The 114,984-nt window shown below is 68.5% G+C and carries 109 protein-coding genes and 2 pseudogenes (1 of these 111 running past the window's edge); 36 read left to right on the forward strand and 75 right to left on the reverse strand.

Annotated features, from left to right (window positions below):
• From DI276_RS51180 to DI276_RS23130, 11 genes are all read right to left on the reverse strand, one after another.
• The coding region (locus tag DI276_RS51180; protein WP_119724484.1) for a DUF222 domain-containing protein at positions 1–477 on the reverse strand (477 nt) is incomplete at its 3' end.
• Positions 478–623: 146 nt separating this feature from the next.
• Positions 624–1,274: a GntR family transcriptional regulator gene (locus DI276_RS23085; RefSeq protein ID WP_157984886.1), complete on the reverse strand. Its 651-nt coding sequence runs from the start codon at positions 1,272–1,274 to the stop codon at positions 624–626.
• Between the two features lie 21 nt (positions 1,275–1,295).
• A complete protein-coding gene (locus tag DI276_RS23090) occupies positions 1,296–2,612 on the reverse strand; it encodes an ABC transporter substrate-binding protein (RefSeq protein WP_232836899.1) in 1,317 nt (438 codons plus the stop codon).
• A 20-nt stretch (positions 2,613–2,632) separates the two neighbouring features.
• Positions 2,633–3,532: an acetylxylan esterase gene (locus tag DI276_RS23095; RefSeq protein WP_112266672.1), complete on the reverse strand. Its 900-nt coding sequence runs from the start codon at positions 3,530–3,532 to the stop codon at positions 2,633–2,635.
• Positions 3,526–5,685, reverse strand: coding sequence for a glycosyl hydrolase family 95 catalytic domain-containing protein (locus tag DI276_RS23100; protein WP_198680836.1), 2,160 nt, complete (start codon positions 5,683–5,685; stop codon positions 3,526–3,528). Before DI276_RS23100 ends, DI276_RS23095 begins: the two co-directional genes overlap by 7 nt.
• Complete coding sequence (locus DI276_RS23105; RefSeq protein WP_198680837.1) at positions 5,682–6,563, reverse strand: carbohydrate ABC transporter permease; 882 nt, start codon at positions 6,561–6,563, stop codon at positions 5,682–5,684. Before DI276_RS23105 ends, DI276_RS23100 begins: the two co-directional genes overlap by 4 nt.
• Before the next feature lie 10 nt (positions 6,564–6,573).
• Positions 6,574–7,536, reverse strand: coding sequence for a carbohydrate ABC transporter permease (locus DI276_RS23110; protein WP_198680838.1), 963 nt, complete (start codon positions 7,534–7,536; stop codon positions 6,574–6,576).
• Between the two features lie 22 nt (positions 7,537–7,558).
• A complete protein-coding gene (locus DI276_RS23115) occupies positions 7,559–9,496 on the reverse strand; it encodes a fibronectin type III domain-containing protein (protein ID WP_198680839.1) in 1,938 nt (645 codons plus the stop codon).
• Positions 9,497–9,511: 15 nt separating this feature from the next.
• A complete protein-coding gene (locus DI276_RS23120; protein ID WP_112266676.1) occupies positions 9,512–10,600 on the reverse strand; it encodes a mandelate racemase/muconate lactonizing enzyme family protein in 1,089 nt (362 codons plus the stop codon).
• 278 nt (positions 10,601–10,878) lie between these two features.
• Positions 10,879–11,334, reverse strand: a complete 456-nt coding sequence (locus DI276_RS23125; RefSeq protein WP_112266678.1) for an SRPBCC family protein — start codon at positions 11,332–11,334, stop codon at positions 10,879–10,881.
• A 33-nt stretch (positions 11,335–11,367) separates the two neighbouring features.
• Positions 11,368–12,297 (reverse strand): D-2-hydroxyacid dehydrogenase family protein, encoded by a 930-nt coding sequence (locus tag DI276_RS23130; protein WP_112266680.1) that lies wholly within the window; start codon positions 12,295–12,297, stop codon positions 11,368–11,370.
• Between the two features lie 25 nt (positions 12,298–12,322).
• Between DI276_RS23130 and DI276_RS23135 the strand changes: the two genes are divergently transcribed.
• Entirely contained in the window at positions 12,323–12,778 is a 456-nt protein-coding gene (locus DI276_RS23135) for a DUF3291 domain-containing protein (protein ID WP_112266682.1), read from the forward strand.
• On the opposite strand, the gene DI276_RS23140 is transcribed toward DI276_RS23135, so the two are convergent.
• A complete protein-coding gene (locus tag DI276_RS23140) occupies positions 12,738–13,301 on the reverse strand; it encodes a TetR/AcrR family transcriptional regulator (protein WP_112266684.1) in 564 nt (187 codons plus the stop codon). The two genes, DI276_RS23135 and DI276_RS23140, sit on opposite strands and share 41 nt — an antisense overlap.
• Positions 13,302–13,354: 53 nt before the next feature.
• On the opposite strand from DI276_RS23140, the gene DI276_RS23145 reads away from it, so the two are divergent.
• Positions 13,355–13,756 (forward strand): hypothetical protein, encoded by a 402-nt coding sequence (locus tag DI276_RS23145; protein ID WP_112266686.1) that lies wholly within the window; start codon positions 13,355–13,357, stop codon positions 13,754–13,756.
• On the opposite strand, the gene DI276_RS23150 is transcribed toward DI276_RS23145, so the two are convergent.
• The 3 genes from DI276_RS23150 to DI276_RS23160 all read right to left on the reverse strand — a co-directional run bounded on the left by DI276_RS23150 (position 13,737) and on the right by DI276_RS23160 (position 16,551).
• A complete protein-coding gene (locus DI276_RS23150) occupies positions 13,737–14,867 on the reverse strand; it encodes a lipase family protein (protein WP_112267626.1) in 1,131 nt (376 codons plus the stop codon). The genes DI276_RS23145 and DI276_RS23150 overlap by 20 nt on opposite strands.
• Before the next feature lie 105 nt (positions 14,868–14,972).
• Positions 14,973–16,070, reverse strand: a complete 1,098-nt coding sequence (locus tag DI276_RS23155) for a calcium:proton antiporter (protein ID WP_112267628.1) — start codon at positions 16,068–16,070, stop codon at positions 14,973–14,975.
• Between the two features lie 118 nt (positions 16,071–16,188).
• Complete coding sequence (locus DI276_RS23160; RefSeq protein WP_157984887.1) at positions 16,189–16,551, reverse strand: SSI family serine proteinase inhibitor; 363 nt, start codon at positions 16,549–16,551, stop codon at positions 16,189–16,191.
• 175 nt (positions 16,552–16,726) lie between these two features.
• Here DI276_RS23160 and DI276_RS23165 point away from each other — a divergent pair, with 175 nt between their 5' ends.
• From DI276_RS23165 to DI276_RS23185, 5 genes are all read left to right on the forward strand, one after another.
• Positions 16,727–17,413 (forward strand): D-alanyl-D-alanine carboxypeptidase family protein, encoded by a 687-nt coding sequence (locus DI276_RS23165; protein ID WP_232836853.1) that lies wholly within the window; start codon positions 16,727–16,729, stop codon positions 17,411–17,413.
• A gap of 91 nt (positions 17,414–17,504) precedes the next feature.
• Positions 17,505–18,122, forward strand: a complete 618-nt coding sequence (locus DI276_RS23170) for a TetR/AcrR family transcriptional regulator (protein ID WP_112266690.1) — start codon at positions 17,505–17,507, stop codon at positions 18,120–18,122.
• 9 nt (positions 18,123–18,131) lie between these two features.
• Positions 18,132–19,556, forward strand: a complete 1,425-nt coding sequence (locus tag DI276_RS23175; RefSeq protein WP_112266692.1) for a transferase — start codon at positions 18,132–18,134, stop codon at positions 19,554–19,556.
• A gap of 63 nt (positions 19,557–19,619) precedes the next feature.
• Positions 19,620–20,123: a COG4315 family predicted lipoprotein gene (locus DI276_RS23180; protein ID WP_112266694.1), complete on the forward strand. Its 504-nt coding sequence runs from the start codon at positions 19,620–19,622 to the stop codon at positions 20,121–20,123.
• 233 nt (positions 20,124–20,356) lie between these two features.
• Positions 20,357–22,591 carry an exo-beta-d-1,3/1,6-glucosidase gene (locus DI276_RS23185; RefSeq protein WP_112266696.1) on the forward strand — a complete coding sequence of 745 codons (2,235 nt, stop codon included), beginning with the start codon at positions 20,357–20,359 and terminating at the stop codon, positions 22,589–22,591.
• On the opposite strand, the gene DI276_RS23190 is transcribed toward DI276_RS23185, so the two are convergent.
• From DI276_RS23190 to DI276_RS23230, 9 genes are all read right to left on the reverse strand, one after another.
• Positions 22,569–23,342, reverse strand: a complete 774-nt coding sequence (locus tag DI276_RS23190; protein ID WP_112266698.1) for a hypothetical protein — start codon at positions 23,340–23,342, stop codon at positions 22,569–22,571. The genes DI276_RS23185 and DI276_RS23190 overlap by 23 nt on opposite strands.
• Positions 23,339–25,072: a methyltransferase domain-containing protein gene (locus DI276_RS23195; protein ID WP_112266700.1), complete on the reverse strand. Its 1,734-nt coding sequence runs from the start codon at positions 25,070–25,072 to the stop codon at positions 23,339–23,341. Before DI276_RS23195 ends, DI276_RS23190 begins: the two co-directional genes overlap by 4 nt.
• Positions 25,069–26,196, reverse strand: a complete 1,128-nt coding sequence (locus DI276_RS23200; protein WP_112266702.1) for a glycosyltransferase — start codon at positions 26,194–26,196, stop codon at positions 25,069–25,071. The genes DI276_RS23195 and DI276_RS23200 overlap by 4 nt, the downstream gene beginning before the upstream one ends.
• A complete protein-coding gene (locus tag DI276_RS23205) occupies positions 26,193–26,960 on the reverse strand; it encodes an alpha/beta fold hydrolase (protein WP_112266704.1) in 768 nt (255 codons plus the stop codon). The genes DI276_RS23200 and DI276_RS23205 overlap by 4 nt, the downstream gene beginning before the upstream one ends.
• Complete coding sequence (locus DI276_RS23210; protein WP_045315192.1) at positions 26,953–27,213, reverse strand: acyl carrier protein; 261 nt, start codon at positions 27,211–27,213, stop codon at positions 26,953–26,955. Before DI276_RS23210 ends, DI276_RS23205 begins: the two co-directional genes overlap by 8 nt.
• Entirely contained in the window at positions 27,213–30,878 is a 3,666-nt protein-coding gene (locus tag DI276_RS23215) for a beta-ketoacyl synthase N-terminal-like domain-containing protein (protein ID WP_112266706.1), read from the reverse strand. The genes DI276_RS23210 and DI276_RS23215 overlap by 1 nt, the downstream gene beginning before the upstream one ends.
• On the reverse strand, positions 30,866–37,348 hold the full coding sequence (locus DI276_RS23220; protein ID WP_112267641.1) for a type I polyketide synthase: 6,483 nt from the start codon (positions 37,346–37,348) through the stop codon (positions 30,866–30,868). Before DI276_RS23220 ends, DI276_RS23215 begins: the two co-directional genes overlap by 13 nt.
• A gap of 209 nt (positions 37,349–37,557) precedes the next feature.
• Positions 37,558–37,683: a hypothetical protein gene (locus DI276_RS53050; RefSeq protein WP_269814290.1), complete on the reverse strand. Its 126-nt coding sequence runs from the start codon at positions 37,681–37,683 to the stop codon at positions 37,558–37,560.
• 515 nt (positions 37,684–38,198) lie between these two features.
• Entirely contained in the window at positions 38,199–38,951 is a 753-nt protein-coding gene (locus tag DI276_RS23230; protein WP_112266708.1) for a nuclear transport factor 2 family protein, read from the reverse strand.
• Positions 38,952–39,006: 55 nt separating this feature from the next.
• On the opposite strand from DI276_RS23230, the gene DI276_RS23235 reads away from it, so the two are divergent.
• Positions 39,007–39,846, forward strand: coding sequence for a helix-turn-helix domain-containing protein (locus DI276_RS23235; protein WP_112266710.1), 840 nt, complete (start codon positions 39,007–39,009; stop codon positions 39,844–39,846).
• Positions 39,847–39,879: 33 nt separating this feature from the next.
• Positions 39,880–40,692, forward strand: a complete 813-nt coding sequence (locus tag DI276_RS23240) for a protein phosphatase 2C domain-containing protein (RefSeq protein WP_157984888.1) — start codon at positions 39,880–39,882, stop codon at positions 40,690–40,692.
• A gap of 40 nt (positions 40,693–40,732) precedes the next feature.
• On the opposite strand, the gene DI276_RS23245 is transcribed toward DI276_RS23240, so the two are convergent.
• Positions 40,733–41,605: an aminoglycoside phosphotransferase family protein gene (locus tag DI276_RS23245; protein ID WP_198680840.1), complete on the reverse strand. Its 873-nt coding sequence runs from the start codon at positions 41,603–41,605 to the stop codon at positions 40,733–40,735.
• A gap of 42 nt (positions 41,606–41,647) precedes the next feature.
• Positions 41,648–42,079: a winged helix-turn-helix domain-containing protein gene (locus DI276_RS23250; protein WP_112266717.1), complete on the reverse strand. Its 432-nt coding sequence runs from the start codon at positions 42,077–42,079 to the stop codon at positions 41,648–41,650.
• Positions 42,080–42,244: 165 nt separating this feature from the next.
• Here DI276_RS23250 and DI276_RS23255 point away from each other — a divergent pair, with 165 nt between their 5' ends.
• Genes DI276_RS23255 through DI276_RS23270 form a run of 4 tightly spaced genes read left to right on the forward strand, consistent with a single transcriptional unit; the run spans position 42,245 to position 45,210 of the window.
• On the forward strand, positions 42,245–42,631 hold the full coding sequence (locus DI276_RS23255; RefSeq protein ID WP_112266719.1) for a MerR family transcriptional regulator: 387 nt from the start codon (positions 42,245–42,247) through the stop codon (positions 42,629–42,631).
• Entirely contained in the window at positions 42,622–42,930 is a 309-nt protein-coding gene (gene trxA / locus DI276_RS23260; protein ID WP_232836856.1) for a thioredoxin, read from the forward strand. Before DI276_RS23255 ends, trxA begins: the two co-directional genes overlap by 10 nt.
• A gap of 18 nt (positions 42,931–42,948) precedes the next feature.
• The gene (locus DI276_RS23265; protein WP_112266724.1) at positions 42,949–44,532 is read left to right on the forward strand and encodes a Na+/H+ antiporter; all 1,584 of its coding nucleotides are present in this window, start codon (positions 42,949–42,951) and stop codon (positions 44,530–44,532) included.
• 15 nt (positions 44,533–44,547) lie between these two features.
• Positions 44,548–45,210, forward strand: coding sequence for a nucleoside/nucleotide kinase family protein (locus DI276_RS23270; protein ID WP_112266726.1), 663 nt, complete (start codon positions 44,548–44,550; stop codon positions 45,208–45,210).
• An 11-nt stretch (positions 45,211–45,221) separates the two neighbouring features.
• On the opposite strand, the gene DI276_RS23275 is transcribed toward DI276_RS23270, so the two are convergent.
• A complete protein-coding gene (locus tag DI276_RS23275) occupies positions 45,222–45,851 on the reverse strand; it encodes a PadR family transcriptional regulator (protein WP_112266728.1) in 630 nt (209 codons plus the stop codon).
• 61 nt (positions 45,852–45,912) lie between these two features.
• Between DI276_RS23275 and DI276_RS23280 the strand changes: the two genes are divergently transcribed.
• Positions 45,913–46,401: a hypothetical protein gene (locus DI276_RS23280; protein WP_157984889.1), complete on the forward strand. Its 489-nt coding sequence runs from the start codon at positions 45,913–45,915 to the stop codon at positions 46,399–46,401.
• A gap of 27 nt (positions 46,402–46,428) precedes the next feature.
• Here DI276_RS23280 and DI276_RS23285 read toward each other — a convergent pair whose 3' ends face one another.
• The 3 genes from DI276_RS23285 to DI276_RS23295 form a co-directional block, all read right to left on the reverse strand.
• Positions 46,429–46,806, reverse strand: a complete 378-nt coding sequence (locus DI276_RS23285; RefSeq protein ID WP_157984890.1) for a hypothetical protein — start codon at positions 46,804–46,806, stop codon at positions 46,429–46,431.
• Positions 46,807–47,113: 307 nt separating this feature from the next.
• Positions 47,114–47,902, reverse strand: a complete 789-nt coding sequence (locus DI276_RS23290; protein ID WP_112266734.1) for an FHA domain-containing protein — start codon at positions 47,900–47,902, stop codon at positions 47,114–47,116.
• Between the two features lie 72 nt (positions 47,903–47,974).
• The gene (locus tag DI276_RS23295) at positions 47,975–49,732 is read right to left on the reverse strand and encodes a serine/threonine-protein kinase (protein ID WP_157984891.1); all 1,758 of its coding nucleotides are present in this window, start codon (positions 49,730–49,732) and stop codon (positions 47,975–47,977) included.
• A 132-nt stretch (positions 49,733–49,864) separates the two neighbouring features.
• Here DI276_RS23295 and DI276_RS23300 point away from each other — a divergent pair, with 132 nt between their 5' ends.
• Positions 49,865–51,196, forward strand: a complete 1,332-nt coding sequence (locus DI276_RS23300) for a glycoside hydrolase family 16 protein (RefSeq protein WP_112267643.1) — start codon at positions 49,865–49,867, stop codon at positions 51,194–51,196.
• A 90-nt stretch (positions 51,197–51,286) separates the two neighbouring features.
• Here DI276_RS23300 and DI276_RS23305 read toward each other — a convergent pair whose 3' ends face one another.
• From DI276_RS23305 to DI276_RS23330, 6 genes are all read right to left on the reverse strand, one after another.
• Complete coding sequence (locus DI276_RS23305) at positions 51,287–51,922, reverse strand: ABC transporter permease (protein ID WP_112266738.1); 636 nt, start codon at positions 51,920–51,922, stop codon at positions 51,287–51,289.
• Positions 51,923–51,934: 12 nt separating this feature from the next.
• Positions 51,935–52,717, reverse strand: coding sequence for an ABC transporter permease (locus DI276_RS23310; RefSeq protein ID WP_112266740.1), 783 nt, complete (start codon positions 52,715–52,717; stop codon positions 51,935–51,937).
• Positions 52,714–53,418, reverse strand: coding sequence for an ABC transporter ATP-binding protein (locus DI276_RS23315; protein WP_112267645.1), 705 nt, complete (start codon positions 53,416–53,418; stop codon positions 52,714–52,716). Before DI276_RS23315 ends, DI276_RS23310 begins: the two co-directional genes overlap by 4 nt.
• Positions 53,419–53,471: 53 nt before the next feature.
• A complete protein-coding gene (locus tag DI276_RS23320; RefSeq protein ID WP_112266742.1) occupies positions 53,472–54,140 on the reverse strand; it encodes a response regulator transcription factor in 669 nt (222 codons plus the stop codon).
• Positions 54,137–55,216 (reverse strand): sensor histidine kinase, encoded by a 1,080-nt coding sequence (locus tag DI276_RS23325; RefSeq protein WP_112266744.1) that lies wholly within the window; start codon positions 55,214–55,216, stop codon positions 54,137–54,139. The genes DI276_RS23320 and DI276_RS23325 overlap by 4 nt, the downstream gene beginning before the upstream one ends.
• A 67-nt stretch (positions 55,217–55,283) precedes the next feature.
• Complete coding sequence (locus tag DI276_RS23330; RefSeq protein WP_112266746.1) at positions 55,284–56,249, reverse strand: helix-turn-helix transcriptional regulator; 966 nt, start codon at positions 56,247–56,249, stop codon at positions 55,284–55,286.
• A 112-nt stretch (positions 56,250–56,361) separates the two neighbouring features.
• Here DI276_RS23330 and DI276_RS23335 point away from each other — a divergent pair, with 112 nt between their 5' ends.
• Together DI276_RS23335 and DI276_RS23340 are read left to right on the forward strand one after the other, a co-directional pair.
• Entirely contained in the window at positions 56,362–57,030 is a 669-nt protein-coding gene (locus DI276_RS23335; RefSeq protein ID WP_112267647.1) for an alpha/beta fold hydrolase, read from the forward strand.
• Entirely contained in the window at positions 57,027–57,422 is a 396-nt protein-coding gene (locus DI276_RS23340) for a type II toxin-antitoxin system VapC family toxin (RefSeq protein ID WP_112266748.1), read from the forward strand. The genes DI276_RS23335 and DI276_RS23340 overlap by 4 nt, the downstream gene beginning before the upstream one ends.
• 3 nt (positions 57,423–57,425) lie before the next feature.
• Here DI276_RS23340 and DI276_RS23345 read toward each other — a convergent pair whose 3' ends face one another.
• The 4 genes from DI276_RS23345 to DI276_RS23360 all read right to left on the reverse strand — a co-directional run bounded on the left by DI276_RS23345 (position 57,426) and on the right by DI276_RS23360 (position 60,707).
• Positions 57,426–57,998, reverse strand: a complete 573-nt coding sequence (locus DI276_RS23345; RefSeq protein ID WP_112266750.1) for a dihydrofolate reductase family protein — start codon at positions 57,996–57,998, stop codon at positions 57,426–57,428.
• 109 nt (positions 57,999–58,107) lie between these two features.
• Positions 58,108–59,652, reverse strand: a complete 1,545-nt coding sequence (locus DI276_RS23350; protein WP_112266752.1) for a Rossmann-fold NAD(P)-binding domain-containing protein — start codon at positions 59,650–59,652, stop codon at positions 58,108–58,110.
• Between the two features lie 58 nt (positions 59,653–59,710).
• Complete coding sequence (locus DI276_RS23355; protein ID WP_408610570.1) at positions 59,711–59,944, reverse strand: DUF397 domain-containing protein; 234 nt, start codon at positions 59,942–59,944, stop codon at positions 59,711–59,713.
• Entirely contained in the window at positions 59,859–60,707 is an 849-nt protein-coding gene (locus DI276_RS23360; protein ID WP_112266765.1) for a helix-turn-helix domain-containing protein, read from the reverse strand. The genes DI276_RS23355 and DI276_RS23360 overlap by 86 nt, the downstream gene beginning before the upstream one ends.
• 133 nt (positions 60,708–60,840) lie before the next feature.
• Here DI276_RS23360 and DI276_RS23365 point away from each other — a divergent pair, with 133 nt between their 5' ends.
• Genes DI276_RS23365 through DI276_RS23390 form a run of 6 tightly spaced genes read left to right on the forward strand, consistent with a single transcriptional unit; the run spans position 60,841 to position 66,201 of the window.
• Positions 60,841–61,905, forward strand: a complete 1,065-nt coding sequence (locus DI276_RS23365) for an efflux RND transporter periplasmic adaptor subunit (RefSeq protein WP_112266767.1) — start codon at positions 60,841–60,843, stop codon at positions 61,903–61,905.
• Complete coding sequence (locus DI276_RS23370; RefSeq protein WP_112266770.1) at positions 61,902–62,597, forward strand: ABC transporter ATP-binding protein; 696 nt, start codon at positions 61,902–61,904, stop codon at positions 62,595–62,597. The genes DI276_RS23365 and DI276_RS23370 overlap by 4 nt, the downstream gene beginning before the upstream one ends.
• A complete protein-coding gene (locus DI276_RS23375; protein WP_112266772.1) occupies positions 62,594–63,784 on the forward strand; it encodes an ABC transporter permease in 1,191 nt (396 codons plus the stop codon). The genes DI276_RS23370 and DI276_RS23375 overlap by 4 nt, the downstream gene beginning before the upstream one ends.
• A gap of 10 nt (positions 63,785–63,794) precedes the next feature.
• Entirely contained in the window at positions 63,795–64,262 is a 468-nt protein-coding gene (locus DI276_RS23380) for a hypothetical protein (RefSeq protein WP_232836857.1), read from the forward strand.
• Positions 64,262–64,954: a response regulator transcription factor gene (locus tag DI276_RS23385; protein ID WP_112266776.1), complete on the forward strand. Its 693-nt coding sequence runs from the start codon at positions 64,262–64,264 to the stop codon at positions 64,952–64,954. The genes DI276_RS23380 and DI276_RS23385 overlap by 1 nt, the downstream gene beginning before the upstream one ends.
• Positions 64,951–66,201: a sensor histidine kinase gene (locus DI276_RS23390; RefSeq protein WP_112266778.1), complete on the forward strand. Its 1,251-nt coding sequence runs from the start codon at positions 64,951–64,953 to the stop codon at positions 66,199–66,201. The genes DI276_RS23385 and DI276_RS23390 overlap by 4 nt, the downstream gene beginning before the upstream one ends.
• A 9-nt stretch (positions 66,202–66,210) precedes the next feature.
• Here the strand turns inward: DI276_RS23390 and DI276_RS53055 are convergent.
• The 3 genes and pseudogenes from DI276_RS53055 to DI276_RS23405 all read right to left on the reverse strand — a co-directional run.
• Positions 66,211–66,408 (reverse strand): annotated as a pseudogene (locus tag DI276_RS53055) (YbiU family protein); the annotation flags it as partial.
• A gap of 67 nt (positions 66,409–66,475) precedes the next feature.
• Complete coding sequence (gene dgoD, locus DI276_RS23400; protein ID WP_112266782.1) at positions 66,476–67,618, reverse strand: galactonate dehydratase; 1,143 nt, start codon at positions 67,616–67,618, stop codon at positions 66,476–66,478.
• A complete protein-coding gene (locus tag DI276_RS23405) occupies positions 67,615–68,295 on the reverse strand; it encodes an SDR family NAD(P)-dependent oxidoreductase (RefSeq protein ID WP_112266784.1) in 681 nt (226 codons plus the stop codon). The genes dgoD and DI276_RS23405 overlap by 4 nt, the downstream gene beginning before the upstream one ends.
• A 70-nt stretch (positions 68,296–68,365) precedes the next feature.
• On the opposite strand from DI276_RS23405, the gene DI276_RS23410 reads away from it, so the two are divergent.
• A complete protein-coding gene (locus tag DI276_RS23410) occupies positions 68,366–68,956 on the forward strand; it encodes a bifunctional 4-hydroxy-2-oxoglutarate aldolase/2-dehydro-3-deoxy-phosphogluconate aldolase (RefSeq protein ID WP_112266786.1) in 591 nt (196 codons plus the stop codon).
• Here DI276_RS23410 and DI276_RS23415 read toward each other — a convergent pair.
• Genes DI276_RS23415 through DI276_RS23430 form a run of 4 tightly spaced genes read right to left on the reverse strand, consistent with a single transcriptional unit; the run spans position 68,934 to position 73,781 of the window.
• Positions 68,934–70,886: an alpha-galactosidase gene (locus tag DI276_RS23415; RefSeq protein ID WP_112266789.1), complete on the reverse strand. Its 1,953-nt coding sequence runs from the start codon at positions 70,884–70,886 to the stop codon at positions 68,934–68,936. The two genes, DI276_RS23410 and DI276_RS23415, sit on opposite strands and share 23 nt — an antisense overlap.
• Positions 70,883–71,692 (reverse strand): carbohydrate ABC transporter permease, encoded by an 810-nt coding sequence (locus DI276_RS23420; protein ID WP_112266791.1) that lies wholly within the window; start codon positions 71,690–71,692, stop codon positions 70,883–70,885. The genes DI276_RS23415 and DI276_RS23420 overlap by 4 nt, the downstream gene beginning before the upstream one ends.
• Positions 71,692–72,516, reverse strand: coding sequence for a carbohydrate ABC transporter permease (locus tag DI276_RS23425; RefSeq protein ID WP_112267649.1), 825 nt, complete (start codon positions 72,514–72,516; stop codon positions 71,692–71,694). Before DI276_RS23425 ends, DI276_RS23420 begins: the two co-directional genes overlap by 1 nt.
• Positions 72,517–72,518: 2 nt before the next feature.
• Complete coding sequence (locus tag DI276_RS23430; protein WP_112266793.1) at positions 72,519–73,781, reverse strand: ABC transporter substrate-binding protein; 1,263 nt, start codon at positions 73,779–73,781, stop codon at positions 72,519–72,521.
• 78 nt (positions 73,782–73,859) lie between these two features.
• Here DI276_RS23430 and DI276_RS23435 point away from each other — a divergent pair, with 78 nt between their 5' ends.
• Positions 73,860–74,546, forward strand: coding sequence for a FadR/GntR family transcriptional regulator (locus tag DI276_RS23435; RefSeq protein ID WP_112266795.1), 687 nt, complete (start codon positions 73,860–73,862; stop codon positions 74,544–74,546).
• 76 nt (positions 74,547–74,622) lie between these two features.
• A complete protein-coding gene (gene sph / locus DI276_RS23440) occupies positions 74,623–75,546 on the forward strand; it encodes a sphingomyelin phosphodiesterase (RefSeq protein ID WP_112266797.1) in 924 nt (307 codons plus the stop codon).
• On the opposite strand, the gene DI276_RS23445 is transcribed toward sph, so the two are convergent.
• The 4 genes and pseudogenes from DI276_RS23445 to DI276_RS23460 form a co-directional block, all read right to left on the reverse strand.
• A complete protein-coding gene (locus DI276_RS23445; RefSeq protein WP_112266799.1) occupies positions 75,539–75,850 on the reverse strand; it encodes a DUF6968 family protein in 312 nt (103 codons plus the stop codon). The genes sph and DI276_RS23445 overlap by 8 nt on opposite strands.
• A gap of 4 nt (positions 75,851–75,854) precedes the next feature.
• Entirely contained in the window at positions 75,855–78,188 is a 2,334-nt protein-coding gene (locus DI276_RS23450) for a DUF6493 family protein (protein WP_112266801.1), read from the reverse strand.
• Positions 78,185–79,465, reverse strand: a complete 1,281-nt coding sequence (locus DI276_RS23455; protein ID WP_112266803.1) for an SWIM zinc finger family protein — start codon at positions 79,463–79,465, stop codon at positions 78,185–78,187. Before DI276_RS23455 ends, DI276_RS23450 begins: the two co-directional genes overlap by 4 nt.
• Before the next feature lie 9 nt (positions 79,466–79,474).
• Positions 79,475–79,792: pseudogene (locus tag DI276_RS23460) on the reverse strand (diaminopimelate decarboxylase); the annotation flags it as partial.
• Between the two features lie 121 nt (positions 79,793–79,913).
• Between DI276_RS23460 and DI276_RS23465 the strand changes: the two are divergent.
• Complete coding sequence (locus DI276_RS23465) at positions 79,914–80,507, forward strand: nucleoside/nucleotide kinase family protein (RefSeq protein ID WP_198680841.1); 594 nt, start codon at positions 79,914–79,916, stop codon at positions 80,505–80,507.
• 39 nt (positions 80,508–80,546) lie between these two features.
• Here DI276_RS23465 and DI276_RS23470 read toward each other — a convergent pair whose 3' ends face one another.
• Positions 80,547–81,392, reverse strand: coding sequence for an alpha/beta hydrolase (locus DI276_RS23470; RefSeq protein WP_112267651.1), 846 nt, complete (start codon positions 81,390–81,392; stop codon positions 80,547–80,549).
• A gap of 101 nt (positions 81,393–81,493) precedes the next feature.
• On the opposite strand from DI276_RS23470, the gene DI276_RS23475 reads away from it, so the two are divergent.
• A complete protein-coding gene (locus DI276_RS23475; RefSeq protein WP_112266807.1) occupies positions 81,494–82,348 on the forward strand; it encodes a helix-turn-helix transcriptional regulator in 855 nt (284 codons plus the stop codon).
• 1 nt (position 82,349) lies between these two features.
• Here DI276_RS23475 and DI276_RS23480 read toward each other — a convergent pair whose 3' ends face one another.
• The 3 genes from DI276_RS23480 to DI276_RS23490 form a co-directional block, all read right to left on the reverse strand.
• Positions 82,350–83,309, reverse strand: a complete 960-nt coding sequence (locus DI276_RS23480; RefSeq protein WP_112266809.1) for a zinc metalloprotease — start codon at positions 83,307–83,309, stop codon at positions 82,350–82,352.
• Positions 83,310–83,377: 68 nt separating this feature from the next.
• Positions 83,378–84,481, reverse strand: coding sequence for a winged helix DNA-binding domain-containing protein (locus tag DI276_RS23485; RefSeq protein WP_112266811.1), 1,104 nt, complete (start codon positions 84,479–84,481; stop codon positions 83,378–83,380).
• 15 nt (positions 84,482–84,496) lie between these two features.
• Positions 84,497–86,473, reverse strand: coding sequence for an MMPL family transporter (locus DI276_RS23490; RefSeq protein WP_112266813.1), 1,977 nt, complete (start codon positions 86,471–86,473; stop codon positions 84,497–84,499).
• Positions 86,474–86,526: 53 nt separating this feature from the next.
• Between DI276_RS23490 and DI276_RS23495 the strand changes: the two genes are divergently transcribed.
• A complete protein-coding gene (locus tag DI276_RS23495; RefSeq protein WP_232836859.1) occupies positions 86,527–86,997 on the forward strand; it encodes a MarR family winged helix-turn-helix transcriptional regulator in 471 nt (156 codons plus the stop codon).
• On the opposite strand, the gene DI276_RS23500 is transcribed toward DI276_RS23495, so the two are convergent.
• The gene (locus tag DI276_RS23500; protein WP_112267655.1) at positions 86,968–87,543 is read right to left on the reverse strand and encodes a maleylpyruvate isomerase family mycothiol-dependent enzyme; all 576 of its coding nucleotides are present in this window, start codon (positions 87,541–87,543) and stop codon (positions 86,968–86,970) included. The two genes, DI276_RS23495 and DI276_RS23500, sit on opposite strands and share 30 nt — an antisense overlap.
• A gap of 57 nt (positions 87,544–87,600) precedes the next feature.
• Here DI276_RS23500 and DI276_RS23505 point away from each other — a divergent pair, with 57 nt between their 5' ends.
• Genes DI276_RS23505 through DI276_RS23520 form a run of 4 tightly spaced genes read left to right on the forward strand, consistent with a single transcriptional unit; the run spans position 87,601 to position 90,326 of the window.
• Positions 87,601–88,536: an RNA polymerase subunit sigma-70 gene (locus DI276_RS23505; protein ID WP_112266815.1), complete on the forward strand. Its 936-nt coding sequence runs from the start codon at positions 87,601–87,603 to the stop codon at positions 88,534–88,536.
• 11 nt (positions 88,537–88,547) lie between these two features.
• Entirely contained in the window at positions 88,548–88,901 is a 354-nt protein-coding gene (locus DI276_RS23510) for a VOC family protein (protein WP_112266817.1), read from the forward strand.
• Positions 88,902–88,911: 10 nt separating this feature from the next.
• Positions 88,912–89,478, forward strand: coding sequence for a GNAT family N-acetyltransferase (locus DI276_RS23515; RefSeq protein WP_112266819.1), 567 nt, complete (start codon positions 88,912–88,914; stop codon positions 89,476–89,478).
• Entirely contained in the window at positions 89,478–90,326 is an 849-nt protein-coding gene (locus DI276_RS23520) for an alpha/beta fold hydrolase (RefSeq protein ID WP_112266821.1), read from the forward strand. Before DI276_RS23515 ends, DI276_RS23520 begins: the two co-directional genes overlap by 1 nt.
• Here the strand turns inward: DI276_RS23520 and DI276_RS23525 are convergent.
• The 10 genes from DI276_RS23525 to DI276_RS23570 all read right to left on the reverse strand — a co-directional run bounded on the left by DI276_RS23525 (position 90,276) and on the right by DI276_RS23570 (position 100,827).
• On the reverse strand, positions 90,276–90,821 hold the full coding sequence (locus tag DI276_RS23525) for a hypothetical protein (RefSeq protein WP_112266823.1): 546 nt from the start codon (positions 90,819–90,821) through the stop codon (positions 90,276–90,278). The genes DI276_RS23520 and DI276_RS23525 overlap by 51 nt on opposite strands.
• Before the next feature lie 68 nt (positions 90,822–90,889).
• Positions 90,890–91,771, reverse strand: coding sequence for a bifunctional 5,10-methylenetetrahydrofolate dehydrogenase/5,10-methenyltetrahydrofolate cyclohydrolase (locus tag DI276_RS23530; protein WP_112266825.1), 882 nt, complete (start codon positions 91,769–91,771; stop codon positions 90,890–90,892).
• A complete protein-coding gene (locus DI276_RS23535) occupies positions 91,768–92,364 on the reverse strand; it encodes a cyclodeaminase/cyclohydrolase family protein (protein ID WP_112267657.1) in 597 nt (198 codons plus the stop codon). Before DI276_RS23535 ends, DI276_RS23530 begins: the two co-directional genes overlap by 4 nt.
• Before the next feature lie 32 nt (positions 92,365–92,396).
• The gene (purU, locus tag DI276_RS23540; RefSeq protein ID WP_112266827.1) at positions 92,397–93,242 is read right to left on the reverse strand and encodes a formyltetrahydrofolate deformylase; all 846 of its coding nucleotides are present in this window, start codon (positions 93,240–93,242) and stop codon (positions 92,397–92,399) included.
• A gap of 64 nt (positions 93,243–93,306) precedes the next feature.
• Positions 93,307–94,566: an aminodeoxychorismate synthase component I gene (locus DI276_RS23545; RefSeq protein WP_112266835.1), complete on the reverse strand. Its 1,260-nt coding sequence runs from the start codon at positions 94,564–94,566 to the stop codon at positions 93,307–93,309.
• Positions 94,550–95,899 (reverse strand): L-serine ammonia-lyase, encoded by a 1,350-nt coding sequence (locus DI276_RS23550; RefSeq protein ID WP_112266837.1) that lies wholly within the window; start codon positions 95,897–95,899, stop codon positions 94,550–94,552. The genes DI276_RS23545 and DI276_RS23550 overlap by 17 nt, the downstream gene beginning before the upstream one ends.
• Complete coding sequence (locus tag DI276_RS23555; RefSeq protein ID WP_112266839.1) at positions 95,896–96,474, reverse strand: sarcosine oxidase subunit gamma; 579 nt, start codon at positions 96,472–96,474, stop codon at positions 95,896–95,898. Before DI276_RS23555 ends, DI276_RS23550 begins: the two co-directional genes overlap by 4 nt.
• On the reverse strand, positions 96,464–99,298 hold the full coding sequence (locus tag DI276_RS23560) for a 2Fe-2S iron-sulfur cluster-binding protein (RefSeq protein ID WP_112266841.1): 2,835 nt from the start codon (positions 99,296–99,298) through the stop codon (positions 96,464–96,466). Before DI276_RS23560 ends, DI276_RS23555 begins: the two co-directional genes overlap by 11 nt.
• A complete protein-coding gene (locus DI276_RS23565; protein WP_112266843.1) occupies positions 99,295–99,576 on the reverse strand; it encodes a sarcosine oxidase subunit delta in 282 nt (93 codons plus the stop codon). Before DI276_RS23565 ends, DI276_RS23560 begins: the two co-directional genes overlap by 4 nt.
• Before the next feature lie 12 nt (positions 99,577–99,588).
• On the reverse strand, positions 99,589–100,827 hold the full coding sequence (locus tag DI276_RS23570) for a sarcosine oxidase subunit beta family protein (protein WP_112266845.1): 1,239 nt from the start codon (positions 100,825–100,827) through the stop codon (positions 99,589–99,591).
• 69 nt (positions 100,828–100,896) lie between these two features.
• On the opposite strand from DI276_RS23570, the gene DI276_RS23575 reads away from it, so the two are divergent.
• A complete protein-coding gene (locus DI276_RS23575; protein WP_112266847.1) occupies positions 100,897–101,550 on the forward strand; it encodes a GntR family transcriptional regulator in 654 nt (217 codons plus the stop codon).
• A 2-nt stretch (positions 101,551–101,552) separates the two neighbouring features.
• Here the strand turns inward: DI276_RS23575 and DI276_RS23580 are convergent, their stop codons facing one another.
• From DI276_RS23580 to DI276_RS23620, 9 genes are all read right to left on the reverse strand, one after another.
• Positions 101,553–103,817 (reverse strand): FdhF/YdeP family oxidoreductase, encoded by a 2,265-nt coding sequence (locus DI276_RS23580; RefSeq protein WP_112266849.1) that lies wholly within the window; start codon positions 103,815–103,817, stop codon positions 101,553–101,555.
• The gene (locus DI276_RS23585) at positions 103,817–105,520 is read right to left on the reverse strand and encodes a BCCT family transporter (protein ID WP_112266851.1); all 1,704 of its coding nucleotides are present in this window, start codon (positions 105,518–105,520) and stop codon (positions 103,817–103,819) included. The genes DI276_RS23580 and DI276_RS23585 overlap by 1 nt, the downstream gene beginning before the upstream one ends.
• A gap of 5 nt (positions 105,521–105,525) precedes the next feature.
• On the reverse strand, positions 105,526–106,656 hold the full coding sequence (locus DI276_RS23590; RefSeq protein ID WP_112266853.1) for an aromatic ring-hydroxylating oxygenase subunit alpha: 1,131 nt from the start codon (positions 106,654–106,656) through the stop codon (positions 105,526–105,528).
• Positions 106,657–106,681: 25 nt separating this feature from the next.
• Complete coding sequence (locus DI276_RS23595) at positions 106,682–106,969, reverse strand: N-methyl-L-tryptophan oxidase family protein (protein ID WP_112266855.1); 288 nt, start codon at positions 106,967–106,969, stop codon at positions 106,682–106,684.
• Positions 106,966–109,410 (reverse strand): GcvT family protein, encoded by a 2,445-nt coding sequence (locus DI276_RS23600; RefSeq protein ID WP_112266857.1) that lies wholly within the window; start codon positions 109,408–109,410, stop codon positions 106,966–106,968. Before DI276_RS23600 ends, DI276_RS23595 begins: the two co-directional genes overlap by 4 nt.
• 32 nt (positions 109,411–109,442) lie before the next feature.
• On the reverse strand, positions 109,443–110,072 hold the full coding sequence (locus tag DI276_RS23605; protein ID WP_112266859.1) for an MBL fold metallo-hydrolase: 630 nt from the start codon (positions 110,070–110,072) through the stop codon (positions 109,443–109,445).
• Positions 110,069–111,154: an S-(hydroxymethyl)mycothiol dehydrogenase gene (locus tag DI276_RS23610; RefSeq protein ID WP_112266862.1), complete on the reverse strand. Its 1,086-nt coding sequence runs from the start codon at positions 111,152–111,154 to the stop codon at positions 110,069–110,071. The genes DI276_RS23605 and DI276_RS23610 overlap by 4 nt, the downstream gene beginning before the upstream one ends.
• 14 nt (positions 111,155–111,168) lie before the next feature.
• Positions 111,169–112,446 carry a serine hydroxymethyltransferase gene (gene glyA, locus DI276_RS23615; protein WP_269814291.1) on the reverse strand — a complete coding sequence of 426 codons (1,278 nt, stop codon included), beginning with the start codon at positions 112,444–112,446 and terminating at the stop codon, positions 111,169–111,171.
• Between the two features lie 212 nt (positions 112,447–112,658).
• Positions 112,659–113,438: an IclR family transcriptional regulator gene (locus DI276_RS23620; RefSeq protein WP_112266864.1), complete on the reverse strand. Its 780-nt coding sequence runs from the start codon at positions 113,436–113,438 to the stop codon at positions 112,659–112,661.
• 132 nt (positions 113,439–113,570) lie between these two features.
• Between DI276_RS23620 and DI276_RS23625 the strand changes: the two genes are divergently transcribed.
• Positions 113,571–113,888 carry a bifunctional 3-phenylpropionate/cinnamic acid dioxygenase ferredoxin subunit gene (locus tag DI276_RS23625; protein WP_112266866.1) on the forward strand — a complete coding sequence of 106 codons (318 nt, stop codon included), beginning with the start codon at positions 113,571–113,573 and terminating at the stop codon, positions 113,886–113,888.
• Positions 113,885–114,984, forward strand: partial view of an NAD(P)/FAD-dependent oxidoreductase gene (locus tag DI276_RS23630; protein WP_112266868.1) — the 5' portion only. Its footprint extends 73 nt past the window's final position; only the first 1,100 of its 1,173 coding nucleotides appear in the window; its start codon is at positions 113,885–113,887; the stop codon falls past the right edge of the window. Before DI276_RS23625 ends, DI276_RS23630 begins: the two co-directional genes overlap by 4 nt.

Consider the following 114,984-nt stretch of genomic DNA (forward strand, 5'->3'; position numbering starts at 1 on the left):
CGGGTCACGCGGCTCCGGGTCGTTCTGGTAGAGGCCGTAGACGAGCGCCCGGCCCAGCTTGCGCACCGCGGCGGGCTCGAACTCCCGTGCGTAACCCACGACCGTGGCCTCGTGTTCGGCGGGCAGGTCCCGCATGACCTCGGCGACCACCGCGACATGCTCCAGCGACAACACGCCCTCGGCCACCGCCTCAGCGGTCACCAGAAGCTCCGGGGCGAGCTCACTGCCGGTCGGCGTGATCTCCCGACCCAGCAAACCCGCGTTCGCCACCCACCGCTGAGCGGTCTTCAGATCCCACCGCACCACGTGCCGCAGCACCTGAGCCAGATTCTTGTAACCCAGCTCGGAAGCGGCACCGCGCCGATCCAACTCGGCAATTTTCTGCATAACAGCAGATTCACGAACCCGGATTTCCATCACCTCAGAGACGATGCCGCGCAGCAGCTCGTCGGTCAGGAGGAGTCGGGGTTCGATCACGTGTTCTACTCTACCGCAAGATCACAAAACAATAACGGCCTATGGTGAACACCATCGAGTGAACCGAGCCGAACACCAATCCCAACGCGGAAACCGGTAATGACGCAAGACGAACAACCCAACGTGCCCACGCGAGGCCGCGTGCCCTACATCCGGTCCAGCAACCGGCTCCGCGCGATCTCCAGGTGCGCGGTCATGGCCGCACTGGCCCCCACCTCATCCCCAGCGACCAGCGCCTCCGCGATCGCCCGGTGCTCGGTGATGGTCTGCACCCCGAACGGCTGCTGGAAGTTCAGTCGGAACAGGTGCAGATGACAGTGAGTCTTGGCAAACGCCTGCAGCACAGCGTCATTGCCCGCAATCCGCAGGATGAGCTCGTGCAACCGCTGATCGTGCGCCGTCAAGTTCTTGTAGTCGTCATAGGCGTCGTCAGCGGGAGCGGCCGGGCAGGTGGCCAGCTCCGACTCGATCAGCGCGACGCTCTCGGCCGTCATGCGACCCGCCGCCAGTGCCGCGGACGGCGGCTCCAGCAGCAGGCGCAGGGCGTATAGGTCGTCGACCTGTTTGCGGTTCAGCAGGTCCGTCACGCGGTAGCCGCGCAACGGGAGCCTGCTGACCAGCTCTTCGGATTCGAGACGCGCCAGGGCCTCGCGGACCGGGGTCGGGGACACGTCGAGCCGGCGCGCGATCTCGTCGATGTTGACGCGGGCGGCCGGCGCGATGCCGTCGCTCATGATCAGCGCGCGGATCTGCTCGTAGACGTCGTCCGCGAGCACGCGCCTCGTCGGTATCCGCAACACCACTCCTGGGGCTCCTGTTCAGTTCTTCGCCAGTATCTCCTGCGAGACGCGTTCCATCTCGGCGAACACGTCATCCTGTCGCTGGCCGCCGAAGTAGGCTTCGAAGAGCGGCTGTTCGGCGGACTGCACCGCGGAGCCGTTGGCGTAGGCGGTGGAGGGGTAGAGCACACCGTCCTTCACGTACTGGTTGAACACGGACAGGTCGACGCCCTGCGACTTCATCGAGGTCACGGTGTTGTCCATGGCGGCAGGAATCGACGGGAAGAACGTGCCGGTGGCGCCTGCCTTGGTCTGACACTCCTCGCTGCCCATGTAGCTGACCCACTTCCAGGTGAGGTCAGGATTGCGAGTGCCCGCCCAGATGTTGTTGCCGTTCGAGTTGGACAACACGGAGCGCTTACCCGAAGGACCGATCGGAGTCGGCGCGATGCCCACCGGAACGCCGGGAATCTTGCCGAACGACGGCGCTGACCAGGAGCCGCCGATCGTCATCGCGGTCTTGCCGGAGCCGACCAGGTCGATGTCGGAGATGGTCGACTGGTTGCCGGTGGTGAAGGTGCCGAGCTTCGGCGAGAAGCCGCGGTCGGTCAGGGACGTCACCCACTTCATCGTCCGCACGAAGCGGGGGTCGGTGAAGTTGAACTTGGTGGGCCACTGGTCCTTGTCGCCCATCTTCCAGCCCAGGGTCGAGACGAGCGGCGCCCAGGTGGTTTCGCCGATGAAGCTGCGGCCGGCGATCGCGCCGACGCCGTAGGTGGCGACGGCGTTCTTGTCGAAGCCGGGGTCGTCGCCGCGCTTGCCGTTCTTGTCGATCGTCAACCGTGCCACGATCTTCACGAACGTGCCGCCGTCGTCGGGGTTCCAGGTCATCTGCGCCACGTCCGCCTCGGGGATGCCTGCCGCAGTCAGCGCGTCGACGCGGTAGTAGATGCCGGCGGCGGCCCAGTCCAGCGGCAGCGCGTACTGCTTGCCGTCGGTGAACTTCCAGGTGTCGACGCCGACGGAGTACTTCTTGAGGTCCAAAGAGGACTTCGCGATGAGGTCGTCGAGCGGCATCAGCTGGTGCTGTGAGGCGTAGGACTGCAGGAACTGCACGGAGTTCTGGAACGCGTCGGGCGCGGTGCCCGCCACGAAACCGGCGGTGAGCTTGGTGAAGTAGTCGTCGACGTTGTAGCGGGTGATCTTCACGTCGACGCCGGTGTTGGCGGCCTCGAACGCCTTCTCGCACTCGCCGTAGGCGACTGCCTGTTTGTCGTCCCAGGTCCACCAGTTCACGGTGTTGGCGGAGGCGGAGTCGGAACCCGACGAGCAGCCCGCGACCACGAGCGCTGTCACAGCTGCCAAGGCGGCGATTTTCATGGCTTCTCCAGGAGACGGAAGGCGTCCAGGGCGATGTCGAGGTCGTCGGAGCCGCCCGCCTCGTGGGCGTTGTGCTCCCAGACCTGGATCTGACGTGGGCCCGCGTAGGCGTGGTAGGCGCCGAACACGGTCGAGGGCGGCACGATGTCGTCCATCAGGCCGATCGAGAACCAGGCGGGGGCGACTGCTCGAGCGGCGAACCCCACACCGTCGAAATAGGACAGTGTCGGGAAGATGTCGGTACGGCGGTTCTCGGCGATGTACGTGTTGAGCTCGGTGTAGGGCGGACGGCCGCAGACGTTCAGGGCGCGGCGGAAGTCGCACAGGAACGGCGCCTGCGCGTGCACTGCGGCCAGGTCGGGGACGAGTCCGGCCACTGCCAACGCGATGCCGCCGCCCTGGCTGTTGCCGATCACCGCCACGTCCGGAGAGCCCAGTGCCCGCACCGCATCCACCGCACGAACGGCGTCCGTGAACACCCGCCGGTAGAAATAGGTCGAGCGGTCGGCGATGCCACGGGTCAGGAAACCGGCGCCACCACGCTGGTCGCGCACCTCCACCTGCAGGTGCGCGAACCCGGCACTCGCCCAGGTCAGGTTCTCTACCGCACTCCCCCGGTTGCCGCCGTAACCGTGGTACTGCACGACGGCAGGCAGGCCGGACGAACCACGAGGAGTCCGCAGCCAGGCGCGAATCCGGTCACCGCCGAACCCGGAGAACGTCACGTCGTAGACGTCGAGAGTCTGCAACGGAGTGGAGACCGGCACAGCGTCGACCTTCAGTTCGAACGAACGAGCCTCGGCCAGCGTCGAGTCCCAGAACGCGTCGAAGTCGTCCGGCCGGACGTAAGAACTGCGGTACTCCCAGAGCGCGTCCAAGCCCAGGTCGGTCAGCACGAAACCCTCCCGCGCACTTCCACGACGTCGGAAACCACGACCTCGGTGATCTCCCCGCCGATGCTCACCGGCACGACCTCCGCGGCGTCACCGGACAACCGCCGCACCCGCACGACGACCTCGCCGGACTCCCACGAGACGTCGATCGCGAGCCCGCCACGGCACCGCAGACCGCGCGCCGAGCCGTGTGACCAACCGGAAGGCAACGCGGGCAGGATGTCGATCACGCCGGTGTGGCTCTGCACCACGACTTCCGCCAACGCAGCCGTGAAGCCGTAGTTGCCGTCGATCTGGAACGGCGGGTGTGTGCTGAACAGGTTCGGCAGCAGGCCACCCCACTCCGAGCCGTCGAACGGCGCGTCGCGGTGCCGGTCGCCGGTGAACGCCTGCGAGGCCTCGGAAAGCAGCGAGCGCACGGTCTCGCCATCGCTCAACCGGGCCCGCAGCGCCATCTTCCAGGCCCACGACCAGCCCATCGCGCCGTTGCCGCGCCGGTCCAGCACCTCAACGGCCGCGTCGCCGAGCGGCGTGCCGGCGACGATCTGGCCGAGCGGGTAGACGGACACCAGGTGCGACATGTGCCGGTGCGTAGGGTCTTCTTCCGGCAGATCGGCGACCCACTCCCCGATCCGGCCGTCGAACACCGGAATCGGCCGCAGACGTGGCAACGCGGCCGAGATCTCCGCGAGCAGCGGATCAGCCCGGCCAGACGCCAGTGCCAGCGCCAAAGTCCGTTCGAACACAGCGCGAATCAGCACCACGTCCATGGTCACGGACCAGGTCAGCGCCTGCGGTTCACCGCCAGAATCGAGAAACCAGTTCTCCGGCGAGGTCGACGGGCACGTGTCGAGGTAGCCGTCCAGGCCTTCGACCAGCCAGTCGAGGCAGAACTCCGCACAGCCGCGCAACAACGGCCACGCGCGCTCCAAAGTGGACCAGGTGCGGGCGAAGTCGAACTGGTCCCACGCGTGCTGGACCAGCCACGCTCCGCCCATCTGCCAGAGCGCCCACGACACCGCGCCGTGACCCATGCCGACGGGCAACGCCCAGCCCCACGCGTCGGTGTTGTGGTGGGCCACCCAGCCGCGCGCCCCGTACAACGAGCGGGCCACCTCCGCGCCGGTGACCGCTAGCTTCTCCAGCAGCTGCAGCAACGGTTCGTGGCACTCGGCGAGCCCGGTGACCTCGGCCGCCCAGTAGTTCATCTGGGTGTTGATGTTGATCGTGTAGTTGGACGACCAGGCCGGCCGCAGCTCGCCGTTCCAGATGCCCTGCAGGTTCGCGGGTGGCGCACCGGGCCGGGAGGACGAGACCAGCAGGTAGCGGCCGAACGCGAACAGCACCGAAGCCGTGAGCTGCTCGTCCTTGCCCTGCAACAGCTCTGGCACGTCGACGACGTCCGGTAGATCGCCGAACCGCACGTCGCACGCGTCCATCAGCGTCATGTGGTCGCCGTGGCGCTTACCGGCCCACAACGACTCGGTCGTGGTGGTGCTGGTGAGCGTGAGCAGCCATCGGTCGTCGTGCGAGATCTTGGCGGTCACCGTGCCGCGCTCACCGGAACCGTAGACCGGCGCGTCGACCTGCGGTTCGTGCTTGGGCGCCGAGTCGACCGGGATGTCGACCACCAGGAAGAGCCCGTCTCGCGATACCTCGCGCAGCGGCGTCGTCAGCTCGACGTCCAGCGGCACGGCACCGGTGATCTCCACGCACAGCGCGGTTTCTGAGGCCCACACCCGCCGAACGACCTTGGCACCGTCGATGGTCAGCCGCTCAGTGACCACACCCGTGTTCAGATCCAACGTGCGGCCGTGCGACTCACCCTCAGGCAAGGTGATCCACAGGTCCACGTACGGCAGGAACGTCTGGCTGTACGGGCCCTCGAACGACATCAGCAACTGAGTCGCCCGCTCCAGATCACCGGAGAAGATCGCCGAGCGCACCTCTTCCAGTCGCTCAGGACCAGCACCGGCTGCCAGAACGTCGGCCAGCGCGCGGGAAGGCCCGTCCGCGGTACCTGACCACACGGTCGCGTCGTTGACCTGCACGCGGGACCGCCCGGCCCCGCCGAACACCATCGCGCCAAGGCGTCCGTTGCCCACGGGCAGCGCCTCGGTCCACTCCGCCGCCTGAGACGGCCAGTGCAGTTTCACTTGATCCCCGTGAAGCCGATGGAGTTGACCAGCCGCCGCCCGAAGACCACGAACAGCAGCAGCATCGGCAGCGCCGCGACCAGCGTCGCCGCCATCAGCCCTGCCCAGTCCAGCGACGCCTGCGGGGAGGACTGCTTGAACACCGCGAGCGCGAGGGTGAGCGGGCGGACCGACTCGTCGTTGGTGACGAGCAACGGCCAGAAGTAGTCGTTCCAGGTGGTGATGAACGTCAGCAGCGTCAGCGTCGCCATCGGCGCCACGCTCATCGGCAGCACGATCCGGAAGCACACGCGCAACGGCCCGGCGCCGTCGATGATCGCGGCTTCCTCGACCTCGTTCGAGAGCCCGAGCATGAACTGCCGCAGGAAGAAGATGTTGAACGCGGAGAAGAACGCGCCGGGCAGGATCATGCCGCCGAACGTGTTCAACAGCCCCAGGTCCTTCATCAGCACGAAGTTCGGCAGCAGCGTGAACACCGACGGCACCATCAGCGCGGTGAGCAGGACGCCGAATACCACGTCCCGGCCCTTCCACTGCAGCCGCGCGAACGCATAAGCGGCCAGGGCCGAGAACCCGACGGTGCAGAGCGTCAGAAGTCCCGCGTACACAATGGAGTTCCACAGCGCCAGCGCCAGGTCGATCTTGGCGCCCGAACCGCCCTCAGCCGCCGCCTCGGCGGGTGTCGCCAGGCCCAGAGCCCGCTTGAACGGACCCCACGTGAAGTCCACCGGCAGCAACGACGACGGGTCGGTCGACATCGCGAAGTTGTTGGACAGCGCCGTGCGCAGGATCCAGTAGAACGGGAAGACCGTGATCAGCAGGACGACGATCAGGTAGCCCCAGGCCACGCTCCTGCCGAGCTTCATCGAGAGATTCACCTGCTGCTCCTCAGTTCGTGTCCGACTCGCCCGCACGGGCCATCCGCAGCTGCGTGAAGGTCACCGTGACGAGCAGCAGGAACAGGGCGAGCGACATGGTGGCGGCGTAACCGAAGTCGAACTGGCCGAAAGCCTTGTCGTAGATGTACATCTGCAGCACCAGCGACGCGTCCGCCGGACCGCCCTTGGTGGAGACCTGGACGATGTCGAAGACCTGGGTCGCGCTGATCACGTTGAGGATCACGACCATCACCAGGATCGGCCGCAACAACGGCAGCGTGAGCGAGCGGAACATCTGCCACTCCGACGCGCCGTCGATCCGCCCGGCCTCGTAGATCGACGCGGGAATCGTCTGCAGGCCCGCGAAGATGAGCACCGCGTTGTAGCCCATGGACTTCCACACGTTCAGCGCGGCGAGCGTCGGCACCGCCCAGCCGCCGGAACCGAAGAACATGACCGGCTCGCCGAAGATCCAGGTGATCAGCTGGTTCACGATGCCGAGCTGCGGGTCGAGCATCCACGTCCACACCAGCGCCGTGACGACGCCGGAGATGAGGAACGGCAGGATCATCAACCCGCGGACCGTCGTGCCGACCCCCAGCCGGTGCAGCACGACAGCGGTGACGAGCGAGACGCCGACGCCCAGAACCACGGACAGCACGACGAAGTACGCGGTGACGCCGAGCGAGTGCCAGAACCGGCCGTCGTCGATCAGTTCCTGGACGTTCTGCAGGCCCGTCCAGACCGGCGGGGTGAGGATGTGGAACTCGGTGAAGCTGAGGTAGACGCCGCGCAGCATCGGGTAGGCGAAGAACACGCCGAACCCGAGTACCGCCGGGGCGACCAGCAGCCACGCAACCCACGTGTCGTGGCGGCGTGAGGCGGGTCCTTTGCGGCGGCGAGCTGTGGGTGGAGGCGCCGTGGTGGCAGGTCCACGCACGACATGGGCGCTGGAGTCTTGCACGGTTGTCACCACGACGCCTCCTGTTCAGGGGTTAGATGCGGATGCTGTCGACGTCGAACACGGAATCGTCCGGGTTGCCGAACCTGATGGTGTTGTTGCCTGCCAACAGGTAGATGGGCACGGTGACCTTCTGCGGCAGGCTCCAGTTGTCGTCGTTGGCGCCGGCGACGGGCAGCTTGAAGCTGGTGCCGTTCACCGTCACGATGCCGGTCCGACCAGAAGTGGCGTCCACATAGGACAGCTCGACCAGGTAGGTGCCTTCGCGCGGCACGTTCACCGTCGGCATCGTGAGCACGCCGCTACCGCCGATGAACCCGACCTTCTGCCCGGCCGAGCACTCACAGCCGTATGCAGTCGCACCGCCGCCGAGGCTGCCCTTCTCCGCCTCGTACGCAACAGATTCCTTCGGCGTCACAAAGGAGACCGGCTTCGAGCGGTTGCCGTTCTGCACCACGGTGAACTCGTAAGAGGTCGCCGGGGTCAGACCGGCGACAGTCACGTTGGTCGAAGTGGTCGTCGCGACCTTCTTGTTGCCCGCGTATACGTCATAGCGCACGCCGGACTTGCCCTGCCACTTCAACGAAACGCTGGTCGGCGTTGCACCGGTGCCCTGGACCACCGTCGGCGAGACGGCGGCGCGCGGCGTGATCTTCAGCAGCTTCGTGCCGTGCACCGGCAGGTCGGCGCTGAACGAGCCCTTGGCCTGGCCGATGTCCCTGCGCTCCCACACGTCCCGGACCTTGGCGGTGCCGTTGATGCCGAGCTGCGCGAAGTCGGCGGTGACGGTGGCGGGCCTGGAGCCGAGGTTGAACAGCGCCACGGTGAAGCTGCCGTCGGCGTTGCGGGCGTACCAGACCTGCTGGTCGGAGAACTGGTCGACCGGACGGGCGGGAATGCCGGCCTGGTTGAGGCCGATGACCTCGTCGTTGGTGAGCAACTTGTAGCCGAAGTCGTCGATCTTGGTGAGGTCGTCGCCCAGGTACAGCGGGGAGTTCGAGATCGCCCACAGCGTCATGTAGCTGCGGCGCTCTTCCTCGGTGATGCCGTCCATCTCGCCGTTGCCGACGTTGAGGCTGTCGAGGTTGTTCCAGCGGCCGGGCCCGGCGTCGTCGATCCACTGCACGACATCGTTCCACCGCTGCTTCACCGAGTTGCTCCAGGTGACGAGCGTCGGGCAGTAGCACTCGACGTCGGTGTCGACGCGCCAGCCGTTGGTGTTGGCCTTCCACACGTCGGCCTGGCGGTGGCTGAGCGCCCAGGAGATCAGGAACTCGATCGGCCGGCCGGTGCGCTTCAGCGCGATGTTCCACGCCTTGACGTCCGACGTGTTGTCGAACCGCTCGCCGCCCTTGAAGCTGCCGGGCCCGACGCCGTCGAGCTTCAGAAAGTCGACCCCGTAGCCCGCGATGACCTGCGCGATCGAGTCGATGTACTTCTGCGAGCAGGGGTTGTCGAAGTTCATCTTGTAGGCCATCTCCCACCCGTTGGTCTTGCGCAGGTCCGGGTAGACGATGTCCTTGGTGGTGCAGCCGGGCGCGTTGTAGATCGGCGTCTTGCCGTCGTTGTACGCCTTGAGGTCCAACCCGACCGCGAGGTACGAGCCGTACTTGAGCCCCTTGCCGTGCACGTAGTCGCCAAGCCACTTCATGCCGCGCGGGAACTTCTTGGCGTCCGCCACCGGCCGCCCGTACTCGTCGAACGAGCCGAGCCAGCCGGCGTCGACGTTGATGTGGTTGTAGCCGTGCTTCTTGAACCGCGCCGCGAGCACGTCCGCCTGCTGCAGCACGTTCTTCTCGTTCAGCCAGCTGGCCGGACCGTCCGGGTTGACGCCGGGGTAGTTGGTCGCCTGCAAGCTCCAGCTGCTCCAGCCCATGTAGGGCTTCGCGGCGATGTTGGTTTCTTGGGCTTCTGCTGCTGGGACCGCGATCAGCGACGCGAGCAGGCCGGCAACGACACCTAACGCTCTCAAGACCACTCCTCTGTTTCAGCCGACCCGGAGGTCGTCCATTGCGTCGCGGTCCCAGTCGATGCCGAGACCTGGTGTGTCCGGAGCGAGCGCATGTCCGTTGTGGACGGTGAGCTCGCCCTTGGTGATGGCGCGCAGCTGCGGGATGTGCTCCACGTACTTGCCGTTGGGCACCGCGGCGGCAAGGCTGACGTGCAGCTCCATCAGGAAGTGCGGGCAGACGTCCGCGTTGAACGCCTCCGCGGTGTGCGCGACCTTGAGGAATGGCGTGATGCCGCCGATCCGCGCCGCGTCGACCTGGATGATGGAGGCGGCACCGCGCTCGAGGTACTCGCGGAACTGGGCCGTCGAATACAGCGACTCCCCCACCGCGATCGGGATGGTCGTTTGCCGCGCCAACCGCACGTGCCCGCTCACGTCGTCAGCGGGCAGCGGTTCCTCGAGCCAGGCGAGGTTGACGTTCTGAAACGCTTGAGCGCGCCTGATCGCCTCAGCGGACGTCATGGACTGGTTGGCGTCGACCATGATCGCGAACCGCTCCCCGACGGCCTCCCGCACCGCCTCAAGCCGTTCGACGTCCTCGACCAGGTCGGGCTTGCCGACCTTCACCTTGATGCCCTGCCACCCCTGCTGCGCCGTTTCCTTGGCACCTTTGACCAGCTCTTCGGTGCTCAGGTGCAGCCAGCCGCCCTCGGTGTCGTACAGCGGCACCTCCTGCTTGTGGCCGCCCGCCATGCGCCACAACGGTTCCCCGGCGCGCAGGCACCGCAGGTCCCACAACGCGATGTCCACGGCGGCCAGCGCGAGCGAGGTGATCGCGCCGACCGTGGTGCTCCGCGTACTCGCGAACAGGTCCTGCCAGACGTGCTCGATCCGGCGCGCGTCGACGCCTTCGACTCGCGGCAGGAGATGGTCCTTCAGCAGCAAGAGGACGGAGCTGCCACCCGTGCCGATCGTGTAGGCGTAACCGAGTCCCGTGTTGCCGTCGTCGGTCGTGATCTCGACGAAAACGGTCTCCTGCTTGACGAACTGCTGGACCGCATCGGTGCGCAACGTCTCGACCGGAACGTCGACCTGGAACGCCTCGGCACGCAGGACCTTAGCCACGCCAACTCCTCGGATCTCTGATCCTATAGGATATTTGCGGGCATTGAACGCGGGCGTTACGAGGCTGTCAACCGTCGTTTGGCCACGCTCCCACGCTGGTGAGAGCGTTTACAACGGGTGCGAGCGACCGGTTCTGGTTCCGGTCCTCCGATGTTTGCAGCTCACGACCGGTGGTGGCTGCTGTTGGCACCTGTTGGAGTGTGCGTGAAGATGTGAGCGTTTCTGTCCGGTTGTCATCGGCGGACAGAAAGTGATTCAGAATGAGCGCATAGCCGCGCTCACGCCTTCTCAGCGACCTCTTTGAGCCGCGCCAGGGTCGCCTCGATGTTCGCCTGGTTCGTCACGGCACGGTCCTTCACGCCGGTCGCCAGCACCGTGATCGGCTTGTACCAGGCAGGCCGACGGTCCCAAGTAGCCTCCGTGACGCGGCAGCCGGAAGCGGTGGGCTCGATGTCGTACTGCCAGCGCGACACCGCCAGGCCCAGCGAGCGAACCTCGAACGCGAACCGCGAAGCCGAGCAGTCGGTGACCGTGGCGGTCGTCGGCCACACCCGCCAGCCGCGCCGGTTCAGGCCCCGGAACCTGGCTCCAACGGAAGGGCCGGCGGCACCGAGCCACCGACCTCCCGAGTACTCCTCGGCGACACCGCTCAGCCCGCGCAGGTCGCTGACCAGGTCGAACACGCGCTGCGGCGAGGCGGCGACGTCGATGTGCGCGGAGGCGTCAGGCGTCATGCGGCAGAACTTACTACCAGTAGGTAACTACCGCTAGAGCTGCCGAACCGGCTTGCCCTGGATGAAGGCGTGGATGTCCTCGACGGCCTCGCGGAAGTACGTCCGGTAGTTGGCCTGCGTGACATAGCCGAGGTGCGGGGTGGCGAGGACGTTCGGCAACGTCCTGAGCTCGTCGGCGAGCGGCAGCGGTTCGGTCTCGAAGACATCGAGGCCGGCACCGGCGATTCGCCGCTCCCGCAACACGTCCAGCAGCGCGGTGGAGTCGACGATGGCCGCACGGGAGGTGTTGATCAGGAACGCGCTCGGCTTCAGGCACGCCAGCGCGGCGGAATCCACCAACCCTCGAGTGCGCGCGCTCAGCACCAGGTGGATGGAGGCGAAGTCGGCCTGGCCCAGCAGGTCGTGCAACGAGGACGCCAGGCGCACGCCCTCGGCCTCCACCGCCGAGGACGTCAGGTTTTGGCTCCAGGCCACGACGTCCATGCCGAACGCCTTGCCGACGCGCCCGACCGCCTTGCCGAGGTGGCCGAAGCCGATCAGGCCGAGGGTGGCGCCGGCGAGGTCGACGCCGACCGTGCTCTGCCACGGGCCGCCGCTGTGGAAGGCGGCGTTCTCCACGGCGAGGTGTCGCGCCAGACCCAGGATCAACGCCCAGGTCAGCTCGGTCGGTGGGGTCTTCGCGCTGCCGGTGCCGCAGACCGTGACGCGGTGGTCGGCAGCAGCCCGCAGATCGATCGAGGCGTTGCGCATGCCGCTGGTGATCAGCAGTCGCAGCTTGGGCAGCCGGGCGAACAACGAGGCGGGGAACGGCGTGCGTTCGCGCATGATCACGACGCACTCGGCGTCGGCCAGGACGTCCGCGGGATCATCCAGGTGCTCGCGGATCACGGTCACGTCCAGGCCCGACCAGTTGGCGTTGGCCAGCGCCACGCCCTGGTAGTCGTCCAGCACCACGCACCTCATGGACTGATCATGTCAGAGTAGCCGCATGGGGGACTTCCACCTGGCCCAGGCCAACATCACGATCGGCCGGTACTCGTTCGACCACTGGCGGATGCGCGGGTTCGCGAACCGGGTCGACCCGATCAACGACCTGGCGCAGCGGGCGCCCGGCTTCGTCTGGCGGCCGACGTCGGAACGGATGATGAACGACCTGCTGCGACTGGGGCGCGACCCGATGTTGGAGGCGTTCAACCTCAGCGTGTGGGAGTCGGTCGAGGCGTTGTGGGAGTTCACCTTCGGCGGTCTGCACCTGGAGGCGGTCAAGCTCAGCGACAAGTGGTTCGACCCGGCCACCGCGCTGGACGTGATGTGGTGGGTGCCCGCCGGCCATCAGCCCACGACCGAGGAAGGGCTCGCGAAGCTCGACCTCGTCAAGCGGGAAGGCCCCACACAGAGCGGGTTCACGTTCCGGAAGCGGTTCCCTGCGCCAGTGCTCCCCTGACGATGATCTCCAGCAACGGCCGGGGATCGATCGCCTCGTCGCGGGCGAACTGCTGCAGGAACAGCCCCTGGACGCACATCCCGATCGTGTCCGAGGCGGCCAGCGGGTCGCGCACCCCGAGCCCCGCGAGCGCCGGGATCAGCATCGACGCCATGGTGGCCCGGCCGCGCAGCAACGCTTGGCGCACCTGAACATTGGTCGCGGCCTCCACCCACAGCACCATGCGCGCCTTGACGGTGGTGACGTTCGGGCCGGTCATGAACTCGTAGAGCCGGCACAGCTCGTTGATGAGCTCCTCCGGCGACGAGGGCTTGAGCGCGGCCTCGACCGTCGGGGCCTCCTGGCGCACCATCCAGTCCATGACGCCGTCCAGAAGTGCGGCACGGCTGCGGAAGTAGTTGGACGTCGACCCCTTCGGCAGGTCCGCGCGGTCGTCCACCCGCGCGTGCGTGAGGCCGCGCAGTCCCTCGGTGCCGAGCAGGTCGACGGCGGCGGCGAGGGCGCGTTCCCGGTTCGAGGTCACGATCCCACTATAAACGTAGTGACGGGACACTACGAACGTAGTACCGTCGATCCATGACAGCGACGATCGCCCTGGCCGCGTGGACCCTCAACACCGTGATCGGACTGGTGATGCTGCTGCGCCTGCTCAACGCACGAAGACCGGTGCCACCCCTCGCCTACTACCACCTCGTCACCGCGCTGGTCGGGCTCGTTTTCTGGATCGGCTTCATGGCCGTCGGCTCGGCCGTGCTGGCGTGGCTCGGGTTCGCGGTGCTCTTCCTGCACAACGCCTTCGGGGACCGCCTGCGAGTGCGGGGCTGGCAGAAGCGCAACCCCACCACTCAGAAGAACGTCTACCTCAAATCGATGATGGCCGCGATGAGAAGGCCACTCACGGCGGTGCACGCCACCCTCGCGGGAGTGACCTTCTTCCCCGCTCTCGCTGCCGCCGTGATCAGCAGTTGGGGCGCGTGACCTTGCCGGCGAAGCGGTCGCCCAACCAGTTCAGCGCGTTCGAGCCCCACGCACTGACCGCGGCGATGTGCCCGAGCAACGGCAGCGGCGTCCACTGCACGTCCGCGCCGAGCGAGCACCACTGCGAGCGCAGCTTCTGCCCGACGCTGAACGGAATGAGCTCGTCGAGCGTGCCGTGGTAGAGGTACACGGGCGTGGCCGGTTTGACCGTGCCGAGCGTGTTCTCGGTCAACCTCTTCTGCCACAACGGGTTCTGGATGACGTCCGGCTCCGTCGTCAGCGAGTTGAGCCGCGTGAACGGTGCCACCAAAGCGATCTCGGCGACGCACGAGTTGCGGATCTGGTCGATCACCTGCTGGCCGCGGGCGTTGAGCACGGAGGCCAACGGCAGTTCGGGATAGGCAGCGGCATATCCGGCCGCCGCAGCGAAGACCAGGCCCGAACCGGCGTTGCCGTCGTTGAACTTCGCGACCGCGTTCAGGTCGGCCGGCACGCCACCGGCCGCGACACCGACGACGTTCAGCGAAGGCGCGTAGGACTTCCACTGCTCGGCAGCGGCCGACGCGGCCTGACCACCTTGTGAGTACCCGAAAACGCCGACCGGTGCGGCCGCGGACAGGCCGGGGATGTTGCTCGCCGCCCGTGCGACGTCCAGCAGCGCACGGCCTTCCGAGCGGGCCACCGCGTAGGTGTGATCTCCTGGCGTGCCAAGGCCTTCGTAGTCGGTGACGGCGACCGCCCAGCCGTTGAACATGGCCTGCGCGAGGAACGCGATCTCGACCTCGGTGCCGTTTTGCAGCTGCTGCGACGGCGCGCATCGGTCGGCCATGCCCTGCGTGCCCATCGCGTAGGCGACGATCGGGCGCGGGCCGTTGGTCCACGGCAGCGGCGACACCAGGACCATGCCGGACACGACGTTGCTCGTGCCCGTCGCGGACGTGGAGCGGTAGCGGATGTCGTAGGCCTTCACCGGAGCCGGCAGCACCCTCAGCGGCTCCGGATGCCACGCCACCTCCCTGCTGCTGACCAGATCGCCCGGCGCAGCCGCCGCAGCGGGTGTGACCAGGGCTGATAACAGGAGAACGGCGGCGAGCACGGCGCGGAGCTGCATCATTGGACCCCTTTGTGGTAACCGACGTTACCGCAATGTAGGACCGAACGTCGTAACGCCGCAACAGGCTCTTCGGCTGGATGGATTCACACCTTGAGCGACCGTTCAGGGGTTCACGGCGAGGAACAGGAACGCCGCCAACAGCAGCAGGTGCACGCCGCCCTGCAACCTGGTCGCACGTCCCGGCACGACGGTCAGCACGCTGACCAGAACCGTCAACAGCAGCAGCACCATCTGCATCGGACCCAGCCCGAGCAGCAGCGGACCGTCCAACCAGACGGTGGCGAGCGCGATCGTCGGGATCGTGAGGCCGATGCTCGCGATCGCCGAGCCGTAGCCGAGGTTGAGGCTGGTCTGGATGCGGTCGCGCAACGCGGCCCGTGCGGCGGCGATCGTCTCGGGCAGCAGCACCAGCAGTGCGATCACGACGCCGACGAACGACTGCGGGAACCCGGCGGCCCGCACGCCGGCTTCGATCGCGGGCGACTCGATCTTCGCGAGGCCCACCACCGCGATCAGGGCGACGAGCAGGAGGCCGAGCGACGTGAGCGCGGCCCTGCCGGACGGGGCCTCGGCGTGTTCCTCGGTCTCGATCACGCCTTCTTCGGTGACGGGCAGGAAGAAGTCGCGGTGCCGGACGGTCTGGGTGAAGACGAACAGCGCATACAGGGCCAGGGAGGCGAGCGCGGCGAACGCCAGCTGCGGGCCGGAGAACTCGGGGCCGGGCGTGGACGTGGTGAACGTCGGCAGCACCAGCGTCAGCGTGGCGAGCGTGATCACTGTGGCCAGCGCGCCGCCGCTGCCCTCGGCGTTGAACAACGTCGTGCCGTGCTTGAGGGCGCCCAGTAACAACGCGATGCCGACGATGCCGTTCGTGGTGATCATGACCGCGGCGAACACGGTGTCGCGCGCGAGGGACGAGGCTTCGGAGCCGCCGGACACCATCAGCGTGACGATCAGGGCCACCTCGATGATCGTCACGGCGACCGCGAGGACCAGTGATCCGAACGGCTCCCCCACCCGGAGCGCGACGACCTCGGCGTGGTGCACGGCGGCGAGCACGGTCGCGGCGAGCACGACGGCGACCAGGGCGACGAGCACGGGTGCGAGGTCACGCCCCCAGGCCAGGGCGAGCAGCAGCACGCCGAGCACGGGGGTGATGGTCGTCCAGGACAGCAGCGGGGAGCGCGAGGTGGCGGCCATGATCACACCCTCGCACGTCCGACACGCCCGCCGCCGTTCGGCGTAGACCATTTCGCAAACGCAGAAAAGTGGAGTGGGACGCCCCTGCCGCGCCCCACTCCACATTTAGTACCGGTGCCTAGAAATCAAACAGAGCACCGGTGTGCGCCAGCATGACGCACGAGTTCGGGTAGGTGTGCACCTCGTGCACGGGCTCACCTCGCCAGAAGCCGAACATCGACACCTCGACCGGCGCGTAGATGAACGTGCAGGCACGGTTGTCGGACTGCATGGCCTGCAGGTCTGCGCCGGTGGCCGCCAACGTCGCGCAGGCGAGGGCCCTGCGCGGGTGGAGATCACCTCGTTCGCAGGTCAGGACGGTCGCCTTGAAGGCGTTGTCCTCGACATCGGAGTACTGCACCGTCAGCACCAGCGCGGTCCCCTGACTCGCGGCTGGGGCGGCCTGCGCGGTGCCGGCGAAGGCGAAAAGCGAGACGAACACTGCAACGATCGCAAGAATGCGGCCGGACATGAAAGCGGTCCTCCTGAGACCTCACAAAAACGGGCCGGTTCTCGGCCGCCGGAGATGTTGCCACCATGTTTCGGCGCCGCGAAAGGGGCCAGGAAACGTTCACCGATCACATTTGTGCGCTCCGCCGAAAGCGTGGTTGGGCCGAATGGATGTGTCGTCCGCCACGTTCGCGGGGACACAGCTGCCGACGGACTGTTACGGGTTGCTGACAGACACCGGCACGCGTGGACGTATTATTCGAATCATGTCCAAGACCTCCAGACGCGTCGTGTTCGGCGTGCTGCTGATCATCACACTCGTGGTTTCCACCGGCGCGGTGCTGGGATACCTGGGCAGATTGACGCTCGTGTTCGACCGGCAGCCGGGAAAGCCGCTCGCGATTCTCGAGGAAGTGCCGGGACCGCCGGACGGACCGAAGTGCCCGATCGACGCCCGCTATCTCGACGAGGCTCCGGAAGGCCTGCGCCCGGACGTGCTGCAGGCGTGGAAGTCGTTGCGTGCCAAGGCCGCTGAGCAGGGCGTTCAGCTCTGCCTGAACGACGGCAAGCGCAGCCGCGCACAACAGCAGAAGGAGTTCGACGACGCGGTGGAGAAGTTCGGGACCGAAGAACTCGCGTCCCGTTATGTGCTGAACCCGCCGGACCGCTCGATGCACGTCATCGGATTGGCCGTCGACATTCAGCCGATCGAATCGGCGAAATGGGTCGAGAAAAACGGCAGCACCTTCGGCTGGTGCCGCCGTTACGAAAACGAGCAGTGGCATTTCGAGTACAACGCCAGCTACTCCACCGGAGGCTGCCCACCGCTCGAGAAGAGCGCGACCGGCAGCTGAGTGTCCAGGTAAAGGTCTAGACGCCTGGGGTGCACACGAGGTTGCACCGACGTAATCTGACAACTCCGATTACCGGATTGGAGCCCCTCCAGTGGCCCGTGCCTACGGCGGTGTGTCACCCGAGCAGCGCAGGGCCGAGCGGCGCGCTCGGTTGCTGCAGGCCGGTTTGGCCCTCTTCACCAGCACGGGCTTCGCCGCCACCAAGATCACCGAACTGTGCACGGAGGCGGGCGTCTCCACGCGGAACTTCTACGAGGAGTTCGGCTCGAAGGAGGACCTGCTCCGCGAGCTGCACGACCTGATCAACGCCACGGCGTTCGCCCAGGTCCGCGAGGCGCTCACCGAACTGGGGACCGCCGACGTCGCCACCAGGATCGCGACGCTGCTGGACGTCTTCGTACGCACCGTGACCGCTGATCCCCGTGCGCCGCGCCTCAACTACGTGGAGGCGGTCGGCGTGAACGCGGAGATTGAGCAACAGCACGTGCGGTGGGTGAACACGTGGGCGGAGTTCATCGAGTCCGAGGCGCTCCGGGCGGCTGCCGTCGGGGTGGCGCCGCAGCGGTCGTACCGGTTGACCGCGATCGCGCTGGTCGGGGCGATCACCGGGCTGCTGCGGGAGTGGCAGGCGCACGAGCCGCCGCTCGCGGTCGACGAGATCGCGACCGAGATCCGTGAACTCATGCTGGCGGCGATCACCCGGCCGTAACGTGAGGCCGTGCAGACGACTACCCGGCTCGTCACGGCGACCGCCGCCGTCGTCGGCTACGTGGCACTGATTCTGGCCATCTCGGCGGGCATCGATCTGAGGGAGGCCATCGCCTTCCGCGACGCGCCCGCCCAGCACGCCGCGTTCGTCCAGGCCCTCGACCGCCGTTCGGCCGAGGACGCCGACGCGATCGCCCGCTGGTTCCGCGACCACTCGGCGTCGACCAGCGACGCCAGTGCCTCGGTGTGGCTCGGTGCCGATGCCGCCGAGGACGGCGACTACGACCTCGCCCGCCGGTTCACCGACGACGTGGCGGCGGAGATCGAGCAGGACCAGCAGGCGCTCGACGACAGGGCCGCCGAGTCCTGGGGACGCGCCCTGCCGTGGTTGGTGGCCGGCACGATCTTGCTGGCCGGAGCGCTTGTCCTGCGGCGCAGGCGTTGTGCGGCCAACGCCGAAGTCGTCGCGCTGGTGAACGATTACGTGCCGCCACGACCGTGGTGGCGGCGCCCGGTGTTCCTGATCGTCACCGGGATCGGCTACACGCTCCTGGTGTCCGGCTTCCTCGCGCTGGTCGCAGCCACGCGAGCCAACGAACTCCCTTGGGCCGCAAGAGGAGTGCTCCTCGCCGGTGGCGCCGCGGCGTTGCCCGTCGCGTACTTCGTGCTCAGGTACTCACGCCCCAGGTCGGCTCGTGGCGCGGCGCAGGCGTTGCGGTCCGACTGGCGAAAACCGGTGCTGTACCTGCGCGGTTTCGGCGACGACCCGGACGCGGCGGTGGTCGACGAGCTGCCCGGCGCGTTGTCGGCAGGCCTGCTGAGCATCCACTCGCGCGAGGAACACCTCATCGGCGCGCTCGGGGCGTTCGGTCCCGTCGTCGCGGTGGGCCGGCCGGGCGAGCAGCTGCCGCACCTCGGCGCGGCGCGGTTCTACCTGCCCGGCGACGACTGGCAGACGGGCGTGCTGCGGTTGATGGACCTCTCGCAGCTGATCGTGCTGCGGCTCGGTGACGGCGACGGCGTGTGGTGGGAGGTCGACCAGGCCTGCGCCACGCAGCCGCCGGGAAAGCTCGTGCTGCTGGTCCCCGGTGACCGGCCGGACCTGGCCTCGAGGTTGGACGCGCATCTGCCGAAGCCCGCTGATGTCGTTGTGACACCCGGCAAGTGGACCTCCAACGTCGTGGTGTTCGACCGGGACTGGACGCCGCGCGTCCAGGCGGTCGGGCCCTTTCCCGGTGACCGCAACAAGTACGGCTCGGTCGTGTTCTACGTGGCCCGCGCGGTCCAGGTGGCGCTGCAGGAGATCGGCGTGCGCAAGCGGGCGCTGGGTGTGCGGACCAACAGTCACATGCTCGCCGTGTACGGCAAGGTCCTGCTGCTGGTCCCGACGTTGTTCCTGGTCGCCTTCTTCCTCCGGCTGATCTTCCTGTGGTGACCGTGGTGCGGTCCTACCGCTTCAAGTGAACCGGCTCGCGCTCTCCGTCCGTAGTCCCTTGACGTGAGTCGTTTCGCCGTTTTCGCCCTGATCCTGTTCCTCGGCGCCTGCTCCGCCTCAGCCGAGCCGGAGGAGACCGCCTCCCTGGCAGAGCTGGAAGCAGCGTCCGGCCCCGCCGCCGGCCCGACCCCGGTGCTGCCGGGAGACATCGCGAAACTGCAGGTCGAGCAGTCGGCCGCGGTCGGCCCCGTAGTCGCCGACCGCGACCACTACACGCTCTACTTCCACGAGAAGGACGGCACGAACCCGCCGTCGTCGGTGTGCGTCGAGGCCGAGTGCACGCTGGTGTGGGTGCCGCTGCTGGCCAAGGGCGGCCAGATCGAGGCCCCCGCGCTCGATCCCAAGCTGCTCTCCACGTTCCAGCGGCCGGACGGGTTGGAGCAGGTCACGATCGCGGGCCATCCGGTGTACCGGTACGTGGACGACGAGAAGGCCGGCGACACGGTCGGGCACGGCGTGGACGGACGGTTCGCGATCGCGCCGACCGGGGCCAAGGCCTCGCGCTAGGAAATCCGGCGAAATTTCGCGCCTGACCAAGCGTCACGCCCACACCACACACTGAAACCGGCTGTCCGGACGGGCAGCCGGTTTTGCCGCGTTCGGCCTAGTTGACCGCCGCCTCGACGCATCCGTTTGTACCGGAATTCCTGAAACCGGTTTCGCGCGGAACCGGTTTCAGCTAGAAACTGTGAGAGCGCTCCCACGAACGCTGCCGCCGCACGAGCCCTCTCGGAGACCACATGGATCGCGACGACGTGCCCCACCTCGACGCCACGCTGCCCACCGCGGCGCGGGTCGCGGACCTCCTGGCCCGCATGACGCTGCCCGAGAAGGTCGGGCAGATGATGCAGCTGGACTCGAGGGAGGACCTCGACGATCACGTGCTCCGCAAGCACGTCGGCTCGATCCTGCACACCTCGCCGGAACGGGTGCTGCGCGCGCACGACCTGACTGCGCAGACCCGGCTGCGGATCCCGCTGCTCATCGCCGAGGACTGCATCCACGGGCACTCGTTCCACGAAGGCGCCACGATCTTCCCGACGCAGCTGGGCATGGCCGCGACCTGGGACCCGGCACTGGTCGAGCAGGTCGCCAGGGTCACCGCCGAGGAAGCTGCCGCGACCGGCGTGCACTGGACGTTCTCGCCGGTCCTGTGCATCGCGCGCGACCTGCGCTGGGGACGCGTCGACGAGACGTTCGGCGAGGACCCGGTGCTGATCGGCGAGCTCGCGGCGGCCATGGTGCGCGGCTACCAGGGCGACGGGCTCACCGACGACACCGCGATTCTCGCCACCGCCAAGCACTTCGCCGGCTACTCGGAGACCCAGGGCGGCCGGGACGCGAGTGAGGCCGACCTGTCGAGGCGCAAGCTCAGGAGCTGGTTCCTGCCGCCGTTCGAACGGGTCGCGAAGGAGGGCTGCGCGACGTTCATGCTCGGCTACCAGACCACGGACGGCGTGCCGATCACGGTCAACTCGTGGCTGCTGGACGAGGTCCTGCGCGGCGAGTGGGGCTACCAGGGCACGTTGATCACCGACTGGGACAACGTCGGCCGCATGGTCTGGGAGCAGAAGCTGCAGCCCGACTACGCCCACGCCGCGGCGGCAGCGGTGCGGGCGGGCAACGACATGATCATGACGACCCCGCAGTTCTTCGAGGGCGCGCTGCAGGCGGTCGAGGACGGGCTGCTCGACGAGAAGGACCTCGACCAGGCGGTCAGTCGGATCCTCACGCTCAAGTTCGACCTGGGCCTGTTCGAGAACCCGCGCAGGCCCGACGCCGAACGCCAGCGGAGCGTGATCAACCACGACGACCACGTGGCGCTGAACCTCCAGGTCGCACGCCGGTCGTTGGTGCTGCTGCGCAACGAGGGCGTGCTGCCGCTGCAGAAGGGCAGGATCGCCGTCGTCGGCCCGCTCGCCGACGACGCGCAGACCCAGCTCGGCGACTGGGCGGGCTCGTCCGGCCAGGCCGACTGGCTCCCGAGCGGCCAGCCGCGCGACCTGATCACCACGGTCCTGGACGGGCTCAGGGAACTGACCACTCACGAGGTCACCTACGCTCGCGGCGCCGACATCCTGACGCTCGAACCGGACCCGGAAGGCGACACGTTCCCGGACGGCCAGCCGCGTCCGCGCATCGTCCAGCCCTGCCCGCCGGACGCGAACCTGATCGCCGAGGCAGTCGCAGCAGCTCGGGAGGCCGACTACGTGGTGGCCGTCGTCGGCGACCGCATCGAACTGGTCGGCGAGGGCCGCTCCACCGCCACGCTCGACCTGATCGGCGGCCAGATCGCACTGCTGGACGCGCTCGCCGAGACCGGCAAGCCGATGATCGTCGTGCTGCTCGCCTCCAAGCCGCTGGTGCTGCCGGACTCGGCCCGCAACGCCGCCGCACTCGTCTGGGCGGCCAACCCCGGCATGCAGGGCGGCCGCGCGATCGCCGAGCTGCTGCACGGCCTGATCGAGCCCAGCGGACGCCTGCCGATCTCGTTCGCCGCCCACGCCGGGCAGCAGCCGACCTACTACAACCAGATCCGCGGCCAGCACGGATCCCGCTACGCCGACCTCACCCAGGAACCGGCGTTCGCGTTCGGCGAGGGCCTCTCGTACACGACGGTCGAGTACGGCGACCTGCACGTGGAGACGGCGGTGCTGCGGCCGGACGAGACCGTCCAGGCGTCGATCACGCTGACCAACACCGGCAGCCGGCCCGTCCGCGAGACCGTGCAGGTCTACGTGAGCGACGCCGTCACGTCGGTGAGCTGGGCGGACAAGGAGCTGAAGACGTTCAAGCAGGTCGATCTGCAGCCCGGCGAGACCGCGCGGGTCTCGCTGGAGCTGCCGGTGTCCGCCTGCACGATCGTCGACCAGCACGGCTGCCGCGTGGTCGAGCCCGGCGAGTTCCTCCTCCTGGTGGGTCCCAACTCCAAGGACCTGCGCCAGGCCGAGTTCACCGTAAAGCCGCAGTTCTGAAGGGTGCAGGGACGATCGTGAGGTAGCGCGGAGGAACCTCCACCGCCTTCGTGATCGCCTTCTTCACCGCCGGGACCAGGTCCGCGTCGACCAACACGACAGCGGGCCTGCCCGGCGGGTCGACCAGCATGCTCGCACCCCGTGCGCCTGCGGCCAACGCGGCGACCACCACCGCGTCCTGCTCGGGATCCGGGTCCTGAACGCGGTGGTACGCCGTCAATGCCACCCCGAGATCGCCGCCGTCCCACACGAACGGCCGCTCCACCTGCGGTTCCGTCCTGCGCACCCGCGTGTCGACGACCAGCAACCGTTGGCCGGGCAGGTCGAGCACCTCCGCCGACGGTTCGTCGAGCGCCTCACCCGCGAGGTCGCGCAACGCCAGCTCCACCGCGGTTTTCAACGCCTCTGCCGCGGAAAGACCACTCCCCTGCGGCAGGTCGACGCTGCACATCAGCGCGGCGCCGCCCGTTGCCTCCAGTCCGGCCGCCCACGCGGGAACGTCGTCGGACGGCAGCAACGCGCGTTCAGTCGGCCGGTTGACCGAGACGAGTTCGAGCTTGCCGTCGTCCCGCTGATCTCCCGCCACGATCGCACCCCACTTGGCGTGCACCTTCACCGCGCCGCCGAGCAGGTTCAGCACGCCCGGCGCGTACCAGACCCCTGCCGCGGGCCTGCCGAACGTCTGCCGGAACGCGTGCGGCACCAGCCGGAGCTCCGGCGCGATCTCCGGCCGATCCGCGATGTCCGTCACGACTTCTGGGCCAGCAAGCGGTAGGCGTTGCCGCGGTCGCTGCGATGCGCGAGGAACCGGTTCACCGTCTGGTCCAGCGCCATCGCGACGAAGAACGCCGGAATGCCCAGCGACCACACCAGGAAGCTCCTCGTGCGCCGCAGCCGCACCCGTTCCGGCCGCCACGGCGCGGGCGTGCGGGGTGCGATGTTGCCGAGGAACAGCAGCAACGCGAGCGTGAAGTCGTTGCACAGATGGGCTTTCGCGCGTTCCGTGGCCACGGTGGTCAGCCCGCGTTCGGCCAGCGCCTGCTCCAGGTTGCCGATCGGCATCATGTGCTGGTGCTGCGGCTGGAACCACGGCATCCAGTACTGCCCGAACAGCCGGCCGAGGCGCCACTCCGGGTCCGGCAGCTCGATCAGCAGGTAGCCGCCCTCCGGCAGCACGTCCGCCGCGATGTCGAGCTCCTCCCACGGATCCCGCACGTGCTCCAGGTAGTGGTGCATGCTGATCACGTCGTAGCGGCCCTTGAGCTCGCCGGCGAAGTCCTTGAAGCTGCCCCGATAAGCCTGCTCGATCCGGCCGAGCCTGGCCGCGTCCTCGATCGCGGCGCCCTGGTCCAGCCCGTCGAACACCGTCGCCGGCAGCACTTCCTTGGCGCCCAGGCAGAAGTGCGCGTGCCCGGAACCGACGTCCAGCCACCTCTCGGGCTTGGTGAACGGCTCGACCATGCGCGCTCGGCCGTAGTACGGGTCCGTCTTGCCGGAGAACACCGCTTCCGCCGACGTCTCCCCGAGGCCGTCGTAGAAGTCGCGGTAGTAGAAGCCCAGCCCTTCCTCGGTCAGGCGCGGGTTCTGCCAGACGTGTCCACATCGGACACAACGGTCCATGGTGAACTTGCCGGGCTTGCGCTGCACCAGATCCGTGGCGGTCACCCACAGGCGCAGATCGGTGCTGCCGCACGACGGGCAGTTCTCCCGCCGCGCCTCGTGGAAGTTCTTGTCGCGGTTCTGCTCGTACCACGGCGTCGCCTGCTTGAGGTGCTCGGCCTGCCGCTTCTCGGCCGTGGACTTCTTGCCACCGGCCGTCTTCAGCCACAGGTACGGCGTGCGCAGCGGCCGCGGCACCCACAGATCACGCGGCTTGAGCGGGGTCCCGGCGAACACCAGGATCGGGTGCGCCCAGTACGCGGCCAGCGCGACGAGTCCCCACGGCCAAGCGGTGACGAGAGCTGCCAGGACGGCCGCGTAGCCGATGACCGAGCCCACGATCCACAGCAACGGCCGCTTCCCGAACTGCTTGAGCGTCGCAGCGCGATACCCGAGGTCGTACGGCCCGGCCTTCAGCCCTGGCGCGACCGCGATGTCGACCTGCACCCGCACGTTGTCCTTGACCCGCCGCACGTACGCGACGAACTCGGTCGGGTCGTCGGCGTTGAACTGCTCGACGAACTGCTCGCGCACCAGCACGGCCTGCGACGCGCTGATGCCGCGCGCCCACTTGTCGTCGCGGTACTTGGCCGGGTCGAACGCGCCCAGCAGGTCCAGCGCGGCCACGGTCGGCAGATCGCGCGGCACGAGGTCCACGAGATCGGCGTCGGTCTGCCACGAGCCCTCCGGATGGACCCCGGTGGCGGTGAGCAGCGAGTGCTCGCCCGCGCCTGTGGCGAGCACTCGCAGCTTGGCCGCGCGGGAACGCAGGCGCAGCACGTCCAGCAGGACGACCAGCACCACCAACACGCTGAGAATCACCCGGCCACCACCTTCTCCAGTCGGTCGGCCGCGGCTGCTGCGCCGCCTGCCGCCAAGAACGACTTCCGCACCAGGTCGGCGGCGGCCGCGTACTCCGGCTCGTCCAGCACTGACTCCAGCGCACTGCGAATATCCGCGGACCGGGTCCGCGAGTAGGTCAGCCGCACGCCCGCGCCCGCCGCGACGACCTGGGCGGCGACGGTCGGCTGGTCGTCCCGGATCGGGGCCACGACCAGCGGCAATCCGTGCGCCAACGCCTCGCAGACCGTGTTGTGGCCGCCATGGGTGACGACCGCGTCGAGGTGGGGCATGAGCGCGAGTTGTGGGACGGACGGCCGCATCAGGACGTTCGACGGGGCGGGACGCGGCTCGGCGACCATGACCACCTGGAGGTCAAGATCTGCTACCGCGTCCAAAGCTTGGCTGAGGAAACGCTCGCCGGCAGGGCCGTTCAACGTCCCGAGCGAAACCAACACCCTGCGTTGACCGGTTAGTTCGTTCCACGGAAAGCTCGTGCGCTCAACCCGATGGGTCAACGCCGGCCCCACGAACGCGACCTCTTCGCCGAACTCCCCCGCCACCAACGCCTTCGAGCTGTACACCAGCACCAGCCGGTCCGAGAACCTGATGTCCCCGCCCGCGAAGTCGTGCAACAGCCCCCGCACCCAAGCGTCGACCTTCGGCATCGTCCGCAAAGGATTGATCAGCTCGGCGGAGGTGCTGGCCGACGTCGCCCACGGCAGATAGGCGTGCTGAGCGACCAACGGCCCGGCAAGCGCCTGCTGATCCGCGACGATCACGTCCGGTTCGAACGCCGAAACGGCGTCGTACACACCAGGAACCATCGCGCCGCCAAGAGGAATCAGGAACTCCTCCCAGAAGAACTTCAGCACCGCCATGCCGCGCAACGCGAGCCACCGCTCCCGCTTGGCCCGGATGTCGGCTTCCAACAGGTCGTCGATCGCCGGGAAGATCACCGCGTGGTCCGGCAACAACGGCGCCAGAGTCCCGGGGTGCCCGACCCAGGCGACGGAGTGCCCGCGCGCCAGCAGCTCGCCGCCCACCGAAGCGGTCGGGTTGATGTGGCCGGTCAGCGGCGGCACCACGAACAGGAACCGGCTCATGACGGCAACCAGTCCAGCAACACGTCGAGCAGCTCGGCGGTCGCTTCCCGCAACACCGTGTGCCCCAACCCGGACACCACGTGCAGCCGGCACGACGGGATGCGTTCCTGCAGTTCCGCCGCCGCCCCGATCAGCTCCGACTCGGCGCCGTACACACCGAGCACCGGACACTGGACCTGCGTGAGGTCGAGCTTCGCGCCCGAACCGAGGTCGTCGATCAGCGTGGTGCCGTTGAGCAACGCGTTGGCGTTCACCGCGAGCCGCGCGATCTTGCGCTGACCGAGGGCCATCAGCTGGTCCTGCGTGCGGTCGAACTCCAGGCCCAGGGCGGCGACGGTGAGCGTGTTCGTGATGTCCTCGAACCACGCGTCGCCGACCACTCCCCCGCACGCCGACTCGACCAGCACGACGCCGCCGACCCGTTCGGGAGCCTGCACCGCCGCGTGCATCGCGACCACGCCGCCATAGCTGTTGCCCAGCAGGTAGACCGGCTCGTCGACGCCGATCTCGTCCAAAACCGCAACGAGGTCGAGCGCGCTTTCCTCTGGCGTGTAACCGGAAGGTGACCGTTCCGACAACCCGTGCCCGCGCAGGTCGAACAGCACCGTGCCGAAGCCGCGCGACGCCAGCGGTGCGGCCAGCGTGTAGTAGAAGCTGGACAGGTTGTCCATCACCAGCCCGTGCACGAACACCACGGTCGGCGCGTCCTCTGGCCCGAGCCGCTGCACGTGAAAGCGCAGCCCTCGGGCGTGAACGTCAGACACGTGCCGTGATGTGGTCGACGAGACGGCCGACGGACATCGCCATGATCTCGTCGATGTCCATGTCCGCCAGGAACGCCACGAGATCGACGCCGTAGTGCGCGTTCAGCTTGTCCGCCAACGCCACGAACTCGATGGACTCCAGGCCCAGATCGTCGCTGAACGTGGTGTCGCGGGTGATCTCCACGCCCAGCAGGAAGTCAGGCCCGACCACCTCGGTGATCATCTTCGCGACCTGCTCCAGCACCTCGTCCATCACTTCTCCGTTCGCACGCGGGCGGCGGCACACCCGGTTTCAGCAACAACTTCGATCTGCGGCACGGCAAAGGCTCCGCGCACCCGGCCGTCGGCGGCCACGGTCAGTTCCGCCGGGTAGACGGGTCCGGCGCCGCGGTCCCACAGCCACGCGCGCACGGCGTCCTTCACCGCGATCACGCGCAACAGCCAGTCCCGTTGGACCGGCACGTCCAGCCCGCCGTAGTGCAGTCGCTCGGCGGAGTTCAGGTAGCGGCGCATGATCAGGTCACGGGTCGCGCTGTCGGACCAGTTCTCACGCACGCGCAACCACTCGCCGTCCTGCACGGACAGCATTTCGGTGCCTGGCCGCAGTTTCACCTGCCAGATCCGGTCGTCCGTGGTGAACCGGCGGGTGGTCCAGCCGGTGATCCGGCACCACAGCTCACCGTTCACGACGAGCTCGGCGTCGGCGACCATCTCCTGGGCGGTCACCGAGCGGATCCAGGCCGTGCAGTGAACATCACCGGTCGGCACCGGGCCGTGGAACGACACCTGTTCAATGCCGGTCGGCAGCACGGTCTGGTCGACGGTGAGGCTGACCTGCATCCAGTGGCCGATCAGCTGGCCGGCGCTGTCCAACAACGCTCCTGGCGCGGGCAACGGCGTCAGCACGCCGGCGATGCCGTTGTCCGCCAGGCAGTCGATCTTCGTGACACCCGCGAACGCCGGTCCGTGGAACATCCAGTTGTCCCGGTACAGCTCGTCGGCTTTGACCGGTGCCTCGCGCACGCCCTCGAGTTCCTTGCCCACACGCTGCGCGGTCACCGGTGCCATCAGGACAACGCCCTCGGCGTAGTCGCCGACCTTCACCACCACGCGGCCGGAGCCTTCCGCGCGGGCCGTGACCTTCACGGTCGTGGCCGGCAGCGCGGTGAGCCAGCGCTTGGCCTTGACCTCGGCGAACCCGTGCACGGTGCCGCCGGTCAGCCTGCGCGCCGCGTCCGCGAACACCTCCAGCAGTCCGGTGGCGGGCACGATCGGGAACCCGTCCGCGAGATCCGGCCAGCCGGGCGCCTGCGGGAACACCGAGTGGTCGACCAGCTCCGGCATGGTGCGCAACGAGAACTCGCGGGTGAACCCGGCCTCGTTCGGTCTGAGCGCGCCGATCACCTCACGCGCCACGGCGTTGGTGTGGGCCAGCAGCTTGTTGACCGCGGCCGACATCGGGCTGTCGTCGGCCACCAGCACCGGCTCGGTGCCGATCGCGTCGAGCTTGATCTTGGGGGTGCCGAGCCGCAGCTTCACCTTGTGGGACGTGCCGCGCTTGAGGCCGAACGCCCACAGCGCTTCCGGCGCGATGTCGGAGTTCACGGCCAGATGCGGCCGGTCCGACAGCGTGTCGGAGATGAAACCCTGCACACTGCCCTGTCCAACTTGGACGAACGCGCGGAAGCCCGCCTCGTGCAGGCGCTCCAACAACGGCCGGAACCGCACCGGCTCGACCAGGTGCCGCAACACCAGCTCGCGGACCTCACTGACGTCCATCGGTTCGAGGGAGTTCGCCGACCAGACCGGGATCTCCGAGGCACGGACCGGCAGCTGGTCGAGCATCTCCTTGGCACGCCCGAGGTACGGGGCGAGCGCCGGCGTGTGGAAACCGGTGCGGAACGGCATGAGCTGCGCCATGACGCCGTTGGCCTTCAGGCGTTCCAGCGCCACCTCGATCTGCTCGATCGGTCCGCAGATCACTGACTGGTGCGGGCAGTTGTCATGGCTGAGCGTCACACCGTCGGTCAGGTACTTCTCCGCGGTTGCGGCGTCGCAACCCAGTGCGGCGTAGGCGATGTCGACGACCGCGACCGCGCCGGGCCCGAGTGCGGAGACGAACTCGTCGATCGTCGGGTAGATCCCGCCGACGACCATCGCGGTCCACTCGCCCATGCTGTGCCCGGCGAGCGCGCCGGGCGTGATGCCGAGCGCCATCAGCTCGCGAGCCTCGCGCCGTCCGTCCAGCAGCAGCTGCACGGCGTGGTCGACGACCTCGCCGCCGAACTCACGCTCGAAGCCGGGGAACAGGAAGGCGACCTGGTCGGTGCTGGTCAGCAACGGCTCGTGGGCGAACCAGATGTCGTGCCTGCCCGGCCACGCCTTGCCCTGGGCGACCACGCGTTCGGCGAGCTTGAGCTTGCGCTCGTCCGGGTTGCCGATGGCGAGCCGGAACGCGCGGTCGGCGCTGGAGGTTCGCCGTTCCTCGAGCGCCTTGGCCAGCTCTTCGGCGGTGTCGGCGGCGAAGGTCATGACGGCCTTGCGCGGCTTCGCGATCGTGTGGCCGTCGAGCACGGCGTGTGCGTTGATGCCGCCGAACCCGAACGCGTTCACGACGGCGCGGTGCGGGCCGGTCCACTCGCGCGCCTCTGCGACCGGCGTGAATCGAGTGCCTTGGAGTGCTTCGTGTGGTTGCTCGACGTTGAGGGTGGGCGGCAACGTGTTGTGGTGCAACGCGAGAGCGGCCTTGATCAGCCCGGCCATGCCCGCGGCCGGCATGGCATGGCCGATCATCGACTTCACCGTGCCGATGCCGATCTCGTCGCCGTCCGCGCCGAACGCGTTGATCATCGTGGCCAGTTCCGCGGCGTCACCGGCCGGGGTGGCGGTGCCGTGGGCCTCGATCAGGCCGAGCCCATCGTTCTTAGGATCGAGGCCGGCACTGTCCCAGGCCCGCTGCACTGCCAGGAGCTGGCCTTCGGGGTTGGGCGTCATCATGCTGGTGGCGCGGCCGTCGCTGGCCGTTCCGATACCGCGAATGACCGCGTAAACGCGTTCGTCGCCGACGTCTTCGAGGCGCTTGAGGACGACCATGCCGACGCCCTCGGACAGCAGCGTGCCGTCCGCTTTCGCGTCGAACGGCCGGATGCGCTCGCTCGGGCTCAACGCCCTGAGCTGCGTGAACACACTCCACAACGTCGGGTGGTGGCACACGTGCACCGCCCCGGCGAGCATGGCGTCCGCGCGGCCCTCCTGCAGTTCTCTGACGGCGTGCTCGACGGCGACCAGCCCGGACGCGCAGGCCGCGTCGACCGTGTAAGCCGTGCCCTTGAGGTCGAACCGGTTGGCGATCCGCGACGCGGCGAGGTTCGGCACGAGTCCGATCGACGACTCGGGCTGCTCCGGGCCCAGGCGGTCGCGGATGGCCTGGCGAACGGTCTTCAGCTCCGCGCCCGCCAGGTTCGGGAAGAGGTCTTTCACCACGGACACCACTTCGTCCGCGAGCCGGACCCGCTGGTCGAGGCGCGCGCAGCCGGGCGTGAGATAACCGCCTCTGCCGACGATCACGCCGATGCGGTCCCTGTCCGGGAGCGCGGTTTCGCCGCCCGCGTCCGCGATCGCTTCCGCGGCCGTGGCGAGGGCGAGCAGCTGGTCGGGCTCCGCGCCGTCCACTGTGGACGGCATGATGCCGAACCTGGTCGGGTCGAACTCCGCGAGGTCGTCGACGAACCCGCCCTTGCGGCAGTAGAACCGGTCGCCTGCGGTGCTGCCCTGGTCGTAGTAGGTGGCCGGGTCCCAGCGGCCGGCCGGGATCTGCCCGATGGCGTCGACGCCGGCCGCGATGTTGCGCCAGAACGTCGTGGCATCGGGGGCACCGGGAAAGACGGCGCCGATCCCGACGATCGCTATGCCTCCCATCGGTAGACCACCTGCACGTCGGTGCCACCGGCGAGCTCGTTCAGCAACGCGTCGACCCCTTGCTGCGGCTCGATCAGCGGGATGCCGCGGCGCGCGTACTCGTCGGCGAGCCCGACGGCCATGCCCGCACCGGCCCACGGACCCCAGTCGACCGCGACGACCCTGCGGTGCACGCCCCAGAACCTGGCCATCCGATCCAGCGCGTCGTTCGCGGCCGAGTAGTCGGCCTGGCCGCGGTTGCCGAACACACCGCTGACACTGCCGAACAACACCAGGAAGCCGTCGTTGAACGCCTTGGCGCCGTTGACCTTCGTCGCCCAGACGCGGTCGAACGACTCCTGCGTCTTGTCCGCGATCAGCTTGTCGTCCAGCACGCCCGCGCCGTGGATGACGCCGTCGATCCGGCCGAACCTGGCCAAGATGTCGTCGAGCACCTTGGTCACCGCTTCGGCGTCGGTGACGTCGCACTCGTGGTAGCGCACGCTGGATGCCTTGGCCCTCAGGCGTTCCATGGTCTGGCGGACTTCGCGTTCGGCCAGTGCTTTGCGCGCCTTGGCCGGCACGTTCTCCTTTTCGCCCAGTTCGAAGAGCGCCTTGACCAGTTCGGGCTCGGTCGTGGCGTGGGCGAGGCGGTGGTCTTCCGGGACGATCGGGGTGCGGCCGAGCAGCTCGATGTGGCAGCCGGTGCGTTCGGCGAGCGCGGTCGCGGCCAACGCGGTGATGCCTCGCGCGCCGCCCGTCAGGATCACGACGCTGTCCGCGCCCAGGTTGAGGGTTTTTTGCTCGAGTTCTGCAGGCGCGGCTTCGATGACGTTTCGCCTGCCCGCCTGGTAGCCGACGACCGCCTGGCCGGGGCCGATCTCCGCGAGCAGCGCCGTGGCGATGTCCCGGTGGCTTTCCTTGGTGTTGACGTCGACCGCGCGCACCACGAGGTCCGGGTACTCCAGGGCCGCTGTGCGGATCAGGCCGTGCAGGCCGATGTCGGCGGGCAGCTCGTCCGGGGTGTGGTCGAAGCCGAACGTGCCGCCGCCCGTGGTGACGACCAGCAGTGCGACGCCGTTGGTCATGCAGGCCTTGACCTCGCTGAACGCTTCCGGCAGCCGGGCGCCGAGCCGGACCACGACGTCGATGCCGGTCAGGTCGGCCGGGAAGACCGGTTCGATGCGGGGGCGGGCGGTGTGGCGTTCGAGGAGGTCGGCGAGTTCGAGGCCGATGCCGTTGTCGTCGATGATCAGGACGGTCTTGCCGGTGAGGTCGGCTGGTTCAGCAGGATCACACGGCACGACGCGCGGCACCAACCGCACCAGACGACCACCGGTCACCACAACAGGTGCAGCAACGGCTTGAGCGGGCTCAGCAGGCGTGGTGCCGAACCAGGCCACGATCCCGTCGATGGTCTTCAGCTGGGCCAACTCGTCGACCGACCCCGTCGCGCCCAGCTCCTGGGCCAGCTCGCCGACGATCTCCGCCCTCTTGATGGAGTCGATCGACAGGTCCGCCTCGAGGTCCAACCCCGGCTGCAACATCTCCACCGGATAACCCGTGCGCGTGCTGATCGTCTGGAGCACAACCGCCCGCACGTCCTTGCCCGCTGGGGCGATGGGCGCCGCGCCGAACCACCCGACGATCCCTTCGATCGTCTTGAGCTGCGCCAGTTCGTCGATCGAACCCGACGCACCCAGGGTCTGCGCGAGCTCGCCGACGATCTCCGTCCGCTTGATCGAGTCGATCGAGAGATCAGCTTCGAGATCGAGGGTCGGCTGCAGCATCTCCACCGGGTAGCCCGTGCGATCACTGATCGTGCGCAACACGACCGTGGCCACGTCTTCCGTCTGCGGTTCCGGTGACTTCACCTGCTCGATCACCGGCATCGGTGCCGGAGCAGAGGCAGGGGCAGGCGCGTTGCCGAGGTAGCTCAGCAGGACGTCGCGCTGGGCGCTGACCGCGTCCCGCATGCCGTCCAGGAACTTCTCCACGATCTCGTCGCGCCCCAGCCCGGCTCCGACCCTCAGCGTCGGGAGCTCCGTCGCGGGCCTGAGCCCACCCGGCAGTGCGTCGCCGTTCGCGTCCCGCACGAGTCCTCCATCCACGTACCAGCCCGGCCGTGGCGGCACGACCGTGGCGGGTTCGGCCCTGTCCTCGAACAGCGGCGCGGCGTCCACCTCGACGCCGGCGACCGCGAGCTCTGCGAGCGTGCGCAGGAACGTCACGTGGTCGTCGCAGCGCAGCGCCTGGTGCGGGCGGTCGCCGAGGGTCTTGCCCACCAACGACGTCAGCACGCCACCCGGCCCGGCCTCGACGAAGATCCGCGCGCCTGCCGCGTACATCGACTCGATCTGGTCCACGAACCGCACGCGGCCGGCGAGCTGCGCCGCCAACCCGTCCCGAACGTCGGAATGAGGCTCAGCCGTCACGTTCGACCACACCGGGAAAGCCGTCTCACCAATGGAAATGGCCGACAGAACTGCCGCGAACCGGTCACGCGCGCCCGCCATCAACGGACTGTGGAACGCGGCCGCGACCGGAATGCTCTTCACGCTCAGGCCGGCATTGCGAAGTACCTCGACTGCGCCGGCGACAGCCTTGGTGGGTCCGGAGATCACGACCTGATCGGGCGCGTTGTGGTTGGCCACCACGACATCCGGCGGCAGCAGTGCCTCCACGGAGGCCAACGGCGCGGACACCGCGGCCATCGTGCCGGGATCGTCGCCGACCGCCGCCAGCATCGCCTCGGCCCGCGCGGCGCTGAGGTCGAGCAGCTCAGCGGGCTCGAAGACACCGGCAGCGGCCAGCGCGACGAGTTCGCCGTAGCTGTGACCGCCGGCCAGATCCGGCCGCACGCCAACGGATTCCAGCAACGCGGTGACCATCAGCCCCGCGATGCCCAGCGTCGGCTGGGCCATCCTGGTGTCGGTGATCTCCGCGCGTTGCCGGGCGACGTCCTCGGCGGTCAGCGCGGCCGGCGGGTACATCACCCGCTCGTAGCGGGCGTCCACGAAGTCCTGCAGCCGCGGGAAAGCCGTGACGAGGTCGAGCAGCATGCCCGGCCGCTGGCTGCCCTGACCTGGGTACAGGAACGCGACCAGGGGTCGCTCTCCCCCGCGCAGCCGCACGACGTCAGATGCTTGCCAGGCCTCGACGTCCGCGAGGGCCTTGCGCAGTCCGTCATGATCGCTGACGACGAACGCCGCCTGGACCGTCCCGCTGCCGCAAGCCGCCGCCAGCGAACGCAACGGGGTGCGCTCGTCGACCAGGGCGGCGAGCCGAGCCGCTTCCCGTTGCGCGGCTTCCGGATCCGAGCCGCGGATCAGGAACAGTTCGGCCGGCCACGCGGTCAGGCCGTGCCACGGCTCGTCGGCGCCGTCGTAGCCCGTGATCACCGTGTGGAAGTTGGTGCCGCCGAACCCGAACGCGCTCACCCCGGCCACCCGGTGCTTCGACGCCCAGGTGCGGTGGCCGAAGGTGAACGGGCTGGTCTCCGCGTTCCAGAACGCGTTGGGCTGCTTGACGTGCAACGTGCCCGGCCGCAACCCGGTGTGCACGGCCAGCGCCGCCTTGATCACGCCCGCGAGGCCCGCCGCGCACTTGGTGTGCCCGATCTGCGACTTCACCGAGCCGATCGTGCAGGTGCCGGGCTCAAGCCCGGAAAACATCTTCGTCAACGAGGCCAGCTCGGTCTTGTCGCCCACGACGGTTCCGGTGCCGTGCGCCTCCACCAGTCCGACCGACGTGACCGGCAACCCAGCAGACGCATAAGCACGCTTGAGTGCCCGCTGCTGACCTTCCGGACGCGGCGCGGTCAGGCCCCTCGACCGGCCGTCGCTGGACGCGCCGATGCCCTTGATCACCGCGTAAACGCGGTCGCCGTCCCGTTCCGCGTCTTCGAGCCGCTTGAGGACCAGGCACGCCACGCCCTCGCCGAGTGCGATGCCGTCGGCCGCCGAGTCGAACGTGGCGCAACGTCCCTTGGCGGACAACGCCTTGACGGAGGCGAACATCTGGTAGTCGTGCGCGCTGTTGTGCAGGTCTACCGCTCCGCACAGCACCATGTCGCTGGTGCCACCGACGAGTTCCTTGCACGCCACGTCGAGCGCGGCAAGGCTGGACGCGCAGGCCGCGTCGACGGTGTAGTTCGCGCCGCCCAGGTCCAGCCGGTTCGCGACCCGGCCGGAGATCACGTTGCCGAGCACGCCGGGGAACGAGTCCTCGGTCAGCGCGGGCAGGTGGTCGTCGAGGCCGCGGATGCCCAAGGCGGGCAACGCGGTGCGGACCGTGTAGGCGTTCGCGAGGTCGGCGCCGGCCTCGGCGCCGAAGATCACCGACGTGCGCTCGCGGTCGAACACCCGCGTCGCGTAGCCGGCGTCCTTCAACGCACGGGCCGACACTTCCAGCGCGAGCAGCTGCGCGGGTTCGATCGAGGTCAGCGAGGCTGGCGGGATGCCGTACGCGAGCGGGTCGAACGCCGTGCGCGGGATGAACCCGCCCCACTTGAACGGGCTGTCGTAGCGCTCGGGCGACCAGCGGTCCGGCGGGATCTCCGTGACGGAGTCCGTGCCGTTGAGCACGTTCGCCCAGAACTCGGCGACATCGCGTGCGCCCGGCATGATCGCGGCCATGCCGACGATCGCGACGTCCAACGGCTCCTGGTCGGCGGTGTCCGCGCCGGTCTCGGGCAGCACTCCGGACACGATGTCCTCGTGCAGCTGGGCGATCGTGGTGCGCTCGGACCGCAGCGTGGCGACCTGGCCGATCATGAACATGCCTTCGCGGCGCTGTTCGTCCTCGTCGACCTCGACCAGTCCACTGTCGGTGCGGACCAGTCCTCGGCTGGCCAGCCGGAGCCGGCCGAGGTTGAGCTGTTCCAGCTGCTCCCAGCTCTCCTGCTTCGGCAGGTCTTCGAGCTCGGCGCGGGCCTGCTCGAACGTGTCCACATAGGACGTCTGGGCACAACGGACCGCGTGGCCCGGTGACGTTTCCAGCAGCGCGGTGTCCTCGCACTCCAGCGCGACCTGCTGGAACACCGGCCGGATCGCGCCGTGCGCGACGGCTTCCTCGGTGAACAGGTATGCCGTGCCGACGAGCACACCGATCGCCGCCCCGCGGGCCGCCAGTGGCGCGGTCATCGCGTCGATCATCGCGGCCGAGCGGGCGTCGTGGATTCCGCCGGCGAACAGCGCGACGACGTCCTTCTCGCGGCCGCGCAGGACGTCGATCTGCTGCTGCCACAACGTGAAGCTGGATCGCGGACCCGTGTGCCCGCCGCACTCCGAGCCCTCGAAGACGAACTTGCGCGCGCCTTCGTCGAGGAACCGGCGCAGCAACGCGGGCGACGGCACGTGCAGGAACGCCTCGATGCCCGCGTCCTCCAGCTCGCGCGCCTGCGTCGGCGTGCCACCCGCGACGATCGCGTACCTCGGCCGCACCGCCAGCACGGCTTCCAGTTGCCTGGCGCGGAGTTCCGGGGGCGCGAAGCCGAGCAACCCGACGCCCCACGGTCGGTCGCCGAGCTTTTCCGCGGTGGCTTCGAGGAGTTCGCGGACCGCCGGGCCGTCCATCAACGCGAGCGCGAGGAACGGCAGCGCACCGCCTTCGGCGACGGCCGCAGCAAACGCCGGCTGGTCGCTGACACGGGTCATCGGGCCCTGCGCGATCGGGTGGCGCAGGCCGGGAACGCGGTCGCAGAACGGTCCGCCGGCACGGATCGAGCGGTGTTCGCCCGCCTGTGCGAGATTGTCTCGAATGGCCCGCTGAATCGCGCCGACGACGCCTCCGACGGTCCCAAACGAGACGCGATTGAATTCGGCGAACGCGCCTTCCTGACCAATTTCCAGCGTGTTCTGCCGAACATGTACGCGCAACCCGTCGTTCACAACGGTGTCAGCACCGTCCATCGCGCGGACCGCGTTCACAATTTCACCGGAAATGTGTTTTCGAACCTCTGCGACCAGCGCCAACTGGCCTTCCAGCACCACCCCGCGCGCGCCTCCGGCAACCGCTGCGGCCGCCGTGTCGGGGCCGATCGACCCGGCCACCCAGACCGGCAGATCGGTCAGCGCGAGCACCTGCTGGAGCAACACGAACGCGGGCGAACCACCCACCCGGCCGCCCGCCTCGGCGCCCTTGGCGATCAAGCCGGTGGCCCCGAACTCGATCGCCGCAACAGCCTCGGCCACCGAGGTGATCATGGCGACAACGCGCCGTTCACCCAGCTCAGCCAGGTTCGGGACATGTCGAACGAGATCAACGACGACAGTGTCGACGGCATCAGGCAACGCGACCGTCAGCGGACCGTGCAGCCGTACCGCGAAGGCGCGTTTGTGGCGCGCCATGACGCGGCTCAGGTCTCGGGCGGCGTGCGTCCCGAGGTCGAGCACGCCGAGGCCGCCCGCTCGTTCGGCCGCGACCACCAGGGCCGGGTTGGGGGTGCTGAACGGACTCAGACACAGCACCCGATCTCGATCCGACAGCATGTTCACTGCGCTCGCTTCCTCACCGTGCAGGGGGTGGGGAGAAAGGAATTCAGTTCGCTACCTACTGGCCAGTACGTTAGTGTGGCTCACCGTACGCACAAACCACGGGTGCCGTCGAGAGGGGTGGTGAAACTTTCTCATATGCGTAACCTGACGAATGACCCCAGATGGCGGGGCGCATTACGCCAGTTCGCGGATGGCCAGGCGTGCTATGGCATCCGCAGCACCGGTTTGATCACCTCTCCCGCCTCCGCGGCCGCCATCGCGGCGTTGATCCGCTCGAACGGGAAGTGCGTGATCAGTTCATCGAACGGAAACCTCCCCTGCTCGTGCATCAGTTGCGCCGTATCCGAGGGCTTTGTGGAGTCGTGACTCGTGCCGGTCGACCGCGATGATCCGGGTCGCGCCGCTGTTGCGTGCCGCCATGATCGCGGCGAGCCCGACGCACCCGCTCCATAAACGACGATTGACGAACCAGCGTGCGGGCGCAGGACGTTCAGCACCGCACCCGCGCCCGTCGACAGCCCGCAGGCCAACGGTCCCAACAGGTCCAGCGGCAGCGACGGATCCACCGGCACCAAACCCGGTACGGCACAACGGCATGCGTCGCGAACGACGACTGTCCGAAGAAGTGGCTGGCCAACGGCGATCCGTCTGGCCTGCGCAACGCTTGGGCACTCCAGGTCCGACCGCCTACACCACGCCGGCGCCTTCGTGGCCGAGGACGCCGGGCAGGGGGAACGGGAGGACGTCTTCGAGCTCGAATTCCCCGTGTTGTTCTCGGACGACGGCCGCGGTGATTTTCACGCCGGCACCTCACCGGGTTTGTTCAGCAGCGCGGTCATCATGGTCAGAACAGGCCGTTGGTGTGCGGCAACGAAGCCGGGATCGGTGTGATCACGTCCCAGTGCTCGACGATCTTGCCGTCGGCCACGCGGAACAGGTCCCAGTACGCGACCGGCTCACCGAACTCGCCCTCGGACTGCAGCAGCACGAAGTCACCTTCGGCCACGACCTTGTGCACGGTCTTGTAGACGAGGTTCTTGCCCTGACCGGCCCACTTCGCCGCAGCCGCACCGAAACCGGTGAGCCCGTCGGCGGCCTCTGGGTTGTGCTGCAGGTAGGTCTGGGTCGAGATGTAGTCGGTCAGCACCGAGTAGTCGGCGTCCTGCAGCACCCGCTGCGCGAACTCCTGCACGAGTGCGCGGGACGCCGCGGTGTCCACATCGGCGGGCTCGGCCTGACCGTCCGTCTGGGAGCGTCCGCTGGCCGTCTCCCGCGCCACTGGCGTGAGCGCGTCCCAGTGCTCGGCGAGCTTGCCGTCGGCGACGCGGAAGAGGTCGAACGCGACCAGCGGCTCCGGCCCGAAACCGTGGTAGACGCCGTGCAGTGCAACGAGATCACCATCGGCGATCACGCGGGCGGGTTCGTAGTGGAAGCCTTCCGGCAGGTTGGCGACGAGCCCCCGCAACGCCTCGGGGCCGTCACCGATCAGCGCGCTGTGCTGGCGGTAGTCCGGCGTGACCCAACGGTCCACAGCGGACGGGTCCTTGTCGCCGAACAGTTCGCCGGCGGCCTTGAGCACGAGTTCTTTGTTGTCCATGGCCTGAACTCTCGCTGCTGAGCGGTTCGGAGACGAGGTAGGATCCGGCTTCACCATGGTCAAAACTGGACAGCTTGCCGAGTTCGGCTTCAGCAACCCCGACCGCCCGCGGCTGGGCCTGGAGGTGCTGGACCTCGCTCAGCTGCGCAGCAGGCTCACCGAAAACACCCTCACCGAGGTGCACCGGACCGACTTCCACCAGCTGATCCTGGTCACCGCCGGGCACGGCAGCACCATGGTCGATTTCGTGGACCATCCGTGCGGGCCCGACACGTTGCTGCACGTGAGCCCCGGCCGGGTGCTGCGCCTGCCCACCGGCCCGCTGAAGGCGCACCTGATCCTGTTCACGTCCGCGTTCCCGCCGCCGCTGGACCGCGCCCGGCCGTTGCTGAGCCCGTTCGGCCCGGTGCGGTGGGAGGTTCCGCTGACCGAACGGGCCGTGCTGCACCGCGCCGCGCGGGATCTGCGCGACGAGTACGAGCGCGTCGGCGAACCGGACGACCTGCTGCGCCAGCTGCTGGCCGTGTTCCTGCTGCGGATCGCCCGGCTGCGGGCGGACTCCGCCAGCCGCGGTGATCCTCGCTTCGAACGGTTCCAGCAGGAGCTGGAGCGGTCGTTCGCCACCACCCGCAACGCCGCCGACTACGCGGCCCGCATCGGTTACTCCCACCGCAGTCTCAACCGGATCTGCGTCGAGGCCACCGGGCAGTCGGCCAAGGCCCTGATCGACGCGCGGGTCGTGTTGGAGGCCAAGCGGCTGCTCGTGCACACCGACCTGTCGTCGGCTGCCATCGGGCACCGGCTGGGGTTCAGCGAGGCCACCAACTTCACCAAGTTCTTCGCCCGCGAGGCAGGCGTGTCACCCGGCGCCTTCCGCCGGCGAACTGCGGTATGACTGGAATGGTCAGATCAGCAGAGGAGTGATGACTTGCGCGTCTCCTTCGCCACCGAACCCGGCTCGCCGAGCAAACCGAACGAGGACTTCGTCCAGGCGACGCCCCGCGTGGTGGCCGTGCTCGACGGCCTGGGCACACCGGGTGGCCTGCCCACCGGATGCGTGCACGGCACACCGTGGTTCGTCGCCCAGCTCGGCGGCCAGCTGGTGCGGCTCGCCAGCGACCACCCCGCCCAGGACCTCCAGGACGTGGCCACCGCCGCGATCGAGGCCGTAGCGGCCGCCCACGCCGACACCTGCGACCTCGACCACCCCGGCACGCCGTCGAGCTCGATCACCCTGCTCCGCGCTGGCGAGGAGACCGTCGACTACCTCGTCGTGCACGACTCGGTGATCGTGCTGGACGGTCCGGACGGCCAGGTCGTCGTGTCCGATCTGCGCAGCACTTCCGTGGCACAGCAGGAACACCTGGACACCGAGAAGCACCTGATCGGCACGCCAGAGCACGACGAGTCACTGCGCCGACTCGTCGTGGCGCAACAACCGCACCGCAACACCACCTACTGGGTGGCCGCATCGAAGCCCGAGACCGCAAAGCACGCGTTGACGGGCTCGCTGCCGAGATCAGCTGTCCAGCGCGCTGCTCTGCTCACCGACGGCGCAGCCGCGTACGTCGAGACGTACGGGCTCGCCGACTGGGCTGCGACTATGGACCTGCTCGACCGGCACGGCCCCGCGGAACTCGTGGCCAGGGTCCGCGAGACCGAGTCGACCGACCCGCACGGCTCGCAGTGGCCGCGCTACAAGCGCAGCGACGACGCCACCGCGGCGTTCTGCCTGCTCTGACGATCTAGGCCCTGTGTCGAACGGGACTTCGATATAGGGCCTAGTTGTCCCAGCCGGGACACAGCTGGTCCAGGGTGCGGCTCGCGATGTCCGCGAGGAACTTGTAGGTGTCACGGTAGTACGGCAGTGCGAGCACAGCGAGGTGCAACGCCCAGCCCCGCGCGCGGGCCCAGGTGGCGTCGTCGAACTCGCTCATCTCGCGCCGGAACACGTCCCTGCCGCGTTCGTCGAGGTAGAGCCAGGCCGTCATGAGGTCGCCGGCCGGATCGCCGACACCGGCACAGCCCCAGTCGATCACGCCGGTGAGCTCGCCGTCCGTGAACAGCAGGTTGCCCGCGTGCAGGTCGGCGTGCAGCCAACGACCGGGCTGGTCCCAGCGCGGCGCCGCGAGAGCTTCCTCCCAGATGGCGGTGAGCCGCGGGTTACCGCCCAGCTTCGCGATGCAGTCCCGCACGGGTTCGTCGTGGTTCGAGGCTTCCAGCCGACCGCGGTAGGTGGTCCACGGCTCACCCGTGGCGTCGATCCCGTGCAGTGCGTGGATCAGCTTGGCCAGTCGGATCGGGGCGTCCTCGGCGACCTCCTCCACCGAGGCGGTACCGCCGCCCAGCCAGCGGACCACCGACCACTGGAACGGGTAGCTCTCGGTGGGCTCGCCCAGTGCCAGCGGTTCCGGTACTGCGACCGGGAGGTGGGGCGCGAGCCGCGGCACGGTGGCCGCTTCCTTGCCCACCCCGCCCTTCGCCCAGTCGATGCGGGGCAGCCGCACGGCCAGGTCGTCGCCGAGCCGGTACATCGCGTTGCTCGTGCCACCCTGCCCGGCCTGGGTGATCGGCAGACCGTGCCAGCGCGGGAACTGCGTGCGGATCAGTTCGTCCACAAGGGACACGTCAACGGCGACTTCGCCCTCGTGCATGCCTCGCATGCAACACCGGTGTCGCTGAGCCCGGCAACTGATTTATCCGGCCAGCTGGACGACGTTCAGCGAGCGGTCCACCCGCACCCGCCCGCTCGACGCGACCAGGTAACCGACCCCGCGCACCGTCTGGATCACGTCGCCCGCGTCGCCGAGCTTCTGCCGCACCCGGCGCACGTGCACGTCGACCGTGCGAGCGCCGCTGTAGTTGTCGTTGACACCCCACACCGCCGCCAGCAGCTCGCGCCGGCGGTGCACCCGGTCCGGGTGGGCGCACAGGTGCAGCAGCAGCTCGAACTCCAGCCTGGTGAGCTCGACGGGCTCGTCTCTGCGCAGGACCTGCCGCGCGTCCGGCAGGATCCGGACGTCGGCGTCCTCGACCGCTGCCTGCACCAAGCCCACTTCTTTCAGCGCGCCGAGCAGCCGCAGTGCGACTTCCTCGTTCTCGGTGTCGATGGTGATGCTGAACCGCATGACGCACTTCCTCGCTCAGATCTGTCCTTTGTGGACACAAGAGTCCGCACGCTCACGAGGTTAGGGAGCGGTCTCGGAGCGCGGCAAGCACGTCCAGCTGGTGGATTCGCATCTGTTTGCGAGATTCTTGCCTTGACGTGCGCGTCAAGGTTTAGCGTTGCCTCCATGAGGATCGGCGAACTGGCCAAGCGAGCCGGCACCACCACGCGCGCGTTGCGCTTCTACGAGTCCCAGGGACTGCTGGAAGCGCAACGCACGTCCAACGGCTACCGCGAGTACGGCGAGCACGACCTGCGGCTGGTGCGGGAGATCCAGTCGTTGCAGGCGGTCGGGCTCTCGCTGGAGGACACCAAGCCGTTCGTGGCGTGCCTGCGGGCGGGCCACGAGTCCGGCGACTCGTGCCCCGACTCGCGGGAGGTCTACCGGCGCAAGCTCGCCGAGGTGGACGCGTGCCTGGAGCGGCTCCAGACCGTCCGGGAGTTCCTGCTGGCCAGACTCGCCTTCCAAGACCCGTGCCTCGTGCCAGAACCCAAGGAGTTCCTGTGCAGCTGACCGACGCCACGTTCGCGGACCAGACGCGGACCGGCACCGTGCTCGTCGAGTTCTGGGCGCAGTGGTGCGGACCGTGCCACATGCTCTCGCCGGTGCTGGACGAGATCGACCGCGAGCGCGACGACCTGACGGTCCTGAAGATCAACGCCGACGAGAACACCGCCACCGCGCGCGACTACCAGGTCATGTCGCTGCCGACGATGCTGCTGTTCCGCGACGGTGTGCCGATCCGCCAGATCGTGGGAGCGCGGCCCAAGTCGCGCTTGCTGGCCGAATTGGATGACGCGCTGAGCGCCTGACCCAAATAGATTGAGGCCATGCTCGGTCTCGAACTAGTGGTGGTGCTGGGCGTCTGCGTCCTCGCGAGCAGCGTCGCCTCAGGACGGTTGCGCCTCGCCGCTCCGGTAATGCTCGTTCTCTGTGGCGCCGTGCTGGGCTTCGTGCCCGCCCTGGAGTCGGTGAGCCTCCCGCCGGAGGCGATGCTGCTGATCTTCCTGCCGGCGTTGCTGTACTGGGAGAGCCTCAACACCTCGCTGCGGGAGATCCGCAGCAACCTCCGCCCGATCGTGCTGCTCAGCACGCTGCTCGTGCTCGCCACCGCCGCTGCCGTGGCGGCGGTCGCCCACGCGCTGGGCCTCGACTGGGGCCCGGCGTGGGTGCTCGGCGCGGCCCTCGCCCCCACCGACGCGACCGCGGTCTCGGCCATCGCCCGCGGCATGCCGCGCCGCACGACGACCATCCTGCGCGCCGAGTCGTTGATCAACGACGGCACGGCGCTGGTGATCTACGCGATCGCGGTCGCCATCACGACCGGCGAGCAGCAGTTCAGCACCGGCCTGGTCGGGATGCGGCTGCTGCTGTCGTACGCGGGCGGCGCGGTGGCCGGCCTGCTGATCGCGTGGCTCGCCGTGCAGGTCCGCAAGCGCCTGGACAACCCGATCCACGAGACCGTGGTCAGCATCCTCACCCCGTTCTCCGCGTTCCTGCTGGCCGAGGTCGCCCACGGCTCCGGCGTCATCGCCGTGGTGACGTGCGGCCTGACCCTGGCGCGGGTCGGGCCGCGCATCGTGCCCGCCGACACCCGGCAGGTCAGCTCCGCGTTCTGGGGCATCGCGACGTTCCTGCTCAACGGTTCCCTGTTCGTCCTCATCGGACTCCAGGCTCATAGCGCGGTCCGTTCGTTGGACAGCTCGCAGATCTGGAAGTCGTTCGGTGCGATCGGTCTGGTGGCTTTGACCGTGGCCGGCACGCGGCTGCTGTGGAGCTACACGACGCCGTACATCATCCGAGCGATCGACCGGCGTCCACAGCAACGCCTCCGCCGGGTGGGCGCGCGGCAACGGCTCGTCTCGTCGGCCGCCGGCTTCCGCGGCGCGGTGTCGCTGGCAGCGGCGTTGGCAGTCCCGGAAACCGTGGTCGGCGGCGGCCCCTTCCCGTTCCGCGAGGAGATCATCCTCATCACGTCCGGCGTCGTCGTGCTGACGCTGGTCGTGCAGGCGCTGATGCTGCCGTCGATCCTCCGGTTCTCCCAGCTGCCCGAGGACACCGCGCTCGACGAGGAACTGCGGTTGGCCCAGTCGACGGCGTCCGAGGAGGCCTACGAGGCACTCCCCGCGCTCGCCGACAAGGTCGGCGTTTCGAACGTCGTCTACAAGCGCGTGCTCGCCGAGTACGAACACCACCTCGAGGTCAGGCGGGCCAAGGAGGCCGGTGACGAGGAGGTCGTGCAGTCCGAGCTCGAGTACAACGCGCTGCGGCTGGAGCTGATCGCGCACAAGCGGGCGACCGTGGTGCGGCTGCGCGACGAGCAGGCCATCGACGACATCGTGCTGCGGGCGGTGCAGCGGCGGCTGGACGTGGAGGAGGTGCGGCTCTCACGCCGGGAGATCGAGGAGGACTGACATAAGGTCGGTCTCATGATCACTCCACGGGACCGCGTGCTGGGCCGGATCGCCGACCACCTGGCTTCGATCAGGCCGGGGCATCCCCTGCGGGTGGCCGTCGACGGGATCACGGCTTCCGGCAAGACGACCGTCGCCCGTGAGCTGACGGCAGCGCTGGTCGAACGCGGGCGAGCGGCGGCGCACCTGTCGATGGACGGTTTCCACAACCCACGCGCTGTGCGGCACCGGCAGGGACGGGACTCGGCAGACGGGTACTACGCCGACGCCTACGACTTCGAGTCGTTCAATCGCCTCGTCCTGGAACCGCTCGGGCCCGGTGGCGACCGGAAGTACCGGGAGCGGATCATCGACCTTCTCTCGGACACGCCGATCGACGAGCCGCCGGTGCTCGCCCCCGAGGACATGGTGCTGGTGGTGGACGGCAGCTTCCTGCAGCGGGAACTGGTGTGGGACGAGGTGGTCTTCGTCGACACGCCGTTCGAGGTGGCGCGGGACCGCGGGGCTCGCCGGGACGCGGAGTTGCTCGGTGGACTGGTGCAGGCTCAGCGTGCCTTCGACCAGCGGTATCACGCCGCGAGCCGGCGGTACCTGGCTGCGGTGGGGCCGGCTGCTCGGGCCGGTGTGGTGCTCGGGAACGAGGACGTCGCGAACCCGGTGTTGCGACGGATCGGGTAACGCGGCAGCTGCTACCAGGGGGTCTGGCCGGTGCCCAACCGGGCCAGCAGGTCGGCGGAGCCGCTGTGGGTGTCGGGCCACTGCTGGACCTCCTGTTCGGCCCAGTCCGCCCACTGCCGGGTCATCTGCGCCAGTCCGACGCGGTACGCCTGGGTCAGGCCGACGATGTGCGCCCGGCCGGGATAGGGCTCGGCACCGGTCGCGTAGTCGTGCGTGATCGTGGTCGCGCCGGCCTGGGTTCGGTCGGCCCAGGCGCGCATCTCCTTGATCGCGCCGAGCAGGTCGTCCTTGTCGCCGAGATCGGAGAACAGGACCTTCATCATCGCGTCGAGCTGGAACTGCGGCTCGACGGCGGGATCGGACAACCAGCGACGCAGCTCCCGACGCCCGGCCGGGGTGATCGAGTAACGGGTGCGGCGGCGCCCGCCGCTGGTCTCGGCGGCCGCCGTGGCCAGGCCGTGGGTCACCAGCGCTTTGGGCTCGTTGTAGACCACGCTCTCGGCCGCGGCCCAGAACGTGCCGCTGCGCCTGAACTGCTGCGCCAGTTCGTAGGGCGTGTGCGGACGTAGTCCGAGCAGACCAAGGATGCCGTAGGACACCGTGGTGAGCTTCTTGGTCCGACCGGCCAAATCTGCCTCCACAGCCTTGTTCCATACTCCGTTTCAGAGTATAGACATACTCCGAAACGGAGTAAGGAGCCACGTGAGACATCCGGCCCGTGTGCGATTACCGCTGTTGCTCGGTGTGCTGCTCTGGGTCTTCGCGGCCGCGGGGTGCGTCTCGCGCGCCGAAATGGACCAACTCGGATCCCGCGTCGAGGAAGCGGGCTACACCGAGGTCGGCGTCAGCCATGGCGTCAGCACCTACGGATACGACACCGTGCAAATCACGGCCAGCAAGCCATCGGCCACCGACGCCGGCACCGAGATCGCCCGCCTGGCCTGGCACACCTACGCGGAAGAAGTGGACGAGGTCGTGGTCACCCTCAACGGCACCACCCGATCCGCCACTAGGGACCAGCTGCTGGAGGCGTTCGGACCTCGCCAACTCAACCCGAACCCGGACGAGGACACCGGCTTGGGCGACGTCCTGGAGTTCGCGGTCGTCGGCATCGTGATCATCGTCGTCCTGGTCAAGGTGCTGGGCTTCCTCGGACGCCGCCGGCGCCGGTCGGGACCGAACCTGCTGTGAGCTCGACGAGCGTCCGCTGTGGCTTGATCACGGGTAGGAGACCGTGCCGTTCGCACGGACGTAGGCGCCGCCCGAGTAAGAGGGCTCGATGTAGAAGCGGTACGTGCCGCTCCCGGCGCGCCAGGCCAGATTGCGGGGGTGCGGGCAGGTGGCGGTCTTGGTGCCTTGGCTGGACCAGAAGATGCCGCTCCACCTTTCCAATCGGACCTTCACCGCGTCGCAGTTGCCGGTGTTGATCCGGTAAGCGCGCGCAACCCTGATGGTGGTGGTGCCTGCGGCGTTGGAGGTCCACTGCCTGGAGGTCAGACAGCAGGCGAACTGGGCGTCCCAGGTGAACTGGCCGAGCACGCCGACCTCTTCGGTCTGCGGCCGCGCCGACGCCATTCCTGGAACGCCGGCGAGCACGAATGCTCCGACTGCGAGAATCCCTGTTGCGTACGCGGCAATGCGATTCCTGATTGACATTGAGGCTCGTCCTCTCTGAATTCGTCTGTCCACACGACCACCGTGTTGCCGTACCCCCGTCGATGTCAGCCGGTTGATCGACCACGTCCGGGGCGACGCTTGTCGCAGCTGCGCTGGGCCGGCACCGAACGCCTGGCTCATCGTTTCGGCGAACCCTCGTTCATGCCGCACTCTCCCGCTCGTTCCGCTTCGACCTGGAGACTGTGGCGCGAGGTGGGCGGGAACCCTCCCTGATGCCGTGGCGCCCTCAGCCGTCGTGGTCGAGAATGCGCAGGTCCGGTGGCACGAGGGTGGTGCTCTCCATCAGTTCGCGGATGAGGTTGTGGTTCAACGTGTTTCCGATGGGCTCACCGACCTCCTCACGGGTCAGACCGGAGACACCGTTGCTGCTCAACCGGTTCCGCACCTCGGTGACGACGCGCTCGACCTTCTTGTGGCTCCAGTTGTCGTCCGGCCGGATCTCGTTGAGGTGTTCCGCGACCTGACGCCAGGACAGGGGGATCGGGTGCCGCTCGTGCAGGAGATACCGCTGGGCGAGCACGACGACCACGCGCTTCTCCACGGAAGTGAGCTGCCACGTGCGCGGAGGCCGGGTCGGCGCGTGGTGGTCGGCGGGTGGTCGGTCGCCATCCTCGGGCTGCACGTGCACTTCAAGCAGATGCAGTCGTTCGTGGGAGCCGCGGATGAACAGCGGGGTGTACCCCGTCTGCAACGGGATCGGCTCGTCCTGCTGGAACAGCAGGCGAGATTCGGGCAGCCGCAACGGAAGGCGACCCAGCGTGCTGATCCACCACTGGCCACCGCGACAGGTGAGCGCGCCGTGTTCCCTGCTGATGCGCAGGTCGTCCTCGCCGACGCAGACGTGCACGTCCAGCCTGTTCCGTCCGAAGAGGACGGTCCGCCCCTCCTTGGGGCCGAAGGCGATGCCGCCCGCCGCCGCCAGGACGTGCAGCATGCCGGGTACGGCGCTGACAGGGACACCGAGGGCGAGGCTGTGGTGGTTCGCCGGGAGTTCGTTCGGCCGTTCCTCCGGCATGTTCGCCTCCTGGCACCTCGGGTGAGCGGCGCGCCCGTAAGTCTCTCCGGAACCCGCGGGAGGGTTCCCGCGTCACCGTGGTGGGAAGAAGGCGGTGGCCAACTGGGTCGCGAGCCGGCACCGCTCGTCCGGCGACAGGCTCTTGCCGGTGACGGTGGCCTCGACCACCTCGTCCTTGGCATCGCCGTAAGCGTCCCGGTAGGGAAAGTTGCGCACCTGGACCTCGCACAAGTCCTTGCCAGGTACGTCTGCGATCACGGAATACCGGTCGGCGATCGTGGACTTTCTCGCACCGGTCTCGTCCAACGCTGTTCCCCGGTCGAAGCGCAGCTTGTAGTCAGTTCCGCCGTCGACACTGGTCCAGGTGCACGTCCAGCGGCCGAAGCCGGCCTTCGGACTCGCACGGTCGATTCCGGGCCAATCAGGGAACAATCGCGAGTCCCTGGCCTTGCAGGCGTCCGTCCAGAAGAACGAGTCCAGCCGCAACGCCGGATTACCGGGTTGACGCGCGGGAATCGGCCCTTTGGTGATCACCTCGTGGGCACTCCGGACAGCGACATCCGCCATCTCGCACGCGTCAGCGCCGATCACGTTGGCCCTGGTCACCCCGATCTGGATCTCGTAGTTGTCGGGTAGCAGCAACCGGCGACTGCAGGACCCCTCACCCGGCGGTTCGATCACGAGCCGGTACCGCCCCTTGTCCTGGGCCTGCACGGATGGCTGCTCGGCGGGAGTGCTGTCGATCAACACCTCGACGTTCGCCTCCTTCCGGTTCTTCTTGACGATGAAGTTGCACTGGTTGAACCCGGAATCGTCCGGGACCAGGTTGGGATCACCGAACTCCTCCAGCGCCGCATCCGCATCGCGGATCAGCGAGCACGGGTCGGCGGTGCGCGCGTCGGCACCGAGCACCGGCCCCGTCGGCCCAGCGCCGGAGAACACGATCCAGCTCACCACCGCCGCGACCGCGACCAGCACCCCAGCGGTGACTAGAAGTCCGCGGCGGCGAACGGGATTCGCGCGCCGCGCCGCCTGCACACCGGCGACGTCCGCGAGGATCTCGTGTGCCTCGGCCGCGGTGGGACGCTGTGCGGCGTCGACCCGCAGCATCCGCTCCAGCACCGGCGCGAGCGGGCCGCTCCTGCGCGGCGAGGCGATGGCGCCGTTGGCAGCCCGTCGAAGGCGCAGCTGCACGTCGTCTGTCGTTCCGCCGACCGGTGACTCGCCCTCCACCACAGCGAACAGCGTGGACGCCAGCGAGAACACGTCGGACGCCGCCGTTGGCGCGGCACCGTTGGCCACCTCCGGCGCCACGTACCCCGGTGATCCGGTGAGCAGACCAGGGCGGGTCACGGTCGCGTCACCCGTGGCGCCGCGAGAGATGCCGAAGTCGGCGAGCTTCACCTCGTCGTCGGAGATCATGAGGACGTTGCCGGGCTTGATGTCGCGGTGCAGGATTCCCTTCGCGTGCACCGCCGCGAGCGCATCGGCGATCTGCGCGCCCAGCTTCGCCGCCTGCCGAGGTTCGACGACGTCCAGCTCGGCCATGCTCCGCGCCGGCACGTACTCCATGACCAGCCAGCACTCACCGTTGTCGTCAAGCACGTCGTAGATCGTCACGACGTGCCGGTGGTTCAACTGGGCGAGCAGCTTCGCCTCGCGCTCCAACTGCCGGAACCGCTGCGGATCCCCGTCCCCGGACAGGGCTCGCTTCAGCGCGACCTGCCTGCCGAGGCGTTCGTCGGTGGCCCTCCACACGACTCCGCCGCCCCCGGAGCCGATCTGTTCCTCAAGCCGGTACCTGTTCGCGACGACTCGCTCCGCCTGCACGATTAGCTCTCCCCGCGTGGCCCTCGTCGCATCGTATCCAGTCAAACAAGCCGCCCTCCGGCCTATCGCCGGGAACCCTCCCGGTCCTTCGTCGCACGCTGCGTGCCGATCGTTTCCCGAGAGGAGAACGTGATGAGACATGCCCACAAGCGCGTTGTGATCGGCGCGATGATCTCCGTAACCGCGCTCGCCATGGCTGGCCTGGCAATGGCGCAACCTCCAACCGGCACCGGCACGAACGTCTCGACGTGCAACAACCCGGTGCTGAACAAGACACTCTCCGAGTGGGGCTCGCTGCGCGGTGCAAGTGCGGTCCGCGAGGCCGTCGTCGACCATCGGTCGGCGAGGTTCGCCTACGCGCAGAAGAACAACTCCGTGCCGAACCCGTCGTTCTACCTGCCGCAGCAGCACGTCACAAGCGGTGAAGTGTGGACCTTCGCCTACGACGTCGCTGCCGAGCAGAGCGGACGTGCCCGCGTCGAGGTCGACTGGTACTCCACGCCCGAGGGCGACAACAGCGGATACCTCGGAAACGTCCCCGGCGCGTGGGTGTCGTTCGCGCCCGGTGGGTGGACCCGCGTCGCGAGCGAGTTCACCGTTCCGTCGGGTGCGGTGCGGGCGAACGTGCTCACCGACCACGAGTACGCCTCCACCGGAGCGAGCTTCCGGGCGACCGCGTGCGACTACCACGTAGGCGCCTCGTCCACCACCACGACAACCACGACAACCACAACCACAACCACGACTCCGCCCACCGACCAGACACAGGCCGCCGTCCGGCACGGCTGGGGTGCGCCGCTGCCGAGCTCCGACGAGTTCGGCAACACCGGTGCCGTCGACCCGGCGAAGTGGTCGGTGCCCAGCGGCACCGACGGTTGTTGGCCGGGGCACAACGGCAACGGCCGGCGCTGCGCGAAGAACACCGCGGTGGCAGGCGGGATCATGACGATGACCGGCGAGGCGAACGGCGACACGGGCTGGCTCAAGCATCGCCTCGACCGGCAGTACGGCCGCTGGGAGATCCGGTCGCGTTCACAGAACACCGGTGCCTCGGGCGGCCGGTACCACCCACTGCACCTGATCTGGCCGACCTCCGAGCGGTGGCCGCAGGACGGCGAGTACGACTGGGTCGAGTACACCGATCCCGACGCCCAGTGCCTGTCTGCGTTCCTGCACTACCCGCACCCCTCGAACGTGGGTGTCCAACAGGAGTACCGCGAACGCTGTCCGGTGGACATGCGCCAGTGGCACAACTTCGCCTTCGAGTGGACGGCTTCCGCGTTGGTCGGCTACGTGGACGGTGTCGAGTGGTTCCGCGTCTCCGGCGGTGGCGGCCCGAACGGGCGACGGAACATCCAGACCATGCCGTCGGGACATCTCAACATCCAACTCGACAACTTCACCGGCAACAGCGGCCTGCGCCCGGCGGTGTTCGAGGTCGACTGGGTCCGCGTCTACTCCTGATCCACCGACCAAGGGAAGGGCCCACCGCGGTGCGCCCAGCACGGCGCCGCCGCGGTTCCCCGATCCCTGCCGCGGCGGCAGCTACACCCGTCAGGCGTCTCGCCTGGTGAACGTGACCACGGCGACCGCGAACGTGATCACGAGCCACGCCGCCATGACCGCGCCCCCTTCCCACGGGGAGAGGACGCCAGGCCGGTAGAGGCTCGCCCCCGCGCGGTCCGGGAGGTACTCGGCAGCATCCGTGGCCGCCGCCAGCAGTGGGGACACCACGAGCACGAGCGTCGTCAACGTCGCGACCGCGCCGGCGACGCTGCGCAGCAGCACCGCGATGGCGAGGGCGAGGAGTCCAATCATGATCAGGTAGACGGCGGTGCCGGGTAGTTCGGTGGCGGGTACCTCGGCGGCCACGATGGACAGTGCGCCGGTGAACAGCGTGGTCGGGGTGGCGACGGCGAGGTAGGCGAGAACCTTTCCGGACAGCAGCAGTGGCCGGTTCGGGACACACACCAGGCTGGTGCGGATCTGCTTTCCGCCGTACTCACCGGCCGCGGTCAGGACGCCGACCAGGATGAGGCCGAGCTGGCCGTACTCCACCGCGCGGAAGCCCGCTGCCAAAGCCAGACCCGGTGTGGCGAGAACTGTGATCGCGACAGTGCTGTGCACCGCCGGCAGTGTTGCCAGCTTGCGCAGCTCGGCGGCGAAGACGTGACGAAGGGCGTTGCTCACGATGCCTCCCGCTCACGCGTCGCGGCGGACGAAGGCGACCACGCCCACCACCAGGCCGAGCACGGTCCACGCCGTCAGCACAGTTGCACCCACCAACGGTGGAAGTTGTTCTGTGAACGCGGTTCCGCGTGCGAACAGGTGAATTCCAGCGGCGTCGGGGAGGAACTTCGCCCACGACGTGACCTTGGAGAGCAGGAATGACACGGGAATCAGCGAGCTGTTGACGATGAGCACGATCAGGGGGACGACGCCGCTGCGCGTGATGGTGGTGACAGCGAACGCGATCAGGGCCGTGCAGACGCAGTACAAGACGGCGCCGGGCAGTCGCCAGCCGAGTTCACCGGCGGCCTGCCACGGCGAAAGCCCGAACGGGCCGAGCAGTGCCTGTCCCACGACAATCCCCGTGAAGATCGTGGCGGACGAAAGCAGCACGGTCGCGAGCATGAGCGCACCGGCCTTCGCCGCGAGCAGCAAGCCTCGCCGGGGAACGCTGGTCAGAGTGGCCAGGATCTGCCTGCCGCCGCCGACGTCGCCGGCATTGGCGGTGTACTCGCTGCTCATGATGACGACACCGAGCACAATGCCGGCGATCACTGCGAACATCACGGCCTCGAACCCGCCCTCGGCGACGGACCAGTGGCTCAGCGAACCGGTGTCGCCCGCGGCGAGACGGGTGCGCATGGAGTTCCCGTTCAGCGCGGCTATCGCCGGTGCTGCGACGAAGCACAGTCCCGCTGCGACGAGCGAAGCGCGAAGCGAGAGAAGTTTGCGCAGCTCGGCGCTCAGGTGTCTCATCGGTCCTCCGTGCCGGTGAGCGCGAAGAAGGCGTCCTCCAGGGACGCATGTCCCGCGGTCACCTCAGCCGTGGATCCACTGTGGACGATCGAACCGTTGTTGATCACGACCAGGTCGTCGGCGGTGCTCGCCAACTCGGTCATCAGGTGGCTCGACAGCAGCACAGTCCGGCCGTCCGCCGCGTAGGACCGCAAGAGCTCGCGCAACCAGCGGATGCCATGTGGGTCAAGACCGTTGACGGGCTCGTCCAGAACCAGCACCTCCGGATCACCCAGCAATGCGGTGGCCAGTCCCAGTCGCTGGTTCATGCCCAGTGAGAACCCGCCAACCCGCTTGCGGGCGGCGTCGCCGAGCCCGACGAGATCCAGCACCTCCGGCACCCTGGTCCTCGGGATGCCGTTGCTCGCCGCCACCCACGACAGATGCCCGCGCGCAGTCCGCGACGGGTGCGCGCCACTGCCTTCCAGCAATGAACCCACGGTGCGCAACGGGTTCCGCAACGCCCGGTACGGCTTGCCGCCGATGAGTGCCGTGCCCGAATCGGCCGAGTCAAGACCGAGCAGGATGCGCAGTGTGGACGACTTGCCGGCGCCGTTCGGACCGAGGAATCCGGTGACGCGCCCGGCCCTCGCGGTGAAGCCGACGTCCCGCACGGCCACCTTCGGGCCGTGCCGCTTGACCAGATGGGAGACTTCGATCATGTCCCCAGCCTGCGGCTGGACCGTGCCGGAGTGCATCAGCCAAAGGTTGACACCTATCGCCGCAGCGTGTTCACGAACCCCGACTCGTAGGCGAGGATCACCAACTGGGTGCGGTCACGGACGCCCAGTTTGTCGAAAAGGCGGCTCAGGTACGTCTTCACCGTGGCTCTGCTGAGAAACAGCGCGGTGGCGATCTCGTCGTTCGACATGCCTTCCACGACCGCCGCCACCACGTCGTGTTCGCGGTCCGTCAACTCCGCGAAGCGCGCCACGCCGGATTCCGCCCGCTGGTGCCGCTCGGCGAACTCCGCGATCACCCTGCCCGTGACCTCCGGCGCGAGCAGCGAAAGTCCGTTGTGGACGGTGTGAATCGCGTGCAGGATCTCCCCGGGGCCGGCGTTCTTCAGCAGAAACCCGGAGGCACCTGCACGCAACGCCTCGTAGACGTACTCGTCGAGGTCGAACGTCGTCAGGATCACCACCCGCACCGCTGCCGGCGTCGCACACACCACACGGGTGGCCTCGAGTCCGTCCAACACCGGCATTCGCACGTCCATCAGCACCACGTCGGGGCACAGCCGGTGCACGGCGCTGATCGCTTCTGCGCCGTCACGCGCCTCACCGACCAGCACGAGCGATTCGTCGGAGGCGACCAGTTCGCACAACGAACCACGCAGCACCTCGTCGTCCTCAGCGACGAGGACCCTGATCCGCCCGCTCACGCGCCCGGCTCCGGAAGCACCGCGCGCAGCGCGAATCCGCCCTGCGCACGTGAACCGAACGTCAGCTCGCCACCGAGCGATTCCACCCGTTCCCGCAGCCCGATCAGTCCGAACCCCTTCTCGTGGTGGCGTGTCCCGATCAGTGTTCCACCATCGTCGGTGACCTCGACGATCACCGTGCCGTCCATCGCGTCGACGGTCACCTGGCAACGGCAGCCCGGGGCATGCCGGGCCGCGTTCGTCAGCCCTTCCTGCACGATCCGGTACACGGCCAGTCCTGTGCTCGCCGGCAAGTCGTCCGGGCCGCGCACGGTGAGAGCGATCTCGATGCCCGCGGCGCGCATCCGTTGGGTCAAGGCGGCGAGGTCCTTCATTCCCGGCTGTGGCCGCCGTTCGGCAGGCGCGCCGGCGTCCCTGACCGTGCCGAGCACCGCACGGAGGTCCGCCAGTGCGTCCTTGCTCGCCCGCTCGACACGAGTCAGCCGGTTCCGCAACTTCTCCGCATCACCCACGTCGACATGGGCCGACACCCCAGCGGTCACCGCGATCATGCCGAGAGAATGTGACACGACGTCGTGCACCTCCCGCGCCACCCGCAACCGTTCCTCCAGCACCGCACGAGCGCCCTCGGCACGTTCGGCGTGCGCGGCCTCCTGACGCTCCCGCCGGACCGCCTCACCGAGCCGCCAGGTGCCGGCCAGGACGAACAGGCTCACGAAGACGTACCGCAGGACGTCCTGCCGCTCGCTGACCCCGATCGACAGCATTGCGGCCACCGTCAATCCGAGTGCGACCGACATGGCCCGCGACATCCTGGAACTGCCGTGGGCGACCGCCACCGGGTACAGCGTCCACGCCGCGGCCACGAACGGATCCCAGGCCACGCCGAGAAGTGCTCCCGCCAGGGTCGTCGCCGCGACCGTCCCGAACGCCACGACCGGCCACCGCGAGCGGAGCAGCACCCCGGCAACGATCAACACGGCCAGGGCGCTCGGCGGCGTACCGCGAGGCAGCCAGAACACCAGTACGCAGAGTCCCGCGACTCCCGCGTCGACCAGCAGCCTGGAGAACACCACCCGACCGAGCTTACGGAGCGACGGATGTGCCGGCGTGGACGGCGGCTACCGGCTCGCCCGGCAAGCGCTATCCGTCCTGCGGCGCCAAGGCTGCGGCGAAGCGCGTCGCGACCGCTGCGACCGCGGCACGCAGTTCGTCTCCGCCCTCGACGCGGAAGGCGAACGGCACGGCCGCCAACCACTCCTGCGCGTACATCGCCGGATTGCTGGTGCTGCCGACGAGCACGCACCCGTCCCCCGACGGTTGAAGCCGTCCCATGGGAGGCCGGACCCAGGGTGCGACCTCGGCCAGCGGCGCGTCGAACACGACACGGGTGGGGAACTCCCAGCCCGTGCCCAGGTTCTCCTCCAGCGCCGCAATCGGGTCGAGGTCGCCGGGTGGCACGAACTCGTGGGTTGTCTGCGAAACCGTGCGAATCCGGTCGACCCGATAGGTGCGGATCGCGTCTGCCCGATGGGAATGACACAACAGGTACCAGCGTCCGTGGCGGACCACGACCGCCCACGGATCCACCTCGGCCTTCCACGCGTTACCGCGCTCGCTCTGGTACGCGATCAGCACCCGACGCCTGGCTGCGACGGCGGCGACGAGTGCGCTGGTGATGGCGGGATCCGGGTGGGCCGATTGCCGGTCGGGCGCGGCTTTGGCGTGCTCGCGCAGGACGGCCGCCTGCCGGCCGACGTTCTCCGGCAGCGCCTGGATGACCTTGCCGAGGGCGGCACCGACCGGGTCGTCGGCAACGGTTGCGGCCGGTTGGCCGTCGAGCACAGCCATGACCAGGCCCAACGCCTCCGCCTGGGTGAACACGATCGGCGGCAGCCGCGTGCCGCGCCGGAGCCGGTAGCCGCCGTGCGGGCCTCGAGACGACTCGACCTGGATGCCCGCCTCGCGGAGGATCCCGATGTAGCGGCGGGCGGCACGTTCAGTGACGCCGAGTCTCCCGGCGAGCTGGTCAGCCGTCGTGCCGGGACGCGCCTGAAGGATCTCCAGCGTGCGCAGTGCCCTGGCGGTGGGGCTGAGTTCACTCGGCACCGAGGCAGGCTAGGCGATCACCCGCTGAACCGGAAGCAGATCGTCCGGAATTGGCTCTAGCGTGACGAGGCACCGCGGCCACCCCGGCCGCGCAGCAGAGGGAGAACTGATCGTGGACGTCCTGCTCATCGCCGGCCTGTGGCTCGACGGATCCGCCTGGGACGACGTCGCGTCCACACTGCGGTCGCTCGGCCACCGGCCCGTGCCGCTGACCCTGCCCGGCCAGGGCGACGGATCCGCCTCCGCCACGCTCGACGACCAGGTGGCGGCCGTGCTCACCGCCGTGGACGCGACCTCCGACCAGCTCGTGGTGGTCGGGCACTCGGCCGCCTGTTCCCTGGCGTGGCTGGCCGCGGACGCGCGTCCGGACAAGATCTCCAAGGTCGTCCTCATCGGCGGGTTCCCCACGAGTGACGGGAAGCCCTACGCCGACTTCTTCGAGCTGCGGGACGGCGTCATGCCCTTCCCCGGCTGGGAACCGTTCGAAGGACCGGACTCGGCCGACCTCGACGAGGAAGCCAGGCGCACGTTCGCAGCTACCGCGATCCCTGTTCCCGAGGGTGTGGCCACGGGCGTCGTGCGCCTGACCGACGAGCGACGCTTCGACGTCCCTGTCGTGGTCATCTGCCCCGAGTTCACCCCCGCCCAGGCCCAGGAGTGGATCAGCGCGGGCGACGTGCCCGAGCTCGCCAGGGTCAAGCACCTCGACTTCGTCGACCTCGACTCCGGCCACTGGCCGATGCTCACCAAGCCCGCCGAACTGGCCGGGCTCCTCGCATGACCAGGTACGTGATCGGTCCGGACGTGGCCGTTCGCCTGGCCCACGACCGGACCGTGATCGGTGCCGGACACCAGGTCCTGGCTCCGACGCTGCTGCGCTCGCAGACGCTGTCGCTGCTCTACCAAGCGGTGCACCGCGGTGAGATGACCAAGAAGGAGGCCGATCGACGACTCGACCACCTGCGCGGACTGCGGATCCGGCTGCTCGGGGACCGCGTCCTTCAGGCCACCGCCTGGAAGGTCGCCGACCAGCTCGGCTGGCCCGACACCCTGGTCGCCGAGTACGTCGCGCTGACCCAGCTCCAGGCAGACGCGTTGATCACACTCGACGACCAGCTCGCCCGCGCCGTGCAGAAGCTGGTGACGGTCGCACCGATCGACGCGCTGTCCTGATCCTCAGCCCTGCACGCGGTAGCGCAGATGCGTGACGTCGCGGCCTTCGAGCCGGCGGACGAGCTCCAGTTCGACGTGGCCGAGTCCGGTCGGCTCGAACAGCCGCCGTCCGCCACCCAGCAGCACGGGGACGACGTGCAGTTCGAGCTCGTCGAGTTGGCCGGCCGCCAGCAATGCCTGCGCCGCACCCGCTCCGTGGACCAGTACCGCTCGATCTCCAGCTGCTGCTCGGGCATCGGCGGCACACGCGTTGACGTCGGTGTAGAACTTCGCGCTGCCCGGTGGCTCGTCGGCCGGGTCGATGTGGTGCGTGAGCACGTTGATCGGCACGCCGTCGTGGTGATCGCCGTGCCATCGACCGGCCAGCTCGAACGTGCGGCGCCCGGATATCACGGCGCCGGTCGACACGGCCTCGGCGTACACCTGCCCGTTGATCCCCTCGGACAGCCGGTCGTCGAGCCAGTTGAACAGCCGCCCTCCGTTGTGGCCGAGTTCCTGGCCCGGCCGGTCGTCCGGCCCGGCGATGTACCCGTCGACGGACATGGACATGTAAAGCCGGAGCGGCGTCCTACCCATGGTCGTTCCCTTCGTCTGGCCACTCGGTCGCGGTGATCTCTCACCCCTACGTCGATCGCGCGTTGCCGGATTCGACAAGGCCCGATCGCCGGTGGCCGCACCGAACGAATCAGGAGACCAGCGACAGGCCGCGGCGCACCGGTTCGGAGACAACGGGCTCGGCTGACGGCACGACGACTTCCTCGCCGCCGATCTCGCGGGTGATCCAGGCGCCGGACTCGACCATCACCTTGAGGGTGCGGGTGTCGAGCGCGTTGATGCGGCCGTAGTACCACTCGTCGGTGGCCAGCGAGCCCATGCGGCCTTCGAGGCGCTTCTTGATGTCCAGGACGCGCGCGAACAACGTCTGCACGAGCGCGGCGCGGTCGAACGGGCCCTGCAGGCCCTCGCGGATGCGGTCCTCGATGCCGCGCGGCACACCCTCGGAGTCGGGCATGAGCATGGTGGTCCAGGCGCGCGACTTCTCGCGGTACTGGAGCTGCTGCATGATGCCTTCGTGCTGAGCGAAGTCGGCGGCGCGGAAAGCTGAGCCGCGCCAACGCTTTTGCAGGTTCATGGCCAGCGACAGCGCGCTCTTCAAGCCCGTGTTCAAGCCACGTCCAGGCCAGAAGTGCAGGGAGTTCGCGGCGTCGCCCACGAGAAACCCGAAGGTCGAGGGGGCCAGCTGGGCGGTGAACTTCGACATCTGCTGCATGCCCAGTGTGAACGAGTTGATGCCGACGACGTCGGCCGCGCCCACGCCGAAGAAGCGCAGACCGTCGAGAATCCGGGGCCACAGGTAGGAAAGCTTGTCCACGGACGGCTTGAAGACGGCGCGGTGGCGGTCGCAGACGAAGCGCGTCCCGGAAGGCCGCATGGTGCAGCCGAACTTGCCGATGCACGCGACGGGGCCGCTGGAGCCCAGGGCCACGATTTCGGAGGCCTCCTCGCCGGTCAGGCGCATGTTGATGAAGCCGCCGCCGAGCGAGTTGAAGAGGAACCTGTTCTGGGCCACCGTCAACGGCACGGTGTGCTCGTCCGGGGCCTTGGCGTTGACGCGGATGCCCAGGACGCGCTCGTCGAGCGGCGAACCGTCCACAGAGAACAGTTCGCGGCTCGGCGTGCCGAAGAACGACGACAACGAGTCGCGCGTGGCGGAGCGGGCGCCGTCGGCGATGGCCAGGACGTGCAGGCCGTCCCAGCGGTCGGGCTTCTCGTACGCCTGCGGGACGAGTTCGATGTCGTACGCGTCCTGCGCCATGTCCAGCAGGGCGTCCTCGATCCAGCGGATCTTGATGTTGCGCGGCCGGCCCTTGGACTCCGGGGAGTCCGGGCCCAGCGGCCACATCTCGGAGAACCTGCCGGGCACGAACAGGCGCTGCCGCACAGCGGAAGGCAGTGCTGCCCACACGTTGCTCTGCAGGGTCACGACCTGCTCGCGGCGGTTGTTGCCCTCCGCGGCACCGCGCCACACCACGCGGTCGCCGCGGCGCATCCAGCGGCGGTCGTGCACGCGCAGCGCGACCTGGTCGCCCAGCAGCGACTTCAGCGTGCACGCGAAGGCGAGACCGACCGGACCGCCACCCGCCACGTCCACGCGCAGCGGTGCCGGTCGGCGCAGCTGTGTGATCGACGCGCCCTGCTTCGGCAGCAACACCGTCATCTCGTCCGCCATGACCCCGTCCCCCTTGATCCGTTCGACGGCGGGAACACGTAGCGAGACGGGTGACGGTTCAACGAGATTCGAGGAAGTTTTGCCAAGCCGCAGAAGAGAAGGTCAGCACGCCTCCGGAGGGGTTCTTCGAATCACGAACAAGAGCGTCGGAGGACAGCGACACCTCGACGCAGTCGCTGTCCTCCGCACCACCGCTGTAGCTGCTCTTACGCCAAGTGCGTTCCTGCGTCATCGAGGTCCTCTCGCGGTCGGCCGACGTACTCCGCCAGCTTGCTCCGCGATTGTTCCTCATCCAAGGCAACCTCAGCCAAACGGTCGAACAGCAGCCTGATGCGCACAATCGCACCTGGATCCTGCACGAAGATGTTCGCGTGGTCGGTGTCGACGAACCCCACAGGCATCGCCTTCTCGTACTCCCACAACGTGCAACTCGACGCGATCACCGGCACATCCGCGGGGATGATCCGGACGAGGCGCGCGCTGAACAGCAGCCGGAGGTACTGGTCCTCCATGATCTGCTCATCACCGATCCGCGTTTGCAGTGCGTGCTCGTGGACGTAGAACAAGCAATCCGGCCGATCGTGTCGCCGCAGGATCGCCTGACGATCGGTCCGATGCTGAACCAGCGTCGGGATGCGATCCTCTGTCACCAGGCCGGCGACCCGGTAGACGCCGTCTGCGTATTCCGGCGTCTGCAGAAGGCCCGGCACAGCCTGCGCGTCGTAGCGAATGATCTTCGTGGCCGTCGACTCGGCCATCGCGAGCGTGCGCAGGTTGTCCGGCACCTGCACGATGTATTCCTCGAAGGCGTTGCGATACTTCCGCTTGAAGTCCTCGAAGTAGTCGATGTCCTTGCCACACATGGACAAGTACTGCACGAGGTCGATCTCGCTCGCGCGGTACTTGCCGGTCTCGACGGTGGAGAGCTTGCTCGGGTCCCAGCCCAGCCGGACGGCGAGTGCGGCACCGGACAAACCGGTGCAGGTTTCGCGCAGGCGGCGTAGTTCGTCGCCCAGATCCCGGCTGTACGCGGTGGATGGAGTAGTCGTGGCCATGCCATCGACGCTAGAGCTTGCTCCAAAAGCAACAAGATGCTCATTCGGGTGAAAACGGAGAGCAGCTGATCTTCAGCAGACTGCCAGAGAACTCGCAGCCGCACCACAGCTTGGCAGACGACGATCCCTGCCCATGACTCGACGTCGCAGATCCTTGTTGATCAACGGACTGCTGGTGGTGGTGCTCCTCGGCGCCGGTGTGGCCGGCTACCTGGTGTTCTTCGGTTCCTCCGGCAACGCCCAGACCACCGCCGCCCGCACCGCCGCGGCCGCGAACCGGGACGTGAGCGAGGTGGTGACGGCGTCCGGGACGGTGCAGAGCTCGTTCAGCGCCTCCGCGACGTTCGGCGCCGCGGGCACGGTCACCGAGATCAACGTCAAGGTCGGCGACACGGTCACCAAGGGCCAGCAGCTCGCGAAGCTCGACTCCACGCAGGCGCAGCTGCAGGTCGACATCGCGCAGGACAACCTCGACACAGCAGCGTTGAAGGGCACGGCCACCACGGCGTACCGGCAGGCCGAGCTCGCGTTGAAGCAGGCGCAGGACACGCTCGCGGGCACCACGCTGACGGCGCCCGGCGACGGCACGATCACGTCGATCACCGGGTCCGTCGGGCAGAAGGTCGGCAGCAACGCCGCGTCCGGGTTCGTCGTCGTGACGGACCTGAAGAACCTCGTGCTGCACGCCAACGTCTCCGAGTCCGACGTCAGCAAGCTCAAGGCCGACCAGGCCGCGACCGTCACGGTCAACGCCATGCAGGGGCAGCCGATCCAGGCCAAGGTCGCGCAGGTCGACCTCACCCCCACGACGTCGAACAACGTCGTCCAGTACGGCGTCACGCTGTCCCTGACCGCACCGCCGGCCGGGCTGCGGCCTGGTCAGTCGGCGAGCGTCGAGGTCACCGTCGCGGCAGCCACCAACGTCCTCGCCGTCCCCGCTGCGGCCGTCCAGACGGCTAACGGCCAAAGCACCGTGCAGGTCATGGAGAACGGCGCGGAGACCCGCAAGGCCGTGGAAGTCGGCGTGCGCGGCGACCAGTACGTGGAGATCAAGTCCGGTCTGACCGCCAGCCAAGAGGTCGTGCTGCCGCCGGTCACCACCTCGACCAACCAGAACCGTCAGCAGCAACAGCAGGGCAACCTGCCCGGCACCGGCGGCCAGCGCAACGGCGGCGGCTTCACCGGGACCGGTCGATGAGCCCGGTGATCGAGGTCAGGGACCTCCGCAAGACGTACGGCGCGGGCGACACGGCCGTGCACGCGTTGCGGGGCCTGGATCTCACGGTCGAGCAGGGCGAGTACATCGCGATCATGGGCGCGTCCGGGTCGGGGAAGTCGACGCTGCTCAACATCCTCGGCTGCCTCGACGTGCCGACGTCCGGCAAGTACCTCCTGGACGGGATCGACACCGGGGACTTCGACGAGGAGCAGCTTTCGTTGCTGCGCAACCGGAAGATCGGGTTCGTCTTCCAGTCCTTCAACTTGGTGCCGCGCACGACGGCACTGGCGAACGTCGAGCTCCCGCTGGTGTACGCGGGAGTTCGACGTGCCCAACGTCGAGAGAGAGCGCTCGCTGCGCTCGACCTCGTTGGTCTCACAGACCGCACTCACCACCGACCCAACGAACTGTCTGGCGGGCAACAACAACGCGTCGCCATCGCACGTGCGCTCGTCACGTCGCCCGCGATCGTGCTCGCCGACGAACCGACCGGCAACCTCGACACCGACTCCAGCCGCGAGGTCCTGGGCATCCTCGACCGCCTCAACGCCAGCGGTCGCACCGTCGTGCTGATCACGCACGAGGACTCGGTCGCAGCACACGCGATGCGCACGGTCCGTGTGGTCGACGGCTGTGTTCACTCAGACGGGGTCGCGGGGGTGCTGGTGTGAGGATCTTCGAAATCGCCGCGTTCGCCGTACGTGGCTTGACCGCCAACAAGATGCGGTCCGGCCTCACCACACTCGGCATCCTGATCGGCGTCGCGTCGGTGATCCTGCTGATCGCGGTCGGCAACGGCGCGTCCAGCGCGGTGCAGCAGAGCATCGCCGGGCTCGGCACGAACATCCTGACGATCAGCCCGCTGCGCGCCCAGCCCGGCAGCACGGTCAAGCCGCTGACCACGGCCGATGCCGCAGCGCTGGTCGGCCCCGACTCCCCCGACGTCAAGTACGCGTCGCCGGTCGTGTCGGCCCAGGCGACCGCCGGTTACGGCACGACCAGTTACGCGATCAGCCAGTTCATCGGCTCCGACCCGCGCTACTTCGAGACCACGAACAGCGCGGTCGCCCAGGGCAACCTGTTCTCCGACAACGACGTCCAGCAGGCGCGCAAGGTCGTCGTGATCGGCGCGACCGTGGCAACGCAGCTCTTTCCCGGCCTCGATCCGATCGGGAAGTCCATGCTGGTCAACAACATCCCGTTCACCGTCATCGGCGTGTTGGCGGCCAAGGGTTCCAGCGGACTGCAGGACGCCGACGACATGGCCGTCGCACCACTCACGACCACGCAGAACGCGTTGACCGGCTACGGCAGCCTCACCCAGATCGTGGTGCAGGCTCGCTCAGCCGACGCGTTGCCGAACGCGCAGGCCCAGGTCACCACGATCCTCAACGGCCGGCACAAGATCACCACCACACCCGACTACCGGATCCTCAGCCAGGACCAGCTGCTCACCGCGCGGACCGCGACGACGGAGACGTTCACCGTGCTGCTCGCGTCGGTGGCCGCGATCTCGTTGCTGGTGGGCGGGATCGGCATCACGAACATCATGCTGGTCACCGTCACCGAACGGATCCGCGAGATCGGCATCCGCAAGGCCGTCGGCGCGCCCCGGTCGTCGATCCTGGGCCAGTTCCTGATCGAGGCGACGCTGCTGAGCCTGTTCGGCGGGGCGCTGGGCGTGGCCGCGGGCCTGATCGGCAGCCAGTTCACCATCGCGGGCATCAAACCCGTGCTCGTGCCGTCGTCGGTGCTGCTCGCGTTCGCGGTGTCGGCGTTGATCGGCCTGTTCTTCGGCAGTTACCCCGCCTCGCGCGCGGCGAAGCTCCGTCCCATCGAAGCCCTCAGGCATGAATAGGGAGATTTCTGTGACCAACCCACTCGACCAGCCGCTCGAGAACGACATCTCGGCAGAACTGAAGGAGCGCAAGACCGGATTCGGCAAGTCCACGATCATCCTGGGTGTCGCGGTGCTCGCCATCGTCGCGTTCGTCGGCGGGGTGTTCGTGCAGAAGTCCTTCGGCTCCGCGCAAACTCTCCAGAACGCCGCACGCCAGTTCAACGGCACGCCGCCGACGGGTGGGCAGCAGCGGGGCAACGGCGGGCGCGGCACCATCGGCACGATCGACCGCATCGAGGGCACGACCGTCTACGTGAAGACGATGAACGGCCAGATCGTCAAGGTGTCCACTTCGGACTCGACGAAGGTGGAGGTCACGACCGAGGGCAAGCTCGACGACCTGAAGGCCGGCCAGCAGGTCGTCGTGCAAGGTCAGGCGGGTGAGGACGGCACGGTGAACGGGCAGACCATCACGCAGCGGCCGACGACCGGGTGATGCAGGATCAACGCGTGGAACGTGGCCGGCTGCTCGTCGTCGAGGACGAACCCAGCATCCGCGAGCTGCTGTGCGCGAGCCTGCGGTTCGCCGGGTTCGCCGTGTCCAGCGCGGCGACCGGCGGCGAAGCGCTGACAGCTGCCCGCGTCGAGTCGCCCGATCTGGTGCTGCTCGACGTGATGCTGCCCGACCGCGACGGGTTCGAGGTGGTGCGGCGGCTGCGTTCCAGCGGTGTGCGGGTGCCGGTGCTCTACCTGACCGCGCGGGACAGCACGGACGACCGCATCACCGGCCTGACGATCGGCGGCGACGGGTACATCACCAAGCCGTTCAGCCTGGAGGAGGTCATCGCCCGCGTGACGGCCGTGCTGCGCCGTACCCGGCCCGGGCACGAAAGCGAGCAGCTGACGTGCGGTGACCTGTCGCTGGACGTGGAGAGCCACATCGTGCGGCGCGGGTCGAGGGTCGTCGAGCTGTCGCCGACGGAGTTCCGGTTGCTGCACTACCTGATGCGGAACTCCGGGCGGGTGCTGTCGAAGGCGCAGATCCTCGACCAGGTGTGGCCGAACGACTTCGACGGCGACGTCGGCGTGGTCGAGTCGTACATCTCGTACCTGCGGCGCAAAGTGGACGCTTCGGAGCCGCGGCTGATCCACACCGTCCGCGGCATCGGGTACATGATTCGCCCATGACGTTGCGCGCGCGGCTCGTGGTCGTGCTCGTCGCCCTGGTGGCCGCGGGCCTGTTCAGCACGTGGCTGATCGGCTCGCAGGTGATGGAGCGATACCTCCTCGGCCAGGTCGACGCGCGGCTGGATCGGGTGGTGTCGATGCCGCGGACGTTGCCCCTGCGCGACAACATGGTGCTGCGCGACGCGAACGGGGTCGTGGCGGGCACGCCGGTCGAGGGACTGCCTGGGTACGGGACGTTGAAGCCCGGCGAGCACGTCACGTCCGGCACGCACCGGATCGTGATGCGGCAGTTCGACGGCGCGGAGCTGGTCGCGGTGGCGGACCAGTCGGACGTCGACAAGGCGGTCGGCGACCTGCGGCTGGCGTTCCTGCTGATCAGCCTCGGCGCGTTGATCCTGGTGGGGATGGCCGGGTACGTGCTGGTGCGGTCGTCCACGCGGGCGTTGGAGGAGGTCGAGCAGGTCGCCGGCGAGATCGCGGCCGGAGACCTTTCTCGGCGGGTGCCCGTGCGGCGGCCCGGTAGCGAGGTCGGGCGGCTGGCTTCGGCGCTGAACACGATGCTCGGGCAGATCGAGCAGGCGTTCGCGGTGCGGGTGTCGTCGGAGAACCGGATGCGTCAGTTCGTCGCCGACGCGTCGCACGAGCTGCGAACGCCGTTGACGTCGATTCGGGGCTATGCCGAGCTTTACCGGCAGGGCGCGGCTCCGGATCCGGCCGAGGTGTTGCGGCGCATCGAGGACCAGGCGTCCCGGATGGGGTTGCTGGTCGACGATTTGCTTCAGCTGGCGCGGCTGGATTCCGCACAGCCACTGGTGTTGTCCACTGTGGACCTCGTGGTGCTGGTGACCGATGCGGTGGTCGAGGCGAGGGTGCGGGATCCTGAGCGCACGGTGTCGCTGGAGCTTCCTGGCGAGCCGGTGCTGGTGCAGGGGGACGAGGCTCGGGTGCGGCAGGTGCTGACCAACCTGCTCGACAACGCCCTGACGCACACGCCTGCCGGCTCGCCGATCGAGGTTCGGCTTTCTGACTCCGCGATCGAAGTGGCTGATCACGGGCCTGGGATGGCCGCTGAGCAGGCTTCACGGGTGTTCGAACGGTTCTACCGCGCGGATTCCGCTCGTGGGCCGGGTGGGAGCGGGCTGGGGCTGGCGATCGTGGCGGCGTTGGTGGCTGCGCACGGCTGGAAGGTTGAACTGGACACCGCGCCTGGTGAGGGCGCGGTGTTCCGGGTGCTGTTCGGGTCGTGACCAAGTCCGTTCGTGGTGCTCCGCAGGAAAGTCGCTCGGGCTGGAGCCGGTCGCGCGGGCTTGCGCGATCTCCTCGGCGTAGCGCTCGTTGCGCGGGCACCAAGGCGCGGCCGGGATGTACATGACGTTGCCCCAGCCTTGTTGGCCGGTGACCGGCGCGACCGCGGCGTCGGTCGTATCGCCGTCGTTGGCCGGCGCGCGGCCCATGCGTTGGAGCAGCTGAGGACCGCGCTGGTCGAGGCCGCTAGACCACGGTGAAGCACGTTCTGGCAGGTCACCACTCGGCGAACGAGCCGTCGTCGTGCCGCCAGACCGGCGACCGCCACGAGTGCCCTATCTCCGCGGCCCTGCGCACCGCCGCCTCGTCGACCTCGACCCCCAGCCCCGGCCCGGTCGGCCGCGCGATCCAGCCGTCCACCACCCGCACCGGCGCCATGTCCACCAGGTAGGTGGGATCGGTGCCGTTGTAGTGCATGCCGACACTCTGTTCCTGGATCAGGAAGTTCGGCGTCGTGAACGCCACCTGCAGCGACGCCGCCAGCGAGATCGGCCCGAGTGGACAATGCGGCGCGATCGACGCCCCGTAGATCTCCGCCAGCGAGCCGATGCGCCGCAGTTCGGAGATGCCGCCGGCGTGCGACGGATCGGGCTGCACCACCGCCACACCCGCGTCCAGCACGGGCTTGAACTCCCAGCGCGAGTACAGCCGCTCCCCCGTCGCGATCGGCACGGTCGAGGCTTGGACCACGGATGCCAGCACGTCGGCCGGCAGCTCGGGCAGCACCGGTTCCTCGACGAACATCGGCTGCACCTCCTCGAGCATGCGCACCAGACGTCGTGCCATGGCAGGAGAAACGCGACCGTGGAAGTCGATGGCCAAGTCGCCGTCCGGTCCCAGCGCGAGGCGAGCCTGACGCGCACGTTCCAGCACGGCATGAGCTTCGGCAGGCGACGCGATGGGCCGCATCTCGGCGGTGGCGTTCATCTTCACCGCGGTGAAGCCTTCGGAAACCTGCTGGGCGACCGCCTCGTGGACACCGTCCGGCCGGTCGCCGCCCACCCACGAGTAGGCGCGGACGCGGTCGCGGACCGGGCCGCCCAGCAGCTCGTGCACGGGCAGGCCGCGCGCTTTGCCGGCGATGTCCCACAACGCGTGGTCGTAGCCGGAGAGCGCCGACGACAGCACCGGGCCACCGCGGTAGAAACCGCCGCGCCGCAGGACCTGCCAGAGGTCCTCGACGCGCAACGGGTCCTGGCCGATCACCAGCTCGGCGAGCTCGTGCACGGCCGCGCGGACCGTCTCGGCCCTGCCCTCGACCACGGGCTCGCCCCAGCCGCTCACCCCTTCGTCGGTGCTCACCTTGAGGAACAACCAGCGGGGCTCGACCAGGAACGTCTCGACCGCCGTCACCTTCATGAACTGTCCTTCGCCGCGGACCAGCCGCCGTCGACCAGAATCTCCGCGCCCGTCACGAACGACGCCCCCGGAGACAACAGAAAACCGATCACCGAAGCCACCTCGGCCGGGTCGCCGAGGCGGCCGGCCGGGGTGGCCCGGGCACTGCGTTCGCGATCCTCTTCCGACACCCGGTCCCACGCCGCCGTCAGCACGGGACCGGGCAGCACCGCGTTCACCCGGACGTCCGGCGCGTACTCGACGGCGAGTTGGCGGGTGAGTGCTACCAGGCCGCCCTTCGAGGCCGCGTACGCGCCGTGGCCGGGGATGCCGAAGTGCGCGTGCACCGATGAGACCAGCACGACGGAACCACCGCGCTCACGCAGTGACGGCAGGCAGGCCTGGAGGCCGTGGAAGGCGCCGCCGAGGTTGACCGCGAGCTGCCGTTCCCACTCGGCAGGAGAGGTGGCGTCGAGTGGCTTGACCGCGACCGTGAAGGCGTTGCTCACCAACGCGTCCACGCCGCCGTCGCTCAGCTCGACCGCTCGCCGCCACGTCTCCGGATCGCTGACGTCGCCTTTCACCGCGACGTCACCGGTGATGTCGATGCCGATCACCCGATACCCGTTGTCGGTCAGGTGCTGTGCCGTGGCGGCACCGATTCCCGCTGCCGCACCCGACACCACCGCGCACTTCATGCAGGTTCTCCTAGAGCTGGTAGGCCGAAGCCTACAATAATTCGTAATTTATGTGTAGTAGGCTGACGGGGTGGGCTACCGCTACGAGATCATCCAGGCTGTGGTGCGACAGGGCATCATCGCGATCATCCGCACCGGCGACACCGCTTCTGCTGTTCAGGCCGCTGTTCCGTTGCTGGACGCGGGTCTCGAGGCGCTTGAGCTTCCGTTGACCAACCCTGGTGCGTTGGACGCGATCCGGCAGCTGCGCTTGGACTATCCAGACGCGACGATCGGCGCGGGTTCCGTGCTGGACGAGGCTTCCGCGGTGGCCGCTGTGCGTGCGGGCGCGCAGTTCCTGGTGGCGCCCAACCTGGACGTGTCGGTGATCCGGGCGGGCCATCGCTACGGGGCGGCCGTGTTGCCGGGTGCGGGCACCGTTTCCGAGGTCGTGCAGGCGCTGGAGGCCGGGGCGGACGCGGTGAAGGTGTTCCCCGCGCCGACGCCTCAATGGGTCAAGGACGTGCTCGCCGTGCTGCCGTATGCGCCGCTGGTGCCGACCGGTGGGGTGGCGCCGCCGGACGTACCTGCGTGGCTCGAAGCGGGCGCGGTGGCGTGCGGGGTCGGTTCGGCCCTCGCCCGCACGCCGATCGAGGAGATCAAGGCCCTGGTACGGGCCTGAGGACGACCACTTCAGCGTCATTGGTGAGCGACCAGTTCAGCGGCAAGCCGACGTACGTCAGGTGCGCGGCCGAATACACGTCACCGTTTTCATCCACATAGGACTGTGCGGTCAGCCCCTTCAGCTTCACCCGCGACGACTGGCCGGGCACAATCGGCACCCCTGTCAGCGTCCCGGTGTTCCAGGCCAGCACGACCACACGATCAGCGCCGGAGTACTGGACCGCGTCGTCCAGCAGATGCGCCTCACCCGTGTGCACGACATCGCGGATGTCCTTGTACTTCTTGATGAGCACGGCGGCTTCTTCGCGTTCCTCCTGCGACCATTGGCGAACATCGGCACCAATGCCCAGCACACCTGCCATCGCGAGCACGAACCGGAACTTCAACGAGCGCGGCCGGGCGTCGAAGATCCCAGGCGCGTCAGTCACCCAAGACGACATCAGGTGCGGCGCGTGCATGTGCAGGAACCCGCGCTGGATCTTCAACCGGTCCAGCGGCGCGGTGTTGTCGCTGGGCCACACCACGTCCACCCGGCCGGTGGTGGCCAGGTCGGTACGGCCGCCGCCACCCGCGCAGCCCTCGACCAGCACGTGCGGGTGGTTGACGCGCAGGTGGTCGAGCACGCGCCAGTAGTTGCGGACGTGGGCGTTGTCGAGCTCGCCGGCGCGTTCGGTGGCGGGGCGGTTCATGTCCCACTTCAGGTAGCTGATCCGGTACTCGGTCAGCAGGCGGTCCAGTGTGGACACGACGAACTCGAACACCTCGGGCAGACCGAGGTTGAGCAGCAGCTGGTTGCGGATCAGCGTGGGCTCGCGGCCGGCGGTCCGGTACACCCAGTCCGGGTGGTCGGCGTAGAGCTGCGACTTCGGGCTCACGCACTCCGGTTCGACCCACAACCCGAACTCCAGGCCCATCCCGCGCACGTCCTCGACGAACCTGCCGAAGTCCGGCGACTCCGGGTACCAGTCGCCGAGGCCACCGGTGTCGTCGTGGCGGCCGACGAACCAGCCGTCGTCGACCACGAACAGCTCGACACCGAGGTCGGCGGCGATCCGCGCCAGTTGGAGCTGACGGGGCAGGTCGACGTCGAATCCCGTGGCCTCCCAAGAGTTGTAGAGGACGGGCTTCCGCCCAGGCCTCGATCGCAGCCGGTCGTAGGCATGCCAGACCCGTGCCAGGCCGTCCGTCGAGTACGCCAGCGCCACCTCAGGCGTCGTGACGGTCTCCCCCGGCCCGACCACGACCGGGCCGAGCATTCCGGCACGCACACGCGTGAGTCCGGACGGCTCGACCTCGGCGGTGATCTCCCAGGACCCGGACCACGCCAGCGACACGCCCCACGTGTCGTCCACGGACAACCAGGGCGCGAAGTTGTGCCCGGGAACGCCGTAGGAGCTGCCGATCTTGAATCCACCCGCGGGCAGGGAAACGTGCTCCAGCTGGAACTCGCGCGCCCACTCACCGTGCAGAAAGGACAGTCGTGGGCTGCGAACCGGCAGGCACACGCCCGCCGATCCGATCCGGTCGAGACGCAGCTGCCCGCCGGACGTGTTGGTCAGCTCGACCCACCGCGCCAGCACGTCGACCTCGGTTTCGGGCCGGTAGCAGAGCACCGCGCGGAGTCCGGCCACCGCGTCGACGAACACCAGCCGCAGCACGCCACCGGACTCGATGGCGCCGTCGAACATGAACCACGAGTCGCCGGGAAGCTCCAGGTCAGCGCCGGTGAAGGGACGCTGGCCACGCGGCACGTACTCGACCGGTGCCGCATCGGCCTCGGTGATGAAGTGGATCTCGCCGAGGTTCTTGAGCGGCGACGGCCCGCACTCCACGCCGTGCGGACCCCACGCAACCAGTTCCGCCCACCGGCCGCCGGGTTCGACCGCCACCGTGTAGGAGGTGGTGGCCATCCTGAGCGTCCACGTCATTTGACTGCTCCCACCGCGAGTCCGGAGATGAAGTGCCGCTGGAACCGCAGGAACACCGCCACCGTCGGGACGGCCGCGATCACCGACCCGGCCGCGATGACGTTCCAGTTGGAGACGTACTGGCCCTGCAACGCGAGCAGCGCCGGCGTGACCGGCATGACGGACGACGACCGCAGCACGGTGATCGCCCACAGCAGGTCGTTGAAGATCCAGGTGAACGCCAGTGCGGCGAGAGCAGCCAGCGCGGGCCTCGTCATCGGCAGCACGATCCGCCAGAAGATCTGCACCGGACCGGCGCCGTCGATGGTCGCCGCCTCCTGCACCTCGTTCGGCATCGCGCGCATGAAACCCTGCAGCACGAACGTGTAGAAGCCGAGCCCGAACCCGACCTGCACGACGATCAACGCGATCAGCGTGTCGTAGATGCCGAGCAGCTCGGCCAGCTTCGACACCGGCACCAGCAGGATCTGCGGTGGCAGCAGGTTCCCGGCGAGCATCAACAGGATGATCGTCCGCCGGCCGGGGATCTCGAAGCGGCTCAACGCATAGGCCGCCGCGGAGCTCAACGCCAGCGACAGGAACACCGTCGGCACGGTCACCAGCACGCTGTTCCACATGGCCGACGCGCCGCCGTTCGTCCAGGCGTCACCGAACCCGGCGAGGGTGAACGACTGCGGGAACGCGGCCAGTCCGTTCGCGGCGATGTCGTCGAACGATCGCACCGCCGTGACCAGCACGGCCACGATCGGCAGCAGCCAGAGCACGGAGATCGTGCCCGCCACGGCGTGGAAAACTCGGTTCGACATCAGTTCTCCCGGAACGCGCGGACGAGGTAGGTCACGATCACGCCGAACGCCAGCACGAAGATGACCACGGCCAGAGCGCTCGCGTAGCCGAGCTTCAGCGACTGGAACGCGGTCGCGTACATGTAGGTGCTGAGCAGCTCGGACGAGTGGTAGGGCCCGCCGCGCGTCATCGACCACACCACGTCGAACGACCGCAGCGAGTCGATCACGATCACCGACAGCACGACCGAGTTGACCGATCGCAGCTGCGGCCAGGTGACGTGGGTGAACTTCTGCCAAGCCGTGGCACCGTCCAAAGTGGCCGCTTCGTACAGCCCGGGGTCGATCCCCTTGAGCCCGGCCAGGTACAGCACCATCACGTACCCGACCTGCCGCCACAGCGCCGGCACCAGCACCGCGTACAGCGCCGTGTCGGGGTCGGCGAGCGGACTGCTGTCGAAGATCCCGCCCGGCTGATACAGCACCTGCCAGATCAACGACGTGGCGACGAGCGAGAACACCACCGGCACGAACAACGCCGCCCGGTAGGCGCCGACGCCCCGGCGTTCCTTCTGCAGCAACACGGCCAGCCCGAGCCCGCCGGCCGCGGACAGCCCGCCGAACAGCACCAGCCAGATCGCGGTGTTGGTGACGGCGGTGTGGAACACCGGGTCGTCGATCATCCGGGAGAAGTTGCCCAGGCCGACGAACCGGGGTGCGGACACGCCGTCCCAGTTCGTCAGCGCGAGCCAGAAACCCTGCAGCGCGGGCCAGAAGACCCAGAACCCCTCCACCAGCAACGGCACGAGGACGAACAGGAGCAGGATCGGGGGAACACGGCGCATGATCAGGCCGACCACACCTGCTCGGCGGCCTTCTGCCAGGTCGCGAGGATCGAGTCGAGCTGGTCGGGCTGCTGGAGGAACTTCACCAGCGCCGCGTCGGCGGTCGGCTGCAGCGCGTCGCTGGAGTCGCGGTTGAAGAACTGGGTGATCTCCGCAGCCTCCTTGAGATGCGCGCGGCCCTTCTGCACCAGCGGTGTGCCAGTGTCCTTGGCGCCCGGATGCGTCGGCAGGACCGTGCCTGACGAGGCCTTGAGGTAGACCTCCTGGCCCTCCGCCGTCGCCGCGTAGGTCAGGAACTCCTTGAGCTCCTTGACGTGCGGGGACCTGGCGCTCGCGAAGAACCCGTCGGTCGGCCCCTCCTCGGCGAGCGGCACCTTCGGGTCGATGATCGGGAACCGGAAGAAGTCGATGTCGTCGATCGCGTCCTTCGGTGCCGCGTCGGCGAAGAACGCGCCGGTGAGCAGCATGCCCGTGCGGCCCTGCAGCATTGCGGTCGTCGCCTCCTGGAAGCCGATCGCGGTGCCGTTCGGGTCGGTGTACGGCAGCACTTCGCGCCACGGCGTGAAGATCGCCTTGACCTTCGGGTCGTCGAACCGCTGCTTGCCCGCGAGGAGCTCGCGGTGAAACGGCGCGCCGTTGATGCGGATGTTGAAGTAGTCGAACCAGCTGGACGCGGTCCACGGCGAGTCGGCGCCCGCACCCATGCCGAGCGGGACGACTCCCTTGCCCTGCAGCGTTTGGCAGAGCGCGACGAACTCCTGCCACGTCTTCGGCGGCGTGACGCCCCACCTGGCGAAGTTGGACTTGCGGTAGAAGAAGCCCCACCAGTAGTAGGTGGTCGGCACGAAGACCTTGCCGCTCAACGTCTTGAACGCCTGCGGGTAGTCGCCCATGGTCTGCCAGACGTCGCTGACGTCGAGCAGCAGGCCCTTCTCCTCGTAGCCCTTGAGCAGCGAACCGGGGTACCAGGTGAAGAGGTCGGGCGGGTTGGCCGAGGTGAGGTAGCTCGGCAGCTGGGTGCGGAAGGTCTCGGACGCCACGGTGTTGACCGAGACCTGCGCACCCCTCCTGTCGTTGAACGCCTTCACCAGCGCCTCGATCGCCGCTTTCGCCGCGGGCGCCGAGAGGTTCGACTGGATCGTGGCCGTGCCCGCGGTCTGCGCGACCGGGCCGGAAGACGCCGACGTGGCGCAGGATGCTGTGCCGCTGACCAGCAGTCCAGCGCCCGCGGCAGCGGTGACGCGGAGGAAGTGACGCCTGTCCATGGCGCCCAAGACTGCGCTTCGCCCATGATCAAGTCAAGAATAATTCATAATTTATGATGTGCCGTATGATCTGGCCCCATGAGCGAGAAGCGGCTGCGTGGCGTGCACGGCCAGACCGTCGAGGCGCTGGCCGGCCGGATCCTCGCCGGCGAAATCGGCGAGGGCGACACCCTCGACCTCCCGGCGCTGCGCGAAGAACTGGACGTGTCGCTGACGGCGCTGCGTGAGGCGCTGAAGGTGCTGACGGCCAAGGGCATGATCGACGCCAGGCAGAAGCGCGGCACGTTCGTGCAGCCGCGCTCGTCGTGGAACCTGCTCGACACCGACGTGATGCGCTGGCAGACCCAGGCCGACGCCGACCACGGCCTGTTCGACGAGCTCACCGAGATGCGCGTGATCGTCGAACCCGCCGCCGCTCGCCTGGCCGCCGAGCGCGCGTCCGACGCCGACATCGAGGCGCTTTCGGCCGCGTTGGACCGGATGGCCGCGGCCCGCGACCTGGCCGCGACCGTGCGGGCGGACCTCGACTTCCACCGGCTGCTGATGGCCGCCACGCACAACGCGTTCCTGACGCAGGTCGAGCGGATCATCGCGATCGGGCTGGCCGAGCGGGACAAGCTCGTGCACGGCCGCGTCGAGGACGACCCGGTGCCCTCGCACCGCGCGGTTGTCGCTGCGATCGCGGCGCGTGACCCGGAGTCGGCGTACGAGGCGATGCGCGCGCTGGTCGACAAGTCGGGCGCGGACCTCGACCGGTTGCGGTGAAGTTCATCAACGCTTGATCGATACGACACGGTTGTCCGGTTGTGAAGGATCCTCACGTCCTTCACCATCTGGCTCCATGCGCCTGATCACGCTCGCCGCCGCCGTCGTGCTCACGATCTCGGCCGCACCCGCGGTCGCGGCCCCGGCCGCCCCGAAGATCGCCACCTACAACGTCTTCATGCTGTCCAGGAACCTCTACCCGAACTGGGGTCAGCTCACGCGGGCCGACCTGATCGACAGCACCGGTGTGGTGAACGGCCAGGACGTGGTCGTGCTCAACGAGGCGTTCGACAACGCCGCCTCCGACCGGTTGCTGGCCAACCTCCGCGACACCTACCCGCACCAGACGCCGGTGCTGGGACGCAGCACCGCCGGCTGGGATCAGACGTCGGGTTCCTACAGTTCCTCGACGCCAGAAGACGGCGGAGTCGCCGTGGTGAGCCGGTGGCCGATCACGACGCGTGTGCAGCACGTGTACCGCGGCGGGTGCGGCGCGGACTGGTTCTCCAACAAGGGCTTCGCCTACGTCCGGATCGAGGCGCCGACCGGGCCGCTGCACGTGATCGGCACCCACCTGCAGGCCGAGGACTCCACCTGCACGTCCGCGCCGGCCGGGCATCGGGCGGCACAACTTGCCGAGATCAGGGCGTTCCTGGATGCGCGGAACATCCCCGCTTTCGAACCGGTGTACGTGGCGGGTGACATGAACGTCGTCAAGGCGAGCGACGAGTACCCGCGCATGGTCGCCGAACTGGCCGCCGCCACGCCGGAGATCGGCGGGCACCCCTTCTCGTGGGACTGCGCGGACAACAGCGTCTGCCGCGACCAGTACGGGCCGGAGTACGCCTCGGAGCACCTCGACTACGTGCTGACGATCCAGGGACCGGTGCTGCGCAACGAGACGCGGCGCGTGAAGAGTCCTGAGTGGTCGATCTGGTCGTGGGGCCGCAAGTACACCTACACGGACTTCTCCGACCACTACCCGGTGTTCGCTAGCTGAGCACCGGCGCGACGGTCAGGCCGAGCTCTGGCATGCCCAGCCAGTCGAGGGTGCTGTCCGACTCGGCCAGCTTCGTGCGCACGGCGAAGACGCTGAGCAGCAGCGCCTGCAACGAGTCCACGCCATACGCGGCCTGCACGGTGTCGTCGCCCAGACCGACGATCTGATGTGGACACTCCCAGTCGCCGGTGCTGCTCAACGGGTCGGGGCGAGGCGCACCGAACCTGATCACCACCTCGAAGCGGGATCCGTCCGGCGCAACGCCCTCGATCTGCCGTTCGGCGACGATCTCTCCCAGGTCCATGCCTTCAGCCTAGTGCGCTCGCCAGCCGCTTGGCCTGCACGACCGCCTTGCTCGAGCCCTTGCGTGCGGCGACCTCCGCCAGCCCGGCGATCTGGCCTCCCGGTTTGAGCTGCTGCGCGAGCTCGACCGCCAGCTCGAGCACGTCCGCCACGCGGTTGTGCGTCCACAGTTTCGGTAATGCGGCCACCAGGGCGTCCCAGATCTGCCGGGGCGCACCGGACCGGGCGGTGTCGCGCAGGCACGGCACGACTCGGTTCAGCGCGATGTCGCCGCGTGCAACCAGTTGTCCGGCGAGGTCGCCCAGCCTGCTGCCGTCGAGCTGGTCGCGGGCGGCGAGGATGAGCAGTGCGTCGACGGCGTGGGCGCGGTTCAGGGGTAGTTCGGCGGCGAGGCCGTAGGCGAGGGCGAGGTGCACGGCCAGTCCTGCCGTGCCGGCCTCCACGAGCAGCGGCAGCAGTGGGCCGTCGTTGTCCTTCGAGGCAGTTTGGTAGCGGAGGTGCGGGATCATGTGGGCGGCGACGATCTCCCGTTGCGCGGGCAGCACCGACGGCCACCACTCGATCATCGGGCCCCAGATGTCGTACTCGCGCAGCATGTTCTCGGGGTGTTCCAGACCGGGCGTGACGATCGCGAACAGGCCGGTGTCCTCGTAGCTGTAACCAGGTACTCGGAAGGTCCGTTCATCGATGGTGACCTCGAGATCGGTGTCGCGCGGCAGTCGGTCGTGGGCCTGCTGCAGGTCGAGCGGCCACGGTTCCCAGCCCTCCGCCTCGGCCTTGGCAAGGCGTTCGCGCAGCGTGGCGGGGTCGAGCAGGCCGGACGTCTCGGTCGGGGTCGAGACCAGGGCCGGGCGCGGAGAGCTGGCCACGCCTTTCGCGATCTCGCGCAGGCGCTTGGCGAGTTGCTCGGCCACCGAGCCGTACCGCGCTCGTTCGAGCTGCTTCAGCCACGCGCTGTCCGATTGCGGTGGTGCCGAGGACGCGGCGGCGATGATCGCGACGAGTTCCGTGCGGGGACCGCGCTTGGCGTAGTCGGCGTAGAAGTCGTAGGCGCTCTCGTCCAGGATCCACGGGTATTTGGCGTAGATCGGCTGGAACGCCTTGGCCACCGCTTCCCTGTCCTGCCAGGCGAACCGGACCACCGCCTCGATGATCCGTTCGGCGGTGATCGCACCCGTGGGCGCGGCATTGCGGCCGAACAGCGCCAGCACCTCGCGGGTCAGCTCGTCGAGCGTGGTGATCGGTTCGGGGAACGGCCTCGGTGCGAACGGGGCCAGTTCGACGGTTTCCGCTGTTGCGGCTTCGACACCGAGCTGGGCCGCGAGGTCGGGCGGCAACTGCTCCGCGTGTGCCAGCAGCTCTGGGGTGATCTTCGTCAGGTGCTTGGCGACCAACTTGACGGCCTGGCCGCGGATGTCGTCGGACTCGTGCGTGAACAGCTCCGCAACGGTCAGCACGACCTTGTCGGCGTACTTGCCGAGCCAGGTGAGCTGGGCGCGGATCAGCTTCTTCTCGGTGCGGCCGAACACCCAGCGGCTCGCTTCGAGCAGGAGTTCGAAGTCGAGCCGTCCCGCGTCGTCCAGCCGCTTCAGCTGGGCCTGCGCGTGTGTGGCGACGGTCGAGCGCGAGTCCGGCAGCATCGCGACGTAGTCCCGCGCGCGTTCTGCCACTTCGTCGATCGTGGGCTGGATGACCTCGTGCAGCGCGAGGAAGCCTTCCATCTCCTTGGCGCCGCCACCCTGCTGGAGTCGCGCGAGGCAGCCGTCGAGCAGCGTGCCCCGGTCCGCCTTGTCGTTCAGGAACGTCCGCCACTGCCGCACGTGCGCGAAGATCACGCCGGAGCCGACCACCTCGAGCAGGCGCGGGATCAGTGCGTCGAAACCCGGTCGCCAGCGCGTGTGGCCGCCGAAGTCCATGAAGTGCAAGAGGAAGCCGTCGGAGTCGGGCGGGTGGTCGCCGCAGAACTCCAGGATGACCCGCAGCAGATCCCGCCTGGTGAGGTCGCGCGGCAGCTTGGCGGCCAGTCTGGGGACCAGGTCCTGCACGAACTCCCGGCGACGCAGCACGTCGAGCAGCACGGCCAGAACGTCGTCCTGCCTGGACCAGATCTGGTTGCGCACGAGCCACGGCGCGAGCGTCGAGGCGTTCGGCAGCAGCCCGGCGCCCGCGATCGCCAGAGTCTGCCGGTGCTGCCAGCTCTCGTCACCCGCCCGGTGCTTCTTCTCGTACGCGACGAGCTGCGCGGCCAGTGCCTTGCGGTCGCTGACGTTCGCGAGCGCGGCGCCGAGGCCGGCGGAGTCATCGGCCTCGATGAACGCGCGGATGTCGTCGAACTTCACGCTTGTCTCCTGACGATGTCCGCAGCCAGCACGTGCTTGCACTTGCCGCGCCCACCGCGGTACTCGGCCCACCACTGACAGGTGCACGCGTCGCCGTTGACCCGGTAGTCGCCGACGAGTGCGGTGTCGCCGTCCCAGCTGACCGCGTTCTGCTCGACGAGCGCCTTCGCGTTGCGCAGCCTGGGGTTCATCGCCTGGACGTCCATGCCCTCGTACGGCAGCTCGCGGTGGAAGTACGCGGCCTCCGCCAGGTCGTAACCCACTCGTCCGGCCGTGCCGAGCTGCGCCAGCGCGTCCTTGACCCGGCTCGGCGCGAGCCCGGACCGTTCAGCCAGGTCCGCGATGTCCACCCGCGGCTCGAAGTCGAGCAGCGCGCCGACCAGTTCGGCGTCGGTGTCCGCGTCACCCGCCGCCAGTCCGTCGAGGACCGCACCCTCGCCGGACAGGCCGCGGTTGACCTCCGGGGACAGCACGAGCGTGAGCCGTTGCCCGCCCAGATCCACCTCCCAGCCACTCGCGACCGGCTGTCCGGTGGCCGGCGGCCCGTACAGGCGGACCGCTTTGGCGAAGCGCAGCAACGGGATCAGGGTCTCGAGGCGGTTCGGGCCGGCGAGGCACACCGCGTTGGCCGACGCCGACCCGCTGAGCCTCAAGCTCTTCCCGGACGGCACCGCCCACACCGCCGCGCGGCCCTTCGGCAGGGTCTTCAGGAACCGTTGGGCGTCGGCCTGCGCGAGTTCGGCTTTGAGGTCGAAGCGCGAGGTCAGCACCTGGGTCTCCGCGAACCCCCTGAGCCAGCGCGGCGGCAGCGGCACCTTCTTCTCGACGACCGCGCCGTCGAGCGTGCCGACCTCGACCTGATCAGGGCCGACGGTCAGGTGCAGCGGGTCGCCCTCGGTGACGCGGGCGAGCGCACGCCGAAGCGGCTCGTTGACGTCGACGTTGGTGGTGCCGCGGTCGTGCACCTCGCCGTCGAGCGCATCGCTCAGTACGTCGAGCCTCGCGTACACGCCGCAGCAGCCGGAGAACGACTCGAAGCGCAGGCGGTCGCCGTTGCACGTTACGACCGGATCGCGCAGGCGTTCGCTGGTGGGCTGGAAGTAGCGGGTGCCCGCGACCTTCGCGACGGCGAGCAACGCCGTGGCCGCCTGCTGCGCGTCCGCCAGGAACCCGGTGAAGAAGCGCGGGTTCGGCGCGCGGCCACCCGAGGTCTGCAGGCCCAGGGCATGCCGTGCCTCGTCGAGGCGCGAGTCGGCGACGTAGGCGTACGAGTGCATCCGCACACTTTAGGGAACGTACCGGCGCAACAGGTCCTCTTCGGTCTCCCTGCGCACGATCAGTCGCGCCACCCCGTCCTTCACCGCCACGACGGGCGGGCGGCCGACCTGGTTGTAGTTGGAGGCCAACGCGTGGTGGTACGCGCCCGTCACCGGCATCGCGAGCAAGTCACCCGCGTGGACGTCAGCAGGCAACATGCTCTCGGCGAGCACGTCACCGGCTTCACAGTGCCGCCCGACGACGGTCATGGGCTGCAGCCGGCCGCCGCGGCCGACCAGGCGGACCGCGTACTTGGCTCCGTACAAGGAAGGCCGCGGGTTGTCGCTCTAGGTCACGGACGCGTCCACACCGCCACGTGGTCCACGGCCATCGACCGGCCGGGCGTCGTCCGCGGAACAGGAGTCGTGTCTCGATCGTGCGGTCAACCGTTGTGAGATGGTCGGTACCGTGACACGACTGCTTGAGGACGTCGCCGACCGGTTGCCGTTGCGAGGCCTGGTGGCGGTCGACGGGGTAGATGGCGCGGGCAAGACGACGTTCTGCGACGCCTTGGCCGAGGTGCTGCGCGCACGTGGCCGGGCCGTGGTGCGGGCGTCCGTGGACGACTTTCACCACCCGCGCGCTCATCGCTGGCAGCGCGGCCGGACGTCGCCGGAGGGCTTCTTCCTCGACAGCTTCGACTACGAGCGGTTCGCGGAGTTGTTGCTCGTGCCGTTCGCCGCCGGCCGACCGTTCCGGCGGGCGAGCCACGACCTCGTGACCGACGCGTACGTGGACGCACCGGCGGAGGTCGCGCCGCCGTCCGCGCTCCTGCTGGTGGACGGGATCTTCCTGCACCGCGACGAGGTCGTGGACCACTGGGACTTCTCGGTGTTCCTGGACGTCGACTTCGCGGTGTCGGTGGCGCGCATGGCTGTGCGCGACGGCAGTCCGTCCGATCCGGACGATCCGCGCAACCGCCGGTACGTCGAGGGGCAGCGGCTGTACTTCGCGAAGTGCGATCCGGCCCGTCGCGCCGACCTCGTGCTCGACCACAACTGAAGTGCGGTGTCGGGGCCGAACGCGCGGAGGCCGAGGCGCTCAGCTCCAGACGTTCTTCGCGAAGAACTCCGACACCCGCTCGACGACCTGCGGCACGTACCGGTCGTACAGGTCGACGTGCGTGGCGCCGTCGACCCAGTGGAACTCCTTGGAACGACCGGCTTTCTGGTACGCCTCGACGCTCATCCAGGACGTCACGGCCGCGCGCCCGGCCACCAGCAGCAACGGCCGTGGCGCGATCAGGTCGACCGCGCGGAACGCGTCGAACGCGGCGATGCGACCAACGCTGCTCCAGGTCAACGTCTTCGCCGACCGGGGGTGCTCACCGCGCGGCGTGCAGTAGTACTCCCAGCCCTCGTACGCGTGCAGTCCGTCGGTCTCGTCCGCGGTCTCGGGGAACAGCGCGAAGCTGCCGTCCCGCCCCTGGTCCAGCATCCCCTGCAAGACCGCGGGATCCTGCGTGCCGTCCGCGCCGAACCGGAACTGGCGGGCGATGTCGGCGAGGCTGACGGTGGCGATCGCCTTGATCCGGTGGTCGGTTCCGGCGGCGGCCAGGCCGTACCCGCCGGACGCGCAGATGCCGAGCACGCCGATCCGTTCGTCCTCCTCGGCGAGGAACGTCACCGCCGCCCGGATGTCCTCGACCCGCTGGAACGGGTCCTCCAGGCCGCGCGGCAGGCCCGCGCTCTCGCCCTGGTAGGCGGCGTCGAACGCCACGGCCAGAAAGCCCTGTTCAGCGAGCTGACGGGCGTAAAGACCCGCGGTCTGCTCCTTTACGCCGGTGCCGGGGTGGCCGACCACGATCGCCCCGCGCGGTGTGCCCTGCGGCCGGTGGAGGTGGCCGGCGAGCTCGAGTCCGTTGCTGGGGAAGGTCACGTTTTCCATGACCACGACATTCGTCCGCGCGCAGCCGGCCAGCCAGGGAGAACCCAGCCTGTGCAAGCCAGTACCAGGTACGCCGTGCGGCGATCACGGACACTGGAGGCATGACCGAACTGGGCGAGTTCCTCCGCACCCGCCGCGCCGCGCTCGACCCGCACCGCGCGGGCTTCCCCGACGACGGCAGGCAGCGCCGCGTGCCCGGCCTGCGCCGTGAGGAGCTGGCCCAGCTCGCCCACGTGAGCGTCGACTACATCGTCCGGCTCGAACAGGGTCGCACCCACCGCGTGTCCCGGACCGTCCTCGACGCGCTGGCCGACGCTCTGCAGCTGGCCGCGGACGAACGCGACTACCTGTGCACCGTCGCCGACGTGGCCCCGGTGAGGCAGCAGGCCGCGCCCGAGGTCGCCACGAGGCTGCAGCAGTTGCTGGACGGCATGCCGGACGTCCCCGCGATGGTCCTGCACCGCCGCATGGACGTCCTCGCGTGGAACCGCGCGGCCGCCGCGCTGTTGACCGACTTCGGCGCGTTGGCACCGGCTGAGCGCAACCTGATCCGGCTGACGTTCCTCGACCCGGCGTTCCGCGCCCTGTACGGCGACTGGGAGCGCTCGGCGCGGGAATGCGTTGCGGTGCTGCGGATGGAGGCCGGGCGCACGCCGCACGATCCGGCTTTGTCGGCACTGGTCGGCGAGCTGAGCGTGCGGGACGCCGACTTCCGCACGTGGTGGGCGTCGCACCAGGTCCGCGGCCCGCGCCAGCTCGTGAAGACCTATCACCACCCGGCTGCCGGGTCGCTCACCCTCGACGTGCAGCAGTTCTCCGTGGACACCCATCCTGATCAGCTGCTCGTCGCCTACACCGCGGCAGACGAGACCTCAAAGGACGGTCTGCGGTTCCTCCTGCTGTCGCAGCAAGCGAAAAGGGCGCCGCTCGAAAGCGACGCCCCATCGTCACACTAGATCACTTGCCGCTGCGGTACGCCGTCCAGGCGCTCTGCATGCGGGTGTTCTGGCCAGGCGTGAACTGGTTGTAGCAGGAGTCGTACGAGTAATCCATGTAGTTGTTGATCGGGTCCAGCCCCTCCAGCCCGCACGAGTCGCGACCGGCCGGGCAGCCCGAGGTGGAGCTGGACTGCGCCGGGGTGTCGGCGACCTCGTCGTTGGTCGCGGTGCAGCCGCCCTGGAAGGTGTGCCAGAGGCCCATCCAGTGACCGACCTCGTGGGTCAGCGTCTTGCCCAGGTTGAAGTTCGTCGCCGAACCGCCGGGCACGCTGGCGTAGTCGATGACCACACCGTCCATCTTCGGGTCACCCGCGTACCACCTCGGGAACGTCGCGAAGCCGAGGCCGTCGATGTTGACCGACCACACGTTGAGCGTCGACGCGGTGCCGACGCGCGTGGCGGTCTTCATCTGGGTCTCGGTGCGGCGGTTGTCCGTGCGGGTGAACCAGGTGTTGTTGGAGTGCCGCTTGGTCTCCTGGAGCACGAACGTGAACCCCGTGTTGGCGGCGACACCGGGCGCCTCCGCGCCCGCGAAGCCGTCGTTGAGCACCTTGATCTGCTGCGCGATGGTGGCGTCGGACATCGCTCCGACCCCGCCGGTGCCGGTGACGACGTGGAACACGACCGGGATCGTGCCACCCGCCATCGCCGAAAAGTCGCCGGTGCGGGAGTTGACCCGCTCCGCCACCTTCTTGCGCAGGTCGGCGTTCATCTCCGCCGCCTGGGCGTCGGAGATCTCGTTGCGGTCGTGACCCTGGCTACCGGGCAGGCCGCGAGCCGCGGAGTGACCGTGCTCGTCGACGCACTCGGCGGCGGTGTTGACCGCGGTGGCGGGGGCACCGCCGAGCAAGGTGATCGCGGACGCCGCCAGCAGACCGGCTGCCAGGGCGGCGTGGACGCGCTTTCTCGTTTGGAACATTGAGCTTTCCTCCATGCAGGGTGGAGGAATAGTGACTCATGCATGCGTCCTTTGTGGATCTTGACGTTTCACAGAATACGAACTTCGCTCGCCGGCAGGCCGCTCCACCACCGTGCGTAACGCCGGTAGACCTGCGGTTCGCGGTCGCCGAGGAACTTCCGCAGCGCCTTGGCCTCCTCTGCGAGACCGGCCCACTGGTCCTCGCTCAGCGCCTGGAACGCGGTCGCTTCGACTCCGCCGTCCTCAGTCGGGCGCCAGACCCCGGCCACGTAACCGTCGACGAGCAGGGTCGGCAGCGTGTCGCCGTTGTTGCGGATGACTACTTTCCGGTACTGCTCCGGGATGATCCGGCTGCGGTCGGCGTAGGCGAGCAACGTGCTGTCCCACATGGCCATCAGCCGCGGCGGCGCCGGGGTGTGTTCGTCCGGGATTGTCCGATTTGGAATGTCGAAGTAGTCGCCGTCGCGGACCAGGTCCAGCAGCTCCAGCGCCTCCCGGATCGAGGTGCGCGGCAGGATGGTGAACTGGTTCATGTCGGCGACCGTGGCCGGACCGAACCCGGTGAGGTAACGCCGGAGCAGCTCGGCGAGCGCCGCCATCCGTTCGCGCGGCTCGACCGGCACGGTCTGGAACGACAGCTTCGGCCCGTACGCCCACGGTCCGCCGGTCGGCCTGCGCACGAGCGGCGCGTACGGGGCGATCGCCCACCAGAGGCCGGGCTCCCCCACGTCGCCGACGTGGGAGTGCAGCAGCGCTTCCAGTTCCGGCTTCGTCCTCGGCTCGGCGGCGAACTCCAGCATGTGCCGGAGGACCTCGTCGGCTCGTTCGGCCGTCAGACCCATGGCGCGGAACCGCTTGTCGTTCAGCCGGGACGCCCTGAGCGCGGGCAGCATCGCGTGGTGGAACACCTCGTGGTCGGCGACCGTGACCGCGTGCAGCGTGATCCGCATGAGCGTGGCTTTGCGGATCACGCCGCTCGTGAACGCCTCGTCCAGATCAGCCGGGTCGAAGCCGCGCATGCGGTTCCACAGCGCGATGTACGGCGAGCACGGTTCCTGCGCCTGGATCGCGACGACCTTGGCCACGGCCGTCAGCAGATCCACGTTCTCCCGCTTCAGCAGCATCTGCCGGTCGAGGGTGGCGCGGTTCAGCTGACGTGCCGTGTAGGTCATGCCCGAGATCCTGGCTCACCTCAGCTTCGACGGCCACCAGATTCGGCCACCGATGTCCACCGACAACGCCGGCACGAGCAACGATCGCACCAGCAGCGTGTCCAGCAGAACACCGAACGCGACGATGAACGCGATCTGGGTGAGGAACAGGATCGGCAGGACGGCGAGCGCGGCGAACGTCGCGGCCAGCACCACACCGGCCGAGGTGATCACGCCGCCGGTCAGGCTGAGGCCGCGCACCGTGCCCTCGACCGTGCCGAGCCGCTGGGTTTCCTCGCGGACCCTGGTCATCAGGAAGATGTTGTAGTCGATGCCCAGTGCCACCAGGAACACGAACCCGAACAACGGGACCACCGGGTCCGATCCGGGGAAGTCGAAGACGTGGTTGAACACCAGCGCCGACACGCCCATCGTGGCCGCGAACGACAGCACGACCGTGGCGATCAGCAGAACCGGTGCCAGCAACGACCTCAGCAACAACGCCAGTACCAAGAAGATCACCAGCAGCACGATCGGAATGATCAGCAACCGGTCGTGCTCGGACGTCTTCCTGGTGTCCAGCAACGTCGCCGTCTGCCCGCCGACCTTCGCCTCGCCGATCCCGTGCACCGCCGCACGGATGCGTTCGACCGTCGCCACCGCCGCGTCGGAGTCGGGTGCGTCCTTCAGCGTGGCCTCGATGCGCACCAAGCCGTCGGCCGCACCGGTGGGCCGGACTTCCGCAACTCCGTCCACTTTGGACTTCTGCAACACCTCGGCCGTCTTGCTCTCGGCGGCGACGATGACCGTCGGCGAGCCGGTGCCGCCGGGGAAGTGCCGCGACAGCACCTCCTGCCCCACCACGGACTCGACCTCGGTGAGGAACACGTCGGACTGCGCGGTGCCGGACGCCTTGAGCTGCGGCAGGAACGCGGCGCCGACGAGCAGCACGAGTGTCGTGACGATCCAGATCGCCCGTGGCCGCCGGCGCACCAGGTCCGCCGTGCGGCCCCACAGCCCGCTCGTCTCGGGGTGCGGCGAGCCGAGCTTCGGCGCGAACGGCCAGAACGCGGCCCGCCCGCACAACGCCAGCGTGGCCGGCAGGAACGTCATCGTGGTGAGCAGCGCGGCGCCGATACCGATGGCCGCAACGGGTCCAAGCCCCTTGTTCGAGTCGAGGTCGCTGAACAGCAGACACAGCACGCCGAGGATCACCGTGCCGGCCGACGCCGCGATGGGTTCGACCGTGCCGCGCCAGGCCGTGCGGATCGCCGTGAACCTGTCCTCGGTGTCGCGCAGTTCTTCGCGGAATCTCGACACCAGCAGCAACGCGTAGTCCGTCGCGGCTCCGAACACCAAGATCGAGAGGATGCCCTGACTCTGGCCGTTCAGCGCCAGCACGTCGTTCTTCGCCAGCAGGTACACGACGAAGCTCGCGAGCCCGAGCGCGAAGACGGCCGACACGAGGACGACCACGGGCAGCAGCGGACTCCGGTAGACGACCAGCAGGATCAACGCGACCACCGCGCCCGCGACGACCAGCAGCAGCCCGTCGATGCCGCCGAACGCCTCGACGAGGTCGGCGACCTGCGCGGCCGGCCCGGTGACCAGCACCGTCAACCCCGGCGGCGCGCCACGAGTGCCGTCCCGCAGCTGCAGGACCGAGTCACGGACCTCCTTGGCCGGGTCGAGCAGCACGACGAGCTGCGCGGCCTCGTTGTCGTTCGGCGCCGGGATCACCGGTGACGCCTGGAAGCCCTGACCGCGTTCCGCGAGGTACTTCCTGTCCTGCTCGGTCAGCCCGCCCTTGCGTTCGACCACGACGATCGCCGGGATCGCGTTGCTGCGCTGGAACTTCTTCTGCAGCTCAGCGACCTGCGTGGACTCCGCCGAGTTCGGCAGGAACGCGCTGCTGTCGTTCTCCGCGACCTCCGAGAGCTTGCCCGCGTACGGCCCGGTGAACCCGCCGAGCGCGAGCCAGACGACGAGCAGGACCCCGGCCAGGACGCGCATGGCAATTCCTTCGATCGTCGAATCTTTCGATGGCCGAACTGTATGCTGTGGATGTGAGCGAGGCAAGCGACTACGACCTGAGCATGCTGGTGCGAGCGCTGGTGATGGAGTCCAACCGGTTCCTGGAAATCTTCAGCGCGGCCCACGAGCTGCACCCGACCGACATGACGGCGCTGAACCTGATCATGCAGGCCCGCTCCCCCATGACACCGGGCGCGCTCGCGAAAGCCCTGAACCTGAGCGCGTCAGCCACGACTTCCGTTTTGGACCGCCTCGCGCGAGCCGGCCACGTGGAGCGCACCCGCGATCCCGACGACCGCCGCCGCGTCGAACTCCACGTGCTCGCCGACGCGCACGAACTCGCTGCATCGTTCTTCCAGCCGCTGGCTGCCGAGTTCTCCGCCGCGTGGTCTGCTCTCAGCCCTGCGGATCGTGAGGTCGTGGCGCGGTTCTTGGCCACGACCACCGAGGCGACCACACGGGTTCGTGTGGCTTCAAATTCGCCGGCCGCAGACAAGAAGTAGCAGCTCCTGGGCGGGGCGTTTGATCGGCTCGCCCTCACCGAACGTCCAGTCCAGGTCCGTGGCCTCCAGGCGCTTGTTCGTGAGGTCCGCCTTGAAGTACTTCACGCTGCGCGGGGTCATGCTCTCGAGGATCGGTCGCAGGCGTTCGTGCGGCACCTGGCGGTCAAGGTCCAGCGCTTTTGTGATGTCGAGGCCGTGGATGACCTCGTGCGAGAGGGCTCCTAGCGGGCCGCCGCCGGGTGGCGTCCAGGGGTGGTCGATGTTCGCCTCGATGGTGCTGATCAGCTCGTCCGTGGTCAGGTTTCGTGCGTCTTGCTTGGCCATGCGGTCGGAGGCGTGGTTGAACCTGCCTGCGGACTTGAGCATCTCCATCAGGACTCTTCCGGTGGAGCTGCGGTAGGGCAGCGTCGTGTGCGCGACCACCTCCTTGACGCGCCAGCCCTCGCACAGGCTCGGGGCGTCCCACTGCTCCTCGGTGAGGTTTCTGAGGAGTTCTAGCTGGTCACGGCGTTCTGCGGCGATCATCGCTCGGATGTCTTCGGTCATGTCCATTCTTACGTTCCGGACGACGAGAACTCATCGGTCCGCGTAGGGTCCTTTTCTGTGATCGAGACGCTGGAGCCGTTCCGGATCGAGCTGACCGGCTACTGCTACCGCATGCTCGGGTCCGGCTTCGAGGCCGAGGACGCCGTGCAGGAGACCCTCATGCGCGCGTGGAAGGCTTACTCCAGCTACGACTCCTCGCGCGCCTCTCTTCGCACTTGGCTGTATCGCATCGCTACGAACGTCTGCATCGACATGCAGCGGTCGGCCCAACGTCGCGCGTTGGCCGTTGACCTGGGGCCTGCTGGGGGCTCATTCGGGTCGCCGTTGCACGAACGGGTGTTTGTTCAGCCCGTGCCTGATGCGTTGGTGCTGCCCGAGGACCAGGCGATTCGGCGCGAGACTGTTCGGTTGGCGTTCGTGGCGGCTTTGCAGCACCTGCCACCTCGTCAGCGTGCGGTGTTGATCCTGCGGGACGTGCTGGCTTGGCAGGCTGCCGAGGTCGCTTCGTTGTTGTCGATCTCGGTGGCTTCCGCGAACAGTGCTTTGCAGCGGGCTCGGGCGACGTTGCAGACCGTTGATCCTGGTGAGCCGTTGAACCCTGCCGATCCGGTGCAGAAGGCGCTGCTCAGGCGGTACTGCGAGGCTTTTGAGCGGCACGATGTGCGGACTTTGGTGGCGTTGCTGCACGAGGACGCCACGCTGTCGATGCCGCCGTTCAGGTGGTGGCTGCGGGGGCGGGCCGCGATTTCGGTGGCGTTGAACGATCCTGCTGCTTCGTGTGCCGGGGCTTGGCTGGTGCCTGTTGCCGCCAATGCGTCGCCTGCGTTCTGGCAGATGCGGCCTGGGATGGATCAGCCGTTCGGGCTGGTGTTCATCGATGTTCGCGGTGGGCTGGTCACCGGTAGCACGACGTTCCTCAACGTGCCGGAGTTGTTGCCGTTGTTCGGCGCACCGATTAGTTCTGACGCGCCGCCTCGTATGTTGATGGACTGAGGAGGCGAACCATGGCGATCCAGCCCATCATCGTTACCCCGAACCTGAAGCCCGTGCAGGCGTTCTACGAGCAGGTTCTCGGCGCGACCGAGGTGTTCCGGTACCCGGAGGTCGGCGACGTGTTCTACAAGACGCTCAAGATCGGCGATGCCGAACTCGGGCTCGTCGCCGAGGAGGCGGACGTTTCGGCACCTTCGCGGATCACGCTGAGCATCGACGTGGCGGACGTTGACGCGCTGTTGCCGCTGGTCGAGGCTGCTGGCGGGCGGGTTCTGGGACCGTCCAACGACATGCCGTGGGGGCAACGCGTCGCGCACGTGTTCGATCCGGACGGAAACCCCGTGAACCTCACGCAGGACCTCTAGGCTGAGCCGGGTGATCCGGATCGTGCCGTCGGACGAGGTGCCTTGGGAGGACGTCAAGGCGATCTTCGACGGGTCCGAGCCGAGCAAGTGCCGCTGCCAGCGTTACAAGGTCAAGGGCTGGATGTGGCGCGACTCGACGATGGACGAGCGCCTTGCCGCGCACGAGGAGCAGTCGGCGCGTGGTAGTGGGCTGGTGGCCTATGTGGACGGTCAGCCTGCCGGGTGGGTGGCGGTCGAGCCGCGGTGTGACTACGCGAAGCTCCTCGACATGCCCATTCCCTGGAAGGGCCGTGCCGAGGACAAGGATGACGACGGCGTGTGGGCCGTGACGTGTTTTGTGGTGCGCAAAGGGTTCCGTCGGCAGGGGCTCACGTATGAGCTGGCAGCGGCGACCGTGGAGCATGCTCGAAAGAACGGGGCGCGGGCGGTCGAGGCTTATCCGATGGTCGCCGCGCCTGGGCAGAACGTCACCTGGGGTGAGATGCACGTCGGTGCGCGGCAGGTGTTCGAGGAGGCCGGGTTCGTGCAGGTCACCCATCCGACCAAACGACGCTTCGTGATGCGGGTGGACTTTTGATGGACTTCGAGGAGATCGTCATCCCTACCGAGCGGCTGGCCGTTCCGGCGCTGGCGGCGGGTGAGGGGCCGATTGTGGTGTGTTGGCACGGGTTTCCGGACCATCCGGCGTCGTTCGGGCCGCTTGCCGAGCGGCTCGTGGCGGCTGGGCGGAGGGTGGTTGCGCCGTTCTTGCGCGGGCATCACCCGTCGACCTTTGACCAGATGCCGTTTGGGGACGGGCTGACGTTGGCGGTTGACGCGGCGGCGGTCAATGCGGCGTTGTCGGACGGGCCGTTGGACGTCATTGGCCATGACATCGGGGCTGGGGTAGCGGGGCGGCTTGCGGCGATTCGGCCGGATCTGGTGCGCAGGGTCATCACCATGTCGGTGCCGCCGCCTGCGGCGTTGCGCAACATTTTTGCCGATCCTGCGCAGCAGCAACGGTTCTTTTACCTGTTCATGTTTCAGGTGCCTGGGGTTGCCGAGAGTCTGTTGAACGACACGTTGATCGACTACTTGTGGCGGACGTGGTCGCCTGGGCTGGAAGTGCCGGAGTACGTGCGCGCGATGTACGCGGATCCGAAGGTGAAGGCCAATGCGTTGAAGTTGTATCGGGCCAACTTCGACCGCGCGTTGCATGATCCTGAGCTCGCGGAGTTGGCGCGGGTGTCGGAGAAGCCGGCGGAGGTGCCCATGTTGGTGCTTGCGGGCGCGGAGGACGGGTGCATCACGCCGGAGAACTACGCCGACGCCGCCGCGGGTCTCGCCGCTGGGTCGCGGGTCGAGATCGTGGCGGACGCCGGGCATTTTTTGCAGTTAGACCGCCCCGACGAGGTCGCGGCGCTCGCGCTTGGCTGGTTGCGCTGACTTGCGGATGCGGCCCCAGGGCTTGAAGACCGAGAGGATGTAGGCGAACAGCAGCAGGGTCGGGGCTACCACTACCGGGTGCATGATGTCGGAGGGGATCACGGCGGTCGGGTCGCCGGCCAGCATGCGCTTGCCGATCTTGGCCGCCTCGGCTACTCCTGGGCGCAGCGAGAAGGCGATGAGCAGGGACATGCCGACGTTCATGAAGAGCTTGATGGCCACCCACCAGTACTTCACCAGGCCGTACTTGCTGCCGACGCCCAGGACTACGCCGGAGATCATGCAGACCACGCTGGCGCCGAACATCGGCCAGATCGCGAAGAGGTCGATGGCCTGGATTGCTACTCCGGCGGTGTTCGCGTCCTCAGTGGACAGTGCGACCACGACCAGGATGCCCAGGGCAAGGTCGATGCCCAGCCACGCCGCCGCCGACAGGACGTGCACTAGCAGCACGGCCTTGCGGGCGCGGCCGCTGAGCTTGCGGGTGGTAGTCATCGCGGTGCACTCCTTCGCTCGTGATGTCGCGTCTTACTCTCGCGACCACGAGCACCCGCATCATCCGCTCACGTTCTGATCTCACGTACGTCAGATTGCGTACGTTCCGCTGCGTCGACGGTGTGGGAGAGCAGCAGCGTCGTGGTGACCGGGCCTACGCCGCCGGGCACGGGCGTCAGCGCGCCGGCTACCCGTTCTACCTCTGCCGCGTCGACGTCGCCCAGCAGGCTTCCGTCGTCGGACGGTGTGGTGCCCACGTCGATGACCACCGCGCCCGGCGCTACGTGGGCCGCGTTGATCAGGCCTGGTTTGCCTACCGCCACGACCACGACGTCGGCCTGGGAGGTGTGGGCTGCGAGGTCGGCAGTGCGGGAGTGGCAGACGGTCACGGTGGCGCGGCGCTCGAGCAGGAGGAGTGCTGCTGGCGTGCCTACGACGGTTGAGCGGCCGACCACCGCCACGTTTCGGCCTTCCAAGGGGACGCCGTGGTGGTCGAGGAGCGCTAAAACGGCTTCGGCTGTCGCGGGGGCGAAGCCGGGCTGACCTGCCGCTAGCCGGCCGAGGCTCGCGGGGTTCGCGCCGTCCACGTCCTTGCTCGGGTCGATCTCGCCCGCGAGGTCCGCCAGCGCGATGCCCGGCGGCAGAGGTGTCTGCAGGATGATGCCGTGCACGCTCGGGTCTTGGCTCAGATCGCGCAGGACGGCCCGGATGCGCGCCGCCGACGCCCACGGGCCCAGGTCGGCGATGTCGCAGTCGATTCCGACGGCCGCGGCGGCCTTGGCGATCGAACGGACGTACCAGAGGCTCGACTCGTCGTCTGTGGCCGTCACGACGACCAGCTTGGTGGGGGTGCCGAGGGCGGCCACCCGCTCGGTGGTGCGGCGGCGGATCTCGGCGGCGAGGTGCTTGCCGGTCAACGGGGTCGCGATCTGCGGTTCGGTCGTGGTCATGCAGCGAGTTCCTCCCGTACGGCGGCGGTCACCTGCTCCGCTCGGTTCACGATCAGGTCGACGGAACGGATCGACGTCAACAGGGCCGGGTCCGGGCTTCCGTTCAGGTTGACCTCGATGTTCACGCGCGCGGTGGTCGCGGCCGCCCGCGCCGCCTCGGCCGCCGCGGCCACGTCGGTGATCACCGAGCGGTTGCCGATCGGGGTCAGGCGCTCCGCGAGTGTCACGATGGCGCCGGCGACCTCGATGACAGCGACGGGTGGCCCGCACGCGCCCTTCAGAGCGAGCGCGATCGCCTCGCGGCGGCCTTCGGCGTCGCGCGGCAGGGCGTAGGCGTTCGCGACAGCGGTGAACGCGGCCGCGTCGTCCTCCGCCAGCTGCAACGCCTTCTGCCGCAACTGGTCTGCGGCCGTGAGGATTTCGGAGATCTCTTCGGCGTGCGCGGCGAACCGGGCGCTGTCGCTGTAGCGGGCGACCATCGCCACCAGTGCCGCTGCTTGCGCCGCGTGCACCGCCGCGGTCGCGCCGCCGCCTGGGGCCGGCACCCGTGCCGCGAGGTCGGTCAGGAAGTCGTCGAGGGTCTGGCCGCGCATCAACACTCCGTCCGCAGTCACATCATCTGGAGTCATCGGAAGACGACAGTGCCGTTGCCGTTGAGGAGCACGCGGTGCTCGCAGTGCCAGCGCACCGCACGGGACAGGGCCAGCGCCTCGGCGTCGCGGCCCGCTGAGGTGAGCGCTCGCGGGTCGTACGAGTGGTCGACGCGCAGCACCTCCTGCTCGATGATCGGGCCCTCGTCGAGGTCCGGCGTGACGTAGTGCGCCGTGGCGCCCACGTACTTCACGCCCCGGTCGTACGCCTGGTGGTACGGCTTGGCGCCCTTGAACCCCGGCAGGAACGAGTGGTGGATGTTGATCACTCGGCCGGCGAGCTTCGCGCACAGGTCGTTGGACAGCACCTGCATGTAGCGCGCCAGCACCACCAGGTCGGCCTGGTACTCCTCGACCAGTTCGAGCAGGCGTTGCTCGGCGAGGTGCTTGGTGTCGGCGGTGTTGGGCACGTGCACGAAGTCGAGCCCGGCCGCTTCCGCCATCGGACGCAGATCTTCGTGGTTGGACACCACCGCGGCGATCTCGCCACCGAGACTGCCCGCCCGCCACCGGAACAGCAGGTCGTTCAGGCAGTGACCGGCCTTCGACACCATCACCAGCACGCGCGGCTGCCGCTCGTCCCACAGGTCGAAGTCCATCTCGAACTCGCTCGCCACCGCCGCGAACTCCCGTGCGAGATCGTCCACTTCGGCGTCGGCACACGAGAACGCCGTGCGCAGGAACAACTTTCCCCGCACGTCGTCGTCGAACTGCTGGTGCTGCACGATGTCGCAGCCGTGGTCGACCAGGAACGAGGTCACCGCGTGGACGATGCCGGCCCGCTCGGGGCAGTTCAGGGTCAGGGTGAAATGTCGCGCCACGACGGGCTCCTCGTCCTGGTAGCGGACTGATATATTAAGCTCACACTACATGAGAAGGTGGCACTCAGCCAACGAAAGTCGGGACTTTCGCGCTGGGCGTAAGGCTCGTCACCGCGCGTGCCTTCGTCAGGCACTCCTGCCACTCCGCCTCGGGGTCGGAGTCGATCGTGATGCCGCCGCCGACGCCGAGCACGGCTCGGCTTCCGGTCACTTCGACCGTGCGGATGGCCACGTTGAGTTCCAGCCCCGCAGGAGATGCGAGGCCGACAGCGCCGCAGTAGGCGCCGCGTGGTGCGCTCTCCCACTGGCGGATGTAGCGACAAGCAGAGGATTTCGGTGCGCCGGTAACGGATCCCGGCGGGAAGATCGCGGTTACGACGTCCAGATCGGAGACATCGGTGTGGCCGGACACAGTGGACACCAGGTGCCAGACACCTGGTGCGGGACGAACCTGCAGCAGCTCGGGAACGGTGACGCTGCCTGGCCGGCAGACGCGTCCGAGGTCGTTGCGCACGAGGTCGACGATCATGATGTTCTCGGCGACCTCCTTCTCGGACTGCAGCAACAGAGCTGGGTTCGCGGACCGGGGCAGTGTGCCTTTGATCGGGCTGGACCGGACTTCGTCGCCGTGCCGGGAGAGGAAGAGTTCTGGGGAGAACGAGGCCACGCCACCGAGGAATGCGCCGCGTTCTGGAGTGGTCGCCTCGATGCCGTCCGCGAACAGGTCGACCGGGGATCCGCGAAACTCGCCGATGAACCTCGTGCAGACACAGGTTTGGTAGACCTCGCCGGCGGTGATCGCGGCGAGACAGGCGCGGATCGCGGCCAGGTGCGCGGTGCGGTCAGGTGGGGTCCAGTCGATCGCCCAGTGGTGGGCGGCATCGCCGAAGCGGACCGCGTCGCGGAGGTCTGGAGGGCACGGCTGACCGGTCAGGCTTTCGAACCACCAGCAGGACTGGTCGTCCAGGCGGAGAACGGAGTCGGCCCAGGCACCGGTGATGTCGAGGGCACCATGCACATCCGGGATGGCTGGGGTGTCTGAGGGGACTTCCGGGTAGCGGATCCCGAGAAACCACCCTCCGCCCACAAACCCTTTTCCCTGAAGGGGTTCCCGACCTGACTGCCGCCACGTGGTCGACAGCGCCACCCGTGCGTCCACCGGCCCGACGCCCAAACTCGGCGCCAAGACCGCACGCGACCCGAACCACGACCCGGTCAGAGCCGCCGGCGGCGCGATCCCAGAGCGCTCAGCCCGCCGTGCCAGCGCCCGCAACACAGCGGGCGCCGACGCGCCGGCGCCCAGGCGTTCAGCACTCGACGACATTGAGGGCCAACCCGCCGCGAGCGGTCTCCTTGTACTTGTCCTTCATGTCCGCGCCGGTCTCACGCATCGTCTTGATCGCCTTGTCCAGCGACACGTGGTGCGTGCCGTCGCCGCGCACGGACATGCGGGCGGCGGTGATCGCCTTGATGGACGCGATGGCGTTGCGTTCGATGCACGGAATCTGCACCAGGCCGCCGACCGGGTCGCAGGTCAGGCCCAGGTTGTGCTCGATGCCGATCTCGGCGGCGTTCTCCACCTGCTCTGGCGTGCCGCCGAGCACTTCGGCGAGTCCTGCCGCGGCCATCGAGCACGCCGACCCGACCTCGCCCTGGCACCCGACCTCGGCCCCCGAAATGGAAGCGTTCTGCTTGAACAACATGCCGACGGCGCCTGCGGTCAGCAGGAACCGCACCACCCCGTCGTCTGACGCGCCGGGCACGAACCGCGTGTAGTAGTGCAGCACCGCGGGGATGATTCCCGCCGCACCGTTGGTCGGCGCCGTCACGACGCGGCCGCCTGCCGCGTTCTCCTCGTTCACGGCAAGAGCGAACAGTGTGACCCATTCCATGGCGCGCAACGGATCCGAGGTCTCGCCCGCCGCCACCAGCTGTTCGTGCAACGACAAGGCGCGCCGCCGGACCTTCAGACCGCCCGGCAACACCCCAGGAGTCGAACACCCGCGCGAGACGCACTGGCGCATGACGTCCCAGATCGCGAGCAGGCCGGAGCGGACTTCCTCTTCGGAGCGCCAGGCCAGTTCATTGGCCAGCACGAGAGAGCTGATCGAAAGACCGGAAGAACGAGTGTGGGCCAGCAGCTCGTCGCCGGTGGAGAACGGAAACGGGAGCGGGGTCTGGTCCTCGACCAGAGCGCCGGAGTCCTCGTCGACGACGAAACCGCCGCCCACCGAGTAGTACGTGCGCTCGGAGACGAGGGCACCGGAGCGGTCGAAGGCGCGGAAAACCATGCCGTTGCTGTGGAAGGAGAGTCGCTTGTTGCGGTGCAGCACCACGTCGTCGGCGGCGGAGAACTCGATCACGTGGCCGGCCAGTTCCAGCTTGCCGGTCTCCACGACGGCGGTGACCACGGGCTCGGCGAGGACCGGGTCGACGGTGTCCGGGGCGTGTCCGGAGAGACCGAGCACGACAGCCTTCACGCTGCCGTGCCCGTGGCCGGTGGCGCCCAGCGAGCCGAACAGCTCGACTCGCACGGACCAGACGCGCGCCACCTCAAGGGAGTCCACGAAGGACTTGGCCGCGCGCATCGGGCCGACCGTGTGCGAGCTGGACGGCCCGATGCCGACCTTGAACAGGTCGAACACGCTCAGGCTCACGGCACCGCCCCGTATTCGACGCACGCGTCGCTCAGCCAAGCCGCGAGGTACTGGGCGAACGAGGAACGCACCAGGATCGTGAACCGGTCAGGGCCCGTCACCTGCAGGATGATCCCGGTCCGCGCGAGCAGCGTCTGCACGCAGGTGCCGACGGGAGCCGACGACGGGTGCAGGTCGACCGAACAGCCGTGCGCCAACACGTCCCGGACGTGCGAACCCTCCAGAACGAGAGTCGTGCGCTGAGCCGACGTGTCCACGACGGAGCCCTTGAACGGCACGGCGCGCAGCGCGTCCTCGATCGGGAGCTGCAGATCGGGCGCCGCCACGACGAGGAACTCGTCCGGGCCCAGCCACAGCACCTCGACAGCACCGAACGGTCCACTGCCGGTGGTGAACGTGCAGGGAACCGACGGGAACACCACGCCGAGCGCCGAGCCGAGCGCCGCGACCGCGTCCGGGTCCGACACGCGCACGGTGAGCTGCGAGAGGAACGGCCGTTCGGAAGCGATCAGCGCGGGGGCAAAGGTCAGCCGGTCGGTCCAGGCCGCCAGCGGGCTGGTCGGGTCAGCCGTCACGACGGGCTCCTTCCTTGTCGTACAGCACGGAATCGGTGACGGTGACCGGCACCAGTGAGTCGTCGACGGGCACATAGAGCGTTTCGCCGATGCGCTCGTGGCCAGACCGCACCAGCGCCAGCGCGAACGTGCGTCCCAAAGCCGCGCTGGGGTAGCTGGAGGTGACGTGCCCGAGCATGCGGACCGGCGGCTCCGGCAACCGGTCGGTCTCGACGATCTGCGAGCCCTCCGGCAGCAGGACAGACGGATCAACGGGCAGAAGCCCGACCAACTGTTTGCGGTCCGTGCGGTTGTTCTCCGCGCGGGCGAACGAGCGCTTGCCGATGAAGTCCGGCTTCTTCTTGGACACCGCCCACGACATGCCCAGGTCCTGCGGGGTGACCGTCGCGTCGGTCTCCTGGCCGATGATCGGATAGCCCTTCTCGGCCCGGAGCACGTGCATGGTCTCGGTGCCGTACGGCGTGATCCCGTACACGGCGCCCGCCGCCATGAGCGCCTCCCACACGGCGAGGCCGTGCCAGGCGGTCACGTTGATCTCGTAGGCCAGCTCACCGGAGAAGCTGATCCGGCACACCCGCGCGGGCACGCCGGCCACCTCGGTGTCGTGCCACGTCATGAACTCGAACGCCTCGTTGCTGACGTCCAGCGAAGGAGCCACGGCGGCGAGCACGTCGCGGGACCGCGGGCCCACCAACGGGATCGTGGCCCAGTGCTCGGTCACCGAGGTGCAGTGCACGTCGAGGTGCGGCCACTCCGTCTGCAGCCACTCCTCCATCCAGTCGAGGATCTTCGCGGCGTTGCCCGTCGTCGTGGTGACCAGGTAACGCTCCTCGCCGACCCGGATCACGGTGCCGTCGTCGATCACCATGCCGTCGACGCCGCACATGACGCCGTAGCGGATCTTGCCGACCTTGAGCGTGCTCATCATGTTCGTGTAGAGCATGTCCAGGAACTTGCCGGCGTCGCTGCCCTGCAGGTCGATCTTGCCCAGCGTCGAGCCGTCCATCATGCCGACGCTCTCCCGCGTCGCCTGGCACTCGCGCAGCACGGCCGCGTGCAGGTCCTCCCCCGGCTGCGGGTAGTACCAGGGCCGCTTCCACTGGCCGACGTCCTCGAACAGCGCTCCGTGCTCGACGTGCCACGGGTGGATCGCCGTCACGCGCACCGGGTCGTGCAGCTCGCCGCGGTCACGGCCGGCCAGCGCCGCGAACGACACCGACGTGTAGGGCGGGCGGAACGTCGTCGGCCGCTGGTCGGCGAGCTCGACGCCCAACGCCTCCGCGACGATGCCCGCCGCGATCATGCCGGACGTCTTGCCCTGGTCGTGCGCCGTGCCGATGGTCGTGTAGCGCTTGATGTGCTCCAACGAGCGCAGCCCGGCACCGGTCGCCCGCAGCACGTCCGAGACGGTCGCATCCCGTTGCAGGTCGACAAAACTGGAGTCCTCAGCACCAGGAACGCGCCACAGCACCAGGCCGGACCGTGCCGTGCACCGCGAGTCCGAGGTCGGCAGCGGAACCTGGCCGCTCGGCGTGAACCCGGCGGCGATCGCGGCCGCGGCACCGGCATTGCGTCCTTGCCGCGCGCACGCCGTCAGGTCCAGCTCACCGGTCGCCGAACCCGCGACGCGAACGGTCTCCAACTCCTCGCCCGGCACGAACGCACCGAGCTCGGAGTCGTACCGCAGCTTGCCGCGGGCCTGGCTGAACAGGCTCACCACCGGGTTCCAGCCACCCGACACCAGCAGCGTGTCGCACACGACGGTGTCCGCGTGCCCGGAACCGAGCGGAGCGACGTGCACGTCGGTCACGCGCCCGGACCCCTCGGTGCCCGTCACCACGTGCCCGGCGCGCACCTCGATGCCACGGGCCGCGCACTCGGTGGCGAGCCGCGAAGGTGCCGAAGCACGGGCGTCGACGATCAGCGGAATGTCCACACCGGACTCGGCGAGGTCGATCGCCGCGCAGTACGCGCTGTCGTTGGTGGTGAACACGACCGCACGCGAACCGGGCAGCACGCCGTAGCGGTGCCGGAACGTGCGGGCGGACGACGCCAGCATGATGCCGGGCCGGTCGTTGTCGGCGAACACCACCGGACGTTCGTGGGCACCGGTGGCGAGCACGGTCTGCCTGGTCCTGATCCGCCAGACCCGCTGCCGCGCAACCGAAGCAGGCGCGGCAAACCCGAGGTGGTCGGTGCGCTTCTGCAGCGCCAGCACGAACCCGTCCTGGTACATGCCGAACGCCGTGGTGCGCTCCAGCACCAGCACACCCGGCGTGCTCTTCAGCTCGGCGACGACGTCGGCCACCCACTCGGCGGACGGCCGGTCGTCGAGGTACTCGTCCACGCCCAGCAGCGCACCGCCGGCCTGGTTCTGCTCGTCGACCAGCACCACTCGCGCACCACTGCGAGCAGCGGTCAGCGCCGCCACCAGACCAGCCGGGCCGGCCCCCACGACCAGCACGTCGCAGTGCTCGTGCTTGGCGTCGTACCGCGCGGGATCAGGCTCGTTCGCCAACCGGCCCTGCCCGGCCAGCCCGCGTGCCACCAGACCGTCGTAGAGCTCCACGGTCGTCGCGAGCAGCATGGGCTCGGGGAACGGCGCCTCGATCTGCACCAGCGACGTCGGGTCTTCGGAGCCCGCCGCGACGATCCCGCGCGGCCGGCCCAGCTTCACGCTGCTGCCGACCTCGTGGACGCCGTTGGCGAGCAGCGCCGACGCCAGCGTGTCGCCGGGGTGGCCGGTGTAGGACTGGCCGTTGAAGGTGAAGCGCAGCACGGTGTTGCGGTCGATCGCGCCACCGGTAGGAGTGCGGTAGTTCATGCGGTCACCTCGGGCATCGGCTCGCCCACGCGGTAGACGGCCAGCAGGTCGTGGGAGCGGGTGTCGCGCACGGCGTTGAACCACCGCCGGCACCCGGCGTTGTGGCTCCAGCGCTCGGCGAACGGGCCGCTCGGGTTGTCCCGGAAGAACACGTACTGCGCCCATTCCTCGTCGCTCAGCGCGGACGGGTCGTCCGGGTACGCGACGTGGGCCTGGCCGCCGTAGTGGAACTCCGCTTCCTCGCGCGGCCCGCACCACGGACACGGGATGAGTTGCATCGTCAGCTCCTACTAGTGGGCCACGGCGGCGGCGCCGTGCTCGTCGACGAGGGCGCCGGTGGTGAAGCGCTCGAGGGTGAACGGCTCGTTGTACTGGTGCGGCTTGTCGTGCGCGATGGTGTGCGCGAAGCAGTCGCCGACACCGGGCGTGGCCTTGAACCCGCCGGTCCCCCAGCCGCAGTTCAGGTACAGCCCGCCGACCGGGGTGAGACCGACGATCGGCGAGGCGTCCGGCGAGACGTCCACGATGCCGGCCCACGTCCGCAGCAGATGGGCGCGAGCGAAGACCGGGAACAGCTCCAGCGCCGCCGACATCTGCTGCTCGATGATGTGGAACGAACCGCGCTGGCCGTACCCGTTGTAGCTGTCGATGCCCGCGCCCATCACCAGCTCTCCCTTGTGCGCCTGGGAGACATACACGTGCACGGCGTTCGACATCACGACGGTCGGGTGCACGGGCTCGAGCAGCTCGGAGACCAGCGCCTGCAACGGGTGCGAGGCGAGCGGCAGCCGCAGGCCGACCATCGCGGCGAGCACCGAGCTGTGCCCGGCGGCGCACAGGGCAACGCGACCAGCAGCGATCCGGCCGCGCGAAGTCTCGACCGCGGTGATCCGGCCACCAGCGGTCTCCAGCCCGGTCACCTCGCAGTTCTGGATCAGGTCGACGCCCATCGCGTGCGCGGCCCGTGCGTAGCCCCACGCCACGTAGTCGTGCTTCGCGATGCCCGCACGCGGCTGGTACGTCGCGCCCAGCACGGGGTAGCGGACGTCCTGCGAGACGTTGACGATCGGGCAGATCTCCTTGACCCCGGCCGGATCCACCCACTCCGCGTCGATCCCGTTGAGCCGGTTGGCGTTGACCCGCCGGATGCTGTCCCGCACGTCCTGCAGGCTGTGCGCGAGGTTCAGCACGCCGCGCTGGTCGAACAGGATCGGGTAGCCGAGGTCGTCCTCCAGGCCCTCCCAGAGCTTCAGCGAGTGCTCGTAGATGCCGGAGCTCTCGTCCCACAGGTAGTTGGACCGGATGATCGTGGTGTTGCGGGCCATGTTGCCGCCGGCCAGCCACCCCTTCTCCAGCACCGCGACGTTCGTGATGCCGTGGACCTTGGCGAGGTAGTAGGCGGTGGCGAGGCCGTGCCCTCCGCCGCCGACGATCACGACGTCGTAGGAGGCCTTCGGTTCCGGGTTCTCCCACAGGAAGTCCGGGTGCTCGGGCAGGTGTGCCCCAGGTGGTTGGGCCGGGCTGGTCATCCGCGACGCCTCCAGCGGGATCGACTGGTCGACTACTGGTATATCAGTTTGCATAGTACAGTAGGTCACATGAACGTCAACGTCGAGCCTTCCGGTGGGTCACTCACTGACCTGGCCTACCTGCTGCTGCGCGATCGCCTGGTGATGCTGGAGATCAAGCCGGGTGAACCCATCAACGAGGACCGGCTGCGCACCGAGTTCAGCGTCGGCCGCACCCCGATCCGCGAGGCGTTGAAGCGCCTGGAGCAGGAACGGCTCGTCGTCGCCTACCCGCGCCGCGGCACGTTCGCCACCGACGTGAACATCTCCGACCTCTCCCACATCTCCGAGGTGCGCAGGACGCTGGAACCGCTCGCCGCCTCCGCCGCCGCCGAACGGGCCACAGCAGAAGACCGCGCCGCGCTGACCGAACTGCGCTCGAAACTCGACACGACGGCGCCGTCGGGAGACAACACGGAACTCCTCCGCGCCGACGTCGGTGTGCACCGCGCGATCTACCGGTGCGTGCACAACCCGTTCCTCGAAGACACCCTGGTCTCCTACGACAACCTCGCCACCCGCATCTGGTGCGTGTTCCTGCCGCGACTGTCCGGAATGGCCGGTCACGTCGACGAGCACGTCCCGCTGCTCACCGCGATCATCGAGGGTGATGCCAAGAAGGCCGGCGAGCTCGCGGCCCAGCACGTCATCGGGTTCGAACGCGCCATTCGCGCGCTCATCTGAGCTCACGGCCGTTCCAGCCGGATGACCACGGCCTTCGAGACCGGGGTGTTCGAGCCGTCGGCCACGGATCGCAGCGGCACCAACGCGTTCGCCTCCGGGTAGTAGGCCGCCGCACAGCCGCGCGGCGTCGGGAAGGCGACCACGCGGAACCCGCGTGCCCAGCGCTCCTCGCCGTCGAACTCGGACACGATGTCCACCAGGTCGCCGTCGGCGAACCCCGCGTCCTCGATGTCCTGCTGGTGCACGAGAACCACGCGACGGGCGTTCTCGATGCCGCGATAACGGTCGGACAGTCCGTAGATCGTCGTGTTGTACTGGTCGTGGCTGCGCAGGGTCTGCAGCAGCAACCTGCCGGGCGGCACCTCGATCAGCTCGACGGTGTTGACGGTGAAGTTCGCTTTCCCCGTCCGCGTCTGGAACTCAAGGCTGTCGCGCGGCGGATGCGGCAGCACGAACCCGTCCGGCTCGCGGACCCGCCGGTTGTAGTCGTGGCAACCGGGCACGACCCGCGCGATGCGGTCGCGCACGAGGTCGTAGTTCTGCTCGAAGCTCGCCCACGGCACCGGGTGGTCGTTGCCCAGCAACGCCGAAGCGAGCCGGCACACGATCGCCACCTCGGACAACAGGTGTGGCGACGCGGGCTTGAGCCGTCCGCGCGAGGAGTGCACAACTGACATCGAGTCCTCGACGCTGACGAACTGCTCCCCCGCCGCCTGCACATCACGTTCGGTGCGGCCCAGCGTCGGCAGGATCAACGCCGTCCGGCCCGCGACCACGTGCGACCGGTTGAGCTTCGTCGACACCTGCACGGTCAGGGCAAGACCGCGCAGAGCACGTTCGGTCGCCTCGGTGTCCGGTGTGGCAGAAGCGAAGTTGCCGCCCACCGCCACCAGAGCACGGACAGTCCCCTCGTGCATCCCGTGCAACGCCTCGACGACGTCGAAGCCGTGCCAGCGCGGCACCGGCACGCCGAACTCCTGCTCCAGCGCGGCGAGGAACGACTCGGGCATCTTCTCCCAGATGCCCATCGTGCGGTCGCCCTGGACGTTGGAGTGGCCGCGAACCGGGCACACCCCGGCGCCCGGCTTGCCGATCATCCCGCGCATCAGCAGCACGTTGACCACCTCGCGGATGGTCGGCACCGCCTGCTTGTGCTGCGTGAGCCCCATCGCCCAGCACGCCACCACGCGCTCGGCCGAGCCGATCATGTCCGCGATCCGCTCGATCTGCTCCCGCGGCAATCCGGAAGCGCGTTCAGTGAGCTCCCAGTCGATGTCCTGCGCGGCGAACTCGGCGAACCCGTGCGTGTACCGGGCCACGAACTCGTGGTCGACCGCATCGGCCTTCAGCAACAACCCCGAGATCGCCTTGAACAGCGCGAGATCGCCACCGAGCCGGATCTGCGCGAACTCGTCGGCCAACGCCGTGCCGTCGCCGAGCACGCCCCGGACGTTCTGCGGGTTCTTGAACTTCAGCAACCCCGCTTCCGGCAACGGGTTCACCGCGATGATCTTCCCGCCGCGTTGCTTGACCGTCTCCAGCGACGCCAGCATGCGCGGGTGGTTCGTGCCGGGGTTCTGCCCGATCACGAGCACCAGGTCCGCGTGCTCCAGATCGTCCAGCGACACCGAACCCTTGCCGATGCCGATCGTCTCGACGAGTGCCGAGCCGGACGACTCGTGGCACATGTTCGAGCAGTCCGGCAGGTTGTTGGTGCCGAACGAACGCACCAGCAACTGGTAGAGGAACGCGGCCTCGTTGCTGGTCCGGCCCGAGGTGTAGAACGCAGCCGCATCCGGGCTGGGCAACGCACTCAACTCAGCAGCAATCAGGTTGAACGCGTCGTCCCAGCTGATCGGCCGGTAGTGGTCGTCGCCGGGCAGCCGGACCATCGGCTCGGTCAGCCTGCCCTGCTGACCGAGCCAGTAGTCGGTCTTCTCCTCCAGCGAGGACAACGAGTGCTGAGCGAAGAACTCCGGTCCGATCCGCCGCGTGGTGGCCTCTTCCGCAACGGCTTTCGCACCGTTCTCGCAGAACTCCGCGAGCTTGCGGTGGCCCTGCGGATCGGGCCACGCGCAGCCGGGGCAGTCGAACCCGTTGTGCTGGTTGAGCAGGGGCAGGGTCCGCACGGAGCGGACCACGCCCATCTGCTCCCAGCTGCGGCCGAGCGAGACGAGGACCCCGGTGACCCCGGCCGCCGAACGGCCGGGCGCACCCACCTCCAGGTCGTTCTCGTCGACGTCCCGCTCGGGAGCGCGGCGACCCATCAGGTCTTCTCCTCCAGCACCACCGGCTCCACGACCTTGCCGTGCCCGTTGCTCGTGGTCTTGGCCGGCGTCGGCGCCACCTGCAGGCAGAAGTCGCCGTCGAACTCCTCGTTGCCCGCCACCACGGCCTGCTCGACGATCTCCACGGCGTGCTTCTCCCGCAGCACCATCGGGTCGCTGCGCAGGTCCTTGGCCAGCGCCACGCACAGCACGACCATGACGACCGCGAACGGTGCCGCCGCGATGATCGTGAGGTTCTGCAGGCCGGTCAACGCGGTCGCGCCGCCACCACCGACCAGCAGCATGACCGCGGCCACGCCACCCGTTGCCACACCCCAGAACACCACCAACCGGCGATGCGGTTCGATGGCACCGCGCTGCGACAACGTGCCCATCACCAGCGAAGCCGCGTCGGCACCGGAGACGAAGAAGATGCCCACGAGCACCATCACGATCACCCCGGCGACGGACGCCAGCGGGAACTGCTCGAGCACACCGAACAGCTGCGACTCCGGGTTCGCCGCACCGGCCAGGTCAGTACCGGAGCGCTGCAACGTGATCGCGGTACCGCCCATGATCGTGAACCAGATCAAACTCACCACCGACGGCACCAGGATCACGCCGCTGACGAACTGCTTGATCGTCCGGCCGCGGCTGATGCGGGCGATGAACATGCCGACGAACGGGGTCCACGAGATCCACCAGGCCCAGTAGAAGATCGTCCACCCGGACAGCCAGGTCTCCATGGCCTCGCCGCCGGACGCACCGGACCGGGAGATCATCTCGCCCATGTCGCGGAAGTAGTCGCCGATCGCCGCGGGCACCAGGTTGAGGATCAGCACTGTCGGCCCGACCACGAACAGGAACACTGCCAGCACGGTCGCCAGCACCATGTTGATGTTCGACAGCCACTGGATGCCCTTGGCCACACCGGACACGGCCGACGCCACGAACGCGACGGTCAGCACGGCGATGATGCCGATCAGCACGCCGACACCGGGGTTCTCGGCGACGAACCCGCCCGCCTTCAACCCGCTGCCGATCTGCAGCGCGCCGAGGCCGAGCGAGGCCGCCGACCCGAACAGGGTCGCGAAGATCGCCAGGATGTCGATCAACCGGCCGAGCGGGCCCTCGGACACGCGGTCACCGAACAGCGGCGCGAACGCGGCACTGATCAGCTGCTTGCGGCCGCGGCGGAACGTGCCGTACGCGATCGCCAGACCCACGACCGCGTAGATCGACCACGGGTGGATCGCCCAGTGGAACAACGAGGTCGCCATCGCGGTCTCGACCGCCGCGTCCGTGCCGCCCTGCACCGTGCCCGGTGGTGGCTTCACGAAGTGCGACAACGGTTCCGCGACGCCGTAGAACATCAGGCCGATGCCCATGCCGGCGCTGAACATCATCGCGACCCAGGAGACCGTGCGGAACTCCGGCCGTTCGCCGTCGTGGCCGAGCGGGATCCGGCCGTAGCGGCTGAACGCCAGCCACACGGCGAAGATCACGAACCCGGTCGCGGCGGTGAGGAACGCCCAGCCGGCGTTGCGGATGACCCAGCCCAGGACGGCGGTCGACACGCTGCCGAGGCTCGCGGTGCCGAGGATGCCCCAGGCGAGGAACGCCCCGGCGACGACCGCGGACAGGGTGAACACCACTTTGTCGGTGTGTGTTCTCGTGGTGGGAAGGAACTTCTGTTCGGGCATGGCTGTTACCACCCCTTGGTTGACGTGACTTCCTGAACCCAGCGGTGGAACTCTCCGATGTGGTGCTCGGAGGGAACCAGCACACCCCCTTGCGCGTAAGCCCTCGACGACATCGCGGGCTGGCACCGTTCACATGCTTCGAAATCCTGCTCGTTCACCCGGTGGAAGAGCTCGACCGACCGGGAAACGTCCTTGCCCGTCGCGACGACGTCCTTGGCGTAGAGCCAGTCGCACTCGACGATCGTGCGGTCAGGGGCCATCGGGAACATCCGGTGGATGATCACGTGGTCGGGCACGAGGTTGATGAACACCTGCGGCCGCACCGTGATCGCGTAGTAGCGGCGCTCCTGGTCGGAGTCCACTCCGGACAGCGTGTCGAAGCCCTCGCTGCCGTCGATGGTGAAGCCCTTGATCTCCTCACCGAACACCGCGCCGTGTCCGACGTAGTACTGCGCCGCGTACCCGTCCGCGAACTCCGGCAGGACCTCGGTGAGCTCCGGGTGGATGGTCGCGCAGTGGTAGCACTCCATGAAGTTCTCGATGATGAGCTTCCAGTTGGCCTTGACGTCGTAGGTGATCCGCCGGCCCAGCTCCAGTTCACTGACCTGGTAGTTGCCGATCGCGTCGAGGTTGCCGAGCCGCTCCCGCACGTCCTGCTGGACGGTCTCCTCGAACGACGCCGGTTCGTCGGCCAGCGACAGCCACGCGTAACCGAGCCACTCGCGCAGGTGCACGGTCTTCAGGCCGTACTCGACGCGGTCGATGTCCGGCATCGAGGTCAGGTTCGGCGCCGCGACCAGCTTGCCGTCCAGCCCGTAGGTCCAGGCGTGGTACGGGCACTGGAAGTTGCGCTTGACCGTGCCGGTCTCCTCGACGCACAGCTTGGCGCCGCGGTGCCGGCAGATGTTGAGGAACGCGCGCAGAGAACCGTCGCGGGAACGCGTGACGAGCACGCTCTCGCGTCCGATCTGGACGGTTCTGAAGTTGCCCGCGTCCGGCAGATCGGCGCTGCGAACCGCGCAGAACCACATCTTTTCGAAGATGTTCTCCTGCTCGAGTTCGAAGATCGTCGGGTCGGTGTAGGTGTTGCCGGGCAACGTGGGGATCAGGCTGGACGGGAGCTCAGTCGCAGTCATGGTCACTCCGTGGTGGTGAAAGTCGTCAGAGAAGCAGGGTTCGCGCGTCCGTGCCGTCACAGATGACGAGCATCGGAGCGGCGTAGGTGCTCGACGGGGTCAGCACACGGGCGCCGGACGGCTCCGTGAACCAGTCGATCACCCGTTCCTCGAAGTGCAGGTCGGCACCTGCGGCCAGGGCCTCGTCCGCCTCGGGCAGCTCGTCGCGAGACCGGCCGTCCAGGCCGAGCACCCGCATGCCCCTGAGGGCGAGCCGCTGTGCCGCAGCTCCGCCGAGGTCGCCGAGCCCGATCACGATCACGTCGTGGTTCATGAGCGGATTCGCTTCATTTCGGGGTCGAACAACGGTTCCGCGGCCACGACGGCCTGGACGCGTTGCCCGAAGTACTCGATCTCGACTGACGTTCCCTCGACCGCGACCTCGGCGGGCAGCCAGGCGTAGGCGATGTTCTTGCCGATCGAGTAACCACGCGCCGCGCTCGTGACGTAGCCGACCGTGTTGCCACCGAAGAACACCGGTTCGGAACCCAGGACGACCTGGTAGTCGTCGTCGATCGTCAGGCAGGTCAGTTTGCGCGTAACCTCGGAACGACCCTCCAGCGCCTTGCGGCCGTGGAAGTAGCCCTTGTTCATCCGGACCGCGAAGTCCAGGCCGGCCTCGAACGGGTCGTGCTCGGTGGTCACGTCCGCGCCCCACGAGCGGTAACCCTTCTCCAGCCGCATGCTGGTGAACGCGCTGCGGCCGGCAGCGATGACACCGTGCTGCTGACCGGCCTCCCACAGCGTGTCCCACAGCCGTCGGCCCATGTCCGCCGTGGTGTAGAGCTCCCAGCCCAGCTCACCGACGTACGACAGGCGCATCGCGGTCACCGGCACGTCGCCGATGAACGCCTGCTTCGCCTTGAAGTAGCCCATGGCCTCGTGCGAGAAGTCCTCGCGAGTCAACGGCTGCAGCAGGTTTCGCGCTTCCGGACCCCACAGGCCGATGCAGCACGTGCCGGGCGTGATGTCGGCGATGTGCACGCCGCCGTTGGGTGGCAGGTGTCTGCGCAGCCAGTCGAGGTCGAGCGGGCCGTTCGCGCCGACCTGGAAGCGGTTCTCCCCGAGCCGGGCGATGGTGAGGTCGCTGCGCACTCCCCCGTCCTCGTTGAGCAGCAACGTGTAGACGACGGCACCGGGCTTGCGGTCGAGCTGGTTGGTGGTCATGGTCTGCAGGAACGTCAGCGCCTCCGGGCCACTGACCTCCAGCCGCTTCAACGGGGTCATGTCGAACATGGCGACCCGCTTGCGCGCGACCAGTGCCTCGGCGCCCGCGATCGGCGACCAGAACCGGGACGCCCACTCGTTGCGCTCCGGGATCTCCGCCACCTCGGGCAGGTTGGCGTTGGCCTCGTACCAGTGCGGCCGTTCCCAGCCGGAGGCTTCGAGGAACACCGCGCCGAGCTCCTGCTGGCGCTCGTAGAACGGGCTGGTGCGCAACGGCCGCGGCCGTTCGGCGGGCTGCAGCGGGTGCAGGATGTCGTAAACCTCGACGAAGCTCTGGCAGCTGCGCTCGTGCACGTAGCCGGGCGAGCGCTGCACGTCCTCGAACCGGTTGAGGTCGCACCCGTGCAGGTCGATGTTCGGCTGGCCGTCCACCAGCCACTCGGCCATCGCCTTGGCCACACCCGCAGAATGCGTGATCCACACGGCTTCCGCCACCCAGAACCCGTCCAGCCCCGGATGTTCGCCGAGCAGCGGATTTCCGTCCGGGGTGAAGGAGAACAGGCCGTTGACGCCCTCCTCGACCTTCGAGTCGCCGAGCACCGGCAGCAGGTCGACGGCGGCGTCCCAGGACGTTTCGAAGTCCTCCGGGGTGAAGGCGATCTCCGACGGCATGGTCGGCGCCACGTCGTAGTCCAGGATCTCGTCCGCCGAGATCGGCATCGGCCGGTGCCCGTACGCGCCGATGCCGACGCGGTCGACGTGCTCGCGGAAGTAGAGGTCGGCGTCCTGGTGCCGCAGCAACGGCTTGGACATCTCGTTGAGCTCGGTGTTGACGCCCTGCAGCACCTTGAGCGGCGTCGTCTTCGCGTACTGGTGCGCCATCGGGACCAGCGGGATGTCGAGGTCGACCATCCGCCCGATCCGCGGCCCCCACATGCCGACGCACGACACGACGATGTCGGCGGCGAACGTGTCGTGCTCGGTGATGACGGCCTTCACCCGGCGGCCGCTGCGGCCGATGCCGGTGACCTTGTGGTGTGCCAGGAACTTCGCGCCCCGGTCCATCGCCCGGCGGGCCTGCGCCTCGGCCGCGCGCAACGGCTTGGCGAGGCCGTCGGTCGGGATGTGGAAACCGCCGAGAATCTTGGCCGGGTCGAGCAACGGGTGCAGCTCCGCGCACTCGTCCGGGTCGCGCAGGAAGGCCTCGACGCCCCACGACGTCGCCCAGCCGTGCCGGCGCTTGAGGTCCGTCCAGCGCTCCGGGGTCGTCGCGACCTCGAGGCCGCCGAGTTGCTGGAAGCACCACTTGTCGTCCAGCGTCAGCGCTGTGTACTTCTCGACGGTGTACTTGGCGAACGAGGTCATGGTCTTGCAGCCGGTGGTCTGGAAGACCAGGCCCGGCGCGTGCGAGCTCGACCCGCCCGTGGCGAACAGCGGTCCCTGCTCGAGCACGGTGACGTCGGTCCACCCGCGCGCGGTCAGCTCGTCGGCCAGCGCGCACCCGACGATGCCTGCTCCGATGAGCACAACGCGTGGTTGCGTTGCCATGGAAGATCTCCTGCCGTGTGTGGGTGGGGCCGTCAGTGACCGCGCTTGATCCAGTCGTCGAGCTGGGGAGCCTCGGCGCCGATGGTCGTGGTGGGACCGTGTCCGGTGTGGACGATCGTCTCCGCGGGCAACGTCAGCAGCCGCGTGCGGATCGAGTCGATGATCGTCGGGAAGTGCGAGTACGACCGGCCGGTCGCACCCGGACCGCCCCGGAACAGGGTGTCCCCGCTGAAGACCGCGCCCAACTCCGGTGCGTACAACGAGATCGCGCCGTAGGTGTGGCCGGGCGTGCTGAGCACTTCGAGCGCTGTGCCCGCGACGTTCAGGATCGCGCCGTCCGCGAGCCACGCGTCCGGCTCGCGGTCCGGGTACACGGTCGCCCACAGCGCACGGTCGTCCGAGTGGATCAAAATCGGTGCGCCGACCTTGTCCGCCACCTCCGCGACGGCGTTGATGTGGTCGTCGTGCCCGTGCGTGCAGACCAACGCGGTGACAACGCGGCCGCCGATGGCTTCGAGAACGGCCTCCGCGTCGTGCGAGGGGTCGATCACGAGCACCTCGTAGTCGTCACCGATCAGCCAGACGTTGTTGTCGACGTCCCACGTCCCGCCGTCGAGGCTGAACGTCCCGGACGTGACGACGTGCTCGATCCGTGCGGTCACAGGACCACCACCGAACGCAGCACGCGGCCGTGGTGCATGTCCTCGAACGCCTTCTCGACGTCCTCCAGGCCGATCGTCTCGGTGACGAACGCGCCGAGGTCCAGCCGGCCCTGCAGGTAGAGGTCGATCAGCATCGGGAAGTCGCGGCTGGGCAGGCAGTCGCCGTACCAGGACGACTTCACCGCGCCACCGCGGGAGAACACGTCGATCAACGGCAGTTCCAGCTGCATGTCCGGGGTCGGCACACCCACCAGCACGGCGGTGCCTGCGTGGTCGCGGGCGTAGAAAGCCTGTTTGAACGTCTCCGGTCGGCCGACCGCGTCGATCACGACGTCGGCGCCGTTGCCCTCGGTGAGCTCGCGGATCGTCTCCACGACGTCCTGCTCGCGGGCGTTGATCGTGTGCGTGGCACCGAACCGTTCCGCCCAGTCGAGCTTGGCGGGGTCGAGGTCGACGGCGATGATCGTGCGCGCACCCGCCAGCCGTGCCCCGGCGATGGCCGCGTCACCGACACCGCCGCAGCCGAGCACCGCCACGCTGTCGCCGCGGGTGACCGCGCCGGTGTTGATCGCGGCGCCGATGCCCGCCATCACGCCGCAGCCGAGCAGGCCCGCGACCTCGGCCGGTGCCTTCGGGTTCACCTTCGTGCACTGTCCGCTGTGGACGAGCGTCTTCTCCGCGAACGCGCCGATGCCGAGCGCCGGGCTGAGCGGCGTGCCGTCCGCCAGCGTCATCGGCTGGGACGCGTTGTGGGTGTTGAAGCAGTACTGCGGCCGTCCCCGCAGGCACGAACGGCACGACCCGCACACCGCGCGCCAGTTGAGGATCACGAAGTCGCCCGGCTCCAGGTCGGTCACCCCGTCGCCGACGGCCTCGACGACGCCCGCCGCCTCGTGTCCGAGCAGGAACGGGAACTCGTCGTTGATCCCGCCCTCCCGGTAGTGCAGGTCGGTGTGGCAGACCCCGCAGGCCTGCACCTTCACCAGCGCCTCGCCGGGGCCGGGGTCCGGCACGAGGATGGTCTCGACCGAGACCTTGGCTCCGCGCCCCGTCGCCACGACACCGTTCACCGCATGTGCCACTTCAGTTGCTCCTGTCAGAGGTGGGGGTAGAGGGGGTGCTTGCCGGCCAGCAGCGCGACCCGCGCGGCCAGGTCGATCTCGTCGAAGTCCGGCTTGAGCGCGGCCGCGATGATGTCGGCGACCTCGGTGAAGTCCTCGGCGGTGAAGCCGCGGGTGGCCAGCGCGGGTGTGCCGATGCGCAGGCCGGAGGTGACCATCGGCGGACGCGGGTCGAACGGGACGGCGTTGCGGTTGACCGTGATGCCGATGCGGTGCAACCGGTCCTCGGCCTGCTTGCCGTCCAATGAGGACTCGACGAGGTCCACCAGAACGAGGTGCACGTCGGTGCCGCCGGACAGCACCTTCACGCCGGCAGCCGCGCAGTCGGGTTGCGCGAGTCGTTCGGCCAGGATCGCCGCGCCTTCCAGCACGCGCTGCTGGCGTTCGCGGAACTCCTCGCCCGCCGCGACCTTGAACGCGACCGCCTTGGCCGCGATGACGTGCTGCAACGGCCCGCCCTGCTGGCCGGGGAACACCGTGGAGTCGACCTTCTTGGCGAGTTCCTTGGTGCACAGGACGACGCCACCCCTGGGGCCGCCGAGCGTCTTGTGCGTGGTGGTCGTGACCAGGTCGGCGTACGGGACCGGGCTGGGGTGCAGGCCCGCCGCGACGAGCCCGGCGAAGTGCGCCATGTCGACCATGAGCTTGGCGCCGACCAGATCCGCGATCCGGCGGAACTCGGCGAAGTCCAGCTGCCGCGGGTAGGCCGACCAGCCCGCGATGATCAGCTTCGGGTTGGTCTCGCGGGCGAGGCGTTCGACCTCGGCCATGTCGACGCGGCCGGACTCGCGATCGACGTGGTACGCCACGACGTTGTAGAGCCGGCCGGAGAAGTTGATCCGCATGCCGTGCGTCAGGTGACCGCCGTGCGCGAGGTCCAGGCCCATGATCGTGTCGCCGGGCTGCAGCACCGCCGCCATCGCCGCAGCGTTGGCCTGCGCGCCCGAGTGCGGCTGGACGTTCGCGTGCTCGGCGCCGAAGAGGGCCTTCACCCGCTCGATCGCCAGCGCCTCGATGACGTCGACGTGCTCGCACCCGCCGTAGTACCGGCGTCCCGGGTAGCCCTCGGCGTACTTGTTCGTCAGCACCGAACCCTGCGCCTGCAGCACTCCGACCGGCGCGAAGTTCTCGGACGCGATCATCTCCAGCGTCGACTGCTGGCGAAGCAGTTCGGCGCGGATCTCGGCAGCGACCTCGGGGTCGAGCTCATCGAGGTTCTGATCCAGCAACGTGGTGGAAACGGAGAGTGACAACGGGCCGACCCTTCCGAGCAAGTTCCGTAATACGCAACGTTGTTCGCATTATGCAACTGCGGCGGGCATCACAGTGCGGCTCGGCTGACCTGTTGTCAAGACCCTGTCGCGCGGACGGACGCATCCGAAACAGCGACGTTCCGGGTGGTCACAGCCCTGAAACAGCACGAGCCCCCGGCGTTCACCGGGGGCTCGTGGCGTGTGGAGATCGCTCAGACGGGGTGTCCCATCCGCACCGAGAGGTCGCGCGAGGCCACCCGGAGCTCGTCGACGATCTCGGGCATGCGCTTCTGCGAGAGCCGGTAGGCCGGGCCGGCGGCGCTGATCGCCGCGACGACGTGACCGTGCGAGCCGAACACCGGGACGGCGACCGCGTGCAACCCGGCTTCGAGCTCCTCCATGCACGTGGCGAACCCGTCCTCGGCCGTGCGTCGCAGCACCGCACGCAGCTTGACGGGATCGGTGATCGTGCGCGGGGCACACGACTCCAGCTCGCCGGACAGCAGGCGGTCCTGCTCCTTCACCGGCGCCGCGGCGAGCAGGACCTTGCCGCTCGACGTGGCGTGCAACGGCGTGCGCTGACCGACCCAGTTCTGCGCCGCCACGGCCGAACTGCCCCGCGCCTGACTCACGTTGAGCGCGACGTCACCGTCGAGAACGGCGATGTTGACGGTTTCCCCGAGCCGGTCGGCAAGTTCGGAGACGACCGGGCCGCCCACCCGGACGTAGTCGAGCTGACCGGTGACGGCACCGGCGAAGCGGAGCATGCCGAGACCGATCCGGAAGGGGCCGCGTTCGCCGTCCTGCTCGACCAGTTCACGGGCCTGAAGTGTGTAAACGAGTCTGGACGCGGAGGACTTGTGCACGCCGAGCTCGGCGGCGATCTCGGTGATCCCCGCTTCGCCGTTGCGGGCCAGCAGCTCCAGAACGGCCACCGCCCGATCGACCGATTGCACGAGCGCCGTGTCGCGCTCCTCCCCGTTGTTGCTCATGACGCAACAGTAACCGATTGGCGCAACCACTCGGATCAGCCGAAACGCTTCTTGACGCGCTTCGAGATCCTGAGTCATCCTGCTGTTGCGTATCGCACACCATGTTCCGTAATACGCAACGGAGGGTTTCAGATGATCACCGCCTGCGCCGTCGAGGACCTGCCTGTGGGCGAGTCCGTGCGGATTCCCGGCGAGCCCGCGATCGCGGTCTTCAACGCGGACGGCGAGTTCTACGCGATCGACGACACGTGCAGCCACCAGGACGCCTCGCTGTCCGAGGGCTGGCTCGAGGGTTGCTTCGTCGAGTGCCCGCTGCACGCGGCGCTCTTCGACCTGCGCACCGGCATGCCCACGTGCCTGCCCGCGAAGAAAGCGGTGCGCACGTACCCGGTTCTGGTGGAGGACGGCGTGATCTACGTGGACACGCGTGCGCGCGAGGCTGTCGCATGAGGACGGTCGCCGTGGTCGGCGCGTCGCTGGCCGGGCTGCGTTCCGTGGAAGAACTGCGGAACCAGGGCTTCGCCGGGCGGATCGTGGTGATCGGCGAAGAGGTGCACGCGCCTTACGACCGGCCGCCGCTCTCCAAGGCGTTCCTCGCCGGAACGCTGCCCGCTGAGGAGCTCGCGTTGTCCGAGGAGGACTTCGACGCCGAGTGGAGACTCGGGGTGCGCGCCGACCGGGTCGACCCGCGCGCAGGCGAGATCCACCTGTCGACCGGCGAGGTGATCGGCGCGGACGGCCTGGTGATCGCCACCGGCGGCCGGCCGCGCACACTGGCCGGTACTTCTGCGTTGAGCGGCGTGCACACGTTGCGGACTCTGGACGACGCCGTCGCGTTGCGCGCGGACCTGCAGGCCGGCGTGCGGGTGGTCGTGGTCGGCGCGGGCTGGATCGGCGCCGAGGTGGCCTCCACCTGCCGTTCGCTCGGACTCGAAGTGACGGTCGTGGAGGCCGCTTTCATTCCGATGGAACGTGCGCTCGGGCCGGTGCTCGGCTCGTTGTGCGCCGAGCTGCACGCGGACCACGGCGTCGACCTGAGGCTCGGCGTTGGCGTGGATTCGTTCAGCCACAACGGTTCCAGGGTGACCGGAGTGCTGCTGCGCGACGGCTCCCACCTGCCCGCCGACGTCGTGGTGGCGGGCATCGGCATGGAACCTTCGACCGACTGGCTGCTCGGGTCGGGACTCCCCCTCGACAACGGCGTGCTGTGCGACACCGGCTGCGTCACGTCGATTCCGTCCGTCGTCGCGGTCGGCGATGTCGCCCGATACCGCACTGCTGAAGGAAACCACGTCCGGCACGAGCACTGGACGAACGCCTCGGAGCAACCGGTCGTCGCCGTGCGCAACCTGCTCGCGGGCACGACGGTCGACTCGTTCCGCCCGTCCGGCTACGTCTGGTCCGATCAGTACGGGGTTCGGCTGCAGGTCGCCGGCGAGACGTCCGGCGTGGACGAGGTCGCCGTGATCGACGGTTCGCCGGACGACCGCAAGTTCGTCGCCGAGTTCCGCCGGGCAGGCCTTGCCGTCGGCGTCCTGGCCATGAA

This window comes from Lentzea terrae (assembly GCF_003265345.1).
GTDB lineage: Bacteria > Actinomycetota > Actinomycetes > Mycobacteriales > Pseudonocardiaceae > Lentzea > Lentzea terrae.

Excerpts from the sequence above, each read along its gene's own strand:
- DI276_RS23125 (WP_112266678.1), bottom strand. The coding sequence starts at position 11,334 with ATGACGCCTGACGCCTCCGCGCACATCGACGTCGCCGCCTCGCCGCAG.
- DI276_RS23130 (WP_112266680.1), bottom strand. The coding sequence starts at position 12,297 with ATGAGGTGCGTGGTGCTGGACGACTACCAGGGCGTGGCGCTGGCCAAC.
- DI276_RS23135 (WP_112266682.1), top strand. The coding sequence starts at position 12,323 with ATGGGGGACTTCCACCTGGCCCAGGCCAACATCACGATCGGCCGGTAC.
- DI276_RS23145 (WP_112266686.1), top strand. The coding sequence starts at position 13,355 with ATGACAGCGACGATCGCCCTGGCCGCGTGGACCCTCAACACCGTGATC.
- DI276_RS23150 (WP_112267626.1), bottom strand. The coding sequence starts at position 14,867 with ATGCAGCTCCGCGCCGTGCTCGCCGCCGTTCTCCTGTTATCAGCCCTG.
- DI276_RS23155 (WP_112267628.1), bottom strand. The coding sequence starts at position 16,070 with ATGGCCGCCACCTCGCGCTCCCCGCTGCTGTCCTGGACGACCATCACC.
- DI276_RS23165 (WP_232836853.1), top strand. The coding sequence starts at position 16,727 with ATGGATGTGTCGTCCGCCACGTTCGCGGGGACACAGCTGCCGACGGAC.
- DI276_RS23185 (WP_112266696.1), top strand. The coding sequence starts at position 20,357 with ATGGATCGCGACGACGTGCCCCACCTCGACGCCACGCTGCCCACCGCG.
- DI276_RS23200 (WP_112266702.1), bottom strand. The coding sequence starts at position 26,196 with ATGAGCCGGTTCCTGTTCGTGGTGCCGCCGCTGACCGGCCACATCAAC.
- DI276_RS23210 (WP_045315192.1), bottom strand. The coding sequence starts at position 27,213 with ATGGACGAGGTGCTGGAGCAGGTCGCGAAGATGATCACCGAGGTGGTC.
- DI276_RS23215 (WP_112266706.1), bottom strand. The coding sequence starts at position 30,878 with ATGGGAGGCATAGCGATCGTCGGGATCGGCGCCGTCTTTCCCGGTGCC.
- DI276_RS23220 (WP_112267641.1), bottom strand. The coding sequence starts at position 37,348 with ATGCTGTCGGATCGAGATCGGGTGCTGTGTCTGAGTCCGTTCAGCACC.
- DI276_RS53050 (WP_269814290.1), bottom strand. The coding sequence starts at position 37,683 with ATGCACGAGCAGGGGAGGTTTCCGTTCGATGAACTGATCACGCACTTC.
- DI276_RS23230 (WP_112266708.1), bottom strand. The coding sequence starts at position 38,951 with ATGGACAACAAAGAACTCGTGCTCAAGGCCGCCGGCGAACTGTTCGGC.
- DI276_RS23235 (WP_112266710.1), top strand. The coding sequence starts at position 39,007 with ATGGTCAAAACTGGACAGCTTGCCGAGTTCGGCTTCAGCAACCCCGAC.
- DI276_RS23245 (WP_198680840.1), bottom strand. The coding sequence starts at position 41,605 with ATGCACGAGGGCGAAGTCGCCGTTGACGTGTCCCTTGTGGACGAACTG.
- DI276_RS23250 (WP_112266717.1), bottom strand. The coding sequence starts at position 42,079 with ATGCGGTTCAGCATCACCATCGACACCGAGAACGAGGAAGTCGCACTG.
- DI276_RS23255 (WP_112266719.1), top strand. The coding sequence starts at position 42,245 with ATGAGGATCGGCGAACTGGCCAAGCGAGCCGGCACCACCACGCGCGCG.
- DI276_RS23265 (WP_112266724.1), top strand. The coding sequence starts at position 42,949 with ATGCTCGGTCTCGAACTAGTGGTGGTGCTGGGCGTCTGCGTCCTCGCG.
- DI276_RS23270 (WP_112266726.1), top strand. The coding sequence starts at position 44,548 with ATGATCACTCCACGGGACCGCGTGCTGGGCCGGATCGCCGACCACCTG.
- DI276_RS23290 (WP_112266734.1), bottom strand. The coding sequence starts at position 47,902 with ATGCCGGAGGAACGGCCGAACGAACTCCCGGCGAACCACCACAGCCTC.
- DI276_RS23300 (WP_112267643.1), top strand. The coding sequence starts at position 49,865 with ATGAGACATGCCCACAAGCGCGTTGTGATCGGCGCGATGATCTCCGTA.
- DI276_RS23310 (WP_112266740.1), bottom strand. The coding sequence starts at position 52,717 with ATGAGACACCTGAGCGCCGAGCTGCGCAAACTTCTCTCGCTTCGCGCT.
- DI276_RS23315 (WP_112267645.1), bottom strand. The coding sequence starts at position 53,418 with ATGATCGAAGTCTCCCATCTGGTCAAGCGGCACGGCCCGAAGGTGGCC.
- DI276_RS23340 (WP_112266748.1), top strand. The coding sequence starts at position 57,027 with ATGACCAGGTACGTGATCGGTCCGGACGTGGCCGTTCGCCTGGCCCAC.
- DI276_RS23345 (WP_112266750.1), bottom strand. The coding sequence starts at position 57,998 with ATGGGTAGGACGCCGCTCCGGCTTTACATGTCCATGTCCGTCGACGGG.
- DI276_RS23350 (WP_112266752.1), bottom strand. The coding sequence starts at position 59,652 with ATGGCGGACGAGATGACGGTGTTGCTGCCGAAGCAGGGCGCGTCGATC.
- DI276_RS23355 (WP_408610570.1), bottom strand. The coding sequence starts at position 59,944 with ATGAGGAACAATCGCGGAGCAAGCTGGCGGAGTACGTCGGCCGACCGC.
- DI276_RS23360 (WP_112266765.1), bottom strand. The coding sequence starts at position 60,707 with ATGGCCACGACTACTCCATCCACCGCGTACAGCCGGGATCTGGGCGAC.
- DI276_RS23365 (WP_112266767.1), top strand. The coding sequence starts at position 60,841 with ATGACTCGACGTCGCAGATCCTTGTTGATCAACGGACTGCTGGTGGTG.
- DI276_RS23370 (WP_112266770.1), top strand. The coding sequence starts at position 61,902 with ATGAGCCCGGTGATCGAGGTCAGGGACCTCCGCAAGACGTACGGCGCG.
- DI276_RS23385 (WP_112266776.1), top strand. The coding sequence starts at position 64,262 with ATGCAGGATCAACGCGTGGAACGTGGCCGGCTGCTCGTCGTCGAGGAC.
- DI276_RS23390 (WP_112266778.1), top strand. The coding sequence starts at position 64,951 with ATGACGTTGCGCGCGCGGCTCGTGGTCGTGCTCGTCGCCCTGGTGGCC.
- dgoD (WP_112266782.1), bottom strand. The coding sequence starts at position 67,618 with ATGAAGGTGACGGCGGTCGAGACGTTCCTGGTCGAGCCCCGCTGGTTG.
- DI276_RS23405 (WP_112266784.1), bottom strand. The coding sequence starts at position 68,295 with ATGAAGTGCGCGGTGGTGTCGGGTGCGGCAGCGGGAATCGGTGCCGCC.
- DI276_RS23415 (WP_112266789.1), bottom strand. The coding sequence starts at position 70,886 with ATGACGTGGACGCTCAGGATGGCCACCACCTCCTACACGGTGGCGGTC.
- DI276_RS23420 (WP_112266791.1), bottom strand. The coding sequence starts at position 71,692 with ATGTCGAACCGAGTTTTCCACGCCGTGGCGGGCACGATCTCCGTGCTC.
- DI276_RS23425 (WP_112267649.1), bottom strand. The coding sequence starts at position 72,516 with ATGCGCCGTGTTCCCCCGATCCTGCTCCTGTTCGTCCTCGTGCCGTTG.
- DI276_RS23430 (WP_112266793.1), bottom strand. The coding sequence starts at position 73,781 with ATGGACAGGCGTCACTTCCTCCGCGTCACCGCTGCCGCGGGCGCTGGA.
- DI276_RS23435 (WP_112266795.1), top strand. The coding sequence starts at position 73,860 with ATGAGCGAGAAGCGGCTGCGTGGCGTGCACGGCCAGACCGTCGAGGCG.
- sph (WP_112266797.1), top strand. The coding sequence starts at position 74,623 with ATGCGCCTGATCACGCTCGCCGCCGCCGTCGTGCTCACGATCTCGGCC.
- DI276_RS23445 (WP_112266799.1), bottom strand. The coding sequence starts at position 75,850 with ATGGACCTGGGAGAGATCGTCGCCGAACGGCAGATCGAGGGCGTTGCG.
- DI276_RS23455 (WP_112266803.1), bottom strand. The coding sequence starts at position 79,465 with ATGCACTCGTACGCCTACGTCGCCGACTCGCGCCTCGACGAGGCACGG.
- DI276_RS23470 (WP_112267651.1), bottom strand. The coding sequence starts at position 81,392 with ATGGAAAACGTGACCTTCCCCAGCAACGGACTCGAGCTCGCCGGCCAC.
- DI276_RS23475 (WP_112266807.1), top strand. The coding sequence starts at position 81,494 with ATGACCGAACTGGGCGAGTTCCTCCGCACCCGCCGCGCCGCGCTCGAC.
- DI276_RS23480 (WP_112266809.1), bottom strand. The coding sequence starts at position 83,309 with ATGTTCCAAACGAGAAAGCGCGTCCACGCCGCCCTGGCAGCCGGTCTG.
- DI276_RS23485 (WP_112266811.1), bottom strand. The coding sequence starts at position 84,481 with ATGACCTACACGGCACGTCAGCTGAACCGCGCCACCCTCGACCGGCAG.
- DI276_RS23490 (WP_112266813.1), bottom strand. The coding sequence starts at position 86,473 with ATGCGCGTCCTGGCCGGGGTCCTGCTCGTCGTCTGGCTCGCGCTCGGC.
- DI276_RS23500 (WP_112267655.1), bottom strand. The coding sequence starts at position 87,543 with ATGACCGAAGACATCCGAGCGATGATCGCCGCAGAACGCCGTGACCAG.
- DI276_RS23510 (WP_112266817.1), top strand. The coding sequence starts at position 88,548 with ATGGCGATCCAGCCCATCATCGTTACCCCGAACCTGAAGCCCGTGCAG.
- DI276_RS23520 (WP_112266821.1), top strand. The coding sequence starts at position 89,478 with ATGGACTTCGAGGAGATCGTCATCCCTACCGAGCGGCTGGCCGTTCCG.
- DI276_RS23525 (WP_112266823.1), bottom strand. The coding sequence starts at position 90,821 with ATGACTACCACCCGCAAGCTCAGCGGCCGCGCCCGCAAGGCCGTGCTG.
- DI276_RS23530 (WP_112266825.1), bottom strand. The coding sequence starts at position 91,771 with ATGACCACGACCGAACCGCAGATCGCGACCCCGTTGACCGGCAAGCAC.
- DI276_RS23535 (WP_112267657.1), bottom strand. The coding sequence starts at position 92,364 with ATGCGCGGCCAGACCCTCGACGACTTCCTGACCGACCTCGCGGCACGG.
- DI276_RS23545 (WP_112266835.1), bottom strand. The coding sequence starts at position 94,566 with ATGTCGTCGAGTGCTGAACGCCTGGGCGCCGGCGCGTCGGCGCCCGCT.
- DI276_RS23560 (WP_112266841.1), bottom strand. The coding sequence starts at position 99,298 with ATGAACTACCGCACTCCTACCGGTGGCGCGATCGACCGCAACACCGTG.
- DI276_RS23565 (WP_112266843.1), bottom strand. The coding sequence starts at position 99,576 with ATGCAACTCATCCCGTGTCCGTGGTGCGGGCCGCGCGAGGAAGCGGAG.
- DI276_RS23570 (WP_112266845.1), bottom strand. The coding sequence starts at position 100,827 with ATGACCAGCCCGGCCCAACCACCTGGGGCACACCTGCCCGAGCACCCG.
- DI276_RS23575 (WP_112266847.1), top strand. The coding sequence starts at position 100,897 with ATGAACGTCAACGTCGAGCCTTCCGGTGGGTCACTCACTGACCTGGCC.
- DI276_RS23580 (WP_112266849.1), bottom strand. The coding sequence starts at position 103,817 with ATGGGTCGCCGCGCTCCCGAGCGGGACGTCGACGAGAACGACCTGGAG.
- DI276_RS23585 (WP_112266851.1), bottom strand. The coding sequence starts at position 105,520 with ATGCCCGAACAGAAGTTCCTTCCCACCACGAGAACACACACCGACAAA.
- DI276_RS23590 (WP_112266853.1), bottom strand. The coding sequence starts at position 106,656 with ATGACTGCGACTGAGCTCCCGTCCAGCCTGATCCCCACGTTGCCCGGC.
- DI276_RS23595 (WP_112266855.1), bottom strand. The coding sequence starts at position 106,969 with ATGAACCACGACGTGATCGTGATCGGGCTCGGCGACCTCGGCGGAGCT.
- DI276_RS23600 (WP_112266857.1), bottom strand. The coding sequence starts at position 109,410 with ATGGCAACGCAACCACGCGTTGTGCTCATCGGAGCAGGCATCGTCGGG.
- DI276_RS23620 (WP_112266864.1), bottom strand. The coding sequence starts at position 113,438 with ATGAGCAACAACGGGGAGGAGCGCGACACGGCGCTCGTGCAATCGGTC.
- DI276_RS23625 (WP_112266866.1), top strand. The coding sequence starts at position 113,571 with ATGATCACCGCCTGCGCCGTCGAGGACCTGCCTGTGGGCGAGTCCGTG.